At 70.3% G+C, this 115,085-nt stretch carries 98 protein-coding genes, 2 tRNA genes, 2 pseudogenes and 1 riboswitch (2 of these 103 running past the window's edge); of the genes and pseudogenes, 45 read left to right on the forward strand and 57 right to left on the reverse strand.

Annotation, left to right across the window (positions count from 1 at the left end):
* The 8 genes from IH68_RS0131375 to IH68_RS0131410 all read right to left on the reverse strand — a co-directional run.
* Positions 1–329, reverse strand: partial view of a hypothetical protein gene (locus IH68_RS0131375; protein ID WP_030941722.1) — the 5' portion only. Its footprint begins 34 nt before the window's first position; only the first 329 of its 363 coding nucleotides appear in the window; the start codon lies at positions 327–329; its stop codon lies beyond the left edge, outside the window.
* Positions 330–517: 188 nt separating this feature from the next.
* Entirely contained in the window at positions 518–1,804 is a 1,287-nt protein-coding gene (locus IH68_RS0131380) for a hypothetical protein (protein WP_030941723.1), read from the reverse strand.
* Positions 1,801–2,883, reverse strand: a complete 1,083-nt coding sequence (locus IH68_RS0131385) for a hypothetical protein (RefSeq protein ID WP_030941724.1) — start codon at positions 2,881–2,883, stop codon at positions 1,801–1,803. Before IH68_RS0131385 ends, IH68_RS0131380 begins: the two co-directional genes overlap by 4 nt.
* A complete protein-coding gene (locus tag IH68_RS0131390; protein ID WP_030941726.1) occupies positions 2,880–3,716 on the reverse strand; it encodes a hypothetical protein in 837 nt (278 codons plus the stop codon). Before IH68_RS0131390 ends, IH68_RS0131385 begins: the two co-directional genes overlap by 4 nt.
* Positions 3,717–3,896: 180 nt before the next feature.
* Positions 3,897–4,577 (reverse strand): LPXTG cell wall anchor domain-containing protein, encoded by a 681-nt coding sequence (locus IH68_RS0131395; protein WP_030942022.1) that lies wholly within the window; start codon positions 4,575–4,577, stop codon positions 3,897–3,899.
* A gap of 68 nt (positions 4,578–4,645) precedes the next feature.
* On the reverse strand, positions 4,646–6,058 hold the full coding sequence (serS, locus tag IH68_RS50350; protein ID WP_063763561.1) for a serine--tRNA ligase: 1,413 nt from the start codon (positions 6,056–6,058) through the stop codon (positions 4,646–4,648).
* A 310-nt stretch (positions 6,059–6,368) separates the two neighbouring features.
* Complete coding sequence (locus IH68_RS0131405) at positions 6,369–6,896, reverse strand: ATP-binding protein (RefSeq protein WP_030941728.1); 528 nt, start codon at positions 6,894–6,896, stop codon at positions 6,369–6,371.
* 268 nt (positions 6,897–7,164) lie between these two features.
* Positions 7,165–7,542, reverse strand: a complete 378-nt coding sequence (locus IH68_RS0131410; RefSeq protein ID WP_030941730.1) for an STAS domain-containing protein — start codon at positions 7,540–7,542, stop codon at positions 7,165–7,167.
* Positions 7,543–7,780: 238 nt separating this feature from the next.
* On the opposite strand from IH68_RS0131410, the gene IH68_RS0131415 reads away from it, so the two are divergent.
* On the forward strand, positions 7,781–8,710 hold the full coding sequence (locus IH68_RS0131415) for an RNA polymerase sigma factor SigF (protein ID WP_030941732.1): 930 nt from the start codon (positions 7,781–7,783) through the stop codon (positions 8,708–8,710).
* A gap of 213 nt (positions 8,711–8,923) precedes the next feature.
* Positions 8,924–10,513: an RICIN domain-containing protein gene (locus IH68_RS0131420; protein WP_030941734.1), complete on the forward strand. Its 1,590-nt coding sequence runs from the start codon at positions 8,924–8,926 to the stop codon at positions 10,511–10,513.
* Between the two features lie 14 nt (positions 10,514–10,527).
* Here IH68_RS0131420 and hutI read toward each other — a convergent pair whose 3' ends face one another.
* From hutI to hutU, 4 genes are all read right to left on the reverse strand, one after another.
* On the reverse strand, positions 10,528–11,700 hold the full coding sequence (hutI, locus tag IH68_RS0131425; protein WP_030941736.1) for an imidazolonepropionase: 1,173 nt from the start codon (positions 11,698–11,700) through the stop codon (positions 10,528–10,530).
* A gap of 35 nt (positions 11,701–11,735) precedes the next feature.
* Complete coding sequence (locus IH68_RS0131430; protein WP_030941738.1) at positions 11,736–13,097, reverse strand: formimidoylglutamate deiminase; 1,362 nt, start codon at positions 13,095–13,097, stop codon at positions 11,736–11,738.
* Positions 13,094–14,296, reverse strand: coding sequence for an allantoate amidohydrolase (locus tag IH68_RS0131435; protein WP_030941740.1), 1,203 nt, complete (start codon positions 14,294–14,296; stop codon positions 13,094–13,096). Before IH68_RS0131435 ends, IH68_RS0131430 begins: the two co-directional genes overlap by 4 nt.
* Positions 14,297–14,493: 197 nt before the next feature.
* The gene (gene hutU / locus IH68_RS0131440; protein ID WP_030941742.1) at positions 14,494–16,158 is read right to left on the reverse strand and encodes a urocanate hydratase; all 1,665 of its coding nucleotides are present in this window, start codon (positions 16,156–16,158) and stop codon (positions 14,494–14,496) included.
* A 147-nt stretch (positions 16,159–16,305) separates the two neighbouring features.
* On the opposite strand from hutU, the gene IH68_RS0131445 reads away from it, so the two are divergent.
* The 5 genes from IH68_RS0131445 (at position 16,306) to IH68_RS0131465 (ending at position 20,093) form a co-directional block, all read left to right on the forward strand.
* A complete protein-coding gene (locus IH68_RS0131445; protein ID WP_051833837.1) occupies positions 16,306–17,703 on the forward strand; it encodes a diaminopimelate decarboxylase in 1,398 nt (465 codons plus the stop codon).
* A 170-nt stretch (positions 17,704–17,873) separates the two neighbouring features.
* On the forward strand, positions 17,874–18,281 hold the full coding sequence (locus tag IH68_RS0131450; RefSeq protein ID WP_030941746.1) for a hypothetical protein: 408 nt from the start codon (positions 17,874–17,876) through the stop codon (positions 18,279–18,281).
* A complete protein-coding gene (locus IH68_RS0131455; RefSeq protein WP_030941748.1) occupies positions 18,278–19,135 on the forward strand; it encodes a hypothetical protein in 858 nt (285 codons plus the stop codon). The genes IH68_RS0131450 and IH68_RS0131455 overlap by 4 nt, the downstream gene beginning before the upstream one ends.
* A gap of 22 nt (positions 19,136–19,157) precedes the next feature.
* Positions 19,158–19,697: a roadblock/LC7 domain-containing protein gene (locus tag IH68_RS0131460; RefSeq protein ID WP_030941750.1), complete on the forward strand. Its 540-nt coding sequence runs from the start codon at positions 19,158–19,160 to the stop codon at positions 19,695–19,697.
* Between the two features lie 21 nt (positions 19,698–19,718).
* A complete protein-coding gene (locus tag IH68_RS0131465) occupies positions 19,719–20,093 on the forward strand; it encodes a hypothetical protein (RefSeq protein ID WP_030941752.1) in 375 nt (124 codons plus the stop codon).
* Positions 20,094–20,123: 30 nt separating this feature from the next.
* Here the strand turns inward: IH68_RS0131465 and IH68_RS0131470 are convergent, their stop codons facing one another.
* The 3 genes from IH68_RS0131470 to IH68_RS0131480 all read right to left on the reverse strand — a co-directional run bounded on the left by IH68_RS0131470 (position 20,124) and on the right by IH68_RS0131480 (position 23,176).
* Positions 20,124–20,717: a hypothetical protein gene (locus IH68_RS0131470; RefSeq protein ID WP_030941754.1), complete on the reverse strand. Its 594-nt coding sequence runs from the start codon at positions 20,715–20,717 to the stop codon at positions 20,124–20,126.
* An 84-nt stretch (positions 20,718–20,801) separates the two neighbouring features.
* Complete coding sequence (locus IH68_RS0131475; protein WP_030941756.1) at positions 20,802–21,662, reverse strand: MurR/RpiR family transcriptional regulator; 861 nt, start codon at positions 21,660–21,662, stop codon at positions 20,802–20,804.
* A complete protein-coding gene (locus IH68_RS0131480; protein WP_030941759.1) occupies positions 21,659–23,176 on the reverse strand; it encodes an aromatic amino acid ammonia-lyase in 1,518 nt (505 codons plus the stop codon). The genes IH68_RS0131475 and IH68_RS0131480 overlap by 4 nt, the downstream gene beginning before the upstream one ends.
* 142 nt (positions 23,177–23,318) lie before the next feature.
* Here IH68_RS0131480 and IH68_RS0131485 point away from each other — a divergent pair, with 142 nt between their 5' ends.
* The 7 genes from IH68_RS0131485 (at position 23,319) to IH68_RS0131515 (ending at position 29,514) form a co-directional block, all read left to right on the forward strand.
* On the forward strand, positions 23,319–24,353 hold the full coding sequence (locus IH68_RS0131485; protein ID WP_030941761.1) for an ABC transporter ATP-binding protein: 1,035 nt from the start codon (positions 23,319–23,321) through the stop codon (positions 24,351–24,353).
* Positions 24,350–24,991 carry an ABC transporter permease gene (locus tag IH68_RS0131490; protein WP_030941763.1) on the forward strand — a complete coding sequence of 214 codons (642 nt, stop codon included), beginning with the start codon at positions 24,350–24,352 and terminating at the stop codon, positions 24,989–24,991. Before IH68_RS0131485 ends, IH68_RS0131490 begins: the two co-directional genes overlap by 4 nt.
* A 1-nt stretch (position 24,992) precedes the next feature.
* Positions 24,993–25,655, forward strand: a complete 663-nt coding sequence (locus IH68_RS0131495; RefSeq protein WP_030941765.1) for an ABC transporter permease — start codon at positions 24,993–24,995, stop codon at positions 25,653–25,655.
* A gap of 10 nt (positions 25,656–25,665) precedes the next feature.
* Positions 25,666–26,595, forward strand: coding sequence for an ABC transporter substrate-binding protein (locus tag IH68_RS0131500; protein WP_030941768.1), 930 nt, complete (start codon positions 25,666–25,668; stop codon positions 26,593–26,595).
* 147 nt (positions 26,596–26,742) lie between these two features.
* Positions 26,743–27,417 carry a carbonic anhydrase gene (locus tag IH68_RS0131505; protein ID WP_030941770.1) on the forward strand — a complete coding sequence of 225 codons (675 nt, stop codon included), beginning with the start codon at positions 26,743–26,745 and terminating at the stop codon, positions 27,415–27,417.
* Between the two features lie 31 nt (positions 27,418–27,448).
* Positions 27,449–29,050 carry a SulP family inorganic anion transporter gene (locus tag IH68_RS0131510; protein WP_030941772.1) on the forward strand — a complete coding sequence of 534 codons (1,602 nt, stop codon included), beginning with the start codon at positions 27,449–27,451 and terminating at the stop codon, positions 29,048–29,050.
* A 32-nt stretch (positions 29,051–29,082) separates the two neighbouring features.
* Complete coding sequence (locus tag IH68_RS0131515) at positions 29,083–29,514, forward strand: hypothetical protein (RefSeq protein WP_030941774.1); 432 nt, start codon at positions 29,083–29,085, stop codon at positions 29,512–29,514.
* Between the two features lie 2 nt (positions 29,515–29,516).
* Here the strand turns inward: IH68_RS0131515 and IH68_RS0131520 are convergent, their stop codons facing one another.
* A complete protein-coding gene (locus IH68_RS0131520) occupies positions 29,517–30,278 on the reverse strand; it encodes an SDR family oxidoreductase (protein ID WP_030941776.1) in 762 nt (253 codons plus the stop codon).
* A gap of 147 nt (positions 30,279–30,425) precedes the next feature.
* Between IH68_RS0131520 and IH68_RS0131525 the strand changes: the two genes are divergently transcribed.
* The gene (locus tag IH68_RS0131525) at positions 30,426–31,253 is read left to right on the forward strand and encodes a helix-turn-helix transcriptional regulator (protein ID WP_030941778.1); all 828 of its coding nucleotides are present in this window, start codon (positions 30,426–30,428) and stop codon (positions 31,251–31,253) included.
* A 336-nt stretch (positions 31,254–31,589) separates the two neighbouring features.
* On the opposite strand, the gene IH68_RS0131530 is transcribed toward IH68_RS0131525, so the two are convergent.
* The gene (locus IH68_RS0131530) at positions 31,590–32,978 is read right to left on the reverse strand and encodes a cystathionine beta-synthase (RefSeq protein ID WP_030941780.1); all 1,389 of its coding nucleotides are present in this window, start codon (positions 32,976–32,978) and stop codon (positions 31,590–31,592) included.
* 148 nt (positions 32,979–33,126) lie between these two features.
* Between IH68_RS0131530 and IH68_RS0131535 the strand changes: the two genes are divergently transcribed.
* The 3 genes from IH68_RS0131535 to IH68_RS0131545 all read left to right on the forward strand — a co-directional run bounded on the left by IH68_RS0131535 (position 33,127) and on the right by IH68_RS0131545 (position 36,772).
* A complete protein-coding gene (locus tag IH68_RS0131535) occupies positions 33,127–34,155 on the forward strand; it encodes an SGNH/GDSL hydrolase family protein (protein ID WP_030941782.1) in 1,029 nt (342 codons plus the stop codon).
* A 325-nt stretch (positions 34,156–34,480) separates the two neighbouring features.
* Positions 34,481–35,701 (forward strand): acetyl-CoA C-acetyltransferase, encoded by a 1,221-nt coding sequence (locus IH68_RS0131540; protein ID WP_030941784.1) that lies wholly within the window; start codon positions 34,481–34,483, stop codon positions 35,699–35,701.
* Positions 35,702–35,995: 294 nt separating this feature from the next.
* On the forward strand, positions 35,996–36,772 hold the full coding sequence (locus IH68_RS0131545) for a hypothetical protein (RefSeq protein ID WP_037885573.1): 777 nt from the start codon (positions 35,996–35,998) through the stop codon (positions 36,770–36,772).
* 3 nt (positions 36,773–36,775) lie between these two features.
* Here IH68_RS0131545 and IH68_RS0131550 read toward each other — a convergent pair whose 3' ends face one another.
* On the reverse strand, positions 36,776–37,087 hold the full coding sequence (locus IH68_RS0131550; protein ID WP_037885575.1) for a hypothetical protein: 312 nt from the start codon (positions 37,085–37,087) through the stop codon (positions 36,776–36,778).
* A gap of 105 nt (positions 37,088–37,192) precedes the next feature.
* Between IH68_RS0131550 and IH68_RS0131555 the strand changes: the two genes are divergently transcribed.
* On the forward strand, positions 37,193–37,423 hold the full coding sequence (locus tag IH68_RS0131555) for a DUF4287 domain-containing protein (protein WP_030941790.1): 231 nt from the start codon (positions 37,193–37,195) through the stop codon (positions 37,421–37,423).
* Between the two features lie 105 nt (positions 37,424–37,528).
* Here the strand turns inward: IH68_RS0131555 and IH68_RS0131560 are convergent, their stop codons facing one another.
* The 3 genes from IH68_RS0131560 to IH68_RS0131570 form a co-directional block, all read right to left on the reverse strand.
* Complete coding sequence (locus IH68_RS0131560) at positions 37,529–38,422, reverse strand: Bax inhibitor-1/YccA family membrane protein (RefSeq protein WP_030941792.1); 894 nt, start codon at positions 38,420–38,422, stop codon at positions 37,529–37,531.
* Positions 38,423–38,652: 230 nt separating this feature from the next.
* On the reverse strand, positions 38,653–39,828 hold the full coding sequence (locus IH68_RS0131565) for a 4-hydroxybenzoate 3-monooxygenase (RefSeq protein ID WP_030941794.1): 1,176 nt from the start codon (positions 39,826–39,828) through the stop codon (positions 38,653–38,655).
* 175 nt (positions 39,829–40,003) lie between these two features.
* Positions 40,004–40,090: transfer RNA gene (locus tag IH68_RS0131570), tRNA-Leu, on the reverse strand.
* A gap of 414 nt (positions 40,091–40,504) precedes the next feature.
* On the opposite strand from IH68_RS0131570, the gene IH68_RS0131575 reads away from it, so the two are divergent.
* Together IH68_RS0131575 and IH68_RS0131580 are read left to right on the forward strand one after the other, a co-directional pair.
* Positions 40,505–41,278, forward strand: a complete 774-nt coding sequence (locus IH68_RS0131575; protein ID WP_030941796.1) for an ABC transporter ATP-binding protein — start codon at positions 40,505–40,507, stop codon at positions 41,276–41,278.
* Positions 41,278–43,806 (forward strand): ABC transporter permease, encoded by a 2,529-nt coding sequence (locus tag IH68_RS0131580; protein WP_030941798.1) that lies wholly within the window; start codon positions 41,278–41,280, stop codon positions 43,804–43,806. Before IH68_RS0131575 ends, IH68_RS0131580 begins: the two co-directional genes overlap by 1 nt.
* A 60-nt stretch (positions 43,807–43,866) precedes the next feature.
* On the opposite strand, the gene IH68_RS0131585 is transcribed toward IH68_RS0131580, so the two are convergent.
* Positions 43,867–45,162: an SAM-dependent methyltransferase gene (locus IH68_RS0131585; protein WP_030941800.1), complete on the reverse strand. Its 1,296-nt coding sequence runs from the start codon at positions 45,160–45,162 to the stop codon at positions 43,867–43,869.
* Positions 45,163–45,392: 230 nt separating this feature from the next.
* Positions 45,393–46,775, reverse strand: a complete 1,383-nt coding sequence (locus tag IH68_RS0131590; RefSeq protein ID WP_030941802.1) for an NAD(P)/FAD-dependent oxidoreductase — start codon at positions 46,773–46,775, stop codon at positions 45,393–45,395.
* A 566-nt stretch (positions 46,776–47,341) separates the two neighbouring features.
* Here IH68_RS0131590 and IH68_RS0131595 point away from each other — a divergent pair.
* Positions 47,342–47,611: a DUF3761 domain-containing protein gene (locus IH68_RS0131595; protein WP_030941804.1), complete on the forward strand. Its 270-nt coding sequence runs from the start codon at positions 47,342–47,344 to the stop codon at positions 47,609–47,611.
* A 15-nt stretch (positions 47,612–47,626) separates the two neighbouring features.
* On the opposite strand, the gene IH68_RS58395 is transcribed toward IH68_RS0131595, so the two are convergent.
* The 6 genes and pseudogenes from IH68_RS58395 to IH68_RS0131620 form a co-directional block, all read right to left on the reverse strand.
* The gene (locus tag IH68_RS58395; protein ID WP_051833841.1) at positions 47,627–48,538 is read right to left on the reverse strand and encodes a Ppx/GppA phosphatase family protein; all 912 of its coding nucleotides are present in this window, start codon (positions 48,536–48,538) and stop codon (positions 47,627–47,629) included.
* Between the two features lie 258 nt (positions 48,539–48,796).
* Positions 48,797–49,198: pseudogene (locus IH68_RS58400) on the reverse strand (DUF501 domain-containing protein); the annotation flags it as partial.
* A 45-nt stretch (positions 49,199–49,243) separates the two neighbouring features.
* Positions 49,244–49,720, reverse strand: coding sequence for an FtsB family cell division protein (locus tag IH68_RS0131605; RefSeq protein ID WP_030941808.1), 477 nt, complete (start codon positions 49,718–49,720; stop codon positions 49,244–49,246).
* Positions 49,721–49,830: 110 nt separating this feature from the next.
* Positions 49,831–51,117 (reverse strand): phosphopyruvate hydratase, encoded by a 1,287-nt coding sequence (eno, locus tag IH68_RS0131610; protein WP_030941810.1) that lies wholly within the window; start codon positions 51,115–51,117, stop codon positions 49,831–49,833.
* Positions 51,118–51,410: 293 nt separating this feature from the next.
* Positions 51,411–52,097 carry a transglycosylase family protein gene (locus IH68_RS0131615; protein WP_030941812.1) on the reverse strand — a complete coding sequence of 229 codons (687 nt, stop codon included), beginning with the start codon at positions 52,095–52,097 and terminating at the stop codon, positions 51,411–51,413.
* A gap of 4 nt (positions 52,098–52,101) precedes the next feature.
* A riboswitch (cyclic di-AMP (ydaO/yuaA leader) is annotated at positions 52,102–52,270 on the reverse strand.
* A 196-nt stretch (positions 52,271–52,466) separates the two neighbouring features.
* Complete coding sequence (locus IH68_RS0131620; RefSeq protein WP_030941813.1) at positions 52,467–53,447, reverse strand: transglycosylase family protein; 981 nt, start codon at positions 53,445–53,447, stop codon at positions 52,467–52,469.
* Positions 53,448–53,665: 218 nt separating this feature from the next.
* On the opposite strand from IH68_RS0131620, the gene IH68_RS0131625 reads away from it, so the two are divergent.
* Positions 53,666–54,904, forward strand: coding sequence for a cytochrome P450 family protein (locus tag IH68_RS0131625; protein ID WP_030941815.1), 1,239 nt, complete (start codon positions 53,666–53,668; stop codon positions 54,902–54,904).
* Here IH68_RS0131625 and IH68_RS0131630 read toward each other — a convergent pair.
* The 6 genes from IH68_RS0131630 to IH68_RS0131655 form a co-directional block, all read right to left on the reverse strand.
* Positions 54,869–55,879 carry a nucleoside triphosphate pyrophosphohydrolase gene (locus IH68_RS0131630; RefSeq protein ID WP_030941817.1) on the reverse strand — a complete coding sequence of 337 codons (1,011 nt, stop codon included), beginning with the start codon at positions 55,877–55,879 and terminating at the stop codon, positions 54,869–54,871. The genes IH68_RS0131625 and IH68_RS0131630 overlap by 36 nt on opposite strands.
* 100 nt (positions 55,880–55,979) lie before the next feature.
* Positions 55,980–56,627 (reverse strand): SurA N-terminal domain-containing protein, encoded by a 648-nt coding sequence (locus IH68_RS0131635; protein WP_030941818.1) that lies wholly within the window; start codon positions 56,625–56,627, stop codon positions 55,980–55,982.
* 143 nt (positions 56,628–56,770) lie between these two features.
* Positions 56,771–57,598: a glycoside hydrolase domain-containing protein gene (locus IH68_RS0131640; protein ID WP_030941820.1), complete on the reverse strand. Its 828-nt coding sequence runs from the start codon at positions 57,596–57,598 to the stop codon at positions 56,771–56,773.
* 141 nt (positions 57,599–57,739) lie between these two features.
* A complete protein-coding gene (locus tag IH68_RS0131645) occupies positions 57,740–59,233 on the reverse strand; it encodes a serine/threonine-protein kinase (RefSeq protein ID WP_267883751.1) in 1,494 nt (497 codons plus the stop codon).
* 38 nt (positions 59,234–59,271) lie between these two features.
* Positions 59,272–59,862 carry a hypothetical protein gene (locus IH68_RS0131650; protein WP_030941825.1) on the reverse strand — a complete coding sequence of 197 codons (591 nt, stop codon included), beginning with the start codon at positions 59,860–59,862 and terminating at the stop codon, positions 59,272–59,274.
* 129 nt (positions 59,863–59,991) lie between these two features.
* Positions 59,992–62,154 carry an N-6 DNA methylase gene (locus IH68_RS0131655; RefSeq protein ID WP_030941827.1) on the reverse strand — a complete coding sequence of 721 codons (2,163 nt, stop codon included), beginning with the start codon at positions 62,152–62,154 and terminating at the stop codon, positions 59,992–59,994.
* Between the two features lie 210 nt (positions 62,155–62,364).
* Between IH68_RS0131655 and IH68_RS0131660 the strand changes: the two genes are divergently transcribed.
* Complete coding sequence (locus IH68_RS0131660; protein WP_030941829.1) at positions 62,365–63,048, forward strand: hypothetical protein; 684 nt, start codon at positions 62,365–62,367, stop codon at positions 63,046–63,048.
* 167 nt (positions 63,049–63,215) lie between these two features.
* Positions 63,216–63,932, forward strand: coding sequence for a hypothetical protein (locus tag IH68_RS0131665; protein WP_030941832.1), 717 nt, complete (start codon positions 63,216–63,218; stop codon positions 63,930–63,932).
* Between the two features lie 21 nt (positions 63,933–63,953).
* Here the strand turns inward: IH68_RS0131665 and IH68_RS0131670 are convergent, their stop codons facing one another.
* The gene (locus IH68_RS0131670) at positions 63,954–64,673 is read right to left on the reverse strand and encodes an HNH endonuclease family protein (RefSeq protein ID WP_030941833.1); all 720 of its coding nucleotides are present in this window, start codon (positions 64,671–64,673) and stop codon (positions 63,954–63,956) included.
* A 208-nt stretch (positions 64,674–64,881) separates the two neighbouring features.
* Between IH68_RS0131670 and IH68_RS0131675 the strand changes: the two genes are divergently transcribed.
* Positions 64,882–65,067: an antitoxin gene (locus tag IH68_RS0131675; RefSeq protein WP_030941834.1), complete on the forward strand. Its 186-nt coding sequence runs from the start codon at positions 64,882–64,884 to the stop codon at positions 65,065–65,067.
* Positions 65,068–65,166: 99 nt separating this feature from the next.
* Here IH68_RS0131675 and mfd read toward each other — a convergent pair whose 3' ends face one another.
* The 3 genes from mfd to IH68_RS0131690 form a co-directional block, all read right to left on the reverse strand.
* Entirely contained in the window at positions 65,167–68,721 is a 3,555-nt protein-coding gene (gene mfd, locus IH68_RS0131680) for a transcription-repair coupling factor (protein ID WP_030941835.1), read from the reverse strand.
* Positions 68,722–69,034: 313 nt separating this feature from the next.
* On the reverse strand, positions 69,035–71,602 hold the full coding sequence (locus IH68_RS0131685) for an ABC transporter permease (RefSeq protein ID WP_030941836.1): 2,568 nt from the start codon (positions 71,600–71,602) through the stop codon (positions 69,035–69,037).
* Complete coding sequence (locus IH68_RS0131690; protein WP_030941837.1) at positions 71,599–72,387, reverse strand: ABC transporter ATP-binding protein; 789 nt, start codon at positions 72,385–72,387, stop codon at positions 71,599–71,601. The genes IH68_RS0131685 and IH68_RS0131690 overlap by 4 nt, the downstream gene beginning before the upstream one ends.
* 512 nt (positions 72,388–72,899) lie before the next feature.
* Between IH68_RS0131690 and IH68_RS0131695 the strand changes: the two genes are divergently transcribed.
* The 3 genes from IH68_RS0131695 (at position 72,900) to IH68_RS0131705 (ending at position 76,584) form a co-directional block, all read left to right on the forward strand.
* Positions 72,900–74,312 (forward strand): MFS transporter, encoded by a 1,413-nt coding sequence (locus tag IH68_RS0131695; protein ID WP_420719016.1) that lies wholly within the window; start codon positions 72,900–72,902, stop codon positions 74,310–74,312.
* 215 nt (positions 74,313–74,527) lie between these two features.
* Positions 74,528–74,974: a DUF485 domain-containing protein gene (locus IH68_RS0131700; protein ID WP_030941841.1), complete on the forward strand. Its 447-nt coding sequence runs from the start codon at positions 74,528–74,530 to the stop codon at positions 74,972–74,974.
* Entirely contained in the window at positions 74,971–76,584 is a 1,614-nt protein-coding gene (locus IH68_RS0131705; RefSeq protein WP_030941843.1) for a cation acetate symporter, read from the forward strand. The genes IH68_RS0131700 and IH68_RS0131705 overlap by 4 nt, the downstream gene beginning before the upstream one ends.
* Before the next feature lie 82 nt (positions 76,585–76,666).
* Here the strand turns inward: IH68_RS0131705 and IH68_RS0131710 are convergent, their stop codons facing one another.
* The 3 genes from IH68_RS0131710 to IH68_RS0131725 all read right to left on the reverse strand — a co-directional run bounded on the left by IH68_RS0131710 (position 76,667) and on the right by IH68_RS0131725 (position 82,020).
* A complete protein-coding gene (locus tag IH68_RS0131710; RefSeq protein ID WP_030941845.1) occupies positions 76,667–77,554 on the reverse strand; it encodes a cellulose-binding protein in 888 nt (295 codons plus the stop codon).
* Between the two features lie 201 nt (positions 77,555–77,755).
* Positions 77,756–80,983 (reverse strand): SUKH-4 family immunity protein, encoded by a 3,228-nt coding sequence (locus IH68_RS53735; protein ID WP_078912695.1) that lies wholly within the window; start codon positions 80,981–80,983, stop codon positions 77,756–77,758.
* A gap of 8 nt (positions 80,984–80,991) precedes the next feature.
* Positions 80,992–82,020: an SMI1/KNR4 family protein gene (locus IH68_RS0131725; RefSeq protein ID WP_030941848.1), complete on the reverse strand. Its 1,029-nt coding sequence runs from the start codon at positions 82,018–82,020 to the stop codon at positions 80,992–80,994.
* A gap of 334 nt (positions 82,021–82,354) precedes the next feature.
* Between IH68_RS0131725 and IH68_RS0131730 the strand changes: the two genes are divergently transcribed.
* Both IH68_RS0131730 and IH68_RS0131735 read left to right on the forward strand, forming a co-directional pair.
* Positions 82,355–82,888, forward strand: coding sequence for a YwqJ-related putative deaminase (locus IH68_RS0131730; RefSeq protein WP_030941850.1), 534 nt, complete (start codon positions 82,355–82,357; stop codon positions 82,886–82,888).
* Positions 82,889–82,951: 63 nt separating this feature from the next.
* Complete coding sequence (locus IH68_RS0131735) at positions 82,952–83,446, forward strand: SUKH-3 domain-containing protein (RefSeq protein WP_030941852.1); 495 nt, start codon at positions 82,952–82,954, stop codon at positions 83,444–83,446.
* A gap of 22 nt (positions 83,447–83,468) precedes the next feature.
* On the opposite strand, the gene IH68_RS0131740 is transcribed toward IH68_RS0131735, so the two are convergent.
* The gene (locus IH68_RS0131740; protein ID WP_030941854.1) at positions 83,469–84,770 is read right to left on the reverse strand and encodes a sensor histidine kinase; all 1,302 of its coding nucleotides are present in this window, start codon (positions 84,768–84,770) and stop codon (positions 83,469–83,471) included.
* Between the two features lie 167 nt (positions 84,771–84,937).
* Here IH68_RS0131740 and IH68_RS50360 point away from each other — a divergent pair.
* The 8 genes and pseudogenes from IH68_RS50360 (at position 84,938) to IH68_RS0131780 (ending at position 91,371) form a co-directional block, all read left to right on the forward strand.
* A pseudogene (locus IH68_RS50360) lies at positions 84,938–85,797 on the forward strand (hypothetical protein).
* A gap of 14 nt (positions 85,798–85,811) precedes the next feature.
* Positions 85,812–85,887 (forward strand) — tRNA-Gln (locus tag IH68_RS0131750).
* Positions 85,888–86,009: 122 nt separating this feature from the next.
* The gene (gene glmU, locus IH68_RS0131755) at positions 86,010–87,458 is read left to right on the forward strand and encodes a bifunctional UDP-N-acetylglucosamine diphosphorylase/glucosamine-1-phosphate N-acetyltransferase GlmU (RefSeq protein ID WP_078912696.1); all 1,449 of its coding nucleotides are present in this window, start codon (positions 86,010–86,012) and stop codon (positions 87,456–87,458) included.
* A 75-nt stretch (positions 87,459–87,533) separates the two neighbouring features.
* Complete coding sequence (locus IH68_RS0131760) at positions 87,534–88,514, forward strand: ribose-phosphate diphosphokinase (RefSeq protein WP_030941859.1); 981 nt, start codon at positions 87,534–87,536, stop codon at positions 88,512–88,514.
* Between the two features lie 205 nt (positions 88,515–88,719).
* Positions 88,720–89,316, forward strand: a complete 597-nt coding sequence (locus IH68_RS0131765; RefSeq protein ID WP_030941861.1) for a 50S ribosomal protein L25/general stress protein Ctc — start codon at positions 88,720–88,722, stop codon at positions 89,314–89,316.
* A 72-nt stretch (positions 89,317–89,388) separates the two neighbouring features.
* Positions 89,389–89,991 (forward strand): aminoacyl-tRNA hydrolase, encoded by a 603-nt coding sequence (pth, locus tag IH68_RS0131770; RefSeq protein WP_030941863.1) that lies wholly within the window; start codon positions 89,389–89,391, stop codon positions 89,989–89,991.
* 52 nt (positions 89,992–90,043) lie between these two features.
* A complete protein-coding gene (locus IH68_RS0131775; protein WP_030941865.1) occupies positions 90,044–90,559 on the forward strand; it encodes a hypothetical protein in 516 nt (171 codons plus the stop codon).
* A gap of 134 nt (positions 90,560–90,693) precedes the next feature.
* Entirely contained in the window at positions 90,694–91,371 is a 678-nt protein-coding gene (locus IH68_RS0131780) for an LPXTG cell wall anchor domain-containing protein (protein WP_030941867.1), read from the forward strand.
* 69 nt (positions 91,372–91,440) lie between these two features.
* On the opposite strand, the gene ppc is transcribed toward IH68_RS0131780, so the two are convergent.
* On the reverse strand, positions 91,441–94,188 hold the full coding sequence (gene ppc / locus IH68_RS0131785) for a phosphoenolpyruvate carboxylase (protein ID WP_030941869.1): 2,748 nt from the start codon (positions 94,186–94,188) through the stop codon (positions 91,441–91,443).
* A gap of 313 nt (positions 94,189–94,501) precedes the next feature.
* Here ppc and IH68_RS0131790 point away from each other — a divergent pair, with 313 nt between their 5' ends.
* Entirely contained in the window at positions 94,502–95,506 is a 1,005-nt protein-coding gene (locus IH68_RS0131790) for an acyl-CoA desaturase (protein ID WP_030941871.1), read from the forward strand.
* Positions 95,503–96,180, forward strand: a complete 678-nt coding sequence (locus tag IH68_RS0131795) for a TetR/AcrR family transcriptional regulator (protein WP_030941872.1) — start codon at positions 95,503–95,505, stop codon at positions 96,178–96,180. Before IH68_RS0131790 ends, IH68_RS0131795 begins: the two co-directional genes overlap by 4 nt.
* Before the next feature lie 26 nt (positions 96,181–96,206).
* Here the strand turns inward: IH68_RS0131795 and IH68_RS53740 are convergent, their stop codons facing one another.
* The 3 genes from IH68_RS53740 to IH68_RS0131810 all read right to left on the reverse strand — a co-directional run bounded on the left by IH68_RS53740 (position 96,207) and on the right by IH68_RS0131810 (position 97,652).
* On the reverse strand, positions 96,207–96,380 hold the full coding sequence (locus tag IH68_RS53740; RefSeq protein WP_078912697.1) for a CsbD family protein: 174 nt from the start codon (positions 96,378–96,380) through the stop codon (positions 96,207–96,209).
* A gap of 64 nt (positions 96,381–96,444) precedes the next feature.
* Positions 96,445–96,837: a VOC family protein gene (locus IH68_RS0131805; RefSeq protein ID WP_030941874.1), complete on the reverse strand. Its 393-nt coding sequence runs from the start codon at positions 96,835–96,837 to the stop codon at positions 96,445–96,447.
* A gap of 2 nt (positions 96,838–96,839) precedes the next feature.
* Positions 96,840–97,652 (reverse strand): trans-aconitate 2-methyltransferase, encoded by an 813-nt coding sequence (locus tag IH68_RS0131810; RefSeq protein WP_030941876.1) that lies wholly within the window; start codon positions 97,650–97,652, stop codon positions 96,840–96,842.
* A gap of 89 nt (positions 97,653–97,741) precedes the next feature.
* Here IH68_RS0131810 and tamR point away from each other — a divergent pair, with 89 nt between their 5' ends.
* A complete protein-coding gene (gene tamR, locus IH68_RS0131815) occupies positions 97,742–98,239 on the forward strand; it encodes a MarR family transcriptional regulator TamR (RefSeq protein ID WP_030941878.1) in 498 nt (165 codons plus the stop codon).
* 227 nt (positions 98,240–98,466) lie between these two features.
* Here tamR and IH68_RS0131820 read toward each other — a convergent pair whose 3' ends face one another.
* A complete protein-coding gene (locus IH68_RS0131820; protein WP_030941880.1) occupies positions 98,467–99,234 on the reverse strand; it encodes a LuxR C-terminal-related transcriptional regulator in 768 nt (255 codons plus the stop codon).
* 288 nt (positions 99,235–99,522) lie between these two features.
* On the opposite strand from IH68_RS0131820, the gene IH68_RS0131825 reads away from it, so the two are divergent.
* Positions 99,523–99,978, forward strand: a complete 456-nt coding sequence (locus IH68_RS0131825; RefSeq protein ID WP_030941882.1) for a GNAT family N-acetyltransferase — start codon at positions 99,523–99,525, stop codon at positions 99,976–99,978.
* An 85-nt stretch (positions 99,979–100,063) separates the two neighbouring features.
* On the opposite strand, the gene galK is transcribed toward IH68_RS0131825, so the two are convergent.
* The 3 genes from galK to galT are packed head-to-tail and all read right to left on the reverse strand — an operon-like array spanning position 100,064 to position 103,250.
* Positions 100,064–101,218 (reverse strand): galactokinase, encoded by a 1,155-nt coding sequence (gene galK, locus IH68_RS0131830; RefSeq protein ID WP_030941884.1) that lies wholly within the window; start codon positions 101,216–101,218, stop codon positions 100,064–100,066.
* On the reverse strand, positions 101,218–102,192 hold the full coding sequence (galE, locus tag IH68_RS0131835; RefSeq protein WP_030941886.1) for a UDP-glucose 4-epimerase GalE: 975 nt from the start codon (positions 102,190–102,192) through the stop codon (positions 101,218–101,220). The genes galK and galE overlap by 1 nt, the downstream gene beginning before the upstream one ends.
* On the reverse strand, positions 102,192–103,250 hold the full coding sequence (galT, locus tag IH68_RS0131840) for a galactose-1-phosphate uridylyltransferase (RefSeq protein WP_030941888.1): 1,059 nt from the start codon (positions 103,248–103,250) through the stop codon (positions 102,192–102,194). Before galT ends, galE begins: the two co-directional genes overlap by 1 nt.
* Before the next feature lie 178 nt (positions 103,251–103,428).
* On the opposite strand from galT, the gene IH68_RS0131845 reads away from it, so the two are divergent.
* Both IH68_RS0131845 and IH68_RS0131850 read left to right on the forward strand, forming a co-directional pair.
* Positions 103,429–105,120, forward strand: coding sequence for a sodium:solute symporter family protein (locus IH68_RS0131845; RefSeq protein ID WP_030941890.1), 1,692 nt, complete (start codon positions 103,429–103,431; stop codon positions 105,118–105,120).
* 21 nt (positions 105,121–105,141) lie between these two features.
* Entirely contained in the window at positions 105,142–105,453 is a 312-nt protein-coding gene (locus IH68_RS0131850; RefSeq protein ID WP_030941892.1) for a hypothetical protein, read from the forward strand.
* Positions 105,454–105,558: 105 nt separating this feature from the next.
* Here the strand turns inward: IH68_RS0131850 and IH68_RS0131855 are convergent, their stop codons facing one another.
* The 6 genes from IH68_RS0131855 to IH68_RS0131880 all read right to left on the reverse strand — a co-directional run.
* Positions 105,559–106,251 carry a helix-turn-helix transcriptional regulator gene (locus IH68_RS0131855; RefSeq protein WP_030941894.1) on the reverse strand — a complete coding sequence of 231 codons (693 nt, stop codon included), beginning with the start codon at positions 106,249–106,251 and terminating at the stop codon, positions 105,559–105,561.
* Between the two features lie 269 nt (positions 106,252–106,520).
* Positions 106,521–108,293, reverse strand: a complete 1,773-nt coding sequence (locus IH68_RS0131860) for a PQQ-binding-like beta-propeller repeat protein (protein ID WP_030941896.1) — start codon at positions 108,291–108,293, stop codon at positions 106,521–106,523.
* A gap of 52 nt (positions 108,294–108,345) precedes the next feature.
* Entirely contained in the window at positions 108,346–110,091 is a 1,746-nt protein-coding gene (locus IH68_RS0131865) for a PQQ-binding-like beta-propeller repeat protein (protein WP_030941898.1), read from the reverse strand.
* Between the two features lie 194 nt (positions 110,092–110,285).
* The gene (locus IH68_RS0131870; RefSeq protein WP_030941900.1) at positions 110,286–112,088 is read right to left on the reverse strand and encodes an ABC-F family ATP-binding cassette domain-containing protein; all 1,803 of its coding nucleotides are present in this window, start codon (positions 112,086–112,088) and stop codon (positions 110,286–110,288) included.
* Between the two features lie 108 nt (positions 112,089–112,196).
* The gene (locus tag IH68_RS0131875; protein WP_051833838.1) at positions 112,197–113,258 is read right to left on the reverse strand and encodes a peptidoglycan recognition family protein; all 1,062 of its coding nucleotides are present in this window, start codon (positions 113,256–113,258) and stop codon (positions 112,197–112,199) included.
* 224 nt (positions 113,259–113,482) lie between these two features.
* Positions 113,483–115,085 carry the 3' portion of a nitrate- and nitrite sensing domain-containing protein gene (locus IH68_RS0131880; protein ID WP_030941904.1) on the reverse strand. It continues 389 nt past the right edge of the window, so only the last 1,603 of its 1,992 coding nucleotides appear in the window; its start codon lies beyond the right edge, outside the window; its stop codon occupies positions 113,483–113,485.

Here is a 115,085-nt window from a genome sequence, read left to right on the forward strand (position 1 = left end):
CTGCGGAACCCGCACATCACCGTCGACTTCTCACCGGGCTTCTTCCAGGGACCCCACAGGTACCACGGGATGGTGTGCTCGGCGCCGGTGCCCGTGCCACGGACCACGTCGCAGACGAGCTTGACCCGGTGCTTGTGCACGGTCTTGCCCGAAGCGGACTTCTTGCACGACGACGTGGCCTTCGGCCGGCCGAGGTCGAGGTGCACCACTGAGGTGCACTTGTACTTGGCTCCGGCCGCCTCCGCGGTGCCCGCCGTGGCCAGGCCGGTCCCCGTCGCCATGAGAACGGCGGCGAGCGCGGCGCCCGCCGTCTTCTTCCCCCAGGTCATTTGCTTCCTCTTTCACTTGCCTCACAACGTGGTGGGCAATAGGTCTTTCACCTGCCACGTTGTTCAATGCGCAAACAATTTCTCGTGCTTGCTTACGCGAACGGAGAGGACGCTAAAGGACCTCCGGCCTTGGGAGCAAACTCATGCAGCAGATCTGAGCAAGAGTTGAGGAAGCATGGAAGGGCAGGTCAGCGGGGGTTTCGCCGCGGCATGAACGTGAACACCGCGCCGCCCAGCAACACCACCGTGCCCGCCACCAGGCCCAGGGCCTTCAGGGCGCCGTGGTCGCTGGAACCCGTCTCGGCCAAGCCGCCGCTCGACGATCCGCCGGACGACGAACCGCCCGAGGTCGACGAACCGCCCGACGCGCCGCTCGCCTGCTGTGTGGTGTCCAGGGTCAGGGAGACCTCCGTCCTGTCGGGCTTGCAGGTGGTCGTCGTGCCCAGGGCGTTGATCGTGAGGACGCCCGGGGACAGGGTCGACCTGCCGTCCGCGCCCGGCTTGTAGGTGCCCGTCAGGTCGGGGATCTCGATGGGCTCGCCGGACTTGATGTCCTTGGAGTTCGTCGGGCCCTCGACGTGCACCGTGCCCTTGTCCGCGCCACCCAGGGCCACCTCCATCGACGGCTTCACCGAGCCCTTGGGGATGTCGGCCGGGCTGTCCATCACGGACTTCTTGAACTGCACGGTGAGGCCGAAACTCCCGCCGTTCTTCTTGGCGTTGATCTGGATGGGCGAGGTCGCCTTCTTCTCACCGATGGGCGACTGACAGGTGTACGGGATCTCGACCTCCTTGCCGGTGAAGTCGGTCTGGTCGCTGCCGGTGCCGTCACTGGCGGAGGCCGACGCGGACGGTGAGGACGACTGGGAGGCCGAGTCCGTCGGCTCCGGTGTCGTGCTCGACGAGCTTCCGCCGCCCGGCGACACCTCGATCGTCGCCGCCTTCTGCACCGTCTCCTTCGGCGTGCACTTGGTGTCCGTCGACATGGCGTTGACGGTGTACGCGTCCGGGGTCAGCGTCACCTCGCCCGGCGCCGTCAGCTTCAGCGTGCCCTTCATGTCGGACAGCACCATGGCGCCGCCCTTGGGGATGGCCGGGTTCGTGCGCGTGCCCTGCATCGCGATGTCGGCGGCCTGCGCGCCGGCCGCCTTCAGCACCCCGGACGGCTGGACCGAGTTGGCGGGAAGGTCGATGATGTCCGGGTTCTTCGAGGCGGCCTGGACGAACTTCCATACGACGTCCACCGTGTCGCCCACCTTCGCCGTGGCCGGCGCGGTGATCTCGACCTTCGTGGTGCCGTCGACGGGGGTGATGCCCGCGGGCGGCACGCAGTGCGTCGCGAACGACACCTGAGCGGCCTGCGCGGGCCCGGCGGCCAGGCCCAGCAGGATGCCTGCCGAACCCAGTACCAGGGCGGCGCCCGCCGCACCCGCTCTCCCGCTGCCGACCGGTGTGACTCTCCTGCGCTTTCTCACGGGGGTCCCTTCCTGGTGGGAGTCGTAGGACTCGTCGGGCTGCCGTCCTGGTGCGGTGCGGAGAGCCGACCGGCCGTGCCCGGATCGGAGTCCGGGGTGAACCACGGCAGGGTCGAGTTCGAGGGGGGCTCCTGAGTAGCCGCCTTGGCGGTGAACTTCGGCATGTGCAGGGCCAGTTCGGGCAGGCGGAGGCCCCGGTGCCGCAGGCCGCCCGCGCGGCGCGGCCGTACCCGGTCCACGACCGCCATCCCCGCGCGGAACACCGCGGCCGGCACGACCACGCAGACCAGGAGCCAGAACAGGGTCACGCCCCACGGGCGGCCCACGCCCCAGGGCTGCTCGGCGAGGACCTTGCCGCCGTACTTGAGGGAGACGGTGTAGTCGCCGTGCGCTCCCGCCGTCAGCTCGACCGGGAGCTTGATCTGCGCCTTCTTGCCGGGTGCGATGGTCCCGCGCCACTCCTGGTCCTCCCACTGCGGGGCGAACACGCCATGAGAGGTGCCGAGTTGGAAGACCGGGTCCTTGATCGCGGTGGTGCCGGCGTTGCCGACGGTGAAGACGAGGGTGCGTGAGGGCGGTGCGCCGAACCAGGTGAGCAGGCCGCTCGACCCGTCGAGCCGGGTGTCCGTGAGGACCGACAGACGCCCGCCGGACGGCTCGGCCGGCAGCGGTTCGACGGCGTGCCCGGCCACCTGGAAGACCGCGTCCGCCTGCGCCTTCGCACCCTCGACCGTCGCCACGTGCACCACGCACGGGCACGGCACCGGCGGCTCCGCGACCGGCAGCTTCTTGCTGAAGGAGCCCTTGGCGTCGGTGGTGACGGCCCTTCCGTCCGAGTTGGCGCAGGAGTTGGTGCCGCCGGTCACCCCACGGGACGGCGTCGACTGTCCGCAGATCAGCATCATCAGCAGCGCGTGCGCACGCCAGCCACTGCCGCTGACGGTGATCGAACCGCCGGTACCGGCCTGGGACTTGGAGAGCCTGACGGCCGGACCGTCCGCCGCAGCCGTGCCCGCCAGGGGCAGCAGGAGCAGCGCGAGCACCGCCACCAGCGCCGTGATCCGCAGCTTGCCGTTCACGTCAGCGCTCCCGTCAACTCGACTTCCGTACGCGGGGGTTCGAGCGCCTCGCCGTCGGCCGTACGACGCCTGCGACGTCGTAGGCCTCGTACGAGAAGCGGCGCGCCCACTGCCGCCACCGCACCCGCGATCCCCGTCACCGCTCCCCACGGCACGAACCGCGCCGCCGCGCCGGCCGAGTCGTGAGCGCCGCCCGCCGCCGTCACGGTCAGCCGGACGTCGACCGATTCCAGGGCGGGGCGGCCGGGCCAGGGTTCGGCGAGGCTCAGGCGGTGGCCGGGGCGCAGGCGGACGGGCAGGGTGCGCGGGGCGCGGTCGAGGACCGGCCCGAAGACGCCGTCGGCGTGCACGGCGAGGCTCGGTACGAGGACCGTGGTGCCACGATTGACCAGGTCGTACGTGATGCGGTCACCGCGCACGGCGACGTGCTCGACGGTCAGCGCGGACAGAGCCGGTCCGCCCACCCGCAGCCGGACCGGAACCGCGGCCCGGCGGCCGTCCTGGTCACGGGCGACGATCTCGCCGCTGCGGTCGGCCCGCGCACTCACCGTGAACGGCACGTCGGCGCGAGTACGGGCGGGCACCCGCACCCGGTCGGCGGCAAAGGTGACCGGGACACCACTGCCACTCAGCCGCACCGTGACGGCCCGCCCACTCCGATTGACCACGGACACCGCGTCCTGCAGAACCGCCCCGGGCGCACCTTCGGCATAGACGGAGGGCCGCGACCCCCCGGAGGGCACGAGCGCCCAGCCGTCGGCGGCCGAGGCCGCCGGGGCAGTACTCATGACCAGCAGCAGGGACACGAGCAGGACACGTGCAGCGGTCGACATCCGGCGGCTCCAGCGGTCGTACGGCAGAGGTCTCGGCAGGGCGAGCGAAGTCCGCGACGGTTCGGCAGCGCCCCAAAGGGGCGCGGGGCTGTGACATGTGCGGCTCCGCCGCGTGGGCGCGACCAGCCACGATGAAGCCGCACACAACAGACGGCCCAACGCGGCACAGCCGACAAACCCCTACCGCCGGGCCACCTGATTCCTCCGCGTGATCCACAACGCCCCCGCCGCTCCGGCCAGGAGCACCGTGCCGCCGAGCGTGCCCAGCGCGATCGCGGAGTCGTCGGGCCCGGTCTGCGGAAGGGAGCCCCCGGAATCCGCACCGCTCTGGCTGGTCCCGCCGGAGCCACCCGCCGCCGTCACATCGAGGCTCAGCGCCGGCCCCGGGTTGTTCGACGGCGTGCACGTGGTCGTCGTACCGAGCGCCTTGATGGTGAGGATGCCCGGGGTGAAGGTGACCTTGCCGTTCTTCTTCGGCGTGTACGTGCCCGTCAAGTCGTTGATCTTGATGGGGGTGTTGGCGGGGATCGCGGCCTGGTTGGCGGGTCCGGAGACGGACACCGTGCCGCTGTCGGCGCCGCCCAGCTTGATGGTGGCGCTCGGGTTCATCGCGCCCTTGCCCAGTTCGACGGGGCTGGAGGAGACGCCCTTCTGCCACGACATGGTGAGCCTGTAGCCGCTGCCGCTCTTGACGCCCTTGATGTCGATGGGCGAGACGGCGCTCTTGTTGCCGATCGGCGTCTTGCACTGGTAGTTGACGTCGACGACATCGGCCTCGGCTGCGGGGGCGGCGAGCAGCACCGCAGAGCCGGCCAGGGCCGCGGCGGACGCGAGCGCGGCGGTTCGATTCCGGTACGACACGGTTCCGCTCCCTCTTCGAGATCCTCGGGTTCCTCTGCCATTTCCTGACGGCACATCAGATTCGGCCGTCAAGGTACGCCCGGCGTCTTGAGGAGGGAAGAGAAGATGCGCGCCGGAGTTGTGGGGATCCGGCGCGCACGGGAGGGGGTTCGAGTGGAGGGAGTGACCGTGGGTAACCCCGAGCTGGTGCGCTCGCAGGACGTCCGGCACACCCCACCGCCGCAGCACCTCCGGCACGGCCACCGTGCCGTCCGCCCGCTGGTGCTGTTCCAGGAGCGCGGGCAGCAGGCGGCTGGTGGCGAGGCCCGAGGCGTTGAGGGTGTGGACATGGACCGGTCTGCCGCCGCCGACCGGGCGATGGGGGTCCCCCCGTTCGAGCGAAGCCGAGAATGGGGGAGCATGGCCCCGCGCCGCGCCTGGTAGTCGCGGGCGTTCGACACCGAGCTGACCTCGGCGTACGCACCCAGGCTCGGCAGCCAGACCTCCACGTCGTACGTCTTGGCCTGGGCGGGGCTGGTGTCCCCGGCCGCGAGTTTGGTGAAGCGGTGGTGCAGGCCGAGTCCGGCGACCAACTCCTCGGCGCGGGCCAGCAGTTCGAGCTGGGCGGCGTCCGAGTCCTCGGGGCGCGTGTACTGGAAAAGCTCGACCTTGTTGAACTGGTGGCCGCGCAGGGTGCCCCGCTCCGCGGTGCGGTGGCCGCCGCTCTCCTTGCGGTAACAGGGCGTGTAGGCGACGTACTTGAGCGGCAGCTCCCGCTCGTCGAGGGTCTCGCCGCGGTGCAGGTTGACCAGGGCGGTCTCGGCGGTGGGGAGGAGGAAGTGATCGTCCACGCGGAAGACCTCGTCGGCGAACTTCGGGAACTGTCCGGCCGTATAGCCCGCCTCGTGGGTGAGCAGGTGCGGCGGCAGCACGAACTCGTAGCCCGCCCGGCGGTGGGTGTCGAGGAAGTGGTTGAGCAGCGCCCACTCCAGGGCGGCGCCCTCGCCGCGGTAGACCCAGTAGCCGTTCCCGGCGAGGGCCGCGCCCCGCTTGTAGTCGACCAGGCCGAGGTCCTCGGCGAGCTGGACATGGTCCTTTGCGGCGAAGTCGAAGGCGGGCAGGGCGCCGGCCGTCCGTACGACCCGGTTGTTCTCCTTGCCGCCCGCGACGACGTCGTCGTCCGGGAGGTTGGGCAGGGCGTCGAGGAAGTCCTGGTGCTGCCGTGCGAGCCGGTCGAGCCCGGCCTCGGCCTCCGCCAGCCGGTCGGCCAGGGTCCCGGCCGCGGCCCGGAGCTCCTCGGCGGCCTCGCCGGCCCGTCGTCGTACGGCGATGTCCGCCGAGATGCGCCGGCGCTCGCCGCGCAGCCGCTCCACGGCCGTCCGGGCCTCGCGGAAGTCGGCGTCCAGGGCGAGGAAGGCCGGGATGTCGGCGTCCACGGCGCGCTTGCGCAGGGCGTCGCGGACGGTGTCGGGGTGCTGTCGGATGAGGGTGACGTCGAGCATGGTGCGCGCTCCGTCCGGTTCTGCCGGAGCGGCACGCGCCGCCCCGGGGATGGTCCCTCGGGGCGTGGGCGAGAGGGTGCTCGCGGTGCCACCACGCCTTCACCGCCGTACGACGGTCTCGTTCGGGCCCGGTGACGGGGGCCGGCCGGCGGGGCATTTCCTCCCCGCACTCGGGAGTGGATTCGCCTCGGGACGCGAGGCCGCCGTCACACCTGCAGGCGGCTCTCTCGGCTCGCGTCGGTCTCGGGTACTTGTCTCCGTCAGCGCGTTGCCACGAGCGTAGAGAGCACGCCCGGCCGGCGGAAACGAATTACGCCGGGGCACCCAGTTCCGCCCACACGGTCTTGCCCGCCACTCCCGGCGTCCGTGCGACGCCCCAGTCCAGACAGAGCCGCTGCACGATGAACATGCCGTGCCCGCCGGGGCGGCCCGCGCGGTGCGGGGTGCGGGGGGCCGGCTGGCCCGGGCCCCTGTCCGAGACCTCGATGCGGATCACCTTGTTGTCGCAGGCGATCCACAGCTCGTCCGGGCCCTCGGCGTGCAGACAGGCGTTGGTGACCAGCTCGGAGACGACGAGCAGCACGTCCTCGGCGGCGGCCCGCTGGTCGGCCGTGGCGGCCGGCAGCCAACCCCACGCGTACAGCGCCTGGCGGGTGAAGTCGCGGGCGAGCGGCACGACGCCGCTCTCGCCGTCGAAGTTCAGCCTGCGGACCTGGCCGCCGCCCGCGGACGACGCGGGCGCAGCCGACGACGAGGCCTCGTCGCCCTCGGACGCCCCGGAAGCGCCGCTCGGCTCCGGGCCGCGGTCGCCCGGCGAGTAAGGCCGGGTGGTGCTCATCAGCGCTTCACCTCACCGATTCACCGATTCACCAGTTCACGATTCAAAAGTCAGTACGTACCTCGACGGTGGATCCGTCGCTGTGCCGCCGACATGTTGCTGCCGACATGTTCAGGATTCCCTGCCGACAGGATGTCTCCTGCCCGACCGAACCGGCAGAACACCCCCCTATTCGGCCCGGAACGCGTGGCGCCCCAAAAGTGCCGGTCACACAGGGGTGAATGGGGCAGGACACAGCGTCGGGCACGGCGGCCGGGATCAGCCGGCCTCAGCCGGCTTCATCGGCCAGGGCCGCCTCAAGCGTGTCATGGACGGTGAAGACCGCTTCCGCCCCGGTGATCTCGAAGACGCGCGCCACCACGGGCTGCATCCCCGCGAGATGCACCCCGCCCCCTGCGGCCTCCGCCTTGAGGCGCGCGCCGAGCAGCACATTGAGTCCGGTGGAGTCGCAGAACTCCAGCCGCGAGCAGTCCACCACCAGCCGGCTGAAACCCTTGGCGAGGCATTCCTCGAGTGGCTCACGCAACAGATCGGCGGTGTGGTGATCCAACTCACCCACCGGCGTCACGACGGCGCTGGAGCCCTCTTCCCTGACCTCCACCAGTAGCCGGCCAGACTGTGCGCTGCCGACCGTCCCACGGTCCATGCCGTCTTTCTCCCGACGTCGTGGCTGCTGACTCACGCCCTCGAACACTACGCCTTCCTCACACTCTCCGACACCCGAACAACCGCACGTAAACGGACATATCCCCACAGAACGCACTTGCGGCGAGCGCGGGAAAGCGGGTAGGGCTAGTAGGGATACGTAAACCGACACGGCCGGCTTTGGAGGCGCCGCACACCGCAGTGCACGCACTGGCTTCGGCAGCCATATGCCGAGAACGATGGAGGACATCATGTCACCCCGGCTCGACGCATCGCATACCCAGGAGGCGACGTCGGCATCCCCTCCGGAACATCTGGATCCCATCGAGAGCAACGACCCAGACACGCTTGCCGGGCTCCCCGGGCTGGCAGGCCTTCCGGAGATCCCCCCGTACGACGAAGTGGGACCGGTAGACGCAAGAGCGCTCTCCAAGACCCTCTTCGAGCGCCTTGAGTCCCTTGAGGAAGGCACGCACGAATACTCGTACGTCCGTAACACCCTCGTCGAGCTCAACCTCGCGCTGGTCAAGTTCGCCGCCTCCCGCTTCCGCTCACGGAGCGAGCCGATGGAGGACATCATCCAGGTCGGCACGATCGGCCTGATCAAGGCGATCGACCGGTTCGAACTGGCACGGGGCGTCGAGTTCCCCACGTTCGCCATGCCGACCATCGTCGGTGAGATCAAGCGCTTCTTCCGCGACACCTCGTGGTCCGTGCGCGTACCGCGCAGGCTGCAGGAGCTCCGGCTCGACCTGGCCAAGGCCGGCGACGAGCTGGCCCAGAAGCTCGACCGGGCGCCGACGGTGGCCGAGCTCGCGGAGCGCCTTGAGCTGACGAAGGACGAGGTCGTCGAGGGCATGGCGGCGTCGAACGCGTACACCGCCTCCTCGCTGGACGCCCAGCCCGAGGAGGACGACGCCGAGGGCGCGCTCGCGGACCGGATCGGGTACGAGGACCACGGACTCGAAGGCATCGAGTACGTCGAGTCGTTGAAACCGCTGATCGCCGAACTCCCGCCCCGGGACCGGCAGATCCTCTCCCTGCGTTTCGTCGCGGGCCTGACCCAGTCCGAGATAGGCGAAGAGCTCGGCATCTCACAGATGCATGTGTCGCGGCTGCTGTCGCGGACGCTGGTGCGGTTGCGCAAGGGCCTGACACTCGAGGAGTGACGGTCTCCTTGTGGGACCTCCCTGTGAACACTCCCTTGTGACGCCTCTTTCCGAGCGCGGTCCGTCCGGTTGCCGGGCGGGCCGCGCTCAGGCGTTCCCTGGGTTACCCACAGAAACTCTTTCCCCAGAGGTTTCCATCCATCACTATGGGCCCCCATACCCGCCGGTAGGTCAATATCCCGGCGGGCGGCAAGGGTGCAAGGAGGCGGGCGGATGGCTCGGGCCGACGGGACCGACGACGGAGTCGAGACCGGGGGCGGCCGGGGGTCCGGGGGTGTCCCCGAGACCGGGGCGCTTGCGGGCGCGTCCGACGCGCGGCTGACCGAACTGCTTCGCACCAGCACCCCTACCCTCTATCCGGCCCTGCAGGAACTCCGCTCCCGCCACCAGCCGTCGGTCCTCGCCTACGCCCGGCTGTGCACGGCGAGCGAGTCCGCCGCACGGGACCTGGCCGCGCAGGCGTTCACCCTGGCGGCCCGGCAGACGGCACGCGGCACCGAACCCCTGGTCCCGCTCCGTCTTCACCTCCTGCTGCTGACCGGGCACCTGGCGGCCTCCTGGGCGCCCGACGAGCGGGCCGGCGGTCTCGATCCGGGCCTGCTGCTCCTCCTGACCACGGCGGGCTCCGAGGTCCCCGTACCGCCCATGCTCACCGCCTTCCGGTCCCTTCCCTCCCGCGCCCAGGGCCTCGTCTGGTACGGCATCGTGGAGCAGGAGCCGGAGGACAGGACGGCCGCCTTCCTGGGCCTGACCCGCGAGGACGTGGGCCACGAGACCGTCTCCGCCCTCCAGGCCATGGGGCAGGCGTGTCTGCGCTCCCGTCTGGCCGCCTCGGCCGATCCGCGCTGCGGCAACTTCGGCCGGCTCATCGAGGAGTCGGTGCGGCCCGACAGCCCGCGCACCAGCGCCGACCTGCGAGCCCACATGGTGCACTGCGCCCACTGCACGACGGCCTACGAGGAACTGTCGGCCCTGCGCGACGCGCCGCGCACCGCACTGGCCGAGGGCCTGCTGCCCTGGGCGGGCAGGGCGTATGTCACGACACCCGAGGCACCGCACCCCAAGGCTCGCGCGAACGTCTCACCCTGGCCTCCGTCCCGGCGCCTGCTGCTGACCTCGATCGCCGTCGGCGTGGCCCTGGCGCCCCTGATCGTCTTCCTGCTCTCCCAGGCCTCTTCACCGTCCTCGCCGTCCCAGGAGGCGGCGGGCGCGGTGGGTACGCCGACGATTCCGACGCAGGTCACGGTGACGGCGACGGTCTCCGCCGTCCCTTCGCCGTCACCGTCACCGTCGGCGAAGAGCAAGTCGCCGTCACCGACGCAGAGTTCCTCCCCCGCCAAGCGGCCCTCGAAGTCGCCTCCGAAGTCTCCGAAACCCTCCCGCTCCCCCACTCATGCCCCGAACGGTGCGTTCGCGCAGATCGTGAACGTCGCCACCGGCCGGTGCCTGGACGTCCGCGACGGCGACTTCGAGAAGGGCACGGACGTCATCACGGCCCCCTGCTCCTCGTCCCGCACCCAGCGCTGGCGCGTCGACTCCGCGCGCGGACTGGTGCAGTCGTCCGCCGACCCGGACTTCTGCCTGGACAGCCGGGGTGATGTGGACAGGGGCGTGGGTATCTGGGAGTGCGACTCGGTGTACAGCAGCAACGGCCAGAACCTCATGTTCATGGTGGATGCCGACGGTGTGATCCGGCCCGCCATCGCCATCGAGACGGCGCTGACTCCGTACGGGGGCGACGGGCTGTCGCTGCGACCGCTGGACGGGGGCGCCGAGCAGCGCTGGCGGGCGGGGGCCTCCTGACCGGGGAAGCCCGGTCAGACCTCCTGAACGCCCCGGCGCCACACACCGGTGACCAGCGGCACACCCGGCCGGTAGGCGAGGTGTACGTGGCTCGGGGCATCGAGGGTGATGAGGTCCGCGCGGGCGCCCGGGCTCAGGCGGCCGATGTCGTCCCGGCGCAGGGCCCGCGCGCCGCCCGCGGTGGCCGACCAGACCGCCTCGTTTGGGGTCATGCCCATGTCCCGCACCGCGAGGGCGATGCAGAAGGGGACGGAGGAGGTGAAGGACGAGCCGGGGTTGCAGTCGGTGGAGAGGGCGACGGTGGCGCCCGCGTCCAGGAGACGGCGGGCGTTCGGCCACTCCGCGCGGGTGGAGAACTCGGCGCCGGGCAGGAGGGTGGCGACCGTTCGGCTGCCCGCGAGGGCGTCGACGTCCGCGTCCGTCAGGTGGGTGCAGTGGTCGGCGCTGGCCGCGTCCAGTTCCACGGCCAGCTGGACGCCGGGGCCGTAGGAGAGCTGGTTGGCGTGGATGCGCGGGTGCAGGCCCCTGGCCTTTCCGGCGGTGAGGATCGCGCGGGCCTGGTCGCCGTCGAAGGCGCCCTTCTCGCAGAAGACGTCGATCCAACGGGCGTACGGCGCACAGGCGTCGAGCATCTCGCCGGTGACCAGGGCGACATAGCCGGCGGGGTCGTCGGCGTAGTCGGGGGACACGATGTGGGCGCCGAGGTAGGTGACCTCGTCGGTGTGGGCGGCGGCGATGCGCAGGGCACGGGATTCGTCTTCCGTGGTCAGGCCGTAGCCGGACTTCGTCTCGAAGGTCGTGGTGCCCTGGCGGAGCGCCTCGGCGAGGTAGCGGGTGAGGTTGGCCTCCAGCTCCTCGTCGCTCGCGGCCCGGGTGGCGGCGACGGTGGTGCGGATGCCGCCCGCGCTGTACGAGCGCCCGGACATCCGGGCGTTGAACTCCTGTGTCCGGTCACCCGCGAAGACCAGGTGGGAGTGCGAGTCGACGAAGCCGGGGAGGACCGCACGGCCGCCGACGTCGACCCGGTTGTCAGTGGCGGGTGCTTTGCTTGATTCACCGGTCCACGCGATGCGGTCGCCGTCGATGACGAGCGCCGCGTCCTGGATCAGGCCGAGGGGGGAGCCGTCACCGAGGGAGGGGTCGTTGGTGACCAGCGTGGCGATGTTGGTGATGACGGTGCTGCTCATGGTGTCCTCGTGGGTGGCCGGGCGGGGGACGGTGGTCAGCCGCGCAGGTCTTCGACAGCCTGCGCGAGGGCCTGCGGCACATCCGGTACGAGCGCGTGCGCGCCGTCGCGTACGACGTGCCGGCCGCCCACGATCGTGTGCCGTACGTCCGCTGCGGTCGCCGCGAATACGGCGGTCTCGGCGCCGAGTCTGGGCAGCGGCCCGGCTGTCCTGACCGAGTCGAGCGCGATCGTGGTGAGGTCGGCGAGGGCGCCCTGTTCGATCCTGCCCGCCTCGTCCCAGCCGAGGGCGGCGTGACCGTCGGCGGAGGCGGCGCGCAGCAGGGCGGCGGCGGTCCAGTGGCCTCGGCTGCGGGTGCGCAGGCGCTCGTTGAGCTCCATCGCGCGTGCCTCTTCGAGCAGGTCGATGACGGCGTGGCTGTCGGAGCCGAGACAGAGCGGGGAGCCCTCGTTCTGCAGGGCGACGGCCGGTCCGATGCCGTCCGCGAGGTCCCGCTCGGTCGTCGGGCACATGCAGGTGCCGGTGCCTGAGCCGCCGATGAGGGAGATGTCCTCGGCGGTGAGGTGGGTGTTGTGGACGCCGGTGGTGCGCGGGCCGAGCACGCCGTGCAGGGCGAGGAGCTGGGTCGGGGTGCACCCGTGGACTTCCAGGCACGCCTCGTTCTCGGCGGTCTGCTCCGACAGGTGCACATGGAGCGGGGCCCGCCGCTCCTCGGCCCACTGCGCCACGGTCGCCAACTGGTCGGCGGGCACGGCCCGTACGGAGTGGATCGCCGCACCGATCCGCGCGTGATCCCGTTCCTTGAGAACTGAACAGCGTTCGGCCCAGGCCTCCGCGCTGCCGTCGGAGAAGCGCAGCTGGTGGGTGTTGGGCGGCTCCCCACCGGGCCGGTTCGAGAGGCCGGAGGAGAGGTAGAGGGTGTCGAGGAGGGTGATGCGGATGCCGGCGTCGGCGGCGGCCGCGATGAGGGCCTCGCCCATGGCGTTGGGGTCGGCGTAGGGGGTGCCGCCGCGTGCGTGGTGGACGTAGTGGAACTCCCCGACGGAGGTGACGCCCGCGAGTGCCATCTCGGCGTACACGGCGCGGGCGAGCGCGTGGTAGGTGTCCGGGGTCAGCCTGTCGGCGAAGGAGTACATGACCTCGCGCCAGGTCCAGAAGGTGCCGGAGCCGACCTGGACGGTGGAGCGCAGGGCGCGGTGGAAGGCGTGCGAGTGGGCGTTCGCCAGCCCCGGGAGCGTCAGTCCGTGCAGGATCTCGGCGCCGGGGGGCGGGGTGGGCACGTCGGTGCGGACGGCGGTGATGCGGCCGTCGCTCACGTCGAGGGCGACTCCGGGCTCGACGTGGGTGTCGAGCCAGGCGTGCTCCAGCCAGTACGTCCGCGTGTGGGGGTGCGTCACCTGCAGACCAGCCCTTCCAGTACGTCGGCGAGTGCGAGCACCCCGGCCACGCAGTCGTCCTCGGCGGCGAACTCGGCCGGGGAGTGCGAGACACCCGTGGGGTTGCGCACGAACAGCATGGCGGTCGGGATGCTCCCGGAGAGGATTCCGGCGTCGTGTCCGGCACCGGTACCCAGGACGGGGACCGTGATGTCGGTGTCCTTGCCGAGGATGCGGGCCAGTTCGTCGCGCAGGGCGTGGTCGAACTCGACGACGGGCGTGAAGGACTCCCGGACGACGTCGAGGTCGATGCCGTGTGCCGCGGCGTACTCGCGGGCGGCGTTCTCGATCCCGCCGACCACGGCGTCCAGCCGCTCCTGGTCCTCGGCGCGGGAGTCGAGCCAGCCGCGCACGAGCGAGGGGATGGCGTTGACGCCGTTCGGCTCGACGGCGATCTTGCCGAAGGTGGCGACGGCACCGGCGAGTTCGGCCTCCCGGCGGGCGGCGAGCACGGTCTCGGCGTACGACAGCATGGGGTCGCGCCGGTCGACGAGACGGGTCGTGCCGGCGTGGTTGGCCTCGCCCCGGAAGTCGAACCGCCAGCGCCCGTGCGGCCAGATGGCACTGGCGATGCCGACGCGGTCGCCGGACAGGTCCAGCGCCCGGCCCTGCTCGACGTGCAGTTCGACGAAGGCGCCGATCCGCGCCAGCCGCTCCGGGTCCGCCCCGATGGCGTCGGGGTCGTATCCGGCGGCCTCCATGGCACGCGGCAGGCTGATCCCGTCGCCGTCGGTCAGCTTGTGGGCGTTCTCGACGGTGAGTTGCCCTGCGGTGAGCCGCGACCCGACACAGGCCAGCCCGAACCGGGCGCCCTCCTCGTCACCGAAGTTGACGATGGCGAGCGGCCTGGTGAACTCCACGCCCCTGCCGCGGAGTTCGTCGAGAGCGGCGAAGGAGGACACGACGCCCAGGGGCCCGTCGAAGGCACCCCCGTCGGGCACGGAGTCGAGGTGCGACCCCGTGACGACGGCGTCCCCGGCCCCCGGATCCCCGACCCAGGCCCACTGATTCCCGTTCCGGTCCACCTCGTACGCCAACCCGCGCACCCGGGCCTGCGCCTTGAACCAGGCCCGACACTCGACGTCGGCACCGGTCCAGGCGAAGCGCCGGTATCCACGGGACTCGGCATGCCGCCCGATGGGAAGCAGCTCACGCCACATGGCGTGGAACGAGCCGCCGGCCCCGCCAGGCAGCGGCACGCCGACAGCCGCACCCCGCCCAGACTGCAGGCCGTCACCCCGCCCAGGCTGTGGGCAGTCGTTCCGCAGGGCGGAACGGGTGGGCACAGCCGAACCCGCAGTCGGCGACGAGGCCTCCGCCCCCACCGAAGAGCTGCCGTGCCCGCCCTCAACCTGCCTCACGCGTCGTCACCCTCGCGCATGGGAACCCGCACACCCCGCTCGTCGGCGACGGTCTCGGCGATCTCGTAGCCGGCGTCGACGTGCCGGATGACACCCATGCCGGGGTCGTTCGTGAGCACACGGCGGAGCTTCTCCCCGGCCAGCTTCGTGCCGTCGGCAACAGAGACCTGCCCAGCGTGAATGGACCGCCCCATACCGACGCCACCGCCATGGTGAATGGACACCCACGACGCACCGGAAGCCACGTTGACCATGGCGTTCAGCAGCGGCCAGTCCGCGATCGCGTCGGACCCGTCCAGCATGGCCTCGGTCTCGCGGTAGGGGGACGCCACGGAACCGCTGTCGAGGTGATCGCGCCCGATGGCCAGCGGAGCCGCCAGCTCGCCGCTCGCGACCATGTCGTTGAACCGCTCGCCCGCCTTGTCCCGCTCGCCGTAACCCAGCCAGCAGATACGCGCGGGCAGGCCCTGGAAGTGGACCCGCTCGCCCGCCATCTTGATCCAGCGGGCGAGGGATTCGTTCTCCGGGAACAGGTCCAGGATCGCCTTGTCGGTCTTGGCGATGTCGGAGGCCTCGCCGGACAGGGCGGCCCAGCGGAAGGGGCCCTTGCCCTCGGAGAACAGCGGCCTGATGTAGGCGGGGACGAAGCCCGGGAACGCGAACGCCCGCTCGTACCCCGCGAGTTGGGCCTCGCCGCGGATCGAGTTGCCGTAGTCGAAGACCTCCGCACCGGCGTCCATGAAGCCGACCATCGCCTCGACGTGCCTGGCCATCGACTCCCGCGCGCGCACCGTGAACCCGGCCGGGTCCTTCGCCGCCGCGTCCGCCATGTCGTCGAAGTCGACACCCAGCGGCAGGTACGACAGCGGGTCGTGGGCGGAGGTCTGGTCGGTGACGATGTCGATGGGGGCGCTCTCGGCGAGCATGCGGGGCAGCAGTTCGGCGGCGTTGCCCAGCAGGCCGATGGAGAGCGGGCGGCGGGCGTCGCGGGCCTCGACCGCGAGCTGGAGGGCGTGCTCCAGGTTGTCGGCCTTCACGTCCAGGTACCGGTGCTCGATACGCCGCTCGATGGCACGCGGGTCGCAGTCGATGCAGATGGCGACGCCGTCGTTCATGGTCACGGCGAGGGGCTGGGCGCCGCCCATGCCGCCGAGTCCGGCCGTCAGCGTGATGGTCCCGGCGAGGGTGCCGTTGAACTTCTTCGCGGCGACGGCGGCGAAGGTCTCGTAGGTGCCCTGCAGGATGCCCTGGGTGCCGATGTAGATCCAGGAGCCGGCGGTCATCTGCCCGTACATGGTCAGGCCGAGGGCCTCCAGGCGGCGGAACTCCTCCCAGTTGGCCCAGTCGCCGACGAGGTTGGAGTTGGCGATGAGGACACGCGGGGCCCACTCGTGGGTCTGCATGACGCCGACCGGGCGGCCGGACTGGACCAGCATGGTCTCGTCCTGCTTCAGCCCCTTCAGCGTCCGCACCATCGCATCGAAGGAGCGCCAGTCGCGGGCCGCCTTGCCCGTGCCGCCGTAGACGACGAGCTTGTCGGGGTGCTCGGCGACCTCCGGGTCGAGGTTGTTCTGCAGCATCCGCAGGGCGGCTTCCTGCTGCCATCCCAGGGCACTCAGTTCCGTACCGCGCGCTGCTCGGACGGGGCGGGGTCCTGACATGGTCTGCCTCCTAGCGGATTGTTGCTGCCGTTATTCACATCCTGACGTCCTGAATAGAACTAGTCAATACATCCGCGGGCCAGCGTGGGCCCGCCGCAGATGTTTGGCTGGAAGCACAGGCACGGACGGCGAGGAACGGGGGATCTGATGGACGGCAGGGACGGCAGGGACGGCAGGGACGGCAGGGACGGGGACGGGACCGAGCGGTCGGCCCGGCGTGACGACGCGGTACGGGCCGCCGTGGAGCAGGGGCTGCTGGGGCCCGGCACTCCCATCGTGGGGCTGCTCGACATCACCGGCATCCGGGAGGCGGCCGCCGAGCTGCGGGCGGCGTTCGACGCGGTCACGGCGCCCGGCACGCCGGTGCTGCACGCGTTCGCGGTGAAGGCGACCCCGCTGGTGCCGGTGCTGCGGCTGCTGCACACGGAGGGGATCGGCGCGGAAGTGGCGAGCCCGGGCGAGCTGGCGCTGGCACGGGCGGCGGGCGTACCGCCGAACCGCACGGTTCTGGACTCGCCCGCGAAGACCCCGGCCGAGCTGCGGGAGGCGCTGGCGCTGGGCATCGCCGTCAACGCGGACAATCCGCAGGAGCTGGACCGCATCGACGCCCTGATGCGGTCGGCGACCAGCCGCTCCCCGCTGGGGATCAGGGTGAACCCCCAGGTCGGCGGGGGTTCCATCGAAGCCACGTCGACCGCGACGGCGACCTCGAAGTTCGGGGTGGCACTGCGGGACGAGGGGGCGCACGAATGGGTCGTACGGGCGTATGCGGACCGCCCGTGGCTGACGCGGCTGCATGCGCACACCGGGTCCCAGGGCATTCCGCTCTCGCTGATGGTGCAGGGCGTGGCCGAGACGTATGCGCTCGCCGAGGAGATCAACCGGCGGCTCGGGCGCCCGCAGATCGACACGCTCGACATCGGCGGCGGGCTGCCGGTGAACTTCGGCTCGGACGACACGACACCGACGTACGCGCAGTACGCGCGGCTGCTGAGCGAGGCGGTGCCGGGGCTGTTCGACGGGCGGTACGGGCTGGTCACCGAGTTCGGGCGGTCGCTGCTGGCCAAGCACGGCACGGTGGTGGCCCGGGTGGAGTACGCCAAGAGCGCGGGCGGGCGGCCGGTCGCGATCACGCACGCGGGTGTGCAGGTGGCGACGCGGACGGTGTACGCGCCGGGGGCATGGCCGCTGCGGATCGCCGCCTACGACGGCAAGGGGCGCCCCAAGGAGGGCCCGGCGGTCGTGCAGGACGTCGCGGGGCCGGCCTGCTTCTCGGGCGACCTGCTGGCGGAGGGGCGGGCGCTGCCGCTGCTGGAGCAGGGGGACCATGCCGCGGCGCTGGACACGGGGGCGTACTACTTCGCGCACCACTACGCGTACAACTCCCTTGCCCGGCCCGGGATCTACGGCTTCGCGCCGGACGGGGCCGGGGGCATCGCCTTCGCGACCGTCCGGGAGCCGCAGAGCCTCGACGAGATCGTGGCCGAGTCGGGAGGGGCGCACACGGACTCGCTCACCACCCTCCGGGCACCTGACCACCGTTGACACAAAGCCGGTGGATCTGATGGTCAACTACTCGTGAATCAAGGCAAGTTGACCCACCTTAGTATCCCGCCGCATGTTCCACCGGAAAATGCCAGAACCCTCGCCCGTCGCACACACGTTGCGTAACTTCGGCGTCACTCAGCCGAACCCCAGGCGGGAGGGGAATCACGGTGCCCGGAATCGATGAGTGCCTGCTGGAAGCGATGCGACTGCCCGGTGCCCGGGGCGCCGCGCTGATCGACTGGACCAGCGGGCTGGCCCTGGGCACCGTCGGCGAGTCCCCCGGCGGCGACCAGGAGACGGCCGCCGTGGAGGCCGCCGAGATCGCGCGGCTTGCCGCCGAGCAGCACGCGTTCGCGCCGGACGACGATCCCGACGACGGGGCGGCCGCCGACGCGGATCCGCCGGTCGAGGACCTGATCGTCAGCAATCGGGACAGCTATCACGTGCTGCGGTTCGTGGGGGCCTCCTTCGACGGCAGTGTGTTCCTGCACCTGTGGCTGGCCCGCGCGGAGGGCAACCTCGCGCTGGCCCGCATCCGGCTGGGCGAGATGGCCGAACGGCTGGTGCTGGCATGACCGCGGTCCGGACGGCCGAACCCCCGCGTCTGCCCGTGCGCAGCAAGACCGCGGCCGGCGAGCGGGGGTGGGGCGGTGTCTCCCCGATGCTGACCCGGCTGGCCGCCGAGCGTGCCACCGGCGTCCTGGTCCGCGAGCGCGGCACCCTTCACCTCGCCGAGGGCCTGGTCGTGCACGCCGAGAGCCCGTCCGCCCCCGGCCTGGGCACACTCCTCACGGCCCACGGCACACTCGCCCCCGAGGCCTGGCAACGGGCGCTCACGGAGGCGGACGACGGTCACGGAGTCGGCATCCGTCTGGTCGACGGCGGTCATCTCGCCCCCGGCGCACTGGAGTTGTGCCAGCTGACGGCGCTGTACGACGCCGCATACTTCGCCCTCGCCCCCAGCAGCACGCCCGGCCGCTTCCGCTACGGCCCCGCACCCCGGCTCGGCCCGATCCACCCGGTCCCGGTGGCCGCCCTGGAGCACGAGACGCTGCGCCGCCGTGACCTCCTCCACCGCATCTGGCCCGATCCGAGGACGGACGAGGCCCCCCTGGTCCGCGCGGACCCCGTGGCCGCCCCTGCCCTCACCCGCCGCCAGCAGACGGTGCTGGACCAGGTGAACGGCGTGCGCACGGCACCGGACATCGCCCGCGAACTGGGCCGCCCGGCCTTCCACACGCTGGTGGACGTGCGACGGCTGATGGCGGCAGGGGTCGTATCACCCCTCCTGCCCGGGCCGGCACAGCCGAAGCCACCACAGCCCTCGACTGCCCGCGGCGAGCCGCCGCCGACCGGCCCCGAACAGCTGCCGCCCGATCCCCACACCATCTTGCTGAAGAGGCTCAGGGATGCGCTGGAGGCCCTTTGACTGGTTCGAGAGGAGACACCGGATGGCTGCCGACCCCCACATCCTCGAAGAGCTGCGCCGTCTGAGAGCCCGCGTCCCCCAGCTCACCGGCGCCCTCGCGACCGGCCTCGACGGGCGCGTCCTCGCCCACGACACCCCGGGCGTCGAACCGAACGGCATGGCCGCGCTCGTCGAGACCGCGCACGGGGCAGCCGGGAAGCTGGCGGACGCGACGGGACAGGGCGAGTTCCGCGAACTCGTCGTGCGGGGTGTGTACGGCTACGTGGCGGCGTACGCGGCGGGCGGCGCAGCCGTGCTGACGCTGCTCGCCCAGGACCGCGTGAACCTCGGCCGGCTCCTCCTGGAGGGCCGCCGGGCGGCCGCCCGCATCGGCGAGCTCGACGACAGGCGTACGACACCCGCGAACCAGACCCGACCGGCCAGGGAAGCCAAGGCCGCCAAACCCGAACCCGGATCCGACCCCAAGCCCGGCCCCAAACCGGCCGCCGCACGGACCAGAACCCCGCGCGCACCACGCACCACGACCACCAACACCAACGCGCGCACCACCACGGAAAGTTGAGAGGAACCGAGGAGCACAGTCATGGCCAACACCGAAACCGCACTGAAAGAGGCGCTCGCCTCCATCGAGGGCGCCACCGGCGTCGCGCTCGTCGACTACACCAGCGGCATGGCGCTGGGCACGATGGGCGGCAGCAAGGGCTTCGACCTGAATGTCGCCGCCGCCGGCAACACCGATGTCGTCCGCGCCAAGATGCGCACCATGGAGCACCTCGGGCTCAAGGGCCAGATCGAGGACATCCTGATCACGCTGAGCGACCAGTACCACCTGCTCCGCCTGCTCAGCGGCCGCGGCGGCAACGGTCTCTTCCTGTATCTGGTGCTCGACGCCAAGAGGTCCAACCTTGCGATGGCCCGCCATCAGCTGAAGAAGATCGAGGAGGATCTCGAAGTCTGAGTTCAGCAGTCCGAGTTCAGCCGTCCGAGTTCAGACGAGTGCCGCGGTGCGGCGCCGCGCTCCGCCCGGAGCCGCGTCGCCCGCCGCGATGCCCGTGCTGCGGTACGCCTTGACGGCCTTGCCGGCCGGGCGGCCGCCGTTCGCGGCGAGCCAGTCGACCCGTACCCACAACAGGACGTCGTCGGCCCGTTCGCGCCGCCCGAGCCAGGCGGCCTTCAGCCGCAGCCCGGTGCCGCATCCGGCGAGCAGCATGCCCCCGGCGGCAGGCACCGCGAACGCGCTGCCCACGGCCGCCGCGAACGCGAGCAGCAGCCACCAGCGGTGCCCGCGGCGCCAGTTGCGCACGCTCACCGCGCGGTCCTGGAGCACGTCGTGCCTGCCGGCGCGGGCGGCCGCCCGGGCGAGCCCGGCGTACCGCCTGCGGCGGGCGTACGAGACGACGGCCGCCGCGACGATGAACAACGCCGCTCCGGTCATGACCCCGATCCGCCGGCCCGTGACCCCCGGCACCAGCACCCCGACACCCGCCGCGAACACCCCGGCCCACCAAAGGGGTGCGGCTCCGGCCCGTATGACCACAGCCACCCGGGCCAGACCCTGAGCTCTGCCCTCTCCGCGTGCCACGTCTGTTCTCCCGTCTCACCTCTGTGCGGCATCCGTGAGACGCACGCTAACGAGGCAACGTGAGACGAATCTGAAAACGCCCGCCTACTCCACGAACAGCCCCCGCGCCGCCGCCCGTGCGTCGAACTCCTCCAGGCGGGCCTGGGCGTCCGGCAGGTCGTCGCACATCGCCTCCAGCAGGACGCGGCCCAGGAGCATCGGCGCGCAGGCGGTGTCGAAGGCGAGACCCGTGCCGACGGCGGCGGGCAGGAGCAGGTCGGAGACCTTGGCTACCGGTGCGAAGGCCGAGTCGGCGACCGTGACGACCGTGAGGCCGGCCTCCTTCGCGAAGGCCAGCGTGTCCACGACCTCGCGGGGGTGCCGGGGCAGGGCGAAGCACAGCAGCGCCGTCGCACCGGCCCGTACGGCGGCCTCGATGCGGTCGTGGATCATCGTGCCGCCCTCGTTGAGCAGCCGTACGTCCGGGTGGACCTTGGCGGCGAAGTAGCCGAAGCCGTAGGCCTGGGAGGCGGCGGCGCGCAGCCCGAGGACGGGCAGCGGCCGGGAGGCCGCCAGCAGACGGCCCGCCTTCTGCACGGGCCGGGGGTCGGCCAGCAGTTCGGCGAGGTGCCTGAGGTTCTCGATCTCGGCCTCCACGGCCTGCTGGTACTCGTTGTACGAGCCGGCGTCCGCGGCCTGTTCGGCGGGGGCGACCTCGCGCAGGTGCTTGCGCAGCGCCGGGTAGCCGTCGAAGCCGAGGGCGACGGCGAAGCGGGTCACGGACGGCTGGCTGACCCCGGCCAGTTCGGCCAGCTCCACGCTGGACAGGAACGGCACGTCGGCGGCCCGCCGCACCATGCTGTGCGCGATGCGCCGCTGGGTCGGCGTCAGCCGGTGCCCCTCGAAGAGCGTCTGCAGCCGCCCCGCCGGACTGTCCACCACGCTCAGGTCCCTCTCCGTGCTCATGACCCGCTCCCCCTCCAGATGTCCGTGAACCGGTCCAGCAGTGCGGCCGCCGCCGTCACGTCGTCCGTGAGCGGCCGGTCGGTCTGGTCCTCCGCCAGCACCGACTCGGCGAGCTCCTGCGCACGGCCCACCGGCAGGTCCGGGTCGGGCCGCAGGTAGCGCTGGCGCAATGCCCGTACGGCGGCGACGAGTTCGCAGCCCACGACGAGACGGTACGCGCGGCAGGCACGCAGCGTCTGACGTGCGGCGAGCGAGGCGAAGCTGGCCTGTTCCTCGACGCCCCGGGAGAGTACAGCGTGCCCGAGCGAGGCGGGAGCGGAGAAGGCCCGCAGATCGCCGAGGGCGGCCCCGGCGGCGTACTCGAGGATCATCACGCCGGAGGAGGCGGGCACCTCGTCGGCGAGGAAGGGCCGCAGGCGGGTGAAGGCGGGCTCGTTGAGCGTGGAGAGACGGGAGGTCGACAGGCGGGCCACCTGGGTGAGGGACAGCCTGAAGTGGTCCAGGGCGAGGGCGAGCTGGGCCTGGTAGAAGCCGCCGTGGTGGTAGGCGGCCATGTCCTCGGGTGAGATGAGCGGGTTCTCGGCGGCCGCGTTGATCTCGATCGCGACGACCTCCTCCAGGTCGTCCGCCGCATCCAGTGCGGGGCCGTGGATCTGGGGCAGACAGCGGAATCCGTACGGGTCCTGGATCCGGCCGAGGGGAGGCGTGGGCCGGTCCGCCGCGCCGATCAGTTCCCGCATCTGGCGGGCGACCTCGCTGGAGCCCCGGTGCGGACGTGCGGCGTGCACGGGCGCGGCGTACGCCTCGTGCGAGCCGTCGACGGCCAGCAGGGAGAGGGCCGCGACGACCTGGGTGGCCTGCACGAGCCCGCGCAGTTCGTGCAGGGCGAGGGCGGCCTGGCCGAGGGTGAGGGCGTTGCTGCTGATGAAGGCCAGCGCGTCGTTGTTGTCGAGCTGCAGCGGCTTGGGGGCGCCCGGCTCCCGCCAGGGGTGCTCCCCGGCGAGCGCGAGGCCCGCCTGGGCGAGTGCCGCGATGTCGCCGGTGCCGACCGAGCCGAACTCGTTGACGACCGGATGCGCCCCGCTCTCCAGCGCCTCGCACAGGGCGGTGACGACGGTGGGCCTGAGGCCCGCGCCGCCCGCGAGGAGCTGGTTGGCACGGACGGCGAGCATCGCCCGCACCTCCCGCGCGGGCAGTTCCTCGCCGATCGCGCCGGCATGGCTTCGCAGCAGTCTCAGGCCGTGCTCGGCGGCCGCCTCGGTGGGCACATCCTCGTTCCGGTTGGCGCCCACTCCGGTGGAGCGGCCGTAGACGCGCCCGGTCGCGGCGATCTGCCGGGCGGCGTCCCAGGACTCCTCGACGCGCCGCATCGCCTCGCTCCCGGGGACGGGCCGCGCGGCCCCGTCGGCGAGGCGCACGACGTCCGCGACGCCCAGACCGACCCCGTCGAGGACGACGAGACCGGTGCCGCCGGAAAAGGCCGTTGGCGGCGTGTCCACGATCCGAGACGACATAAGACCCCAATCTCCCCTCAATCCGGACACTCGATCTTGCTCTTCGGTCATCCGTTACCTCGGATTAACACGAACCCGTTGACAACCTATTCAGCTACCAAGAACTCTGCATGACGTTATACAGCCGGGCAAGGGACAACTCATGATCCAGTTCGACGCGGTCCACAAGCGCTTCCCCAACGGCACGACAGCTGTCCATGACCTCTCCCTGGAAATGCCGGAAGGGGGCGTGACGGTCCTCGTCGGATCTTCCGGTTGCGGCAAGACGACCACCCTGCGGATGATCAACCGCATGGTGGAGCCGACCTCCGGGACCATCCGGGTCGGCAGCAAGGACGTCACGCAGCAGGACGCCGCCGAGCTGCGCCGCTCCATCGGGTACGTCATCCAGCAGTCGGGCCTCTTCCCGCACCGCACGGTGCTGGACAACATCGCCACCGTGCCGCTCCTGCTCGGCTGGGGCCGCAGGAAGGCCCGCGCCCGGGCCGCCGAGCTGCTGGAGACGGTCGGCCTCGCCGCCGACGCCGGCAAGCGCTACCCGCACCAGCTCTCCGGCGGCCAGCAGCAGCGTGTGGGCGTGGCCCGCGCCCTGGCCGCCGACCCGCCCGTCCTGCTGATGGACGAGCCCTTCGGCGCGGTCGACCCCGTGGTGCGCACCCAGCTCCAGGACGAACTCCTGCGCCTGCAGAAGGAGCTGAGCAAGACCATCGTCTTTGTCACCCACGACGTCGACGAGGCCGTGCGGCTGGGCGACCAGATCGCGATCTTCCGCACCGGCGGCCATCTGGTGCAGTGCGCGGCACCCACCGAGCTCCTCGCCCGCCCGGCCGACGACTTCGTGGCCGACTTCCTCGGCGCCGAGCGCGGCCTGAAGCTGCTCTCGCTGAAGACCCTCGCGGACGTCCCGCAGGGCCCGGCCCCCGAGGGCGGCGCCTGGACCCTCGTGCTCGACGAGGCACGCAAGCCCCTGCACTGGGCCGGCAAGGACGCCGAACTCCCCGTACGCCCGCTCAAGGACACCGACTCCCTGCTGTCGGCCCTCAACGAGTCGGTCGCCTCCCCCACCGGCCTGATCGCCCGCGTCGACGCGGACGGCGTCCTCACCGGCGTCTCGTCCCGCGACGACATCCACGAGCACGCCGGCCAGGCGCACACGGAAGCCCGGGTGGCCGCATGACCATCGACTGGTCGTGGATAGGCGACCACACCGACGACCTCACCAGCCTCACCGTCTCCCACCTCCAGGCCGCGCTCACCGCCGTCTTCTTCGGCGTCCTGATCTCGCTGCCGCTCGCGGTGGTCGCGCACCGGATCCGCCCCCTGCGCGGCTTCCTGCTCGGCTTCTCGAACGTCCTGTTCACGATCCCCTCGATCGCGATCTTCGTTCTCCTGCTGCCGATCAGCGGCCTGACCCGCACCACCACGGTCATCGGCCTGACGGTCTACACCCTGGTCGTGCTGCTGCGGAACACGGTCGAGGGCCTCGACTCGGTCCCCGCCAAGACCAAGGAGGCGGCGAAGGCGATGGGCACGCGCCCCCTGCGCACGCTCCTCACCGTCGAGTTCCCGCTAGCACTCCCCGTGATCATGGCGGGCGTCCGTATCGCGACGGTCATGTCGATCTCCCTGGTGTCCGTCGCGACCTACATCGGCGACGGCGGCCTCGGCCAGCTCTTCACCGACGGCTTCCAGCGCAACTTCCCGACCCCGGTGATCGTGGGCGTGGTCCTCACGATCCTCCTCGCGGTGGTCGCGGACGCGCTGCTGGTGGCCCTCCAGTACGCCCTCACCCCGTGGAAGAGGCGGCGAGCCTGAGATGTACGAACTCTTCAAGAACCTCGGCAGCTGGCTGACCAGCGGATCACAGTGGACCGGCCCGGACGGCATCGCCCACCGCCTCGCCGAGCACCTCCAGTACTCGCTGCTCGCGACCCTCATCGCGGCCGCGATCGGCCTCCCCCTCGGCCTGCTGATCGGCCACACCGGCAAGGGCGCCTTCGTCGCGATCAACCTGTCGTCCTTCGGCCGCGCCCTGCCGACCGTCGGCCTGGTCGTGCTGGTCTTCCTGGCCGGCGGCCTGTCGATGCTGCCCGTCTACGTGGCCCTGGTCGCCCTCGCGGTCCCGGCGATCGTCACCAACACCTACGCGGGCATGACGGCCGTCGACCCGGACGTCCGCGACGCCGCCCGCGGTCAGGGCATGCGCGGCCACCAGGTCCTGTTCCAGGTCGAGTTGCCCCTCGCGCTCCCCCTGATCATGACGGGCCTGCGCCTGGCGCTGATCCAGGTCGTCGCCACCGCCACGATCGCCGCCTACGTCTCCTTCGGCGGCCTCGGACGCTACGTCTTCGACGGCCTCGCCCAGCGCGACCTCGTGCAGGTGCTGGGCGGCGCGGTGCTGGTCGCCGTGGTCGCCGTACTCCTCGACCTGCTGCTCAGCACCCTCCAGCGCTTCCTCTTCCGCCACCGCACCGCCTAGGGACTTTCCGATGAACCGACGCACCCTCCTCGGCGGCCTCTTCGCCGCGGCCTCCGTCCCCGCCCTCTCCGCCTGCGCAAGCGGCATCACCTCCCTCGACGGCCAGGGCTCCGCCTCCGGTGGCGGCGGCTCCAGCAAGGGCGGAGTCACCATCGGCACCGCCAACTTCACCGAGAACCAGGTACTCGGCTACCTCTACGCGGCCGTGCTCCAGCAGGCCGGTGTGAAGGTGAAGGTCCGCCCCAACCTCGGCACCCGCGAGATCGTGATCCCCGCCCTGAAGAGCGGCGACATCGACCTCCTCCCCGAGTACCAGGGCGCCCTCCTCAACTACCTCGCCCCGAAGGACAATTCGGCGGAGCCCGGCACCATGCAGAACGCGCTCACCGAGGCGATGCCCAGCGGCCTCCAGGTCCTGCCGTACGGCCAGGCCGCCGACTCCGACTGTTTCGTCGTCACCCGGGAGACGGCCCGGAAGTACGGCCTGACCACCCTCGCCGACCTGGCCAAGCAGAACGGCAAGCTGGTCATCGGCGCCGCACCCGAGGTGAAGAAGCGCCGGGTGGGCGCGATCGGTCTGAAGGACGTCTACGGCGTGGAGTTCAAGGAGTTCAAGTCGCTCGACTCCGACGGCCCGCTGGTCAAGGGCGCCCTGAAGAAGGGCGACGTGGACGTGGCGAACCTCTTCACCACCGACACGGACATCGCCGCCAACGACTGGGTGGTGCTGACCGACCCGAAGAACCTCATCCCCAGCCAGCACATCGTCCCGCTCATCGCCGACCGCAAGGCCGACGACAAGGTCCGCGAGGCCCTCGCCAGGCTCGGCAACGTCCTGACAACCGCCCAGCTCACCCAGCTCAACAGCCAGGTCGACAACGACAAGAAGGACCCGGAGGACGTGGCCGACGCGTACGCGAAGCAGCACGGGCTCGCCTGATCAGGAGATCGAGGGATCAAGAGGGGGTATCCCCGCGGCGATGATCTGACGACGAATCAACCAAGTGTCATTAAATGGGCACTCAGGGTGACTGATCGCATGCATACGGTGAATTCGCGCTATCAGCACGACACCTGAGGATGCGTCATGGCCTCGAACCGCAGGGCCTTTCTCACCGCCACCGCCGTCGGCGCGCTGGCCGCCGCACCAGCGTCGGCGGCCCCCGCCGCCCCCGACACCCGACCCCGCCCGCCCGTCACCGCCCGCTCCGCCCTGGCCGAACTGCTCGCCGGCAACCGGCGCTACGCCACCGGTGGATCCCGCCACCCGCACGAGAGCAACGGGCGGCGGCACGCGCTGGCGGCCGGACAGCACCCGTTCGCGGTGGTCGTCGGCTGCATCGACTCCCGCGTACCGCCGGAACTCGTCTTCGACCAGGGCCTCGGGGACCTGATCTGCATAAGGACGGCCGGCCAGGTGCTGGACGAGGCGGTGCTCGCCTCCATCCAGTACGGCGTCCAGGAACTGCACATCCCGCTGGTGCTGGTGCTCGGGCACGAGCGCTGCGGGGCGGTCGCGGCCACCCTGGACCATCTGCGAACCGACGCCCCGGTCCCCGGCCATCTGGAGCTGCTGGTGGACGAGATCGCCCCGGCCGCCCTGCGCACCCGGCACCTGCCCGGCGACTGGGCCGAACACACCATGCGGGCCAACACGGTCTGGGTACGGGACGCGATCCGCGCCGACCCGGCCTTCACTTCGGCCCATGTGACGGCGGCACGCTTCGACCTCGACACCGGGCTGGTCTCCCTGCTGCCCTGACCCACCTGTCACCCCCTCACGAAGAAGACCCATGAACCCCCCTCGCTCGGCCCTCTCCGTCCTGCCCTCCCTCGCCGACCTCCGCTCCATGACCCGCGCCCCGCGCCGCGACCTCCTGTGCGGCCTCACCGTCGCCGTCGTAGCCCTTCCCCTCGCCCTCGGCTTCGGGGTCACCTCCGGGCTCGGTGCCGCCTCCGGGCTGGTCACCGCGATCGTCGCCGGGTCGCTCGCCGCGCTCTTCGGCGGCAGCGCGCGCCAGGTCAGCGGCCCCACGGGCGCGATGACCGTCGTCCTCGTGCCGATCGTCCACCACTACGGCGCCGACGGCGTCCTCACCGTCGGCCTGCTCGCCGGGCTCATGCTGCTGGGGCTGGCCTTCGCCCGGGCCGGATCCGCCATGGCGTACGTGCCCGCACCCGTGATCGCCGGTTTCACCATCGGCATCGCGGCCGTGATCGCCCTGCAGCAGGTGCCGAACGCGCTCGGCGTGCCGCTCCCGCACGGCGAGCAGGTCGCGGTCGTCGCGGCGCGGGCGGCCGAGGAGTTCGGGGCCGCCCCGCAGTGGCCGGCCCTGCTGCTCGCCCTCGGCTCGGCGGCGCTGATGCTGGCGGGTGCCCGCTGGAAGCCCACCGTGCCCTTCTCCCTCGCCGCCGTGGCCGCGGCGACGGTCGTGGCCGAGGCCCTGCACCTCCACGTCACCCGCATCGGCACGCTCCCGCCCTCCCTGCCCGCGCCCTCCCTCGCCTTCCTCGACGTCACCCGGATCCCCACCCTCCTCGCGCCCGCAGCCGCGGTCGCCGCGCTCGCAGCCCTGGAGTCACTGCTGTCCGCGTCCGTGGCCGACGGGATGCGCCCGGGCGAACGCCACAACCCTGGCAAGGAGCTCTTCGGGCAGGGCATCGCCAACCTCGCGGCCCCGCTCTTCGGCGGCGTCCCGGCGACGGGCGCGATCGCCCGCACCGCGGTCAACGTCCGCACCGGCACCACCTCCCGCCTGGCCGCCCTCGCGCACGCCGTGATCCTGGCCGGGATCGTCGCGGTCGCCGCCCCGCTGGTGGGCCGTATCCCGCTGGCCGCGCTGGCGGGCGTCCTGCTCGCGACCGCCGTACGGATGGTGGAGACGGACGCCGTACGGGCCATGGCCCGCGCGACCCACGGCGACGCCCTGGTCCTGGTCCTCACCGCGGCCTCGACGCTCGCCCTTGACCTGGTACGAGCCGTAATGATCGGTCTCGGCGTCTCCGTCCTGCTGGCCCTGCGCGCGGCCGTCCGCGGCACCCGCCTCACCCCCGCCGCGGCCGACGAGGTGCCCGGGGGGACCAGCACGGTGACGTACCGCTTCGACGGCCCGCTCCTGTTCGCCGCCGCCCACCGTTTCCGCCGCAGCCTCGCCGACGTGCAGGGCGTCGCGGCCGTGGACCTGCGCCTGTCGGGTCTGACCGCGGTGGACGCGACCGGCGCGATGGCGCTCAAGGACGTGGTCGGCGACCTCCGCGCCCGCGGCATCGAGGTCAGCATCAGCGGCGTCGGCCAGGGCCACCGCAGGGTTCTGGAGTCGTTCGGTGTCCTCCCGGTGAACCCCAGCCCCGACAGGGGGGCTATCCCCAGTGCGGTGAGCGCCCCGGCTCCCTAACGTGGGTTCCCATGACGGGAATGGAGACGGGGATGGACGCGCGGGACGCCGAGCTCAAGAAGGAACTCAACGCCACCCTGCAGGCGCGCAGGGAACTGGGCGAGGAGTACGAGTCGGCGCTGGTCGACTCGTTCCTGGAGAAGGTCGACCAGCGCATCGACGGCGCGGTCGAGCGCCGGGTGCGCAGGCAGCTCGCCGAGCAGCAGATGGTGGTGGCCCGGGGCTCCCGGGCACCGAAGCCGCCGACGGACTCCTGGGGCGAGCGCTTCGGCTTCGGCATCGTCTCGCTGGTCCTGGCGATCCCGCTGTCCGCGATCGGCGGCGGCATCGGTCATCTGGCCGGCCTGTTCATCACCTGGGCCGGCATCGTCGGCGTGAACGCCTTCTCGGCCGCCCGCGTCAACCCGAACCTCTTCGGCCGCCGTCGCCGTGCCGCCAAGGACGAGGACCGCTGGGAGGACTGACCTCACGCCTGCCGGGTCGGCAGCACCATGATCTGCCGCAGGTTGACGTGCCGGGGACGGCTGCTGACGTAGGCCACGACATCGGCGACCTCCTCGGCCGCCAGCGAGCCCAGCGCCTCGACCATCCCCGCCACCTGCTCCTGCAGCGAGTCGCTGTCGATGTGCTGCGCCAGCTCGGTCTCGGTCAACCCGGGCTCGATGTTGGTGACACGCACGTCACGCGGCCCGAACTCGCCGCGCAGGGACTGCGAGAGATAGGTGACGGCGGCCTTGGTCGCCCCGTACACCGCGTAGTTGGGGAACGTGATGTGCGCGCCGATGGACGAGATGTTCACGAGGTCCGCGGTACGGCCGTCCGCGGCCGCACCCACCAGATCGCCGGTGAAGGCGCGGATCACCCGCAGCACACCGCTGACATTGGTGTCGAGCATCCGCTGCCACTCGTCTGCCCGCCCGTCGTCGACGGGGTTCGGCAACATGACTCCGGCCGAGTTCACGACCAGGTCGACGGTCCCGTAGGCGGCGTGGATCCGCTCGACGGCCGCGTCCACCGATCCGCCGTCGGTCACGTCGGCGACCACGGCGAGCGCCTGCCCGCCGTTCGCCCGGATCTTCTCCACGATCCCGTCCAGCCGTTCCCGGCGCCGGGCCAGCAGCGCGACCCTGGCGCCCTGCGCGGCCAGCAGCACGGCAACGGCCTCGCCGATCCCGCTCGCGGCCCCGGTGACGACAGCGGTACGGCCGGCCAGGTTCTCGTACGACATGAGTGCTCCTCCGCAAGGAAGTCGCCCGGGCGTTTCCCGGCGACACCGACCACCCTGCGCCGCGGCCGCGGCCCTACCCAGGGATGAGCTTTTCCTGGGTCTGCCAGTACCAGGTTCGAATTCCGCCCCTCCCCTACGATCGAACCCATGGACGGGGACCTCGGAGATTTCCTGCGCTCGCGCCGCGCCCGCATCCGGCCCGAGGAGGTGGGGCTGGCCTCGCACGGGCGGCGCCGCGTGCCCGGCCTGCGCCGCGAGGAGGTGGCGCAGCTGGCAGGTGTGAGCGTCGACTACTACATCCGCCTGGAACAGGGCCGCGGTCCGAGCGTCTCGGACGCGGTGCTGGACGCCATCTCGCGCGTACTGCGACTGGACGACGAGGAGCACGCGTACCTGTACGCGGTGGCCCGGCCGCAGAAGAAGCGCGAGCGGCGCCGGGCCGCGCCCCGGGTCCGCCCCGGCATCCAGGTGCTGCTCGACGGCATGGCGCACAACCCGGCGTTCGTCCTCGGGCCCGCCATGGACGTCCTGGCCTGGAACGCGCTCGCCGACGCCCTGAGCGGCTTCAGCCGGATGCCGCCCGCCCGGCGCAACGTCGTCCGCCACCTGTTCCTGGACCCCGACGGCCGTACCGTCTACCCCGACTGGGCCGCGGTCGCCGCCCAGACCGTCGCCCACCTGCGGCTGAACGCGGGCGCCCGCCCCGACGACCCCGGCCTGCGCGAACTGGTCGGCGAACTCTCCCTCAAGAGCGAGGACTTCCGCCGTCTGTGGGCCGACCACCAGGTCAAGGCCTGCATGTACGGCGTCAAGCGCGTCCGCCATCCGGTCGCGGGCCTGCTGACCCTCCCGTACGAGTCCCTGTCCCTTCCGTCGGAACCGGACCAGACGATCGTGGCGTACACACCGGAGCCGGGCTCGGAGACGGCGGAAAGGCTTGCCCTGCTGGGGAGTTGGGCCAGTACGAGCGCATAGCCGCGCCGAAAAAGATATGCGCGGGGACCGCCGCACCCCCGTTGCCGGGGGGCGGGACGACGGCGGTCCCCGCGAGGGACGTCGACCGGGTCAGGCCAGGTCTACGTCCGGGCGTCCATGGAGGTCCGGGAGCCGCTCCGGAGGTCCTTGGACGTTTCGGTGCCGGCCGGGGCGGGGAGCCGCTCCCGCCCTGCCGACACCCACTAATGTGCCGGACCCGTGTTAAGCGTGTGCTGCGTGGACGTGACACGCTCGTACCACTTCGAGGAAGTCCACCACTTCGGTAGGCAAACGGAAGTTCGCCTCCGGCACCCCCGGTTCACCGGACGTTTGCCGCTACTTCCCGCCCTTGGCGAGGAAGGCCAGCAGGTCCTGCCGGCTGACCACACCGGTCGGCTTGCCCTCGACCAGGACGATCGCCGCGTCCGCGGCACCGAGCACGGACATCAGGTCGCCGACCGGTTCGCCGGAGCCGACCTGGGGCAGCGGGGCGGACATGTGCTTCTCCAGCGGGTCGTCGAGCGAGGCCCGCTTGGTGAACAGGGCGTCGAGCAGCTCGCGCTCCACGACCGAGCCCACGACCTCGGCGGCCATGACGTCGGGGTGACCGGCGCCGGGCTTCACGATCGGCATCTGCGAGACGCCGTACTCGCGCAGCACCTCGATGGCCTCGCCGACGGTCTCGTCCGGGTGCATGTGGACGAGGGACGGGATCGCGCCGTGCTCCTTGTCGCTCAGGACGTCGCCGACGCGCGCGCTCGGGCCCTCGTCCTCGAGGAAGCCGTAGTCGGCCATCCACTCGTCGTTGAAGATCTTGCTGAGGTACCCGCGCCCGCTGTCCGGCAGGAGCACCACCACGACGCCGTTCTCGTCCAGCCGCTCGGCGACCCGCAGGGCCGCCACGACCGCCATGCCGCAGGAGCCGCCGACGAGCAGCCCCTCCTCCTTGGCGAGCCGGCGGGTCATCTGGAAGGAGTCCTTGTCCGAGACGGCGACGATCTCGTCGGCGACGGTCCGGTCGTAGGCGGTGGGCCAGAAGTCCTCGCCCACGCCCTCGACGAGATACGGCCGCCCTGAACCACCGGAGTACACGGAGCCCTCGGGGTCGGCGCCCACGACCTGGACGCCGCCGTCGCTCACGTCCTTGAGGTACCGCCCGGTACCGGAGATGGTGCCGCCGGTCCCCACACCCGCCACGAAGTGGGTGATCTTCCCCTCGGTCTGCTCCCACAGCTCAGGGCCGGTGGAGTGGTAGTGGGAGAGGGGGTTGTTGGGGTTGGAGTACTGGTCGGGCTTCCACGCTCCCGGGGTCTCACGCACGAGCCGGTCGGAGACGTTGTAGTACGAGTCCGGGTGCTCGGGATCGACGGCCGTCGGGCAGACGACGACCTCCGCGCCGTACGCCCGCAGCACATTGATCTTGTCCGTGCTCACCTTGTCGGGGCACACGAAGATGCACTTGTACCCCTTCTGCTGCGCCACGATGGCCAGGCCGACGCCGGTGTTCCCGCTGGTCGGCTCCACGATCGTCCCGCCGGGCTTGAGCGCGCCGCTCTCCTCCGCCGCCTCGATCATGCGCAGGGCGATGCGGTCCTTCACGGAGCCGCCGGGGTTGAAGTACTCGACCTTGGCCAGGACGGTCGCCCGGATGCCCTTGGTCACGTTGTTGAGCCTCACCAGCGGGGTGTTGCCGACGAGACTGATCATCGAGTCGTGGAAATGCACCGTTGTCTCCGGATGCTTGCAAAGAAGTGATCGTGATGGTGCAGCCAGCCTACGGCTCGGGAGGGCCGTTCACTTGTCGTTGAGATTGGCGAACGGTCGGTACGGGGCAAGGAGTGGATGTACGGCTTCGAGGAGGTGGCGGCGACGTATGACGAGCATGTCGAGGGCGAGGGTGGCCCGGCGGATCGCGGCCGGCGCGGCATACGGCGGTGGCGGGATCGGACTGGCCGGCGCGGCCGCCGTCGGTCTGCTGCTGGCGGAGGTCCGGATGGCCAGGCGCCATGTGGGCAACGGCTCCGGCGGCCGGGTCCCCGTGGCGGACGGCCTCTACGGCACCACGTACGCCACCCCCGACGAACCGCCCCTGCGCCTGACGATGCTCGGTGACTCCACGGCGGCGGGGCAGGGCGTGCACCGGGCGAGCCAGACCCCGGGCGCGCTCCTGGCCTCCGGGCTGTCCGCGGTGGCGGAACGCCCGGTGGAACTCCACAACGTGGCCCTCCCGGGGGCCACGTCGGACGACCTGGACCGCCAGGTGGCCCTGGTCCTGGCGAACCCCGCCCTGGTGCCGGACATCTGCGTGATCATGATCGGCGCCAACGACGTCACCCACCGCATGCCGCCGACCCGCTCGGTCCGCCACCTCTCGTCGACGGTACGGCGGCTGCGGACGGCCGGGGCGGAGGTGGTGGTCGGCACCTGCCCCGACCTGGGCACGGTGGAACGGGTCCAGCAACCGCTGCGCTGGCTGGCCCGCCGGGCCTCCCGCCAGCTGGCCGCGGCCCAGACGATCGGCACGGTGGAACAGGGCGGCCGCACGGTGTCGCTGGGCGACCTGCTCGGCCCCGAATTCGAGGCGAACCCCCGCGAGCTCTTCGGCCCCGACAACTACCACCCCTCAGCCGAGGGGTACGCCACGGCGGCAATGGCAGTACTGCCGACGGTCTGCGCGGCCCTGGAACTCTGGCCGGCCGAGGAGGAACGCCCCGACGTCACCCGCCGCGAAGGCTTCCTGCCGGTGGCCAAGGCAGCCGCAGAGGCCGCCTCGGAGGCAGGCACAGAGGTCACAGCGGCCATGCCCACAGGCCCCCGGGCCCCCTGGGCCCTCCTCAAACGAAGGCGCAGGCACCGGGTACCGGAACCGGAACGGGCCCCGGTACAACAGCCCTCGCAGTGATCCCGCCCCCGCCGCCCCTACCCGTCCCGTCCCGTCCCGGGGGCCAGCCCCCGGACCCCCGCTCCTCAAACGCCGGAGGGGCTGATTTTGATCTTTTCAGCCCGTCCGGCGTTTGAGGACGAGGCCGTTCAGGCCGAAAGCGGGGGTCTGGGGGCGGCAGCCCCCAGGTACGGGACGGGTAGGGGCGGCGGGGGCGAAAAAAGCAAGCGCTTAGAAAATTGCGGTCAGGGTCACACCCCGACACGGGTGACCCCGACGGTACGTACGGGTAACTTCCCAACCAGCCCTGCCAGGAAGAACACCCCCGTACGCCAATGGAGCCGTGATGCCCGAAGCCGTGATCGTCTCGACCGCCCGCTCCCCCATCGGCCGCGCCTTCAAGGGCTCCCTCAAAGACCTGCGCCCCGACGACCTCACCGCCACCATCATCCAGGCGGCCCTGGCCAAGGTCCCCGAGCTGGACCCCCGCGACATCGACGACCTCCACCTCGGCTGCGGCCTCCCCGGCGGCGAGCAGGGCAACAACCTCGGCCGCATCGTCGCCGTACAGATGGGAATGGACCACCTCCCGGGCTGCACCGTCACCCGCTACTGCTCCTCCTCCCTCCAGACGAGCCGCATGGCCCTGCACGCCATCAAGGCCGGCGAGGGCGACGTCTTCATCTCGGCGGGCGTCGAGATGGTCTCCCGCTACGTCAAGGGCAACTCGGACAGCCTCCCGGACACGCACAACCCCCTCTTCGCCGAGGCCGAGGCCCGCACCGAGGCCGTCGCCCAGCAGGAGGGCACCACCTGGCACGACCCGCGCGAGGACGGCCTCGTCCCCGACCCCTACATCGCCATGGGCCAGACCGCCGAGAACCTGGCCCGCGTCAAGGGCGTGACCCGCCAGGACATGGACGAGTTCGGCGTCCGCTCGCAGAACCTCGCCGAGGAAGCCATCAAGAACGGCTTCTGGGAGCGCGAGATCACCCCGGTCACCCTCCCCGACGGCACCGTCATCTCCAAGGACGACGGCCCCCGCCCGGGCGTGACCATGGAGGGCGTCCAGGGCCTCAAGCCGGTCTTCCGCCCGGACGGCCTGGTCACCGCCGCCAACTGCTGCCCCCTCAACGACGGCGCCGCCGCGGTCGTCATCATGTCCGACACCAAGGCCCGCGAGCTGGGCCTGACCCCGCTCGCCCGCATCGTGTCGACCGGCGTCTCCGGCCTGTCTCCCGAGATCATGGGCCTCGGCCCGGTCGAGGCCAGCAACCAGGCCCTGCGCCGCGCCGGCCTCACCATCGACGACATCGACCTGGTCGAGATCAACGAGGCGTTCGCCGCCCAGGTGATCCCCTCCTACCGCGACCTCGGCATCGACCTCGACAAGCTGAACGTCAACGGCGGCGCCATCGCCGTCGGCCACCCCTTCGGCATGACCGGCGCCCGCATCACCGGCACCCTCATCAACTCCCTCCAGTTCCACGACAAGCAGTTCGGTCTGGAGACGATGTGCGTCGGCGGCGGCCAGGGCATGGCGATGGTCATCGAGCGCCTCAGCTGAACCTCTGACCCCTCCAACCTCAACCTCTCGGTAGTCAACAAGGCACCCACCGTGAGCCGATGGCCCGGAGTCCGGGAAACCCCGGCCCTCCGGGCCATTTTGTGATCCAATCTCCCCCAGGATGTGACCTATCTCCCTTAGAAGGGGGATTTACGCAGGTCAAGGCCGCTGCGCCGCTAAACCCCGGACCCAAAGTCCTGCCCGTTTCGTGACGTTACGCACTGACAGCTGGTTAGTCCGCCCTTCAAGCTGATGTAGGAAGTCGGGGGTCGACTTTGAACCGGGAGTACGTCAGTGAGCGCCATGCCGATCACCTTGCTGGTCATCACGGCCGCCACGGGCGCCGTGGGTGTCGCCGTCCTGCGGACGCTCATGGTGTTGCGCCGTGAGGTCGCGGCACTGCACACCCAGCTCGCCGAGCACCGCACCACGCGCGGTCTCGTGCCTGCCGCCCGCCCCTCCTCGGAGGCCGACGACATACGCGCCGCGGTGGCCGAGGCGCTCGCCGAGGAGCGTGAGCGCGAACTGGCCGAGGCACGCGCCTTCTGGGCCGCCCAGGAGGCCCGTGACGCCTCCGACGCGCCCTCGCTGCTGGGCCTGGCGGACAGCGAGCTGTTCCTGCCCCGGCAGGCCGATTTCATGGGTCTGGAGCCGGTGAGCGAGCCGACCGCGGACGCCGACGATTTCGCGGGGGACTCCCCCGAACTGGCCGCGGCCCGCCGCCGCCACCCCTCCCACCCGGACTTCGTCCCGGTCCAGTCACCGGTCGTGAACGACCATGAGCGCACGGTGGCCACCCTCGAGGAACTCGCCGCCTCCCGTGTGGAACTGGCCGACGTCCGCCCGGGCCCCCTGGGCACCCTCGACGTCTACGTCTTCGCCGACGGCACCACCCTCTGCATGACCCCGGGCCACCGCGAAACGGCAGAACGCCTCGCCGCGGCCCTGCGGGCGGGCGAAACCCCGGTCCTGCTGGGCGGTTCGGGCATCTCGGGCGCGTACACGCTGACGTTCGAGTGCGGCGAGGAGAATGTCTACATCCTGGCGGACAGGGTCATAGCGTCCCTCTAGGGGTCACACCCCGGCGCGTTTCTGCGCCTCCTCCACCAACCGCACAGCTTCTTCCACCTGGCCCTCGTCACTGAGCACGAGGGCCAAGTCATGCACGGCGACGGTGATTTGGTCCGCGGCGGCGAACATCCCGGCGTCCGGCATCTCCCGGGGCTCCGTGCCGGGTTCCTCCACGGCCTGGGCCCGCCGGGCCATCTCCCGAGCCAGCGCCAGCGCTTCCGCGGCAGCGCCCCGCTGCAGCCGACTCTGAGGTGCGGCCCTCAGACGGTCGGCAAAGTGATCAACGGCACGAGTCAAAGGCGTCGTATCAACCACGGAGTGGAGCGTACGCGTCGCATCCCGACTGTTGCCAACGGGCGAACGCTCAGGCACGGTGACCTGAAGGACCGGCTTACATCCCCTTTGCGTCCGGAGGCGCCGATGTCCCAAGTCTTCTCCGAGGAGACCCATCGCAACCTGCTCGCCCGCATCCCCCACTGCACCGGCCGTGAAGTCTCCGACTGGCTTCGCGCCGTCGAAGATGGCCCGGCTCTCTTCAACTTCGAGGAGAAGGTCAGCTGGCTCCGCCACGAGCACAATCTGGCGTACGGCCATGCCAAGGCGATTGTTCATGAGTACGACCTGAGGAGGGCCGCGCGCAAATTCCTCTAGGCGCGCACTGTCTGGACGACGGCGAAGGGCCCCAGGTAGCCACGCGGCGGTAGCCGCAAATGTGACGCCGGGGCCCTTCTCATGTCAGCCGAACCAGCCGTACGGCTAGTCGTTGCTGTTGAGGATCGCGATGATCCGCAGGAACTCCATGTAGATCCACACCAGCGTGAGCGTCAGACCGAAGGCCGCCAGCCACGCCTCGTTCTTCGGCGCGCCGTAGGCGATGCCGTCCTCGACCTGCTTGAAGTCCAGGGCGAGGAAGCAGGCGCCGAGGATGACACCGATGACGCCGAAGAAGATGCCGAGACCGCCGCTGCGGAAGCCGAGGCCGTCACCGCCGCCGAAGACGGCGAACAGCATGTTCACCATCATCAGCAGCACGAAGCCGAGCGCGGCCGCCATCACGAAGCCGTAGAAGCGGCGGTTGACGCGGATCCAGCCGGCCTTGTAGGCGACCAGCACCGCGGCGAAGACCGCCATCGTGCCGATCACGGCCTGCATGGCCGCGCCGCTCGCGATGCGGTTGTCGACGATGCTGGAGACGACGCCGAGGAAGACGCCCTCGAACGCCGCGTACGACAGGATCAGGGCCGGCGAGGCCGTGCGCTTGAAGGACTGGACGAACGCCAGGACCATGCCGATCAGCGCGGCGCCGATGCCGATGCCGTAGGACCGGCCGATGTGGGCGTCGTCGACCGGCAGCAGCGCCCAGGCGAGCGCGGCCGTCACGATCAGCGTGCCGAGCGTGGTCGCCGTGCGCAGCACGACGTCGTCCATCGTCATCCGGCCGGTGGTGGCCGGCGCCTGCGGCGGGGCGCCCTGCTGCAGGTCCTGCTGGGCGTAGGGGTTCTGCGCGTACGGGTTGCCGGTCGGCTGGGCGTACGGGTTGCCCTGCGTGGCGACGGCGGGTCCCCCGGCCTGCGGCGCGGCGTTGAAGCCCGCGTAGCCGTTGTCGCGGCTGAACCCCCGTCGCGAGAAGACCGGGTTTCTGCTCCTCATTGCACTCCTCCATGGCCGCCGTGCGCGGCCTTGAGCATCAAGGGTAATGGGTAGGCAAAGGATTGACCCTAGTGCTTGGGGAGGATCTTTCCCTCGTCGTGGTGCGCAACACGCTACGCGGATCCGTGATTCCCCTCACCGCGGGGCCCCATTCATGACCAAGCTGCGACATGGCCGGAACCCGCCGGAGATCAGCTCCTTACGCCATCCGTACGCCGGCCGTCCGTACGTCAGTGGAGCGGGAAGCCCGTGTACCCCTCGGCGAGGTCGGTCTCGGCCGCCCGCGAGGAGGCGATGCGTTCCAGCCGGGCGAGCTGCAGCCGGTCCTCGAAGGGCATGGCGTCGGGGGTACGGTGCAGCAGGGTCGTCATGTCGTACGAGAACCGCTCGGCCTGCCAGACCCGGCGCAGACAGGTCTCGGAGTAGGCGTCGAGCAGCTCCGCCGAACCGGTGTCCTTCTGGTGCGTCAGTGCCCGCGCGAACGTCACGACGTCCCCCACGGCCAGGTTCAGCCCCTTCGCCCCGGTCGGCGGCACGATGTGCGCCGCGTCCCCGGCGAGGAAGAGCCGGCCGTACCGCATCGGCTCATGGACGTACGACCGCATCGGAGTCACCGACTTCTGGGTGATCGGCCCGCGCTCCAGCCGCCACCCGTCCTCGGTCTCGAAGCGGCGCTCCAGCTCGGCCCAGATCTCCTCGTCGCTCCAGCTCTCGGCGTCCGTGCCCTCGGGCACCTGGAGGTAGAGGCGGGAGACGGACGGGGAGCGCATGGACAGGAGGGCGAAGCCGCGGTCGTGGCGGGCGTAGACGAGCTCGTCGTGCGAGGGCGGCACGTCGGCGAGGATGCCGAGCCAGCCGAAGGGGTACGTCCGCTCGAAGACACGGGAGAGCGAGGCGGGGACCGCCTGCCGGGCCACGCCCCAGAAGCCGTCGCAGCCGACGACGTAGTCGCACTCCAGGACGGACTCACGGCCCTCGTGCCGGAACCGGACGCGCGGCCTGTCGCCGTCCGCGTCCTCGACGGCCAGTGCCTCCGCCTCGAACAGCAGCGGGCCGCCCTCCTTGAGCTGCAGGGCGATGAGGTCCTTGCACACCTCGGTCTGGGCGTACACCATCACGGACCGGCCGCCGGTGAGGGCGGGGAAGTCGACCCTGTGGCGCTTCTTCGCGTACCGCAGCTCGATGCCGTCGTGACGCAGCCCCTCGCGGTCCATGCGCTCGGCGGCGCCGGCCGCGCGCAGCACGTCCACCGTGCCCTGCTCCAGGATCCCGGCGCGCTGGCGCTGCTCGACGTAGGCGCGGTCGCGGCTCTCGAGCACGACCGAGTCGATGCCGGCGTTGTGGAGCAGCCGGGCGAGGAGGAGGCCGGCGGGGCCGGCTCCGATGATGCCGACGGTGGTGCGCATCCCTGCATCCTTTGGTCGTCGCGGCGTTGCGGTGACGTCAAGCAAGTTCGTACAGTGAAATTTACTTCACCAATTTTCTGACGTGAGTTTCCGTCCACTCACGCCCGATGTCAACGGGTCGCGCGGTGAAGTCTTCAATGCAGGATGCAGGGATCGCCACGGATCGACGACATGGTGGTGCCCGGAGCCGGACTTGAACCGGCACGCCCGCGTAGGGGCAGCGAGGTTTAAGCTCGCCGTGTCTGCATTCCACCATCCGGGCAGGCCATGGGCTCCGCGTCGAGGTTCCGAGCCTATCGGGATACATCCCCCGAACAGCGGAACGGGGGACCGATGTTGTCTTATTTTATTGACGTCTGAGGGTGCATCAGCCCATGGAACGGGCCATCCGCACTTGCCAATAGCCTTACGTGCGACGGTCGGCGGTGCATGCGGAATGACGGAATTTCACCGCCCGAACGAGGGTGCTCCACCGGTTCTCGACGCAAGCGCTTGCCGGGGCCGTCGGCGCACGGGCGTCAGGGGTCCCCGTCATCCCCAGGTATGACACGGCGGACCCGGGTCCCTCCGAAGTCGCCCCCGGGAACCGGAACAGCGGCTGACTACACGGCAGACTCCGGCCACCACGATGGGACACGTCCCCTTCAAGACGTCGTCCCGCGAGGAGTTCCTTTCCGTGACCACCACACCCGTCGCCGACCGGTCCACCAGCACCGTGGCCGCACGAGCCACGGATCTCTCGAAGATCTACGGACAGGGCGAGACCCAGGTGGTCGCCCTCGACCGGGTCTCCGTCGACTTCCGGCAGGCCGAGTTCACCGCGATCATGGGCCCCTCCGGCTCGGGCAAGTCCACCCTCATGCACTGCGTGGCCGGTCTCGACACCTTCTCCTCCGGCTCCGTGCGCATCGGCGACACCGAGCTGGGCTCGCTCAAGGACAAGCAGCTCACCAAGTTGCGCCGGGACAAGATCGGCTTCATCTTCCAGGCGTTCAACCTGCTGCCGACGCTGACGGCCCTGGAGAACATCACCCTCCCGATGGACATCGCGGGCCGCAAGCCCGACAAGCAGTGGCTGGAGAGGGTCATCGCGATGGTGGGGCTGCGGGACCGTCTCGGTCACCGCCCGGCCCAGCTCTCCGGCGGCCAGCAGCAGCGCGTCGCCGTGGCCCGCGCGCTCGCCTCCCGGCCCGACATCATCTTCGGCGACGAGCCGACCGGAAACCTCGACTCCCGCTCCGGCGCCGAGGTACTGGGCTTCCTGCGCAACTCCGTACGGGAGTTGGGACAGACGGTGGTCATGGTGACCCACGACCCGGTGGCGGCTGCGTACGCGGACCGGGTGGTCTTCCTGGCGGACGGTCGGATCGTCGACCACATGTACGGCCCGACGGCGGAGTCGGTCCTGGACTTCATGAAGCAGTTCGACGCGAAGGGCCGTACCAGCTGATGTTCCGCACCGCCCTGCGCAACGTATTCGCGCACAAGGCCAGGCTGCTGATGACCGTGCTCGCCGTGATGCTCGGCGTCGCGTTCGTGTCGGGAACCCTGGTCTTCACCAGCACCATCTCGGATGCCTACCAGAACAGTTCGGCCAAGGGCTTCGACCGGGTCGACGTGGCCGTGTCCGCCAAGTCCCAGGAGGACGAGGGCAACACGATCAGCAGGACGCCCGAGCTGACCCAGGCCATGCTCGACAAGAGCACGAAGGTACCGGGGGCCGCGTCCGCGGTCGGCGTCGTGAGCGGCTTCACCGCCATCGCCGACAAGGACGGCAAGCTCATCGGCGGCGGCTTCCAGTCCCAGGGCGGCAACTACTGGGGGGACAAGGACGCCCGGTACCCGCTGAAATCCGGTAGTGCGCCGCACGGCGCGAACCAGGTCGCCATCGACGCGAAGACGGCCGAGCGCGCCGGGTACAAGGTCGGCGACAAGGTCCGCCTCTCTGTGAACGGCCCGGTCCTGACCCCGACCATCAGCGGCATCTTCACCACCGACGACGGCAACGTCGCCGCGGGCGGCAGCCTCGCCCTCTACGACACGGCCACCGCACAGAAGCTGTTCGGCAAGCCCGGCACGTACGACGAGATCGATGTGAAGGCCGCCTCCGGCACCTCCCAGACCGCGCTGAAGGCCGGACTGGACAACGCCCTCGGGACGAAGCTCGTCGAGACCACGACCGGCAAGAAGCTCGCGGACGACCAGGCCGAGCAGATCTCCGCGTCGATGAGCGGGCTGAAGCAGGGCCTGCTGGTGTTCGCGGGTATCGCGCTGTTCGTCGGCACGTTCATCATCGCCAACACCTTCACCATGCTGGTCGCCCAGCGCACCAAGGAACTGGCCCTGCTGCGGGCCGTCGGAGCCTCCCGCCGCCAGGTCACCCGGTCCGTGCTGATCGAGGCCTTCGTGGTCGGCGTGGTCGCCGGCGTGACCGGACTGGTCGCGGGCATCGGCATCGGCGCCGGACTGCGCTCCCTGATGAACACGCTGGGCGCCACGGTCCCGGACGGGCCGCTGGTGATCTCGCCCGGCACGGTCGCGACCGCCCTCGCGGTCGGCGTCGTCATCACCATGCTGGCCGCCTGGCTGCCCGGCCGCCGGGCGGCGAAGATCCCGCCGGTCGCCGCGATGAGCAGCGTGCACGCGAAGGCGACCACCAAGTCGCTGGTGCTGCGCAACACGCTGGGCGCGCTGTTCAGCGCCGCGGGCGTCGCGACCGTCCTGGCGGCCACCACGATGGACGGCTCGGACGGCCAGGCCCCGATGGGTCTCGGCGCGGTCCTGCTCATCATCGGCGTCTTCATCCTCACGCCGTTGCTGTCCCGCCCGCTGATCGCTGCCGCGGCACCGGTCCTCAGGATCTTCGGCGTCTCGGGCAAGCTCGCCCGCCAGAACTCGGTGCGCAACCCGCGCCGCACGGCCGCCACCGCCTCCGCGCTGATGATCGGGCTCACCCTCATCACCGGCATGACGGTGATGGCGGGCAGCCTGCAGAAGTCGATCGACAAGATGGCCTCGTCCGCCATCAAGGCCGACTACGTCGTCTCCATGGCCAACGGCAACGAGCTCTCCCCGGACGTCGACAACAAGCTGGACACCACCGACGGAGTGACCGCCACCAGCCCCCTGCGCAACGTCTATTCGCGCATCGACGGCACGGGCGAGTCCCTGACCGGCGTGAACGGCTCGGCGATCGCCGACCTGACCGACCTCAAGGTCGCGGGCGGCACCTTCAAGGTGGGCGGCACGCAGGTCGTCGTCGACAAGGACACCGCCAAGTCCCATGGCTGGAAGGCGGGTTCGGCCTTCACCGCGCACTACGAGGACGGCAAGTCCTCCCGTCTGACGGTCTCCGGCGTCTACGAGGGCAACGACCTGATCCGGGGCATCCTGCTCGACAAGAACGTCGTCACCCCGCACATGACCGACCCCGGCGACATGCGGGTCCTGGTCAGGACCGCCGACGGCGCCTCCGACGCGACCAAGGACAAGCTGGAGAAGGCCCTCGGCACCAACCCGGCCATCAAGGTCCAGAGCAAGCAGGACCTGTCCGACGACATCGCGAAGATGTTCACCCTGATGCTGAACATGCTCTACGGCCTGCTCGCCATGGCGGTGATCGTCGCCGTCCTCGGTGTCATCAACACCCTGGCCATGTCGGTCTTCGAGCGCTCGCAGGAGATCGGCATGCTCCGCGCGATCGGCCTGGACCGCAAGGGCATCAAGCGGATGGTCCGTCTGGAGTCGCTCGTCATCTCGCTCTTCGGCGGGGTGCTCGGCATCGGCCTGGGCGTGTTCTTCGGCTGGGCGGCCGGGGAGCTCCTCGGCACGAAGATGGCGACGTACGAGCTGGTCCTGCCCTGGGCGCGGATGGCCGTCTTCCTCCTGCTGGCGGCGACGGTCGGCGTCCTGGCGGCCCTGTGGCCGGCCCGCCGGGCGGCGCGGCTGAACATGCTGACGGCGATCAAGTCCGAGTAGCCGTACCCGAGTCGGGGCCCCGTTCGCTCGCCGGACGGGGCCCCTTCGTACGTACGGGACTCACGCCCCCCAGGTGCGGGCGCGCAGCGGCATCCCGGAGTCGCCGCCCTCCGGTGTTCGCACGGCCAGCACCTGGTTGACGCCGATGCGGTTGCGCTCGAAGGCGAGGGCGCAGGCGGCCATGTACAGCCGCCAGACGCGGGCGCGGCCGGGCCCGGCCAGCCGCATCGCCCGGGCCCAGTCGGCCTCCAGGTTGGCCACCCAGCGGCGCAGGGTGAGCCCGTAGTGCTCGCGGATCGCCTCCACGTCGCGCACCTCGAACCCGGCGCGCTCCAGCTGCCCGACGGTGGAGCCGAGGGGGGCGAGTTCGCCGTCGGGGAAGACATAGGCGTCGATGAACTCGTCGACCCTGTACGAGGATTCGTCGCGCTGCGGCCGCCGCGCGATCTGGTGGTTGAGCAGCCGCCCGCCGGGCTTCAGGAGGCGGTACAGGTCCTCGGCGTACTCCAAGTACCTTTCGGCGCCCACGTGTTCGGCCATGCCGACGGAGGCGATGGCGTCGTACGGCCCGTCGGGGACGTCGCGGTAGTCCTGCACCCGGATCTCGACCCGGTCGGTCAGCCCCTCGCCCGCGACGCGCTTGCGGGCGTACGCGGCCTGCTCCTGCGACAGCGTGACGCCGACGACGCGCACCCCGTACTCGCGGGCGGCGTGGATGGCCAGCGAGCCCCAGCCGCAGCCCACGTCGAGCAGCCGCTGACCGGCTGTCAGATCGAGCTTGCGGCAGATGAGTTCGAGCTTGTCGCGCTGCGCGTCCTCGAGGGTGGCGTCGGGACTGGGCCAGTAGGCGCACGAGTAGACCATCGACGGGCCGAGGACGATCTCGTAGAAGTCGTTGCCGACGTCGTAGTGGTGGCTGATGGCGCGCCGGTCGCTGCGCTTGGTGTGCAGATGGGCGCGGGTCCTGCGGACCTCCTCGCGGGGCGGGGCGGGCGGCAGCGGGAGCCCGGCGACCTTCACCAGGCCGCGGGCGGCGGCGCGCACCTCGGGGTCGCGCACCATCTGCAGCAGGCTCCTGGCGTCCTCCCCACGCTCCCACACAAGCTCCGACATCAGGTCGAGGGCGGCGTAGAGATCCCCCTCGATGTCCAGGTCCCCGGCGACCCAGGCGCGTGCGAGCCCCAGCTCCCCCGGCTTGAACAGCAGCCGCCGTACCGCCCGCCGATTCCGCACGACCAGCGCCGGTGCGCCCGGCGGGCCTGCCTGCGAACCGTCCCAGGCGCGGATGCGCACCGGGAGCGGGATCCCCAGCAACTGTTCGACGAGGCTCTTCAGCCGCAGTGCGGCTTCGGCCATGGCGCACACCTCCGTGACAGCGCTCCCGGAAAGTCCAACACCACGTATAAACAAAATGGGGTCCCTGCGCAGTCCCCCATGCGCGTTACATATTCAGCCCGTCCGGCGTATGAGGACGAGGCCGTTCAGGCCGAAGGAGGGTCTGGGGGCGCAGCCCCCGGGAACGCCGAAGGACCTCCCGCACCACGGATGGCGGGAGGTCCTTCGGATGGTTCAGCGACCGCAGCCGGTCAGGAGGCCTTGGCCTCGGTCTTCTCCTTGGGCGCGGCAGCGACCGGGGCCGGCTTGGCGGCCTCGTAGAACTCCTCGCGAGGATGCTCCATCGCACCGAGGGAGACGACCTCGCGCTTGAGGAACATGCCGAGGGTCCAGTCGGCGAAGACGCGGACCTTGCGGTTCCAGGTCGGCATGGCCAGACCGTGGTAGCCGCGATGCATGTACCAGGCGAGACGGCCCTTGAGCTTGATCTTCATCTTGCCCATGACGATCATCGCGACGCCCTTGTGCAGGCCGAGACCCGCAACCGCGCCCTTGTTGCCGTGGCTGTAGTCCTTCTGCGGGAAGCCCCGCATACCGGAGATCACGTTGTCGCCGAGCACCTTGGCCTGACGCAGCGCGTGCTGTGCGTTCGGCGGGCACCAGGCGTTCTCGTTGCCCGCCTTGCGGCCGACGAGGTCCGGGACCTGGGCGTTGTCGCCGGCGGCCCAGATGTAGTCGGTGCCCTGGACCTGGAGGGTCGGGGCGCAGTCGACGTGACCGCGGGGGCCGAGCGGCAGGCCGTAGCGGGACAGGACCGGGTTCGGCTTGACGCCGGCGGTCCAGACGATCGTGTTGGAGTCGACCTCGAGGCCGTTCTTCAGCACGACGTGCCCGTCGACGCAGGAGTCCATGGAGGTGGAGAGGTAGATCTCCACACCGCGGCTCTCCAGGTGCTCCTTGCCGTAGGTGCCCAGCTTGGGGCCGACCTCGGGAAGGATCTTGTCGGCGGCGTCGACGAGGATGAAGCGCATGTCCTCACGGGACACGTTCTTGTAGTACTTGGCCGCGTCGCGGGCCAGGTCCTCGACCTCACCGATGGTCTCGGCACCGGCGAAGCCGCCGCCGACGAAGACGAAGGTGAGCGCCTTGCGGCGGATCTCCTCGTCGTTCGTGGAGTCGGCCTTGTCCAGCTGCTCGAGGACGTGGTTGCGCAGGCCGATGGCCTCCTCGATGCCCTTCATGCCGATGCCCTGCTCGGCGAGACCGGGGATCGGGAAGGTGCGGGAGACCGCGCCGAGCGCGATCACCAGGTAGTCGAAGGGCAGCTCGTAGGCCTCGCCGACCAGCGGCGAGACCGTGGCGACCTTGCGGTCCTGGTCGATGGTGGTGACCCGGCCGGTGAGAACCTCCGCCTTCGGCAGCACGCGTCGCAGCGGGACGACGACGTGGCGCGGGGAGATGTTGCCGGCGGCGGCTTCGGGGAGGAAGGGCTGGTAGGTCATGTACGACCGGGGGTCGACGACCGTGACGGTCGCCTCGCCGTAGCGCATCTTCTTGAGGATGCGCCGAGCTGCGTACAGGCCTACGTACCCACCGCCTACTACGAGGATCCTGGGACGCTCCGTGGTGCTCATGCCATCGAGTATCCACCTGCCCCAGGGGGGTCGCTCGTGCGCCCCTTCACAAGCTCTTGCAGGGGGTGTGTTATCCTCCGCGACTCGCTGTCGCGGGGCAGGTCACGGCGAGGACCGCGCGGGGCGGTACGTCCCGTTGTCAATGCCGCGTGAGCTGCCCCTCCGCGTCACCGGAGGTGTCGTGAGCCCTCCGCAACGCCCCTCCGTCGGCGCCCTCCAGAGAAGCTTCCCATACCCCTTCTGAACACGTTCAAGGGCCTGTTGGGCCCCCGGGAGGCCCAACCGGACCCTTTTCGTGCTTCCACAGGGCGGAATTCCTTGTGAAGAACTTCACGAACTTTCCTGGCGGCGTGTCGCCGAGAGGCCCCGAAAGGCCCCTCGGGCACGCTCATACGCTATCCGACCTGCTCGTCCGAGAGCTACCGATCGGTAACAATCGAGACCTACGCCACGGCCCGGCGAGCGGGGACGAAAAGCCGCCTCCATGACTTCTCCAACAAAGACCACAAGTCGTTCACACCGCTATAAGCTCCCGCTGCCAAGCACCACAAGGGGGAGGAACTCCTATGCGCGCACGTCTTGCTGCCTCGGCGATCACCGTCGCCCTCGCCGGCGTCCTCATCAGCGCACCGACGGCTTCCGCGGCGACTCTGCCGTCCACCAACACGTCCCACCACTGCGTCCACCACACCACCGGCGTGTGCGGCTGGACGCACCACCAGAGGCCGAAGGACAAGTACGAGACAGCGAAGTGCAAGGACGCCGCCCTGTCCTACTCGCGGCACTCGCAGGGCACCTGTTCGCACCACCACGGCGTCCGGTACTGGTTCAAGTAGGCCGCGGCCGGATCGTCAGACGCCTTCCGCCACCTTGAAGGCGATCCCGTCGAGGATGTCGTGCTCGCTGACCACGACTTCCTCGGCGTCGATCCGCTCCATGATCGACAGCAGTACGAGGGCCCCCGCGGCGATGACGTCGACGCGTCCCGGGTGCATGGAGGGGACGGCCGCGCGCTCGGCGTGGGTGGAGTGCAGCAGCCACTCGGTGATCTCGCGGACCTTGTCGAGGGAGATCCGGGAGTGGTGGATGCGCTCGGAGTCGTACTCGGGCAGCTCCTGCGCGATCGACGACACGGTCGTCACGGACCCGGCGAGCCCGACCAGCGTGCGCGCCTCGCGCAGCGGGACCGTCTCCTCGGCGAGGTCGAGAGCCCGCTCGATGTCGGCCCGCATGGCCGCGATCTGCTCCTCGGCGGGCGGGTCCGTCACGGCGCCGTCCCGAACAAGGTGCCGCTCGGTCATCCGCACGCACCCGACATCGACGGAGCGCGCCGCGCGCACCTGGTCGTCGCCCACGACGAACTCGGTCGAGCCGCCGCCGATGTCCACGACGAGGTACGGCTTGGCCAGGTCGTCACGGCCCGTCAGCTCCTTTGTCGCCCCCGTGAAGGAGAACTCGGCCTCCTGCTCGCCGGAGATGACCTCGGGCTCGACACCCAGGATGTCCACGACGCCCCGTACGAAGTCGTCGCGGTTCGAGGCGTCCCGGGAGGCCGACGTGGCCACGAACCGCACCTTCTCGGCGCCCAGTTCACGGATCACCTCCGCGTACTCCCGGCACGCCGCGAACGTCCGCTCCAGCGCCTCGGGGGCCAGCCGGCCGGTCCGGTCCACGTCCTGCCCGAGCCGCACGATCGTCATGCGCCGGTCGAGCTCCAGCAGTTCACCGGTGGTCGGATTGACGTCCGCAACAAGCAGCCGGATGGAGTTCGTACCGCAGTCGACGGCGGCGACCCGGCTGAAGCCGGCGGGGACGAGGGGGGCGTACGCGAAGAAGCCGCTGCGGACCTCGGTGGGGTCGGTGACCTCGCCCTCCTCCTCGGGGAGCTCGTCCGCCGGGTCGGGGGCAACCAACGGCTGCACGCACGGTCCCTTCAGCCACCACTCCGGCAGCATCGCGATCGCCTCGTCGCCCAGCGGGTTGACGCCGGGGCCCGCGGCCAGCGAGTGGCCCACCAGCACATGCAGGCACTTCACCCGGTCGGGCATGCCGCCCGCGCTGGGGAAGCCCTCCAGGACCTCGATGGCGTCACGGCGCGCGATGTAGTCCTCGTGCGCGGCGCGGTAGGCGGCGGCGAGTTCCGGGTCGGTCCCGAGCCGCTCCGTCATCTCCTTCATGACGCCGTTCGCCTCCAGCGTGCCGATCGCCGAGGCAGCGCGCGGACACGTCAGGTAGTACGTCGTCGGGAAGGGCGTCCCGTCCGGCAGCCGTGGCGCCGTTTCCACGACGTCCGGCTGGCCGCACGGGCACCGGTGCGCGATCGCACGCAACCCTCGCGGCGGGCGCCCGAGCTGCTGCTTGAAGGCCTCGACGTCGGCGTCGGTGGGCTCGGTGCGCGGGGTGGGCGGCGGGGGCGTATCCATGCCTCTACTGAATTCCTCTGTCGGTTCACTGGTCGGAGGTTCTGATCACTGGTCGGAGGCGTCCGACTTGTCGACCCCGTCCCAGACGTTCGTGTACCAGGGGCGGTGGCCCGCGCCCTGCTCGAAGCGCGACTGCTTGGCGGTGTTCGGGTCGATCACGACGTAACTGGTCTCCCCGGGCAGCACATAGTGCAGCCGCAGCCGGATCTGCTGCTCGGCGTACTCGTCGTCCTGCCAGCGCGCCTTCAGGTCGCGCAGCTGCTCGACCCGCGCCCTGGCCTGCTCCTTCTGCCGCTGGAGATCGGCGATCTGGGAGCGCTGGGAGACGTACTGCCTTATGGGGTACGCGAGGGCAACCACCATCGAGCACAGCACCAGGGCGAGCAGCGCCGCCCGGCCCGTCAGCCGCGACCGGCGGGCCTGCCGCTTGGTCTGGGAGCGGTAGACCCGGGCCGCCGTCTGCTCGCCGAGCAGCCTGATCCTGGTCGCGGTGGAGAACCGGTCCCGGTCCTTCACGGCCATGTCCCCGCCTCCCGTCACACGTGCGTACGTCCCCGCACACGGTACGGGACCGGTACGGGGACGTACGTACGACTGGCTAAGGCTTAGCCCAGAGTGGGTCAGCCGTTGGCTCAGCCCTTGAAGCGGGGGAAGGCGCTGCGGCCCGCGTACTCCGCGGCGTCGTCGAGGATCTCCTCGATGCGCAGCAGCTGGTTGTACTTGGCGACGCGGTCCGAACGGGCCGGGGCACCGGTCTTGATCTGGCCGCAGTTCACCGCGACGGCGAGGTCGGCGATGGTGACGTCCTCGGTCTCGCCGGAGCGGTGGGACATCATGCACTTGAAGCCGTTGCGCTGGGCCATCTCGACGGCGTCCAGGGTCTCGGTCAGCGAACCGATCTGGTTGACCTTGACGAGCAGGGCGTTCGCGGAGCCCTCCTCGATGCCGCGGGCCAGGCGCTCCGGGTTGGTGACGAAGAGGTCGTCGCCGACGATCTGGACCTTGTCGCCCAGCTTGTCGGTGATGACCTTCCAGCCGGCCCAGTCGTCCTCGAACAGCGGGTCCTCGATGGAGACGAGCGGGTAGGCCGCCACGAGCTCCTCGTAGTACTCGGTCATCTCGGCGGCCGAGCGGGACTTGCCCTCGAACTCGTACTTGCCGTCCTTGTAGAACTCGGACGCGGCGACGTCGAGCGCGAGCGCGATCTGCTCGCCGGGGACGTAGCCGGCCTGCTTGATGGCCTCGATGATGAGGTCGAGCGCGGCGCGGTTGGACTCCAGGTTCGGGGCGAAGCCGCCCTCGTCGCCGAGGCCGGTGGACAGGCCCTTGGTCTTCAGCACCTTCTTGAGGGTGTGGTAGACCTCGGCGCCCCAGCGCAGGGCCTCGGAGAAGGACTCCGCGCCGATCGGGGCGATCATGAACTCCTGGATGTCCACGTTGGAGTCGGCGTGCGAGCCGCCGTTCAGGATGTTCATCATCGGCACCGGCAGCAGGTGCGCGTTCGGGCCGCCCAGGTAGCGGAAGAGCGGCAGGTCGCTGGCCTCGGAGGCCGCGTGGGCGACGGCGAGGGAGACGCCGAGGATGGCGTTGGCGCCGAGGGAGCCCTTGTTGTCGGTGGCGTCCAGGTCGAACATGGCCTGGTCGATCAGGCGCTGCTCGGTGGCGTCGTAGCCGACCAGCTCCGGGCCGATCTGCTCGATGACGGCGAGGACGGCCTTCTCGACACCCTTGCCCTGGTAGCGGTTGGGGTCACCGTCGCGGAGCTCGATGGCCTCGAAGGCACCCGTGGAGGCGCCGGACGGGACGGCGGCACGACCCGTGCTGCCGTCGTCGAGGCCGACCTCGACCTCGACGGTGGGGTTCCCTCGCGAGTCGAGGATTTCCCGGGCTACGACGACGTCGATGGACGGCACGAGCATCTCCTTCTTGGATGTGACACGGCTACGGCAGTAGCGCAGCGGCTCTGCGGGATGAGCCTAACCGCCTGAGGCCGATCGGCCACGTTGCCGACCACCTCTTGGGCAGAACCGAGAGTAAATTGTTTCCGAACGGAACAAAGAGCGGGGGCAAAAAGAACCCCGCCCCGGTGCGTACGGGGGAACACGCACCGGAGCGGGGAGCCCGTGGGGGACGGGGGTGACCCTCACGTGTCCTCCATGATGGGGGACACGACTGTGAGGGCGCTGTGGTTCAGCAGGCCGTCAGCCCTGTGTCACTTCAGGTGCAGCTGCTGGCCCGGGTAGATGAGGTTGGCGTCCGAGACGATGTCCTTGTTCAGCTTGAACAGCTTCTGCCAGCCGCCCTTGACGCCGTGCTTCTCGGCGATCGAGCTGAGGGTGTCGCCCTTGACGACCTTGTACTCGCCGTCGCCCTTCTTGACCTTCTTGCCGGTCGGGGTGGTGACGGTCTTGGTCGACTTCTTGACCGTCGGGCGCTCGGTGGAGCGGGAGGCGCTCTGCTCGGAGGAGTGGCTGCTGCTGGAGGACGAGCTGCCGGAGCTGCCGGAGGCGCTGCCGCCGTTGTAGGCGGCGCCGGACAGGCCGGTGCCGCAGACCGGCCAGGCGCCCTTGCCCTGCGCGGCGAGGACCTTCTCGGCGACGGCTATCTGCTGGGACTTGCTGGCCTGGTTGGCCTGCGCGGCGTACTGCGTGCCGCCGTACGCGGCCCAGGTGGAGGCGGAGAACTGCAGGCCGCCGTAGTAGCCGTTCCCGGTGTTGATGGACCAGTTGCCGCCGGACTCGCACTGGGCGACCTTGTCCCACTCGGAGGCGGTGGCGGCGGAGGCGTTGCCGGCCGCCATCAGCGGAGCGGCGATGGCGACACCGGTCACGCCGGCCAGCGCGGCGGCGCGGGTGGCCTTGGACGGACGACGGTGCTTGCCCTTACCGGAAAACAGCATGGTTCGATCCCCTCACCGACGCCTGCGAGGTGAGCTGTCGGGTTCGGGCCGGTTGAGTTGCCCGGCCGTGCCCTCGCTTTCACGAGACACGGCTACACCCCTAGCCGTCCGTCAACTGCCCGGTACGGCGCCTACCTTGGGTCCCCCGCTCCTGCCTACGGCGCTGTTAAGCGACGACTGTTCCCGTACGGCCGCTGGCAGGATTCGGCGTTGCGGCAGCCGGGGCTCGTGTTGACGAGCGGTGACGACGGTAGACACGCGATCCGTCGAATTTCAAAGACGATCAGGGCTTCTGAGACTCATCCCACACTTTCACCAAACCGGACATTCGGTGGCGAAGTGTGACGTGAACTCCCGTTGCTTTTCGCCCTATTCGGTACCGAGTTTCAGGGTCTGACCGGCGAAGATGTGGTTCGGGTCGGCGCCGATGGCCTTCTTGTTCTCGGCGTAGAGCGCCCGCCACCCGCCGTCCAGGTCAAGGGAGTCGGCGATGGAGGCGAGGGTGTCACCGGCGTGGACGGTGTACGTGTCGTCCGTGCGGCTGTCGGTCTCTGTCTTGTCGGCGGCCTTGCCGGCAGTCTCTTCGGCGCTGGCACCACGGTGGCGGCCGGTGCCGATCGCACCGGTGTCGACGAGGTTCCAAGTGGCCGCCGGCGGCTCGGAATTGTCCGAGTCGTCACCCTTCACGTTGCCCGTGGACGAGCTGTCGCCACCCTGCGAGTTGCCCGTCGCCTTCTTGGACGGAGAGGTGGACGGCGAGGCAGATGTACCGGATTCGGTGGAGTTGTCCGACGCACTCGCGGAAGACGAAGGGGAGGCGCTGGAGGACGAGCCGGAGGACGAATCCGACGAAGAGGACTCATTGGAAGCGCTGCCCGAGGAGTTGGACAGACCAGTTGAGTCGGACGCCCCGGATGAATCGGACGAACCGGAACCGCCGTCCAGCACACCGGTGTCGATGTCGGCCGAACCCGAGTCCTTGGTCAGCCCGGAGGTCAGTCCGCAGGTGTGGAAGGCGCCGACGCCCTGGTCGTCCAGGAGCTTCTCGGCGACGGCTATCTGCTGGTTGCGGCTGGCGAGGTCGGCGCTGGGGGCGTAGTCGAGGCCGCCGTACTTCTCCCAGTTCTCCTGGGTGAACTTGAGCCCGCCGTAGAACCCGTTGCCGCTGTTCTCGCTCCAGGAGCCGCCCGTCTCGCACTGGGCCACCTTGTCCCACGTGGTGCCGTCGGCGGCGCTCGCGCCGCCCGCGGCGAAGAGCGGGATCGCGATGGCGGAGCCGGTCACTCCGGCCGCGACGAGGAGAGCCGGAGCCTGACGGGGGCGACGGTGTCGACCGTTCCCGGAGAGCATGCGGAGACCTTTCGCAAGACAGCAATAACCGCGCGGTGCATGACACCGACAGGCGTTCGAGACCACCGCGCTGGTCCGTGAACCTAACGGCTGCCGATCACTTGTCACAAGTTAATGCCGCGTAGATCACGTGAAGATCACAGACTTGAGCGCGCGTCACCATTGACCGGTTCGCCGCGGCGGCGCATCCACCAGCGGGCTCCCGATACGGTCGTCCTGTGAACGTCCCGAACACCGCTCCCGAACTCTTCACCTGGGAATTCGCCGGCGACCCGTATCCGGCCTACGCCTGGCTGCGCGAGCACTCCCCCGTCCACTGGACGAAACTTCCCAGCGGGGTCGAGGCATGGCTGGTGACCCGCTACGCCGACGCACGTCAGGCACTCGCGGACGGGCGGCTCTCGAAGAACCCCGAGCATCACGCCGAGGACGCGCAGGGCAAGAGCAGGACCGGTATCCCGGGTGAGCGCAGCGCCAATCTCATGACGCATCTGCTCAATATCGACCCGCCGGACCACACCCGGCTGCGCCGTCTCGTCTCCAAGGCGTTCACCCCCCGCCGGGTGGCCGAATTCGCGCCGCGCGTGCAGGAGTTGACGGACGACCTCATCGACCGGTTCGCGCCGCACGGCGAGGCCGATCTCATCCACGACTTCGCGTTCCCCCTCCCCATCCATGCGATCTGCGATCTGCTCGGGGTCCCGCGCGAGGACCAGGACGACTTCCGCGACTGGGCGGGGATGATGATCCGGCACGGCGGAGGCCCGCGCGGCGGCGTCGCCCGCTCCGTGAAGAAGATCCGCGGTTACCTCGCCGAACTCATCCACCGCAAGCGGGGCGACCTCGGCGAGGACCTGATCTCGGGCCTCATCCGCGCCTCCGACCACGGCGAGCACCTCACGGAGAACGAGGCCGCCGCGATGTGCTTCGTGCTTCTCTTCGCCGGCTTCGAGACCACCATCAACCTGATCGGCAACGGGACCTACGCGCTGTTGCGCAATCCGGGGCAGCGGCAGCGGCTCCAGGAATCGATCGGGCGCGGTGAGAGCGCACTGCTCGACACCGGTATAGAGGAACTGCTCCGCTTCGACGGTCCCGTGGAACTGGCCACCTGGCGCTTCGCCACCGAGCCGCTGACGATCGGCGGGCAGCGCATCGCCACCGGCGACCCCGTCCTGGTCGTCCTGGCCGCGGCGGACCGCGACCCCGCCCGCTTCTCGGAGCCCGACACCCTCGATCTCTCCCGCCGGGACAACCAGCACCTCGGATACGGCCACGGCATCCACTACTGTCTCGGCGCGCCCCTGGCCCGTCTCGAAGGCCGCACCGCCCTGGAGACCCTGCTGCGCCGCCTCCCCGACCTCGAGCTCGCCGCAGACCCCGCCGATCTGCGCTGGCGGGGCGGGCTCATCATGCGCGGACTACGAGACCTGCCCGTGCGGTTCACCGCCGCCTGACCGGCTCCGGCCCTCCGTCTCCTTGATCGCGTCCCGGTAGGCCCGGGCCGCCGCCCGCAGCGCGGCCTCCGGGTCCACGCCCGCCGCCTCGGCGCGCACCGCCAGCGCGAGCAACTCGTAACCGACGCCTTCGAGTTGGGGCAGCGGAACCTCCAGGCCCGCCGTCCGCACCCGCGAGGCCAGCTTCGCCGCGAGGGCCAGGCCCGGCTGGCCCAGCGGGATGCCCTCCGTCACCGAGGTGCGCTGCTTCTCGACCGCCTTGGTGCGCAGCCAGTGCTCCTTGACCTCCTCGGGTGTGGAGGCGGTCTCGTCACCGAAGACGTGCGGGTGGCGGTGGATGAGCTTGGTGACGATCCCGGCGGCCACGTCGTCGACGGAGAAGGGGGCGTCCGGGTCCTCCTCGGCTATACGGGCGTGGAAGACCACCTGGAGCAGGACGTCGCCCAGTTCCTCGCGCAGTTCGTCGCGGTCGCCCTCCTCGATCGCCTCGACGAGTTCGTACGCCTCCTCGATGCCGTACTTCGCCAGGCCCTTGTGGGTCTGCTGGGACGACCACGGGCACTCGGCGCGGATGCGGTCCATGACCTGGACGAGGTCCAGGAGGCGGGCGCCCGGGAGGTCGTAGGAGGCGGGGAGCAGCTCCAGGTCCGGCATCTGCACGCGTCCGGAGCCGGCGAGGCGGGCCAGGCCGTCGGTGAGGGCCGGCTCGCCCTCACCGGTCGCGACCACGACGACCGTGCGGCCGCCCGCGCACACGTCGACCAGTTCCTCGGCGGTGGGGGCGGCGTCGTCGATCCGTATGCCCGCCTCCCGCAGATACGGCAGCTGCGGGTGGGCGCCGTCCGAGCACAGCACACGGTCGGCGGCGTGCAGGGCCTGCCAGGCGGGCCAGGACAGCAGGCCGGGCGCGACGCGGTGGCTGGTGGTGAGCAGGACGATGCGGCCGGGGGCCTGTTCGGAGCTGGTTGCGTTCACGATCCGAACGTAACGCACAGCGCCGACAGCCCCAGAGGTTGTCCACAGGGCTGTGGTCCGCAGGGCCGCTGTCCACAGGGTCGGCGGCCCTGGAGGACCGTTACGCCGTCTGCTGTGTACCGGTCGCCGTGACCTCTCGCACCCACGGGGTCTTCGCGTCGACGCGGCTGCTCTTCTGGACGTCCCAGGTGCCGTAGCGCGGGTTGAGGTCGACGTGGAGTTCCTTGGACGCCTTGGACAGGGCGTTCCAGAAGGCCGGCTTGCTGGTGTCGGCGCCGAGGGCCTGGGCCAGCTTCTGGGCCTCCAGCTGCAGGCGCAGGTTCTCGTCCAGGCGCTGCGGGGCGACGCCGTACTGCTGGAGCCAGGCCGTCTGCAGTGCCTTGGAGCCGCCGACCTGCTGTTCCAGGCCGGTGCGCATCTGCTGGACCTCCTTGGGCGTGACGCTCACGCCCGCGTCCTGGGCGGCGCGGTGCAGCACCTTGTCGATGACCATCCCGTGCAGGGTGTCGCGGGTGAGGCCGGCGGTCTGCGAGACGGCCTGCTTGTACTGCGCCTCGTCCTTCACGGCCGCCCGCTGCGCCGTGCGCACCTCGTTCACCCGGGTCTCCAGCTGCGCCACGGTGATCCGCTGACCGCCGACGACGGCTGCCGCACCGGGGTGCGCATCGCTGCCGCAGGCGGTCAGGAGGGGGGCCGCGGCGGCGATCGCGGCGGTGAGGACGAGCGCGGTGCGACGGCGGCGGTGCAAGGAAGCCTCCCGAGGAGATTGTGCGACGGTGCACAAAGTCTTGCGGTGATCGATGGTAGGCAGTGGGTCGGCTGTGGCCAACCCATTCGACCAACGATTCACCGCGACTTCGGGCACCGCCGCGCCTCGGCGGGTGCCGGAGGTCAGCCGGTGATGGCCACCGGGGCGTCCCACGCATCGCGGTCCACGGTGATCGTGTAGCCGTTCCGCGTCTCCTTGCTGTTGACCAGGTACTGGTGACCGCGGCTGTGGCCGGTGTACTGGGTCGGGCCGAAGGGCCAGTCAGCGGTCGTGGTGTTCTGCTTGTCCCACAGGGCGTACCAGAGGTTGCCCGGCAGGTCGGTCTTGTCGGCGGCGTTCGCGATCGCCTTCGCGCTGGAGCTGGTGAAGCCGTAGTAGCCGGCGCGGTACACCTTGGCGCGCAGCTCCTTGTCGAAGGCGCGGACGTAGGTGAGCACGGCGTTGTTGCACGACGTGTTCGTGATGTCGTACGACTCCATGTCCAGGTAGATCGGGCTGCCGGCCTTCATGCCGAGTGCGGAGGACTTGGCGACGGCGTCGTCCGCGTCGGTCCTGCCGAGGGAGGCGGCCGTGGTGGCGGTGATCTTCTCGGGGCTGGAGCCGGACTGGCAGGGCGGCTGGGCGCCGACGTAGAGCGGGATGAGCTTCCAGCCGACCGTGCTGACCGACTTCACCCAGGAGGCGGTGAGGTTGGGCTGGGAGCAGCCGCGGTTCCTGCCGCCGACGTAGACGGCCGCGGCGCCGTAGAGGCCGCCCTTCCAGGCCTTCATCGCGGCGAGGGAGGGCGCGGCGCAGGTGTCGAAGGCGCGTCCGGTGTACGTCTTCTGCGCGGGCCAGGTCGTGGCGGCCATGGAGCTCTGAGCGGCGAGGCCGGCTCCCGCGACCACGGCGGCACCGGCGGCGGCCCAGGTGATGTATCTGCGCTTCTTGGACTGCCGATGACCGGCCATGTGTACCCCACCCCTGGTTGTGCCAAGCCCGGTTCTGCGTCGCCCGGCGTAAAACGAACGGCAACCTATCCGGCGCCGCTCATGTGTTCGGGAAACGTAAGCCCTCAGAGATCACAAGAATCTCCCAGGAATCGGCAAAATCTAGCCGCGCACCTGCCCCAACCACCCCAGGGTGCGGCGGATTTCGGCCGCGAGCGGGTGGCCGGGGCCGCGCAGGTGCTCCACGTCGAGCAGGAGCCGGGCGAGTGTGTCGTGGGCGGCGGCGCGGTCGCCGAGGGCGAGGAGGAGGTGGCCGATGCGGCGGCGGACGTCGTGGGCGAGCTCGGGGTCCCCGGCCACGTACTGGTTCTCGTAGTACGGCAGCAGTGCGCGGTACTCGGCGAGCGCGGCGGCCGGTTCGCCGAGGGACTCCAGGCACTGGGCGGCCTCGTAGCGGAAGCGCAGCGACTGCGGGTCCGCCTGGCCCGCCTCGGCGGCGCGTTCGTCGGCGAGGCGGCGCAGTTCGGGCAGCGCGCGCCGGTACTGGCCGTCGTCCATGAGGGTGGCCGCGTACTGCTTGCGCAGGGTGCGGACGACCGGGGAGTGCTCGCCGTGCTGTTCGGCGGCGGCGGGCAGGATCGCGCCGAGGATGTCGACGGCCTGGGTGATGCGGCCCTCGCCGAGGAGGCGCTTGACCTCGTCGACGGCGCGGGCGACGTCGGGTTTCTCCGCCTTCTCGACCGCCGGGGTGACCGGGGCGGGCTGGGGCGCGGGGGTGCGGGCGCGGTCCGGCCAGGGGGCGTGCGGGCGCAGGAAGGGGCGGGTGGGGTCGAGGGGCGCCCCGGTGGGCGTCCCGCGCGCGGGCAGGAGCAGCGCCAGGTGTTCGTAGACCTCCTGCGCGGAGGCGGGGCGGTGCATCGGGTCCTTGGCGAGCAGGCGCAGCACCAGGGCTTCGAGGGCCTCGGGGACCTCGGGGCGGATACGGCGCACGGGCACCGGCGGCTCGTACAGGTGCCGGTGCAGTACACCGAGTGCCGTGGAGCCCGCGAACGGGACGTCACCGCTGAGGAGTTCGTGCAGCAGCACACCGAGCGCGTACAGGTCGGTGTACGGGCCGACCGCGCCGCCCATCGCCTGCTCGGGCGCCATGTAGGCGGGCGAGCCGATGGGGGTGCCGGTGTGGGTGAGACGGGTGGTGTCGGCGTCCATGACGGAGGCGACGCCGAGGTCGAGGACGGTGACCGTGCCGTCCTGCTTCACCATCACATTGCGCGGCTTGAGGTCGCGGTGGACGATCGGCACGGCGTGCACGGCGCTCAGTACGGCGCACAGTTGCGCGGCGACCGCGACCGCCCACTGCCAGGGGTAGGGGTCGTGCTCGGCGAGGTGGTCGGAGAGGTCGGCGCCGTCGACGTACTGCATGACGAGGAACAGCTCCTCGCCCTCGCTGCCCGCGTCGTGCACGGTGACCAGCCCGGGGTGGTCGACCTGCGCGGTCACCCGGCACTCGCGCACGAAGCGGCGGCGCAGTTCGTCGGCCTCCTGCCCGGCGACCTTGTCGGGGCGCAGCAGCTTCACCGCCACACGCCGGTCGAGTCTTTGGTCGTACGCCGTCCAGACCTGGCCCATGCCGCCCTGCCCGATGAGCGTGGACAGCGCATAGCGGCCGGCGACGACCCGTCCTGCCGCCACGGTCACCTTCCGCCCTCGTGGTTGCCGTCGCTGTGGCCGGGGTGCTGGCGCAGATAGTCGCTCAGCTCGTCGAGTTCGGCGCGCACCTGGTCGATACGGGCGGGCGCGGGGCGCTGCGGCGGGGGCGGCGGTACGGGGGCGGGCGGCGCTGCCACCACGGGTGTCTGAGGCTGGGTGGCCGCGTACGGCGACGGGGGCTGCGGGTAGCCGTAGCCCATGCCTGGGGCCTGGGGCATCGCATAGCTAATGGGATGCGGAGCGAAGTGGCGTATGTCCGCGTACAGGTAGTAGCCGGCACAGGCCGCGGCGTTGAGCAGCAGGATGATCATGCCCGCGTTGCCGTTCGGCGTGCTGAAGTCGTCGGTGTGGTCGGTGGCGAGGAACCCGAAACTGATGCCGAGGACCGCCAGCGATCCGCCGAAGATCCACCAGTCGGTCCGCCTGCGGGTCACGATCGCCGCCCGCAGCGTCGCCACCCACGCCAGAAAGCCGATGCTGAGGATCGCCACCGCCACGAAGATCACGCGAAGCAGCACCAACACCGCGGTCGAGGGTCGACGCGGCTGGGGCGGGGCGTAGCCGTGGCCCTGCATGGCTGCTCCTGGAGACCTGATGGGACGAACGTAAGTACCGGGTCCGAGCGTATAGGCCGACAAGGACAACCGGTCCCGGGTTGTACCGAACCGTTGTCGTGCCGGGCACGTCCCACGACGGGGAACGCGTCAGTCCGGTGCGACCGTCCCGTCCGTCAGCCCGTCGTACATCCCGCGCACGAGTTGCTCCCCGAGGCGGCCGGCGTGCCTCAGGGCGCGCTCGAAGTCGTCGAGGGCGCGGAAGCGTTCGCCGTAGCGCCGCTGTTCGTCCAGGGGCAGGCGGGGCAGTTGGAGGCGGCGCACGTCGAGGCGGGTGGCTGTGGAGGCGTAGCTGCTGGCCTGGCGGTTGTTGGCGGTGCCGCGCAGGAAGCCGGCGAGGAACCAGGGGTCGAGCGCCGCGGGATCGGGGCGCAGGAGGACGAGGTTGCGCCCCAGGGCGGCGCCCGCGGTCGCGGCGTCGATCACGCGGGCCACCGAGCCGCCGCCGAGCACCGGCACGACGATGTCGCCCGGCTGCGTCAGCACGGCCTCCTCGTCGCTCTCGGGGAGGGCGCCGGAGGGGGCCGTTCCGGCGAAGACGTCGTGGTCGGTGAGGACGGGCACGCGCGCGTGACCGCCGTTTCCGCCGGTGCGCAGCACCAGGGCTCCCCCGCGCGCGAGTTCACCGACGGTGGTGAACGGCCAGCGGGGCGCGGGCTGAGCGTGGTCCGCGGGCGGCGGGGTGAGGTCTGCGGTCAGCTGCAGGGTCTCGCCGAGTCGTTCGCGTACGGCGGTGAGCGCGCCGGCGCCGTCCGCCGCGGCCGGGGGCGGCAGATGGCGGGCCGGGGCGAGGTCCACGTCGTCGTCGAGGAGGTCGATGACGGGCAGGGACCGCGCCAGGCCCGGGCGTTCGTCGAGCGTTCCGGCGCGGTCGAAGGCGCCCCAGGCGTCGAGCACGGCCTCGCGCACGGCACGCCAGTCGGGACCGCCGCGTCCCTCGGTGGCGTACTGCCCGGTGTCGGCTAGCAGCACCTCGGGCTGCGCCGGCGCCTTGCCGGGGCGGCGCAGCACCCACAGGTGGAGCGGGATGTTGTACGGGGGTGCAGCACCGAGGGGCAGGGCGACGACGGCGCGCAGGGCACCGCGGCGCAGCAGGTCGGCGCGGATACGGCGGCCTGAGCGGCGGGAGGCGGCGGCGGGCGGCATGAGCAGGACGGCGGTACCGCCGTCGCTCAGGCGGGCGAGCGCGTGCTGGGCCCAGGCCAGCTCGGATTCGTTCCGGGCCGGGAAGCCGTACTCCCAGCGGGGGTCGTAGGCGAGTTCGTCGTGGCCCCAGTTGCGTTCGTTGAACGGGGGGTGGCACAGCACGGCGTCGGCGCGCAGCTCGGGGTAGGCGTCGGCGCGCAGGGTGTCGCCCGCGGCGCCGCGCACGGTCGCCTGCGTGTGCAGGGCGAGGCGAAGAGCGGTGAGCGCGGCGAGGTCGGGGGCGCTGTCCTGGGCGTAGAGCTCCTGGTCGGGGCGGGAGGTGACGGCGCGCAGGAGGGCGCCGGTGCCGCAGGCGGGGTCGAGGAGGGTGCGGGCGGGACCTGCCAGGTCGGCCATCAGGCCGGCGAGTTCGGTGGGGGTGAGCGTGTACTGCCGGGGGTTGGCGTCGAGGTACCGGCCGAGCAGGAACTCGAAGGTCTGGCGGGCACCCGATTCGGCGGCGAGTTCGGCGACACCGCGCAGGAGGGGGGCGGAGGGGAGGAGCTGGGGGCCGGAGGGGGCTTGCACGGCGGGTGGTGTGGGGGCGGAGGCGGGGGCGTGGGCTGAGGTGGGGGTGTTCACGGCAAGCGGGGAGTTCACAGGAAGCGGGGAGTTCACACCCGTCGCCGCACCTCCGGTCGATCCGCTGTGAACACCGCGCCCTCGAACCGGCGCCCCGAAGCGCGGCACCAGGACTTCCTCCAATGCGCCCGTCAACATCGCCGCCAGCCGCTCGTCCGATCCCGCGCTCGCCTCCAGCCAGACCGTCGGCCGGTCATGGATGAGCAGCAGGGCGCAGCCGGCGTGGGTCAACGCGGTGACGGGACCTTCGGGATGCCCGGCGAGCTGCTGCCAGACGCGTTCGCGGAGTGGGACCTCGGCGAGTTTGCCCTGCTTGCGCAGCCAGGCCTCGACCTCGGCGAGGGCGAAGGACGGGCTCGTCTCGGTGCCGCCGACGGGCTTGGGGAAGTCGGCGTGGCGGCGGCGCCAGTTGCTGACGGCGGCGCGGCCGACGCCGGCCAGCCGGGCGATCCCGGCGGCGGTCACCTCTGTCGCGTTGTCCTGCACCCGCCGGCTCCCCTCGTTGTCGCAGTGTGACGCCGAGCATACCGACGCACGCAAGATCCATGCATTCACGGCCGTGTACACATCTGACTTCGTGAATCGTGTTGACTCGGTTCACAGCGTCTGCTCTTATTGACCCAGCGAACACCGTGAACCGCAACCGCCGGACAGCGGCAGTTCGCCACATCCGAACGTCCGAGGGGGGACAACGTCATGGGCATGAAGGGCAAGATCGCGCTGGGCGCCGTCGTGGGGGTCGTGGTCATCGGCGTCGTCTCGGCGAACGCAGGCGACAACGGAAGCGGCTCCGCCTCCGGCTCGAACTCCGGCGAGCACTCCTCGGCCTCCGCGCAGCACGGCTCCGGAGGCGGCAAGGCACAGGCCGCCGAGAAGAAGAAGCCCGCGTTCGCGGGCGACGGCGACTTCCGGGTCGGCTCGGACGTCAAGCCCGGCACCTACCGCACCACCGGCAACACCGACGGCATGTGCTACTGGGAGCGCGCCAAGGACGCCAAGGGCGAGACGGACTCGATCCTGGCCAACGACAATGTGAGCGGCACCAGTTACGTCACCGTCAAGGCGACGGACAAGCTCTTCAAGTCGAACGGCTGCAAGGACTGGGAGGCCGTCGACACCAAGGCGAAGGGCACGCCCGCCGCCAGGATGTCCGGTGACGGCGGGATGTTCGGAGTCGGCTCCGACATCGCCCCCGGCACCTACAGATCCACCGGCAACAAGGACGACTCCTGCTACTGGGAGCGGACCAAGGACGCCGACCACTCGCTCCACTCGATCATCGCGAACAACAACGTGACCGGCACGGCCGTCGTCACCATCAGCCCGGGCGACGCCTACTTCAAGACCACCGGCTGCGGCGACTGGAAGAAGGCGGCCTGACCCGGCCCTTCCCGTGACCGCCGGGGCCGCGGCCCGGGCCCCGCCTCGGATCGGGCCGCCCCCGCCCCCACGCTTACCATTACCGCTCCCCCACCCCCGGGCCGCTTCCGGCCCGCGTACGGCATGCCGTGCACTCCCCCGTCAACACCATCCTCTGAAGGACTGTCATGCGTCTCTCGCCTCGTGTCGCCACCCTGCTCGCCGTCGCGGCACTTCCCTTGGCCCTCACCGCCTGCTCGTCCGGCTCCTCCTCCGACGACGGGGGCGCGGCCTCCCCCGCGAAGGGCGCCGCGAAGGACCCCAACGCCGGTCTGCCCACCGGAACGCAGCTGAAGAAGGCGCTGGCGCCCGCGTCGGCCTTCCCCGCCGGGCTCACCATCGAGGCCGACGGTTCCTCGGACACCGGCGGCACCTTCCTCGCCCCGTCCGCCAGGAAGACCGCGAAGCCGGACTGCACCAGGCTGGAAGCCACGTCCTGGATCCAGGTGAGCGGCTACAAGGGGGGCGTGTCGTTCGCGCAGAACGACTACGCGAGCAAGGACAAGACGCAGGAGGTCGCCCAGGAGATCGACAGCTTCCAGGGCACCACGGCCGCCTCGGTGATGAAGGCCCTGCAGACCGTCGCCACCGAGTGCGCCACGTTCACGGACACCGACGCGCACGCCAAGGTGAAGGTCACCGGCAAGTCCACGGCCGGGCTCGGGGACGAGGCCTACACGATGACGCTGACGAGCGGCACCTGGGAGAACGGCACCACGCTGATCGCGGCCCGCTCCGGCAACTCGGTGGTCACCGTGCTGTCCACGGCGGGCAGCGACAACGGCGCCGTGTCCGCGAAGAAGGTGACGACGACGGTCCTCGCGGCGCTCAAGAAGCGGGCGTAGTCGAGCCCCTGCCCGTCCCCGTCAGTCCGCGTGGAACCGGGCCGGCGCCTGAGTCGGGTTGCCGCCGGAGGGGAGTTTCTGCCCCGGGCAGGTCCTGAGGACCTTCTCCATCGCAGCCTTCTCCGCGGCGGTCACCCACAGCCCGTACTTCTTCTTCACCGCGACCTGGGCGGCGACGTAGGTGCACCGGTAGGCCTTGGGCGGCACCCAGGTCGCGGTGTCGCCGTCGCCCTTGGACCGGTTGGCGCTCGCGCCGACGGCGAGGAGGTTGAGCGGGTCGTTGGCGAGGGCTATGCGCTTGCTCGCATCCCAGTACTTGGCGCCCTTCTGCCAGGCGTCGGAGAGGGCGACCAGGTGGTCGATGTCGACGAGGCTGCGGCCGCGCCGGTAGGTCACCTTCTGGCCGGAGTACGGATCCGACTCCAGGACGCCGTACGACACCTTGCACTTGCCGTCGCTGAACTTCACGTCGTCCAGGTCCCGTTTGAGGATGTCGTCACGGGTGTCGCAGCTGTTGGAGTCGGTGTCCGCCCAGGCGACGCCGAACCTGTCGCGGGCGTAACCCGTCTTCGGGGCGCGCCCCTTCACGGTCAGTTGCTCGGCGGCTGTGAGGGCCGCGCCCCCGCCCCCGCCCCCGGTCTCCTGCGGCCCGCCGGATCCCGTCTTGGTCTCCGCCTTGCACCCGGTCACGGCCAACACCAGCACGACGGCAGCCACGGCCCCGCCCCCAAGACGCCTCACGGTGCGCCCCTCCCCTTGCTTGAGCAGTCCGCCCCCGCACGGACGGTCTTCCCTCGTACGGGTTTGCGCACACCGTAGCGACAGGGCGCACGGTGGCACTCAGGAGGTCCAGACCGCGGCCGTTCTAAAGTGGGCATTCCACTCTTAACGGCCGTATCGTCGTTCCTGAGTCTCGTCGTTCCCGAGTCGTCTGCGGAAGGAGCTCTGGATGGGCATCTTCGACAGGTTCAAGAGCAACCGCCAGATGCAGGACAAGGCCAAGGACATGTCCGACGCGGCGGAACGGAAGGTCAACGAGAGAACGGGCAACAAGTACGAGAACCAGGTCGACGACGCCCAGCAGCGCATCGAGGGACAGCTCGGCATGGATCGCGACCGGCCCGAACAGCCATAAGGCCACAGCGCAACAGCCTTGAGGCCGCATACAAAGCCGTCCGCGGAATCCGCCTCCCGCGGACGGCTCTGTATGTGCAACAGGTGCTCGGCAGGACTGCTACGAACCGAGAATCGACGCCAGGAACTCGCCCACCCAGCCCAGCAACTCCCGCCCGACCAACGGCTTTCCACCCACCTTCGCCGTCTTCGGGCGTGGCACCAGCACCTGGTGGACCGCCGGCTTGATGACGGTGCCCGGGTACAGGCGCTTGAGCCTGAGCTCCTGGGACTCCCTCAACTCCACCGGCGCGAAGCGGATGTTGTTGCCCTGCAGGACGATCTCGCCGACCGAGCAGGCGCGGGCGAGCATGCGCAGGCCCGCCACCAGCAGCAGGTTCTCCACCGGTTCGGGCAACTTGCCGTAGCGGTCCACGAGTTCCTCGCGTACGGACTTGATGTCCTCCTCCGTGTTGGCGGAGGCGATGGCACGGTAGGCCTGCAGGCGCAGGCGCTCGCCGGGGGCGTAGTCGTGCGGGACGTGCGCGTCGACGGGGAGCTCGATCTTGACCTCCAGGGGCGGCTCCTCCTCCACCCCGCCCTCCAGGGAGGCCCGGTAGTCCGCGACCGCCTCGCCGACCATGCGGACGTACAGGTCGAAACCGACGCCGGCGATGTGGCCGGACTGCTCGCCGCCGAGGAGGTTGCCGGCCCCGCGGATCTCCAGGTCCTTCATCGCGACGTACATGCCCGCGCCCATCTCGGTGTGCTGGGCGATCGTCGCCAGACGCTCGTGGGCGGTCTCCGTCAGCGGCTTCTCCGGCGGGTACAGGAAGTACGCGTATCCGCGCTCGCGGCCACGGCCCACCCGGCCGCGCAGCTGGTGCAGCTGGGAGAGGCCGAAGTTGTCGCCGCGCTCCACGATCAGGGTGTTGGCGTTGGAGATGTCGATGCCGGACTCGACGATCGTGGTCGAGACGAGGACGTCGTACTTCTTCTCCCAGAAGTCGACGACGACCTGTTCGAGGGTCGACTCGGACATCTGGCCGTGGGCCGTGGCGATCCGCGCCTCGGGGACGATCTCGCGCAGGCGGGAGGCGGCCCGGTCGATGGACTCCACCCGGTTGTGGATGTAGAAGACCTGGCCCTCGCGCAGCAGTTCACGCCGGATCGCGGCGCCGATCTGCTTCTCCTCGTACGGCCCGACGAAGGTGAGGACGGGGTGGCGCTCCTCCGGGGGTGTCGTGATCGTGGACATCTCACGGATGCCGGTCACGGCCATTTCCAGCGTCCTGGGGATGGGAGTCGCGGACATCGTCAGTACGTCGACGTTCGCGCGCAGCTTCTTCAGCTGCTCCTTGTGCTCGACGCCGAAGCGCTGCTCCTCGTCGACGATGACCAGGCCCAGGTCCTTGAACTTGGTCTCCGAGGAGAACAGGCGGTGGGTGCCGATGACGACGTCCACCGAGCCCTCCCGCAGCCCCTCCAGAGTCGTCTTCGCCTCGGTGTCCGTCTGGAAGCGGCTCAACGCCCTCACGTTGACCGGGAATTGGGAGTAGCGCTCGGAGAACGTCCCGAAGTGCTGCTGGACCAGGAGGGTGGTGGGGACCAGGACCGCCACCTGCTTTCCGTCCTGTACGGCCTTGAAGGCGGCCCGGACCGCGATCTCCGTCTTGCCGTAGCCGACGTCGCCGCAGATCAGGCGGTCCATGGGGACCGACTTCTCCATGTCTTCCTTGACCTCGGCGATGGTGGTGAGCTGGTCGGGCGTCTCCGCGTACGGAAAGGCGTCCTCCAGCTCGCGCTGCCAGGGGGTGTCCGAGCCGAAGGTGTGGCCGGGGGCCGCCATGCGCGCGCTGTACAGCCTGATGAGGTCGGCCGCGATCTCCTTGACGGCCTTCTTCGCGCGTGCCTTGGTCTTGGTCCAGTCGGCGCCGCCCAGGCGGTGCAGGGTGGGGGCCTCGCCACCGACGTACTTGGTGATCTGCTCCAGCTGGTCGGTGGGGATGTAGAGGCGGTCGCCGGGCTGGCCGCGCTTGGCGGGGGCGTACTCGACGACCAGGTACTCGCGGGTCGCGCCCTGCACGGTGCGCTGCACCATCTCGATGTAGCGGCCGACGCCGTGCTGCTCGTGGACGATGTAGTCGCCCGCCTCCAGGGTGAGCGGGTCGATGGTCTTGCGGCGGCGGGCCGGCATCCGGGCGCCGTCCTTGCCGGCCGCCTTCTGGCCGGACAGGTCGGTCTCGGTGAGCACGGCCAGCTTCAGGGTCGTATCGACGAAGCCGTAGTCGATCGAGCCGCACGCCACGTGCACGACGGACGGGGAGATCGCCCCGAGTTCCACGTCGAGCCGGGCTGCGATGCCCTCGCCGCCGAGCACCTCGACGGTGCGGGCCGCCGGGCCGTGCGCCTCGGTGACGTACACCGTGCGCCAGCCGTCGGCGAGCCAGCCCTTGGTGTCGGCGAGGGCTTTCGCCGTGTCGCCGCGGTAGCTCTCGGGGGCGTGCATGCCGAGCTTGAGGGTGTCTGCGTCGCCCGCCGCGTCAGCGGCAAATGTGAACGTCTCGTCGGCGGCGAAGGGGGAGACCGACCACCACATCATGTCCAGCTCGCGGGCCCGGTCGCGGACGTCCGCGATGGACCAGAGGGAGGCCGCGTCGACGTCGATGGGGGCCTCGCCGCCGCCCGCGGTGGCCGCCCAGGACGCCTGCAGGAACTCCTGCGAGGTCGCCACCAGATCGGCGGCGCGCGTGCGTACCCGCTCCGGATCGCATACGACGGCCATGGCGCCCTTGGGCAGGACGTCGATCAGCAGCTCCATGTCGTCGACGAGGACGGGGGCGAGGGATTCCATGCCCTCGACCGCGATGCCCTCGGCGATCTTGCCCAGCAGCTCGCCCAGCTCCGGGTGCTCCTCGGCGAGGGCACGCGCACGCGCCCGTACGTCGTCCGTGAGCAGGAGTTCACGGCAGGGCGGGGCCCACAGCCCGTGGTCGGCGACTTCGAGGGAACGCTGGTCGGCGACCTTGAAGTAGCGGATCTCCTCGACGTCGTCGCCCCAGAACTCCACGCGCAGGGGGTGTTCCTCGGTGGGCGGGAAGACGTCCAGGATGCCGCCTCGTACGGCGAACTCGCCGCGCTTCTCGACGAGCTCCACGCGCGCGTACGCGGCGGCGGCGAGGGCCTCCACGATCTCGTTCAGGTCGGCGGTCTGGCCGGTGCGCAGAGCCACCGGTTCCAGGTCTCCGAGGCCCTTGACCTGCGGTTGCAGCACGGACCGCACGGGGGCCACGACGACGGAGACCGGGCCTGTCTCGGGGTCGTCGGGGCGGGGGTGGGCCAGGCGGCGCAGGACGGCGAGGCGTCGTCCGACGGTGTCGCTGCGGGGGCTCAGCCGCTCGTGCGGGAGCGTCTCCCAGGACGGGTAGTCCACGACGCCGTCCGAGGGGAGCAGCGAGCGAAGGGCGGCGGCCAGGTCCTCCGCCTCGCGTCCCGTCGCCGTCACCGCCAGCACGGGGCGGCCGGTCTCGCGGGCGAGTGCGGCGATCGCGAAGGGGCGGGCGGCGGGGGGACCGACGAGGTCGATGTGCATGCGGTTGCCGTCGGTGGCCGCCTTGACGGCTTCTGCGAGGGCGGTGTCCTTGACGACGGCGTCGAGCAGACCGTGCAGGCTCATTCGGGGCGGCTTTCGTCCGGGGGTGGGCAACGCGAATCGCCCGACGCGCGCGGCGGGCCGGGGGTCCCTCCAGCGTACGTCGCGCTCCGCGTGGGCGCCGGGCCTGTGGATGACGCCGGTTTCCTCTGTGCCCGGCATTGATGTGACCGCCCCTGGGGGCTGCGCCCCCAGACCCCCGCTTTCGGCCTGGACGGCCTCGTCCTCAGACGCCGGACGGGCTGAAAGAAACTGCCCGGCACCAGGGAGTCCCCCAAGACTCCCCGGCACCGGGCGCTCCCCCGCAACCCCCGTGTGCGGTGGCTGTGACCGATCGCTACTCGGTGGCGATCGCGTTCAGTACGTTCATGCGGCCTGCCCGGAAGGCCGGGATCAGTGCCGCGAACAGGCCCACGAAGGCCGAGCCGATGAAGACGCCGATGATCGTCGGCCAGGGCACTTCGAGGGTCTTCAGGCCCTCCAGGGCGAGGAGCTTCTGGGCGGTTGCACCCCAGCCCATGCCCAGGCCCAGGCCCAGCAGGGCGCCGAAGAGGGCGATCACGACCGACTCCATGCGGATCATGCGGCGCAGCTGGCGGCGGGAGAGGCCGATGGCGCGCATCAGGCCGATCTCGCGGGTCCGCTCGACCACCGAGAGGGCCAGGGTGTTCACCACACCCAGGATCGCCACGATGATCGCGAGTGCCAGCAGGCCGTAGACCATGTTCAGGAGCTGGCCGATCTGGTCCTTCAGTTCCTGCTTGTAGTCGGTCTGGTCCCGGACCTGGTACTGCGGGTACGGCTTCATCGCCGTCTTCAGGGCCGCGTACGCCTGCTTCTCCTGGCCGTCCTTGGCCTTGGCGAACATGATGATGTTCGGCGGGATCTTGCCGGCCGGGAGGTACTTCTTCATCGTCGCGATGCTGGTGTAGCGCGCGCCCTGGTCGATGGCGACGTCGTCGTCGGTGATGGCCGCGACCTTGAGCCTGGCCGTGGCGCCGCCCTTGAAGGCGACCGAGAGGGTGTCGCCGACGTGCACGCCGTGCTTCTTGGCGTACTTGGAGCCGACCGACATGGCGTCGGTGCCGTAGGCGGCCGTGAGGGTGCCGGCCGTGGTCGCGCGCCGCAGGTCCTGGGCGTAGGACGGGTCGGCGGCGGTGAGGCCGTCGGTGTCCTTCTGCCCGTCGGGCGAGGTCAGTGTGGCGTGGAGATCCTTGTAGCGGGTGACGTGGGCCAGGCCCGGCGTCTGCTCCATGGCCTTCTCGGCCTGCGGGACGATCCGCTGCTTGCCCGTGACGATGAAGTCCGCGCCGACCGACTTGTCGAGCTCGCCCGTCGCCGAGGCGACCATCGAGGAGCCGACCACCGACAGACAGGCCACCAGCGCCAGGCCGATCATCAGGGCCGCGCCCGTGGCACCCGTACGCCTGGGGTTGCGCAGCGCGTTGCGCTCGGCCATGCGGCCGACCGGGCCGAAGGCCCTCAGCAGCACCGCGCTGATCACCCGGACGACCCCGCCGGCCAGCAGCGGGCCGATGATCACGAAGCCGATCAGGGACAGTAGGACGCCCAGGCCCAGCATCCCCGATCCGTCGCTCGCCTTCTTCGCCGTGGCCGCCGCGTACAGGGCGGCGCCTCCGGCCCCGGTGAGGACGAGCCCGATCAGGGCGCGCACCCAGCCCGCCCTGCCGTCGGCCGGCGTACCGGCGTCGCGCAGTGCGGCCATCGGGGAGACCTTGCCGGCGCGGCGGGCCGGCAGGTAGGCGGCGAGGACGGTGACGACGATGCCGAGGAGCATGCCGGCCAGCGGGGTGGTCCACTTCACCGTGAGGTCCCGTGTCGACAGGTCCATGCCCATGGACCCCATGAGCTTCATCAGGCCGACCGCGATACCGACACCGGCGCCGACGCCGAGCGCGGATCCGACGACCCCGAGCAGCGTCGCCTCGACCAGCACCGAACGGTTGACCTGCTTGCGGGACGAACCGATCGCCCGCATCAGGCCGATCTCGCGGGTGCGCTGGGCGACCAGCATCGAGAAGGTGTTGATGATCAGGAAGATGCCCACCAGGAACGCGATCCCGGCGAAGCCGAGCATGGCGTACTTGATGACGTTCATGAACTGGCCGACGCCCTTGCGGTTCTCGTCGGCGTTCTCCTTGGCGGTCTGCAGTTTGTACGTCCCCGTACCGAGCGCCCGCGCCATGTTCTGCTTGAGCTGCGTGTCGGAGACGCCGGCCGCGGCGGTGACGCCGATCTGGGTGAACCGGCCGGTGGCGCCGAGCAGTTCGCGCTGTGCGGTGGCGGTGTCGAAGTAGACGACGGCGGCACCGGGGTTGGTCACCTTGAAGGTGGCGATGCCGACGATCCTCGCCTTGAAGTCACCGGTCTGCGCGATGGTGCGCAGTTCGTCGCCCATCTTGAGGTGGTGCTTGTCGGCGGTGTCGGCGTCGACCATCACCTCGGTCGGCCCGCGCGGGGCGTGCCCGGAGGTGATCTCCATCGAACGCAGCTCGTCGTTGGTCCAGTTGGCGGCGATGGTGGGCGCGCCGGTGCTGGATCCCATGTTGTCGTTGTGGCTGTTGACGACGGTCACGTTCATCGAACTGACCCCGCCCTCGGCCGACTTGACGCCCTCGGCCGTGCGGGCCCGCTGCAGCACGGAGGCGGGCAGCGACTCGGGCACCCCGTTCTGCGGTGTGTCGTCGCTCTTCGCGGCCTTCGGGGAGACGGTGACATCGGACGCGGTGACCGCGAACAGCTTGTCGAAGGTGGTGTTCATGGTGTCGGTGAAGACGAGCGTCCCGCAGACGAAGGCCACCGACAGCAGCACGGCGATCGCCGACAGGGCCATGCGTCCCTTGTGCGCAAAGAAGTTGCGCATCGAGGTCTTCAGCACGGTCATGACGTACGCCCCCGGGCGTCGAAGTCCTTCATACGGTCGAGGACGGCGTCCGCGGTCGGCTTGTACATCTCGTCGACGATCCGGCCGTCGGCGAGATACAGCACTCGGTCCGCGTAGGAGGCCGCAACCGGGTCGTGCGTCACCATCACGATGGTCTGCCCGAGCTCGTCGACCGACTGCCGCAGGAAGCCCAACACCTCTGCTCCCGCACGGGAGTCGAGGTTTCCGGTCGGCTCGTCACCGAAGATGATCTCGGGCCGTGCGGCCAGCGCACGGGCCACGGCGACGCGCTGCTGCTGACCGCCGGAGAGCTGGGTGGGCCGGTGCTTGAGCCGGTCGCTCAGCCCGACGGTGTCGACGACCCGCGCGAGCCACTGCTTGTCGGGCTTGCGCCCGGCGATGTCCATGGGCAGCGTGATGTTCTCAAGGGCGTTCAGCGTCGGCAGCAGGTTGAACGCCTGGAAGATGAACCCGATCCGGTCCCGGCGCAGCTGTGTGAGCTTCTTGTCCTTGAGTCCGGTGATCTCGGTCTCGTCGAGGTAGATCTGCCCCGACGAGACGGTGTCGAGCCCGGCCAGGCAGTGCATCAGGGTGGACTTGCCGGACCCCGAGGGGCCCATGATCGCGGTGAACTGCCCGCGGGCGATGTCCACATCCACATGGTCGAGGGCGACGACACGGGTCTCCCCGGACCCGTACGCCTTCACGACCTGGCGCGCCCGGGCGGCAACGGCCGTACGCCCTCCAGTGCCCCCGTGCCTGGGAATGGTCACGGCCGAAGTCATGGTAAGTCTCCTATGTCGGTTACGAAGATGACGCACGAGTGCTGCGTCGGCCTGGTCCTGCCGGTCGTGCTGTGCTGGTTACGTGGATGAGTCTGGCGTCGGAGAGGCATCCGGCGCGCTGGTGCTCGGCACCCTCTTGTGCTGGGGAAAACCCCACCCCCGCCGGTTCGGTCAACCACCCCTCACCGGCTCCCCAGCGACGTAAAACCAGGTTAAGGACGCCCCGAGCCGCTCTCCTCCTCCGGCGGTACGAACCCTCCCCGGGCCGTAGTACGGAGGAACCCCTAGGGGCAGTCCACCGACGGGTGGAGACGTTCTCGGGGTTCCGGTCCACCCTTCGGCGCAGTCAGCTTCCACCCTCCCGTCGCGTCAGGGTCAAGTGGGAAGCTGTTCGGCGGCGGATAGATGCAAGGGGAAGGAATCCTGTGGACCAGGGGGACACCGGGATACGGACGGCCGCGACCAAGCGCACGCAGGACACGCGCCGACGCCGCGCCGTGGTCGCCGCGCTCATGCTCGCCATGGCGCTGGCCGCCCTCGACGCCACGATCGTCTCGACGGCCGTCCCGCAGATCGTCGGTGACCTGGGCGGCTTCGCGGTCTTCTCCTGGCTGTTCTCGGGCTATCTGCTCGCCGTGACGGTGACGCTCCCGGTGTACGGCAAGCTGTCGGACACCTTCGGCCGCAAGCCGGTCCTGATAGCGGGCGCGTCGGTGTTCCTGGCCGGTTCGCTGCTGTGCGCGGTGGCCTGGAACATGGGGGCGTTGATCGCTTTCCGCATCCTCCAGGGCCTGGGCGGCGGGGCGCTGCAGGGCACGGTGCAGACGCTCGCCGCCGACCTCTACCCGCTCAAGGACCGCCCGAAGATCCAGTCCAAGCTGTCCACGGTGTGGGCGGTGTCGGCGGTGGCCGGCCCGGGCGTGGGCGGCGTCCTGGCGGCCTATGCCGACTGGCGCTGGATCTTCCTGGTGAACCTCCCGATCGGCGCGGTGGCGTTGTGGCTGATCGTCCGTCATCTGCACGAGCCGCAGCAAAAGCCGGCCGAGCGTCCCCGTATCGACTGGGCGGGCGCACTGGCGGTGTTCGCGTGCGGGGGCGTCCTGCTGACGGCCCTGGTGCAGGGCGGGGTGGCCTGGCCGTGGCTGTCGGTGCCGTCAACGGCCTTGTTCGGTACGGGACTTGTGCTGGTGGCGGTGGTGGTTCTGGTCGAACGCCGGGCGGCCGAGCCGATCATCCCCGGCTGGGTGTGGCGGCGCCGTACGATCGCGGCGGTCAATCTCGCCCTGGGTGCGCTGGGGCTGCTGATGGTGGCGCCGAGCGTGTTCCTGCCGACGTACGCGCAGTCGGTGCTGGGCCTGGCCCCGGTGGCGGCCGGCTTCGTGCTGTCGGTGTGGACGCTGAGCTGGCCGGTCTCGGCGGCCCTGAGCCAGCACGTGTACCGGCGGATCGGCTTCCGCAACACCGCGATGCTCGGCATCGGGACGGCGGCGCTGATCCTGTTCGCGTTCCCGTTCCTGCCCTACCCGGGCCGAGCCTGGCAGCCGGCCCTGCTGATGCTGCTCCTCGGCGCGGCCCTGGGTCTGTTCCAGCTCCCGCTGATCGTGGGCGTGCAGTCGACGGTGGGGTGGGCGGAACGCGGCACGACGACGGCGTCGGTGCTGTTCTGCCGCCAGACGGGCCAGACGATCGGGGCGTCGGTGTTCGGCGCGGTGGCCAACGGGGTGCTCGCCGACAGGCTGGGCGGCGCGAGCGACTTCGACTCGGTGACGCGGGGACTGGATGCGGGTCAGGTGCCGGACGCCACCCGGCGGGCGATCGCGGACGCGGTGCACGCGGTGTATCTGGGCGCCGGGTGCGCGGCCGCCGCGGCCTTCCTGGTGCTGCTGTTCCTGGCCCCGCGCCGCTTCCCGGTGCTCAAGGACTGACGGTCCCCGGCAGGGGCACCGGCCGCTCCCCGACCGCAAAAGTCCGAGTTAACGCGGGTAACACCGCAGGTCAGCATAGTAAGCGCATACCGACCGGCCAGTTTGGTGAAACCCTCGCGCGACCGGAAACCGGCGAGTAACGTGCGTGGCTCCGCACGCCCCCCACCCTCCCTGCGGTCCCCGCACAGGACCCGAGCCACGCAAGGAGCACCGGGATGTCCTACGACCGGCCCCCGTCGTACCCGCACCGCCATGCACCGCCGCACACGTCCCTGCCGTACGACGCCACGTACCCGTGGATGCCGCCCACCCCGCCGCCCGAACCGGCCAGACGGCGCCGCCCTCCGCAGCCCGCTCTCGGGCACCACAGCGACCTGAGGATCCTGCGCAGCGCGCACCGCTGGCAGCGGCGCACCGCCACCCTCACCGCGCTCGGCTACTTCACGCTGTTCCTGATCCTCTCGGCGTTCGCGCCGTCGTTCATGACGACCACCGTCACCGACGGACTGCCGACCGGGCTGCTGCTCGGCCTGCTCCAGATACCCGTCACCTGGCTGGCGATCGCCCTGTACGAGCACACGGCCCGCCGCTACGTCGACCCGATCGCGGACCGCATCCGCAAGCAGGCCGAACTGGACGCCAAGCGGGAGGCGGCGAGATGACCACCGGGTTCAGCGGAAACGCCCAGGCCATGTCCCTCGTCGCCTTCTCCACCGTCGCCGCGATCACCCTGCTGCTGTGCGTGATGACCGGCCCGGACGGCGACGACCTCGACGAGTTCTACACCGGCTACGGCTCCCTCTCCCCCATGCGCAACGGCCTCGCGATCGCCGGCGACTACATCTCCGCGGCGAGCGTGCTGGGCACGGGCGGCGTGATCGCCCTGTGCGGCTACGACGGGATCGCGCTCGCCCTGAGCACCGCCCTGTCGCTGATGCTGCTGATGTTCCTGCTGGCCGAACCCCTGCGCAACGCAGGCCGGTTCACGATGGGCGACGCGCTGGCCCGCCGTATGCCTGGCCGGGGGGTGCGTATCACCGCCTGTGTGGTCACCATCGCCGCACTGCTGCCGCTGATGCTGGTCCAACTGGCAGGCACGGGGCAGCTGTTGGCGTTCATCCTCGGCTTCTCCGGCGACTCGCTGAAGACCGGCTGCATCATCGGGCTCGGCGCCCTGATGATCAGCTACGCGGCGATCGGCGGCATGAAGGGCACCGCCCTCATCCAGATCCTGAAGATCGTGATGCTGCTCGGCTCGGGCGCCGTGGTCGCCCTGCTGGTGCTGCGGCGCTTCGACTGGGATCCGGGAGCGCTGTTCAACGCCGCGGCCGCGCAGAGCGGCGTCGGGTCCGCGTTCCTGCACTCCGGGGTCGAGTTCGCGGGCAGCCCCAACCCCCGCCTGGACATGATCACTTCGGAGCTCACGGTCGTGATCGGCGGCGCCTGCCTGCCGCACGTCACCATGCGCATGTACACCGCGCGCAGCGCCCGTCAGGTGCGGCGCTCGATGTCGTGGGCGGTGTCGTCGGTGGTGCTGTTCGTCCTGATCATGACGGTCGTCGGGTTCGGCGCGACGGCGCTGATCGGCCGGGCGGTCATCGCACAGGCCGACCCCCGGGGCAACACGGCGTACCTGCTCGGTTCGCGGGCGGCGTTCGGTACGGACGTGTCGGCGTCGGAGACGTTCCTGTTCACCACGGTCACCACGGCGATCTTCCTGACCCTGCTCGCCTCGGTCGCCGGGATGATCCTCGCCTGCGCCAACTCCCTCGCCCACGACGTCTTCGCCGCCCGTGTGCAGGAGATGTCGGAGCGCCGCGAGATGCTGCTCGCCCGTCTCTCGGCCCTCGCGGTGGGCATCCCGGCGATCCTGCTGGCCACCCTGGTCCAGCACCGCAGCCTGCAACCCCTGGTGACCCTGTCGTTCTGCCTGGGCGCCTCCGCGATCGCCCCCGCCCTGGTCTACAGCCTCTTCTGGCGCCGCTACACCCGCATGGGCCTGCTGTGCACCCTCATCGGCGGCACGCTCGCGGTGCTGCTCGTCATGCCGGGCACCAACCTGGTCTCCGGCTCCCCCGTCGCCGCCTTCCCCGGCGCCGACTTCAACTGGTTCCCGTTCACGACCACCGGCCTGGTGACGATCCCCCTGGGCTTCGCCTTCGGCTGGCTCGGCACGGTGGCCTCCGGCCGCCGGGCGTCGGAGGAACAGCGACGCCAGTACGAGGCCGTGGAGGGCTGGATTCTGGCGGGGGCGGTACGCAGGAGCGGGTGACGGCCGACGGCACGCGGGGCGGCGCCGGCCGTGGTCGGCGGGACGGAGGCGCGGCCGACGCCGGGCGCCTCCGTCCCGCCCGTCACTCCCCCGACGCCGAACCCGTCAACGCCGTAAGACTGCTGCGTACGTTGTCCATCTGCACCTGCATCTCGTCCGACTGCTCGCTGTGCTGCTGCAGCACCTGTTCCGTCTCCCGGGCGATCTGCTCCTCCTGCAGCCGCGCCGCCGCGAGGATCTCCGCGGCGCGCGCGTTCGCCTCGTCCTGGCAGCGGTGGGCGTACTCCTCCGCGTCCATGAACTCCCGCCTCGCCTCGGCCAGCTCGGCCTCCGCTCGAGCCATCCGCCCGGCCTCCCGCGCATCGATCGCCGCCGCGCGCTCGGCCTCGGCCCGCTCCACCTCGTCCCACCGCTCGGCGAACTCCTTGGCCTGCTCGGCGAGTTTCACGGTGGCGCGCTGCCGTGCCTCCCTGAGCACGCACAGCACCTCGCCCCGGCCCTCCTTCAGCGCACGCCGGGCGCCGATGCGGATCTCGTCGGCCTCGGCACGCGCCACGAGCAGCCGCTGACTGGCGTGCTCCTCGGCGTCGGCGAGTACGGACTCGGCGTGTGCCTGGGCGGCGTCGAGCACGCCGCTCGCGTGCGCCTGGGCGCCCTCCACCAGGCGCTGCGCCTCCTGCCGGGCGCGCTCCCGTACGGCCGCGGCCTCCTCCTGCACGTGCTGGAACAGGTCTCGGGCGCCTTCCCCGAGCGCCTCGTACGTCTGCGGGGACAGCTGCGACACGGTCTCCTGCAGCAACGCGGCCTCCGCCTCCATGTCCTTGGCGAGGACGGTGAGCCGGGCCGCCCGCTCCCAGGCGGCGTCCCGGTCCAGGGAGAGCGCCTCGGCGAACACTTCGACCTGTTCGGGACAGTAACCACGCCCCCGTACGGCCCCGAAGCCATGGGGCGAGATCGGTGTGCTGCTCATCCTGGAACCCCTCTCCGCCGAACTCTCCGCCGTACGGGCGCGCAATGATGATTTCGCGCACATCTTGATATATCGGGCAGAAGTGTTCATAACGCGACACTCCGTAGGCGGATTGCGATCGGGGTACGAACGCAAAGGGCCGGGCCGGTCATGACGACCGGCCCGGCCCCGCACCAAGCAGCTCACCTCAGCTGTGACACGTCACAGCAACCCGTCCCACATCTGCTCCAGCAGCACCGACCACCAGCTCTCCGGCGAACCGAGTGCCGCCGGGTCGAGAGAGGCCAGCTGGGCCTGGAAGTCGACGGTCCAACGGCCGGCCTGCTCCTGGTTCAGCCCGAACCTGAGCCGCCACATCCGGCCCAGCAGCGCCAGACACCGCTGGAACTCGGGCAGCCCCGTGTTCACGAACTGCGGCGGCACGGGCGCACCACCGGGCCCCGCCTCCACCGGCACGGCCACGATGTTCGCGGTGCCGTACTGCACACACACCGCCCGGCCGAAGTCACTGCCCATGACGAGATAAGAGCCCGCGTCCGGGGCCGGCTGCACACCGCGCTCCTGCGCGAGCTCGGCGAGCGTCGGCACCGGCCGCCCCGGCTGGGCCTGCGCCCAGAAGAACGGACCCATGTCCGCCGGCAGCCCCGCCGCCACCAGCGAGTGCGCCACGACCGGCGGCACACCCTGCCGGGACACGGCAGCCTGCTCGAACCGGAACACACCCGGCCCGAACGCACCCGCCAGCTCCTGCCCGACCGCCTCCGGCGGAATCGGCGGCGCCGACTGCACCGGCGGCAACGGCGCCCGCACCGGCGCAGGGCGGGCCGGCCCGTCCGCCACCTGGTGCAACTCACCCTGGTGCGCGAGCAGTTGCTGCATGCCCTGCTGCCGGCTCGCGTGATCCGTCCCGTACGGCGCGATGGACGTGATCCGCGCCTGCGGCCACTGCTCCCGGATCATCCGCGCACAGTACGCACCCGGCAGCTCGCACGACTCCAGCTCCGTGTGCAGCTCCAGCACCTGGTCCGGCGGCACGTTCATACCGCGCAGCTCGTGGAAGATCTGCCACTCCGGATGCGGCGTACCCGGCGCCGACCGCCGGATCAACTGCTGCTCGGACCCGTCCTGCGCACGGTACCGAAGCACGGCCTGGTAACCGGGCCCCACCGTCGGCTGCCCCTGCTGCGGCGGGTAGCCGTACGAGGGCGACTGCGGCACGCCGGGCGGCGGCACCGCTCCGGACGCCATACCGGGGCCCGGCGGCGGGGGCACGCCGGGCGCGCCTACGGGGGGCCCGGACAACACGGTCTCCGCATGATGCACGCCACCTCGGCCACCGGCACCACTGCCAGGAGCACCTGGGGCGCCGGGCATACCGGGGGCACCGGGCATGCCGGGGGGCGGCGGGGTGCCGGGGGCACCGGGAGCGCCCGGGGCACTCGGCGGCTGCGGGGCGGTCGGGGTACCCGGAGCACCGGGAGGCTGCGGGCCACCGGGACCACCCGGAGCAGCGGGAGGCTGCGGGAAGCCAGGGGCACCGGGACCACCAGGGGCACCGGGAGCGCCCGGAGGCTGCGGGCCACCGGGACCACCCGGGGCACCGGCAGGCTGCGGGAAGCCAGGACCACCAGGAGCACCGGGACCCACCGGAGGCTGCGGGGCGCCAGGACCACCAGGAGCACCGGGAGGCTGCGGGCCACCGGGGCCACCGGGGCCACCAGGAGCACCGGCAGGTTGCGGGAAGACAGAGCCACCCGGAGCACCCGGAGGCTGCGGGAAGCCAGGACCACCAGGAGCACCGGGAGCACCGGGAGCACCGGGAGGCTGCGGGCCACCAGGGCCACCCGGAGCACCGGCAGGCTGCGGGAAGCCAGGACCACCGGGAGCGCCAGGCGTACCCGGGGCCTGCGGGACACCAGGCGCACCAGGTGCCCCCGGAGCCGCAGGAGGCTGGGGCGGGGCACTCATGCCAGGAGCGCCGGGCGCGCTCGGTGCACCCGGGGCGCCGGGAAATGCCTGCGCGCCGGGCGCACCCGGAACACCGGGAGGACTCGGAGGCTGCGGCGCACCCGGAACACCGGGAGGCCCCGGAGGTTGCGGCGCACCCGGTCCCATCCGACCGGGGTCGGCGAGCATCGTGGCGGCTTGGTGCACGTTGGCCGGAGGCGTACCGCCGGGCGCGTTCGGCGCGCCGGGCGGGTGAGGGACGCCCGGTGGGTTCGGCGCACCCGGCGGATTCGGGGCGACGCCAGGCGGATTCGGCGCACCCCCCGCAGCCCCAGGCCCCGCAACGCCCTCAGGCCCCTCGGGACCGAGCGCCGACACCAGCTGCGTCGGAACGTACCCGCCCGCACCGGGCCCCGGCGGAGGCGGAGGCGCGCTCCCCGGTCGTGCACCCGGCGTCCCCGGAGCACTCGGCGGAGGCGGCGTGGCCGAACTCCGGCGCGGCGGAGCCGCCTTGCTCGTCGCGGCGTCGGCGATGTCCCCCGCGTTCGGCGCGAGCGGCCGCCCAGGGGCGCCCGGCGCCTGCGGGTAACCGTAAGAGGGCGCAGGCGGCACGGGCGGAGCCCCGGCACCCGGCGCCTGCGGATAGCCGTACGACGGAGGCGCCGGCGGCGGAGGCGGCGTCCCCTGCGCTGCCGCACCCTGCGGATACCCGTACCCCGGAGGCGGCGCAGGCGCACCACCCGGCACCGCGCCGGCACCCTGCGGATACCCGTAGCCAGGAGGCGACGCAGGCGCACCCCCCGGAGCCTCCGGCTCATCCACCGCCGGCTCCACCGCAGTCCGCGGAAGCCGGCTGCCGCCGGACATCAGCGCCGTCTCGGCATCCGGCGGCGTTTCCTCACCCGCATCGTTCAGCGGCGGCGCGAACACGGTCGCGGGCAACGGGACCGAAAGGTCCTCGCCGCCGCCGTTGGTGTCCGTCCCGGCCCAGGGAGTCGCCGCCCCCCGGGGCGTACCCGGCGCGCCATCACTCGCCCCGGCCTCCGGCCACCCCGCACCCTCACCCGACGAACCAGCCGCAGCCGCACCGGCACCCCGCCGATCCGCGAGCCCCAACTTGTCCGCCGCCTCCTGCAACCACTCCGGAGGACTCAGCAGAAACGACGTCTGATTCAGATCCACCCGCGCCGAAGCCGCAGGCACCGGCTCCGCAGCCTCGTCCCGACGGCCGTACTCCTCCTCGTACCGGCGAATCACCTCACCCACCGGCAACGACGGCCACAACGTCGCCTCACCGCTGTCCCTGGCGATCACCAACCGCTGCAGACCCCCGTCCGAACGCGGCCCCCCCTCCCGGTCCTCGGCCCACACCACAAACCCGAGACCGAACTCCCGCACCCGCACCTCACGATGCTGATACGACGGCACATCCCCGTTGATCCACTCCTCGGCGCGCTCCTGCGCCTGCGCGAAGGTCACCATCGCAACGCTCACTCCCCCACCGAAGAGACGGAAGAGACCGGAACGGAATGCGCGAACCCGCCGTCCACCATCAGATTCGCCACCGTCTCCAACTCCGGCGGATTGCCCGCAAGCCGCGACAAGAACACGTCGAAGTCCTCACCGCACGGCAACAGCAACCGCTCCACCCGGTCCGCCGGCGCCCACGAAGGATCCACGTCCCGAGCATCGTCATACGCACAGAACCACACCGAACCGAGCCGCTCGCCCTTCACCTTCACCGCCAGCAACCCGCCCTGCACAAACCCAACACCCAAGTAATCCTTGGTCAGATGGTCACGCAGACACTTGTTGACGTAGACCAGATCATTGACCGCCGCCTCCTCCCGCACCGTGAAGAACGGCTGGTCGATCAACAGCCCCAACTCGGCATCCAGCGCCGCACCCACCGGCGCACACCCACCCGCCGCCTTCAGAAACGAACGGTACGCACCCGGCAGCCGATACCCGAGGTCCTCCTCGACCCCCTGCACCTGCAACTCCGTCACCGCCACACCCGACTTCGGCAACCCGAAATGCGCCGGCCGCGTCTCCTGCAACGGCCGCGTCCCCCGCTTGCCCTGATCCACGGCCGCCGTCGCGATCCCACCGTGATGCCGCAGCAACGCCTTCACCTCGACCGGCACCAACTCCAGCCGCCGCGAACCCACCACGTGATGCCACGTCCAGCCATGCGGCGTCGCCACCGCCGGCACCGTGTCCCACAACTCGTGCCCCGTCGCCGCCAACGCCGCATTCGCCGACACATAGTCCGTCAGCCGCAGCTCATCGACACCGAAACCCTCCGGCGGCTCCGCAATCTCCGCAGCAGCACGCGCATAGACCGAGAAATCGGGGTAACCACCCTCGTCAACCCGTACCCCTCTCGGGTGACGTGCGGCCCGGACCGGATCCGGGAAATGCACGACCTGCCCGGCATAGGCCGCGTTCGGCGGCGCAGCCTGCCCCCCAGCCTGGCCGCTGGGCGGTGCCCCCAGCCCGAGCCGACCTGTCGTCATGGCGGTTGCCCCCTGCGGCACTCTGGTACGACCCGCAACGACCGGCCCAAACCGCCCGCCACGCCCCGTATCGACTGTCTCGTCCGTCTCGACTTCCGTCTCGACCGTCACCGCGCGTGTCACCACGCGCCGCCCGCACACATCGCGGTGCCGACAGCCTATGCGGTACGACCGCACCGGTCACCGGGCACCGGTCAGCCGCCCTCCGCTTCCGTGACCAGCCGTCACCCCGCGGTGACAGCCCGCCCAAACCCGGGCGTGTCGCACCGCCCCAGCTTCCGCACCAGCCACGGCATTTGGCACTCTGTGACGTCCGGGGGAGGCTCGGGAGGGGATGACGATCATGAACGCGACGCAGACGGGACCACACACGGCCCCGCACACCGGGCCATCCGGCGACCCCCGCATCGGCTGGAGCGCCACCGAAACCCCCCACGCACCCACCCTCCTCCACCGCCGCGACGGCATACTCCCCACCGTCGCCGCCGCCCTCTCCGTCCGCGGCGCCACCCTCACCGGCACCGCCGCCCGCGGCGACCAGCCCCCACCCCTGCACCCACTCGTCCAGGACTTCCTCGACACCCTCACCAGCGCCCAACGCGACCGCTTCACCGGCCGCTGCGCCGAAACCATCCTCATCTCCCGCCACATAGCCGCCGCGGACGCCGCCCGCAGCAAACGCGCCACCCGCAAACCCATGACCCACAGCGAAGCCCGCAAAGCCCTCAAACAGGCCAAACTCACCGCCCGCCGCATCCGCGAGGACGGCGACCCCCTCCACGGCAGCTTCGCCACCCCCTGCCGCGCCTGCACCGCCCTCAGCGCCCACTACGGCGTCCGCATCGTCAACCCCGCAGCAGACGACTAACCCCCCACCACCACACGCAAGACGGCCCCGCGCCGACCCACGACCCCGACGATCGAACGGCAGATGCACCCCGACCGCACATCGACCACACGCTTCCCCGTACCCGTCGACGCCGCCCTCCGCGCCGCCGGCTGGCAACCCGGACGCTGGGACATAAAACAGGCCGAGATCTGGGCCGACGCCCTCCGCGACCACACCTCACCCGCAGGCCACCGCCACGCCGTCTTCCCCGCCGCCGTAGAAGCCTGGGCCGAATTCGGCGGCCTCCACATCACCCCCACCGGACCCGGCCGCCAGATCGCCCCCGCAGCCCTCCACCTCGACCCCCTGCACGGCCTCCACATGGCCCGCACCCTCAACGACCTCGGCCGCGCCCTCGACACCGAAGTCAGCCCCCTCGGCACCGAGACAGACACCCACTCCCTCATCGCCGTCGACACCGAAGGCCGCATCTACGCCCTCGATCACACAGGCGACTGGTACCTCGGCCCCGACATCGACCAAGCCCTCGGCAGCCTCATCTCAGGCAACGAGCCAGTACGACTCACAGCGGGCTGAACCCCGGAAACGGACAGCGGCCCTACGCCGCCGGAATCACCGCCGACACCCGGAAACCCCCCGCATCCGTCGGCCCCGACACAAACACCCCACCCAGCGCCGTCACCCGCTCCTTCATCCCCACCAGCCCGTTCCCCCCGGACGGCAACCGCGCCGACGACGCCGAACCCACCTCCGGCGGCGGCTCGTTCTCCACCTGCATCGCAATCTCCGACACCCGATGCGCAAGCCGCACATACGTCTTCGCACCCGCCGCATGCTTGTGGACGTTCGTCAACGCCTCCTGCACCACGCGATACGCCGTCTGCTCCACCTCAGCGGCATACGACCGCACATCCCCCTCCACGGACAGATCCACCACCATGCCCGCAGCCGCCGACTGCCCGACGAGCTCCTCCAACTCCTCCAGGCAGGGCCCCTCCCCCTCATCGGCCGCCTTCGAAGCCGCCACCGCCGCCGCGACACCCACCGCCACCAACGGAACGGACCGCTCACCCCGCCCCGCGCCCCCACTCCTCAACACCCCGAGCATCTCCCGCAACTCGGTCAACGCCTGCCGCCCCATGTCCCCCACCAGCGCCGCATTCCTCACGGCCTTCTCGGGGTCCTTACGAGCAACAGCCTGCAGCGCAGCAGCATGCACAACCATCAGGCTCACCCGATGGGCCACCACGTCATGCATCTCCCGCGCAATCCGAGTCCGCTCCTCGTTCCGCGCCCACTCGGCCCGCTCCTCAGCCCGCTCGGCGAGCAACTGCAACTCCCGCTCAAGACTGTCCGCCCGCTCCCGGAGACTCTCCATGAGCCGCCGCCGCGCCCCCACATACAAACCCAGCAACAAAGGCGGCGCAGTCATCCCGATCGCCGTCGTGATCGCAGCAAACGGAACGAACCAGTCCCCCAGATCCCAGGACCCCTTGTCCATGTCCTGCCGCACCCGCACGAACATCACGATCAACATGCCGACCAGCGACATCCCCGCCAGCGACCCGATGATCCGCCGCGGCAACTCGGAAGCAGCGAGCGTGTACAGCCCGACGATCCCCATCAGATAGCCCATCTGGGCCGGAGTGATCGCGATCGAAACCAGCACAACAGCAATCGGCCACTGCCGCCTCACCAGCAGCGCCGAGCCCGCCAACACCCCGAACACAACCCCCGCGGCCACCGGAATCCCCGCGTCCCGCGCGAACCGAACCCCCTCGAACGCACACTCCAGCGCCGACGCCACCGCCAGACCGACATCCAACGCCGCACCGCGCCACCTGGCCCACCACCACGGCCCTCCCCGGGCCCTGGCGTCCTCTTCCCCCGTCGTGGTCATGCCTCCAGCCTAAGCGCGTCCGCGCCCCGTTTTCCGGCGAGTTTCCGTGATGGGTCTACACCACACTCCGTGACCGAGCAGGCACGAAACCACCCACTTTCCCTCGAACTGCTGAATCGCTCACCGTTCGACCCCGGAAGCGATCATTCCGCCCGGACGGTATGCCCATGGCACATTCATACGGCAAATACGCCGACTTCGAAGGGCTTCGGGAGCGGGCGGTGGCACTGCGGCGCCAGGGCTACAGCCTTCGGCAGATCCGCGACGAGCCGAAGATCTTCAACAACGACATCCTCAACCAGCTGGTGAAGGGGAGCCGCCGCCGGAGTGGACGAAGCGCCCGCGCGCAAAGGACGACCTACGGGCGAAGGCGCGGGAGCTTCGACTCCAGGGGTGGACGTACGACCAGATCGAGGCAGAGCTCGGGTGCTCCAGGAGTTCGGTCTCGCTCTGGGTGCGGGATCTGCCGAAGCCGGAGCGTCGCGATCCGACCGAACAAGCAAAGCTTGCGGCGCGGAAGCGGTGGGAGCACGAGCTAGCGATGCGGGACGAGGAGCGTCAGCGAACAAAGGCCTTGGCAGAACAGGAGATCGGCAAGCTGTCAGACCGCGAGCTGTTCCTGATCGGCGTTGGCCTGTACTGGGCGGAAGGCGCCAAGGACAAACCGTACAGCCGACGCGAACTCGTCCTCTTCGTCAACAGCGATCCAGGAATGATCGCCGTGTTCCTTGCATGGCTGAACCTTCTCGAAGTGGAGAAAGATCGCCTGCGGTTCCGCGTGATGATCCACGAGTCCGCGGAAGTGACCACCGCAGAGCAGTACTGGGCCGACATGGTCGGCGTGGACGGCAGCTCCTTCAACAAGACCACACTGAAGAAGCACAACCCGAAAACGGTTCGTAAGAACGTTGGCGACGCCTACCGAGGCTGCCTCGTGATCAGCGTCCTGCAGAGTGCCGATCTGTACCGTCGCATCGAAGGTTGGTGGACTGGGATAGTTGCCAGCTCCACCGCGTGTCTCCGGTAAGGTCTGAGGCGCTGTCCCCCGTGGTGTAACTGGCAGCACACTGGTTTTTGGTACCAGCAGGACAAGGTTCGAATCCTTGCGGGGGAGCCACAGCACACAAGACCTCAGTTCGGGCCCTGACAGCACCGTCAGGGCCCGCTCCCATGTCCCCCAAGAAACGCCCCGGTATCCTGCGGTTGTCCCCACCCACTCCACAGCCGAAGGGCAACCCCGTGAGCGCCATTCGCCCGGCAGCCGTCGTCGTTCTCGCAGCGGGTGAGGGCACCCGTATGAAGTCGGCCACACCCAAGGTCCTGCACGAGCTCTGCGGCCGCAGCCTCGTGGGTCATGTGCTCGCCGCCGCCCGTGAGTTGGAGCCCGAGAACCTGGTCGTCGTGGTCGGGCACGCTCGTGAGAAGGTCACCGCCCACCTCGCGGAGACCGACCCCGCCGTACGCACCACAGTGCAGGCGGAGCAGAACGGCACGGGTCACGCCGTACGCATCGCCCTGGACGAGCTCGGCGGCAGTGTCGACGGGACCGTGGTCGTCGTGTGCGGCGACACCCCTCTGCTCACCGGCGAGACTCTCCGGCAGCTCGCCGCGACGCACGCCGCCGACTCCAACGCCGTCACCGTGCTGACCGCCGAGGTCCCGGACGCCACCGGTTACGGCCGGATCGTCCGCGACGAGGCGACCGGTGCCGTCACCGAGATCGTCGAGCACAAGGACGCCACCGAGACGCAGCGCGCGATCCGTGAGATCAACTCCGGGGTGTTCGCGTTCGACGGTCTGCTGCTGGCCGATGCGCTGAAGAAGGTTCGTACGGACAACAGTCAGGGTGAGGAGTACCTGACGGACGTCCTCGGGATCCTCCGTGAGGCCGGTCATCGTGTCGGGGCGTCCGTCGCCGGTGATTACCGTGAGATCGCCGGGATCAACAACCGTGTGCAGTTGAGTGAGGCGCGCCGCATCCTGAACGACCGGCTGCTGACCAGTGCCATGCTCGCCGGCGTCACTGTTATCGACCCGGCGACGACCTGGGTCGACGTCACCGTCACCTTCGAGCAGGACGCGGTCGTCCACCCGGGTACGCAGCTGCATGGCTCCACGCATATCGGTGAGGGTGCGGAGGTCGGGCCCAATACTCGTCTCACCGACACTCGGGTGGATGCCGGGGCTCGTGTCGACAACACGGTGGCCGACGGTGCTCATGTGGGGCAGCAGGCCAAGGTCGGTCCGTTTGCCTATCTGCGCCCGGGGACCCGCCTGGGTGCGAAGGGCAAGATCGGTACGTACGTCGAGACGAAGAACGCTTCCATCGGTGAGGGGACGAAGATCCCCCATCTCTCCTATGTCGGTGACGCGACGATCGGTGATTACACCAACATCGGTGCTGCCAGTGTGTTCGTGAACTACGACGGTCAGGAGAAGCACCACTCGACTGTCGGGTCGCATTGCCGGACGGGTGCGGACAATATGTTTGTGGCTCCTGTCACTGTTGGGGATGGCTCGTACACCGCCGCGGGGTCCGTGATCACGAAGGATGTGCCGGCCGGTTCGTTGGCTGTGGCCCGTGGTCAGCAGCGGAATATCGAGGGTTGGGTGGTTCGTAAGCGTCCGGGGAGCGCGGCCGCGCAGGCGGCTGAGGCGGCGTCTCGGCAGGTCGAGAGCGAGGACTGACCGGAAACGGGTGCGCCGGACACGGCGTACCGTGATAAGTGCACACCCAGTTGAGACACCTCTGAGGAGACAGCTGTGACCGGGATCAAGACGACCGGCGAGAAGAAGATGATGTTCTTCTCCGGCCGCGCCCACCCCGAGCTTGCCGAGGAGGTCGCCCAGCAGCTGGGGGTCGGCGTCGTCCCGACGAAGGCTTTCGACTTCGCGAACGGTGAGATCTACGTCCGTTATCAGGAGTCGGCGCGTGGCGCGGACTGCTTTGTGATCCAGAGCCATACTGCTCCGATCAACCAGTGGATCATGGAGCAGTTGATCATGATCGACGCGCTGAAGCGTGCGTCGGCCCGCTCCATCACGGTGATCGTGCCGTTCTACGGTTACGCGCGGCAGGACAAGAAGCACCGTGGTCGTGAACCGATTTCGGCGCGGCTGGTGGCTGATCTGATGAAGACGGCGGGTGCGGACCGGATCCTGACTGTGGATCTGCACACGGACCAGATTCAGGGCTTCTTCGACGGGCCTGTGGACCATCTCTTCGCGCTTCCGCTGCTTGCGGACTATGTGGGCCGGAAGGTGGACCGGGACAAGCTGACGGTGGTTTCGCCGGATGCGGGTCGGGTGCGGGTGGCGGACCGGTGGTGTGACCGTTTGGGTGCGCCGCTGGCGATCGTGCACAAGCGGCGTGACAAGGACGTCGCGAACCAGGTCACCGTCCACGAGGTCGTGGGTGAGGTGAAGGGTCGGGTGTGTGTGCTGGTCGACGACATGATCGACACGGGTGGCACCATCTGTGCGGCGGCTGATGCGCTGTTTGCGCACGGTGCGGAGGACGTCATCGTGACGGCGACGCACGGCGTGCTCTCGGGCCCCGCCGCGGACCGGTTGAAGAACTCGCGGGTGAGTGAGTTCGTGTTCACGAACACGCTGCCGACGCCGGCTGAGCTGGGCCGGGATCTGGACAAGATCACGGTGTTGTCGATTGCGCCGACGATTGCGAGTGCGGTGCGTGAGGTGTTCGAGGATGGTTCGGTGACGAGCCTGTTCGACGAGCAGTAAGGGTTCTGCGCCGGCGGGCGTTGACTCTGGCGGAGATCGTTTTGGGTGTGGCCTCCTTGGCCGAGTAGACTGCTGCAGTTGCTCGGCGAGGGAGGCCGTACCCGTTTTTGGCGGGGTGTGGCTGTCCGTTATCGACGCGCTCTTCGTAGCAGGCCGTTCGTGGCCGGGTGACCACGTCCGTTTCTGTTTTCCACGAGGAGTGATCATGTCCGAGGTCAAGATCTCCGCTGAGTCCCGTACCGAGTTCGGTAAGGGTGCGGCCCGTCGTATCCGTCGTGACAGCAAGGTTCCCGGTGTCCTGTACGGCCACGGTTCGGACCCGCTGCACCTGACCCTTCCGGGTCACGAGCTGCTTCTTGCGCTGCGTACGCCGAATGTTCTGATCGCTCTGGACATCGACGGCAAGACGAACGAGCTGGCGATCCCGAAGTCGGTTCAGCGTGACCCGATCAAGGGTTTCCTGGAGCACGTCGACCTGCAGCTGGTGAAGCGTGGCGAGACCGTCACGGTGGAGATCCCGGTCCACACCGAGGGTGAGCTGGCCCCGGGTGGCAACCTGCTGGAGCACGTTCTGAACGCGCTTCCGGTCGAGGCCGAGGCCACGCACATCCCCGAGGCCGTCACGGTGTCCGTCGAGGGCCTGGAGGCCGGTGCCTCCGTCCTGGCGAAGGACATCACGCTGCCGAAGGGCACGAAGCTGGCCGTCGAGGATGACGCTGTCGTCCTGCAGGTTCTGGCCGCGCAGGCGGAGGAGGCTGCGGAGGGCGAGGAGGCCGCGGGCGAAGAGGTCGCCGAGGCCTGATCCTCACCCTGTTCGACCGTTTGTCAGCCGCTGTTCCCGTACGGGGCAGCGGCTGGCGCGTATCAAGGAGAGATGGACGTGACCAGCCCTGCCAATGGCCCCTGGCTTGTTGTGGGCCTCGGGAATCCTGGGCCCGAGTACGCCATGAACCGGCACAATGTCGGGTTCATGGTGGCCGATCTGCTGGCCGAGCGGATCGGGGGGAGGTTCAAGCGGGCGGGCAAGGCGCAGGCGCAGGTCGTGGAGGGGCGGATCGGGCCTCCGGGGCCGGCGAACCGGCGGGTGATTCTGGCGAAGCCGATGTCGTACATGAATCTCTCCGGCGGTCCGGTGAATGCTCTGCGGGACTTCTACAAGGTGCCGGTGGCGAACGTTGTGGCCGTGCATGACGAGTTGGACATCGATTACGGCGTGCTTCGTCTCAAGCTCGGTGGTGGGGACAACGGGCACAACGGGTTGAAGTCGATGACGAAGGCGTTCGGGGCGGATTATCACCGGGTGCGGTTCGGGATCGGGCGGCCTCCGGGTCGTATGCAGGTCGCTGATTTTGTGCTGAAGGATTTCTCCTCTGCCGAGCGCAAGGAGTTGGACTACTTCGTGGACCGGGCGGCGGATGCGGTGGAGTGTCTGGTGATCGAGGGGTTGGAGCGGGCGCAAAGCACGTACAACTCCTGACTTGTCGCCCGCCGGAACCGGCTGGAGTTGACCTGGCGTAGGGGCATGGCCAATGATCCCGGCCATGTCTGCCACTGCCACCTCGTCCCGTCAGGTTTCGCGCCGGGTCTCGGTTGCCGCGTTGCGGTTCGGGCGGTTTGCGGCGATGGGTGTGGTTGCGGTGCTGATTCTGATCGCCGGGGTGTGGGCGTCGTGGCGGACGGCTCCGTATGTGATGCTCACGAAGGGGCGGGAGCGCGGCACGATCGAGGTGGCGCGGTGCGGGAACGATTCGTGTTCGGGTCGCTATACGCCGATTTCACCGGGTTCTTCCGGTCGGGACCGGGTCTTCATCGAGAAGACGGTCGCGGTGCGGAAGGGGCAGACGTACACGGTGGTGGTGAAGCCGGGCAGCGATGAGGTCGTGCGGTCGGGGCCGGCGGGGATCCTTTATGCGTGGGTTCCGTTCGGTGGGGCGTTGTTGCTGGCTTCGGTGGTGGTGGCCGGGGGGCTGGGGCGGACGCGGGCCGGGTGGGTCATGGCGGGGTCGGGGATCGCGTTGCTCACGGCAGCTTTCGTGACTATCTGACGGCTTTTCCCGTTCTCCGTCTTGTGGAGAACCTGAGCGTTGTCTGTTCGTGATTGACCTTGGGTCAGGTCTGGCTGGATGCTGAGCCGCCCCCTCCACATCTTCCCGTCCGTAACTCGAAGATGGACTGCCCCATGCGTACCCTCTCCCGCGCCGGCGCTCTGACCGCCGTCGCCGCGGCGGCGCTGTTCTCGGCGCCTGTTGCCGCTCACGCCACTGCTCCCGGTGACAACGGGACCGTGAAGATCCATGACGCCACCACCGGCGAGGAGCTGAAGCGCAACGAGCCGCACGTCTGCACGTTCTATCTGGACGCGTTCGGTTTCGACGCGGTCCAGCAGGTCGACTGGCACATCGAGGCCTGGGCTCCGACGGCCGGTGTGAAGGGCGAGACGGTGAAGACCGGCGCCATCACGCTCGACTCCGAGGGTCATGGCCGTACGGAGAACCTGTCGCTGTCCGACGGGCACTACAAGCTGTTCTGGAACTTCGACGGTGAGAAGGGTGCCGCCAAGCACAAGGTGTTCTGGACGGACTGCAAGGACTCGGAGGGCGGCGGCAGCGGTTCGACGCCTTCCCCGTCGGCGTCTTCCTCGGCGTCTCCGTCTCCGTCTTCCTCTTCGTCTTCGTCCTCCCCGTCGTCGCCCGGGTCTTCGTCTTCGTCCGGGTCTGCTTCCGCGTCGCCGCAGGGCGGTTCCGGCGGTGACCTGGCCGAGACGGGTAACGGCGCTCCGGTGGGTCTGCTCTCGGGTGTTGCCGCCGCGCTGGTGGCCGGTGGCGGTTACCTGGTGGTGCGTCGCCGCAAGGCCTGATGTACGGCATGAGGGTGCCCCCGGGCTTCGTACGAGCCCGGGGGCACCCTCATGTCCGGGTGGGTGGGGTCAGCCGGTGTTGCGCAGGCCCGCTGCCACGCCGTTGACGGTGAGCAGGAGGGCGCGGGCGAGCAGCGGGTCGGGCTGTTCGTCGGCGGCCGCGGCGTCGCGCTGGCGCTTGAGGAGGGTGACCTGGAGGTAGGAGATCGGGTCCAGGTAGGCGTCGCGGATGGAGAAGGTCTGCTTCAACACCGGGGCGGCGTCGAGGAGTTCGTTCTCCCCGGTCACCTTGAGCACCTCGCTCACGGTGAGTTCGTGCTCGGCCTTGATGGTGTCGAAGACGTGCTTGAGTTCGTCGGGGACGAGGGTGTCGACGTAGTGGGCGGCGATCCGCAGGTCGGTCTTGGCGAGGGTCATCTCGACGTTGGAGATGAAGTTGCGGAAGAAGTGCCACTGTTCGTGCATCTCGTCGAGCACGCCCTCTCCTCCCAATGTTGCAGTCAGGCCCGCCTCGCGCAGGGCCTTCAGGCCGGATCCGACGCCGAACCAGCCGGGGACGATCTGCCGGGACTGGGTCCAGCCGAAGACCCACGGGATGGCACGCAGGCCGTCGAGGGAGACGCCGGAGCCGGGGCGGCGGGAGGGCCGGGAGCCCAGGTGCAGGTCGGCGAGCTGGTCCACCGGCGTCGACGCGAGGAAGTACGTCGGCAGGTCCGGGTCCTCGACGAGGGAGCGGTAGGCGGCGTGGGCGGCGTCGGAGATGACGTCCATGGCCGCGTCCCAGCGGGCGAGGGCCTCGTCGGACTGGCGGGGCGCGGTGTGCAGGGCGGAGGCCTGCAGGGTGGCGGCGACGGTCAGTTCCAGGTTCTCCCTGGCCAGGGAGGGGATGAGGTACTTGTCGGAGATGACCTCGCCCTGTTCGGTGACCTTGATCTCGCCTTCGAGGGTGCCCCAGGGCTGGGCGAGGATCGCGTCGTGGGAGGGGCCGCCGCCGCGTCCGACGGTGCCGCCGCGGCCGTGGAAGAGGCGCAGTCGTACGCCGTAGCGGTGGGCGACGTCGCGCAGGCGGCGCTGGGCGCGGTGGATCTCCCACTGGCTGGTGGTGATGCCGCCGAACTTGGAGGAGTCGGAGTAGCCGAGCATGACCTCCTGGACGTCGCCCCTGAGCGCGACGAGGCGCCGGTAGGACGGGTCGGAGAGCATGTCCTCGAGGATGGTGTCGGCGGCCTTGAGCTCGTCGGTGGTCTCCAGGAGAGGCACGATGCCGATCCTGGCCCAGCCGGCGTGCAGGTCGATCAGTCCGGCCTCGCGGGCGAGGACGGCGGCGGCGAAGACGTCGTCGGCGCCCTGGCACATGGAGATGATGTACGACTCGACGACCTCGGGTCCGAAGACCTCCAGGGCCCGCTTGACGGTCTGGAAGACGCCGAGGGTCTTCTCGCCGGGTGCGTCCACGGGCGCCGGGGTGGGGGCCAGCGGCCGCCTCGACCTGAGCTCCTTGGCGAGGAGCTTGGCGCGGTAGTCGCGGGGCATGTCGTCGTAGCGCCAGGACTCCTCGCCGAGGCGGTCGAAGAGCTGGCCGAGGGCGTGGTGGTGGGCGTCCGCGTGTTCGCGTACGTCCATGGTGGCGAGCTGCAGGCCGAACGCGGCGAGGGTGCGGATGGTGCGGTTCATGCGGCCGTCGGCGAAGAGGCCGCCGCGGTGCTCGCGCAGGGAGGTCTGGATGAGGGTGAGGTCCTGGAGGAGCTCGCCGGTGCCGAGGTAGTCGCGGCCCGTCTCGTGCGGGGTGCCCTTGGCGAGGCGCTGCTTGGTGTTCTCCAGCTTCTGCCGGATGCAGGTGGCCTTGAGGCGGTAGGGCTCCTCGGCGTTGAGGCGCTTGTAGCGGGGACTGATCTCGGGGAGGCGTTCGAGGTCGGCCTGGAGGGACTCCAGGAGCTCGTCCGTGGCGCCGGTGTAGCGGATGGAGTTCGACAGGAAGCCGCGCAGTTCGTCGATGAGCTCCAGGGCGTCGTTGATGCCGTGTTCGTGCTGGAGGATCAGGACGTCCCAGGTGACCTGTGGGGTGACGTTGGGGTTGCCGTCGCGGTCGCCGCCGATCCAGGTGCCGAAGGTGAGGGGGCGGGTGTCGTCGGGGAGCTTGACTCCCACCCGCTCCAGTTCGGCGGTGAGGTCTTCCAGGACGTCGCCGACGGCTCCGGCGTGGAGTTCGTCGAGGTAGTAGATGGCGTTGCGGGCCTCGTCGGCGGGCTCGGGGCGTACGACGCGCAGCTCGTCCGTCTGCCATACGAGGTCGATGTTCTCGGCCAGACGGGTGTCGTAGCGGCGGCGGTCGGCCTCGATGACCGGGGTCTCCAGGAGTGCTGCGATGCGCCGGAGCTTGTTGAGGACCGACCGGCGCGCGGCCTCGGTGGGGTGCGCCGTGAACACGGGGCGGACGTTGAGGTGGCGGACCGTCTGGCGCAGGTGTTCGGGGTCGGCGTCCTTGAGCCGGTCGGCGGTACGGGCCAGCAGGCCGCCCTCGGCGGCGCGCCGTTCGCGCAGTTCGCGGCCGCGGTGGACCTGTTCGGTGACGTTGGCCAGGTGGAAGTAGGTGGAGAAGGCGCGGACCAGCTTGGCTGCGGTCTCCAGTTCGGTGCCGCGCAGCAGTTCGGCGGCGGCCTCTCCGTCCTCGCGGGTGAGGCGGCGGACCTTTTCGACGAGTTCCAGCAGCTCGGGGCCCTCCTGCCTCACGAGGGTCTCGCCGAGGAGGTCTCCCAGCCGCCGGATGTCGGCGCGCAGTTCGCTGCTCGTCGTGGTCTGGTCGTCGGCACTGCTCACAGGTGCGGCTCCTTGCAGTGTTGAAGCTCGTCCGGGAGGGGAACCCGGTGCCCGGGGCCGCGCGGCGGGCGCCGCATACGGCCCTGACATCCGGGAATGAATTCAGAGCGGACCGCGCTGTCCGACCGACTCCAGGATAGGTGTCCATGCGGACGCGCATGATTTTGGGCTCTTGCCGCCGGGCGACTCGCTGCCATACTTACGACGCCGTAGGTTACGGAACCGTAGGGACGGTCGTAACGGAATCCGGGCACGGTTCCGATGGCCACCCCGGCATCACCCTCACAACCCTCGACCCCACAGGGGACGCCCCATGACCACAAGTTCCGATGTGATCGACGACGCCCCGAAAGCGAACAACACCCCGCTCTCGGCAACCCTCGGCGGCGAAAAGAAGGGGTCAGTCGAGCAGCTCGCACTTCTCCTCTTCATCGTCGTCCCCTTCCTGGCGCTCCTCGCGGCGGTCCCGCTGGCCTGGGGCTGGGGCGTGAGCGGGCTCGACCTCGGCCTGATGGTCTTCTTCTACTTCCTCGGCTGCCACGGTGTGACGATCGGCTACCACCGCTATTTCACCCACGGCTCCTTCAAGGCGAAGCGCCCGCTGCGCATCGCACTCGCCGTCGCCGGTTCGCTGGCGGTGGAGGGGCCGCTGGTCCGCTGGGTCGCCGACCACCGCAAGCACCACAAGTTCTCCGACGCGGAGGGCGACCCGCACTCCCCTTGGCGTTTCGGGGAGACGGTTCCGGCGCTGATGAAGGGCCTGTGGTGGGCGCACATCGGCTGGATGTTCGACGAGGAGCGGACGCCTCAGGACAAGTACGCGCCGGATCTGATCAAGGACCCGGCGATCCGTGCGATCTCCCGCCAGTTCATCCTCTGGACCGCGCTGTCCCTGGCCCTGCCGGCGCTGATCGGCGGTCTGGTGACGATGTCCTGGTGGGGTGCGTTCACCGGCTTCTTCTGGGGCTCACTCGTTCGGGTGGCTCTGCTGCACCATGTGACCTGGTCGATCAACTCGATCTGCCATGCGGTCGGCAAGCGGCCCTTCAAGTCGCGTGACAAGTCCGGCAACGTGTGGTGGCTGGCGGTGCTGTCCTGCGGCGAGTCCTGGCACAACCTGCACCACGCCGACCCGACCTCGGCGCGGCACGGTGTGATGCGCGGCCAGGTGGACTCCTCGGCGCGCATCATCCGCTGGTTCGAGGCGTTCGGCTGGGCGTACGACGTGCGCTGGCCGTCACGCTCGCGTATCGATTCACGCCGCAACACCGGCGAGGAAGGCTCTCAGCCCCGGAAGGAGTCGGCGAAGGCGGCATGATTGACGCCGTGGCGACCGACTCCAGCAGCACCCCGACGAATGAGAAGCCGCGGCGAGCGCGGCGCACCCGGATGACGGGGGCCGAGCGCCGTCAGCAGCTGCTCGAGATCGGTCGCACCCTGTTTGCCGCCAAGGGGTTCGAGGGCACGTCGGTGGAGGAGATCGCGGCGAAGGCCGGGGTGTCCAAACCGGTGGTGTACGAGCACTTCGGCGGCAAGGAGGGGCTGTACGCGGTGGTGGTGGACCGTGAGATGCGGCGCCTGCTGGACATGGTGACGAGTTCCCTGACGGCCGGCCACCCCCGTGAGCTCTGCGAGCAGGCGGCGTTCGCGCTCCTGGACTACATCGAGGAGTACACGGACGGTTTCCGCATCCTGGTCCGTGACTCGCCCATCCCGCAGTCGACGGGTTCCTTCGCCTCGTTGATCTCGGACATCGCCACCCAGGTGGAGGACATCCTGGGCCGTGAGTTCAAGTCCCGCGGCTTCGACCCGAAGCTGGCCCCGCTGTACGCGCAGGCCCTGGTCGGCATGGTCGCCCTGACCGGCCAGTGGTGGCTGGACGTGCGCCGTCCGAAGAAGGCGGAGGTCGCGGCGCATCTGGTGAACCTGGCGTGGCACGGCCTTGACGGGCTGGAGGCCAAGCCGCATCTGATCGGGCGCCGGAAGAGCTGACTCCGGCGCCCTGGGGTGCGCCCCGCTCAGTGCTTGAAGGTGTCCTTCCCCTTCTCCTTCGCCTGGCGTGCGTCGCCCTTCATCTGCTCGGCCTTGCCCTTGGTGGTCATGCGCTCGTTGCCGACCGCGCGACCCGTCATTTCCTTGGCCTTGCCCTTCATCTGTTCCTTCTTGCCCCTGACCTTCTCTTCCTTCGCCACGTCTCTCACCCCCTGCAGGGTTCGGTGTCGGTGTCACCTCAGCGGGTGACCTCTGCAGGGCCGCTCAAACAGCGGTCACCGGCTCCAGGAACTCCAGCCGGTTCCCCACGGGGTCCTCGGAGTAGAAGCGCCGATGGCCCGGCAGGTTCCCGTCCCACTCCACCTGCGTCCCGTGAGCCTGCAGCCGGGCGGCGTAACGCTCGATGTCGGTGACCCGCAGCCCGGGGTGGGCCTTCCTCGCGGGCCGACAGTGACATTTTCCGCCTCCGGCGGGGGCCGCCTCGACCCCCAGGTGCAGTTGCACGGCACCCGCCTGGAACCAGCACCCGCCCCGCGCCGCGAGCACATGCGGCTTGGGGATCTCGGTCATCCCGAGGACGTCGACGTAGTACGCCCGCAGCCGGTCCTCGGAGCCGGGCGGTGCGGCGAGCTGGACGTGGTCAATGGCGGTGATCATGGTCAGGCCTCCTTCACGGCCACCGCGAAGAGCCTGCGGAAGGGCAGCACCGTGCCGTACGGCGCGGTCGGGTAGGCCTCGCGCAGCAGGTCCCGGTACTCGGTGACGAAGGCGTCGCGGGCCTCGGGGTCGTCGCCGAGGACGGTGAGGGCGGGGCGCAGGCCGGTGCCCTTGACCCAGTCCAGGACCGGGTCCTCGCCCTGAAGGACGTGGAAGTACGTCGTCTGCCACACGTCGGTCGCGCAGCCGAGGCGGGCGAGGCGGTCGAGGTAGGTGCCGGGGGTGTGGACGGAGTCCTCGTGGCGCAGGACGTCGGCGAGGCGGGGCTTCCAGCGGGGGGTGGCGGCCAGTTCGCGCATCAGGGCGTGCAGCGGGGCGTCGATGTTGTCCGGGACCTGGAAGGCGAAGGTGCCGCCGGGCTTGAGGGCGGCGATCCAGTCGGCGAAGCGGTCGGCGTGACCGGGCACCCAGTGGAGGGTGGCATTGCTGACGATCAGGTCGTACGGCTGTGCGGGCGCCCAGGTCCGTACGTCGGCGGGGGCGAAGTCGAGGCGGCCGCCGCCGGGGGTGGGGCCGGCGTGGTCGACGTGGGCCTTGTCCAGCATCTCGGGCGAGTTGTCGTAGCCGGTGATGTGGGCGGAGGGCCAGCGGTCGGCCAGGAAGACGGTGACGTTGCCCGGGCCGCAGCCCAGGTCGGCAATGCGGGGCGATTGCGTGGGCAGGGCCGGGATGCGGGCGAGGAGATCGGCGAAGGGGCGGGCGCGGTGGCCGGCGTGGCGGAGGTACTGGGTGGGGTCCCAGGTGGGGGTGCTCATGTCTCCTACCTTCCCCGTCCACTTCTCTCGATGTCAAGAGACTTGATGTCAAGAGACTTCACATCGACACAACCACTACACTGATCGTCATGGAGGACGAGGTCGATCGACTGGTCGCAGCGTGGCGCCGGGAGCGTCCGGACCTCGACGTGGAACCGCTCGAGGTGCTCAGCCGGGTGAGCAGACTGGCCCGGCATCTGGACCGGGCCCGCCGGCTGGCCTTCGCCGAGCACAGCCTGGAGCCCTGGGAGTTCGACGTGCTGACGGCGCTCAGGCGCGCGGGCACGCCGTACCAGCTCTCGCCGGGGCAGCTGCTGACGCAGACCCTGGTCACCTCGGGCACGATGACGAACCGCATCGACCGCCTGGCGAAAAAGGGCCTGGTGGAGCGGCTGCCCGACCCGAGCGACCGCCGCGGTGTGCTGGTGCGGCTGACGGACGAGGGCCGGGACCGCGCGGACCAGGCCCTGGCCGGACTGCTCGACCAGGAGCGCGCGATCCTCGCCGAGCTGTCGCGTGCCCAGCGCGGTGAACTCGCAGGGCTGCTACGCCAGCTGACCGCCCCGTTCGACAACATCCCCGGCTAGGCGCTCCGCTGGGAGAGCCGAATGGGTAGTGCCGCGAGGAGTCGTCGGCTGTCTGCGGCTTCGTTGTGGCTGGTCGCTCCCCCACTCTCGACTTCGCTCGAGCGGGGGGACCCCCATCGCGGCGGTAGCCGCAAATCGGCACAGCCCCGCGCCCCTGATACGGCGTTGCCGCCCACCGGCGTTGATCAGGCGCTGCTGCTTTCCACCCGCCAGGGCCGGCCCCTCCCCTACGCCAGCTGACCGCCCCGTTCGACAACATCCCCGGCCAGATCGACCGGCCCCACGCCCGCGCGGCGCGCGAGCGCGACGGCGGCGAGCGTGGAGTGGACGCCCAGCTTGCCCAGGACGTTCTGCATATGGGTGCGGACGGTGTGCGGGGAGAGGAACAGGCGCTCGGCGACGGCCTTGCGCCCCAGCCCGGCGACCATGCACCTGAGCACTTCCCGCTCCCTCGGCGTGAGGGACTCCACCAGCCGCTCGCTCTCGGTGCGGTGCTTGCGCGCGGCCGTCAACTCCCTGAGGACGCCCGTGAGCAGGGCGGGCGGCAGATGTGTCTCGTCGCGCAGGACGCCCCGGATGACATTGAGCAGCCGGGACAGCGAGCAGTCCTTGGCGACCCAGCCGGAGGCCCCGGCCTGCAGGGCGAGCGCGGCACGCCGCGGATCGTCCTTCTCGGCGAGGACGACGATCCGTACGCCGGGCTGCCCGGAACGCACGCCGGCGACCAGCGAGATCCCGTCGACGAGCCCGTCCTCATTGCCTTCCTGGACGGGCACGGCGGGCCGTACGCCCGGCACGTTGCCCCCCAGGTCGGAGTCGACGAGCAGCACGTCGAACCGGCGGCCCTCGGCTGCCGCACGCTCCAGGCTGCGCAGCGCGGCGGGACCGCTGCCGGCCGCGGAGACGTCGACATCGGGCTCGGCCGCAAGAGCGGCGGCGAGCGACTCGGCGAAGATGCGATGGTCGTCGACGACCAGGACTCGGATGCGAACCACGAAACCCCCTTCCCCATGCTCTCCAAGAGCAGGGGATACCCCATTGTCGGGAGACGGCACGGGCGCAGGTACGGCGCCCGAAGCATCCCAGGTCGTCTGTGACCACCTGGGACCGGAACGGCACACCGCACGGCCGCCGCCGTGCGGAACTGCTACCCCCACTTCGGGCGTCGTACCCGACTGTCTCGCCCCCTGATCGGCACCGGCCCCCACCGGTGCTGCTCATCAGGGTACGGCCGGGGGCCGAGAGCGGAAGGTAATTTGCAGAACTGGCTGGCCGGCGCGTTTATCGTGAGCCGCATGTTTCGTCTTGAGACAGAAGTCGACAGGACCCGGCGCGATCTTCTCCGTTCCCGGCTGCGCGACACCAACACAAAGGCCTCCCCCGTGCTGCGCGCCCTGCGCAGAACCCCGGCCGAACGTGAACGTCCGCTCCACGTCTGGGTGTTGGACGAGCAGGACGAGCTGGCCGCCGGCCTGGTGGGCCACACCTGGACGACCTGGCTGCACGTCGCGTATTTGTGGGTCGACGAGCGATGGCGGGGCGCGGGTCTTGGCTCACGGCTGCTGGCGGAGGCGGAACGGATCGCGCACGACGAACGGGGCTGCACATCGGTCCGGCTGGAGACCTGGGACTTCCAGGCGCCGGGGTTCTACAAGAAGCGGGGGTACGAGGTGGTGTGCGTCATCCCCGACTACCCGCCGGGGATCACGGAGTACACCTTGACGAAGCAGCTGGGGTGACACCAATCAGCCCGTCCGGCGTTTGAGGACGAGGCCGTTCAGGCCGAAAGGCGGGGGTCTGGGGGCGGCAGCCCCCAGAGAGGGCTCAGCTCAAGCGCCGCGCACCTGCCGAAGGCACCGCTTCGAACACCCTCGGAGCCGCGTAACCGCCGGAGGCAAATGCCTCCTCGACCGCCTTGGTGATGGTGTCCACGTCGGACGCCTCCGCCAGGACGATCGCCGAGCCGCCGAAGCCGCCGCCGGTCATGCGGGCGCCGAGGGCGCCGGAGGCAAGGGCCGTGTCGACGACCAGGTCCAGTTCGGGGCAGGAGATGCGGAAGTCGTCGCGCAGGGACGCGTGGCCGGCGATCAGAACCGGGCCGATCGCCCGGGTCTCGCCCGCCTCCAGCAGGGCGACGGTCTTCTCCACCCGCTCGTCCTCGGTGACGATGTGGCGGACCAGGCGGACCGCCTCCTCGTCGTCACCGAGACGGGCGAGGGCCGCGTCCAGGTCGGCGTAGGGGACGTCCCGCAGCGCGTCCACGCCCAGCAGCGCCGCGCCCCGCTCGCAGCCCGCGCGGCGCTTGCCGTACTCGCCGTCGCTGTGGGCGTGCTTGACGCGGGTGTCCACGACCAGCAGCCGCATGCCCTCCGCGGCCAGGTCGAAGGGGATCTGCTTCTGGGAGAGGTCGCGGGTGTCGAGGAAGAGTGCGTGGCCCTCCTCGCAGCAGGCGGAGGCCGTCTGGTCCATGATGCCGGTGGGGGCGCCGACGTAGACGTTCTCGGCGCGCTGGCACAGGCGGGCCAACTGCCAGCGCTGCAGGCCCAGTTCGAAGAGGTCGTTCAGTGCGAGGACCACGACCACCTCGAGCGCCGCCGAGGAGGACAGGCCCGCGCCGGACGGGACCGTCGACGACAGGTGGATGTCCGCGCCGGTCACCGCGTGGCCGGCCTCGCGCAGGGCCCAGACGACACCCGCCGGGTAGGCCGTCCAGTTGCGGTCCGACTCCGGGGTCAGGTCGTCGAGGCGCAGCTCCACGACCCCGCCCTCGACGTCCGCCGAGTGCAGGCGCAGGACGCCGTCCGTGCGGCGCGAGACCGCCGCCACCGCCGTGTGCGGCAGCGCGAAGGGCATCACGAAGCCGTCGTTGTAGTCGGTGTGCTCACCGATGAGGTTGACGCGGCCCGGCGCCGACCAGACACCTTCGGGCGCGGCTGCGTAGAGCTCCACGAAACCGTCCCGCACCTGCTGTGCCTGCACTACTGCTCCCTTGCTGTGCTGATGGCCCGCGCGAACTCCCACGCGTCCGCGACGATTCCCGCGAGGTCCGCGCGGGACGGGTTCCAGCCCAGCTTCTCGCGGGCCGTGGCGGCCGAGGCCACCAGGACCGCCGGGTCACCGCCGCGGCGCGGGGCCACGACCTCCGGGATCGGGTGGCCGGTGACCTGCCGGACCGTCTCGATGACCTGGCGGACCGAGAAGCCCTCGCCGTTACCCAGGTTGCAGATGAGGTGCTCGCCCGGGGTGGCGGCCTGCAGCGCGAGCAGGTGGGCGTCGGCGAGGTCCGCGACGTGGATGTAGTCACGGACGCAGGTGCCGTCCGGGGTCGGGTAGTCGTCGCCGAAGACGGAGATCGCGTCCCGCCTGCCCTGCGCGACCTGCAGCACCAGCGGGATCAGGTGCGACTCGGGGTCGTGGCGCTCGCCCTGCTTGCCATAGGCGCCCGCCACGTTGAAGTAGCGCAGGGAGACCGCGCCCAGGCCGTGGGCCGCCGCCTCGCCGGTGATCATGTGGTCGACGGCGAGCTTCGAGGCGCCGTAGGGGTTGGTCGGCGAGGTGGGCGCCGACTCGACGATCGGGACCTCCTTCGGCTCGCCGTACGTGGCCGCCGTGGAGGAGAAGACCAGCTTGCGGACGCCCGCCTCGCGCATCGCGCCGAGCAGCGCCATGGTGCCGGCGACGTTGTTGTCCCAGTACTTCTCGGGCTTCACGACCGACTCGCCGACCTGCGAGAACGCGGCGAAGTGCAGAACCGCGTCGTAGGAGGAGTCCAGCCATTTGGCGGCATCGCGGATGTCGCCCTCGATGAAGGCGGCGCCCGCCGGGACCCCCTCGCGGAAGCCGGTCGACAGGTTGTCGAGGACCGTGACCTCGTGGCCCGCCTCCAGCAGATGCTGGGCGACCACACTGCCCACATAGCCCGCGCCCCCGGTGACCAGGTACTTACCGCTCATCAACTCGCTACCTCTCGCAGTCGCTCGGCCGCGCGCTCCGGCGGCACGTCGTTGATGAACACATTCATGCCGGACTCGGAACCCGCGAGGAACTTCAGCTTGCCGGAGGTTCGGCGGATGGTGAAAAGCTCGAGGTGGAGCGCGAAGTCGTCACGGTTGACGCCCTCGAACTCCTCCAGCGCGCCGAACGGGGCCTGGTGCCAGGCCGCGATGTAGGGCGTGGGCGGTTCACCTTCGCCGAAGATCCGGTCGAAGCGCCTCAAGAGTTCCAGATAGACCTTGGGGAACTCTGTGCGCGCCTCCTCGTCCAGGCCGAGCAGGTCGGGCACACGGCGCTTCGGGTACAGGTGGACCTCGTACGGCCAGTGCGCCGCGTACGGCACGAACGCCAGCCAGTGTTCACCCTCCAGGACGACCCGCTCACCGGCGAGTTCGCTCTCCAGGACGGCGTCGAAGAGGTTCTCCCCGCCCGTCGCCTCCTTGTGCTGGGCGAGCTGGCGCAACATCAGGGCGGTGCGGGGCGTGGTGAACGGGTAGGCGTAGATCTGGCCGTGCGGATGTCCGAGTGTCACGCCGATCTCCGCGCCCCGGTTCTCGAAGCAGAACACCTGCTCCACGGAGGGGAGATGCGACAGCTCGGACGTACGGTCCGTCCAGGCCTCCAGGACCAGCGCCGCCTGCTCCTCGGTGAGGTCGGCGAAGGACGCGTTGTGGTCGGAAGTGAAGCAGACGACCTCGCAGCGGCCCGAGTCGCCGGCCAGGGAGGGGAAGCGGTTCTCGAAGACGACGACGTCGTACGACGAGTCCGGGATCTCGCTCAGCCGGCCGTCCCGGGAGGGGCACAGCGGGCACTCGTCGGCCGGCGGGTGGTAGGTGCGGCCCTGGCGGTGCGAGGCGACGGCGATGGCGTCGCCGAGCAGCGGGTCACGGCGGATCTCGGAGGACGTGACGGTCCGCTCCAGCGGGCGCAGGTCCACCGCGTCGCGCACGTTGTCGTCGCGCAGGTCGTAGTAGATCAACTCGCGACCGTCGGCCAGGCGGGTCGAGGTCTTCTTCACTGCGGACTCCCTATTCGAGCCACATCAATCATCAAACAGAACCAAACACATTGGAACACGCACCCCCCCATCCGTCAACATCACAATCCAACAAAGAGCATCAACGGAAGTGTTCAATTACTGAACACGCAGGCGTAGGTTCCGCTCTGGATCAGTTCACGCGACGAAGCGAGTACTTATGCAAACCCCCACATACCAGGCCATGGAGCTGGCCGCCGAGCTACGACTCCCCACGAACGGGCTCGACTACACGATCCTCGCCATCTACTTCGCCGTCGTCCTCGGCATCGGATTCGCCGCCCGCAGATCGGTGAAGACCAGCCTCGACTTCTTCCTCTCCGGGCGCTCCCTGCCCGCCTGGATCACCGGTCTCGCATTCATCTCGGCCAACCTGGCCGCCACCGAGATCCTGGGCATGGCCGCAAACAGCGCGCAGTACGGCGCCTACACCGTGCACTGGTACTGGATCGGCGCCATCCCCGCCATGGTCTTCCTCGGCCTGGTGATGATGCCCTTCTACTACGGAAGCAAGGTGCGCTCGGTCCCCGAGATGCTGCTGCTCCGTTTCGACAAGTGGGCACATCTGCTCAGTTCGATCCTGTTCGCGTTTGCCGCCATCCTGATCGCCGGTGTGAACCTCTACGCCCTCGCCATCGTCGTCGAGGCGCTGCTGGGCTGGCCGCAGTGGGTGGCCATCGTGGTCGCCGGCGCCTTCGTGCTGGCGTACATCACGCTCGGCGGCCTGTCGTCGGCGATCTACAACGAGGTGCTGCAGTTCTTCGTGATCCTCGCGGCGCTGATCCCGATCGTGGTGCTGGGTCTGAAGAAGGTCGGCGGTTGGGGCGGGCTGACCGACAAGCTCACCGCGACCCACGGCGCGAACTTCACCACGGCGTGGGGAGGCACCGGCATCGGCAGCAGCAACCCGCTCGGCGCCAACTGGCTGACCATCGTGCTCGGCCTCGGTTTCGTGCTGTCCTTCGGCTACTGGACGACGAACTTCGCCGAGGTGCAGCGCGCCCTGTCCGCGAAGAACCTCTCCGCAGGGCAGCGCACCCCGCTGATCGCCGCGTACCCGAAGATCTTCATCGTGTTCCTGGTGATGATCCCGGGTCTGGTCGCCGCCGCGATCGTGCCGGGCTTCGGCACCTCCAAGTCCGGCTACCAGTACAACGACGCCATCCCCTACCTGATGCAGGAACTGCTGCCCAACGGCGTCCTCGGCATCGCCGTGACCGGACTGCTCGCCGCGTTCATGGCGGGCATGGCGGCCAACGTGTCGTCCTTCAACACCGTGTTCACCAACGACATCTGGGCCCGGTACGTGATCAAGGGCCGCGAGGACGGCTACTACGTCCGCTTCGGCCGCCTGATCACGGTGGTCGGCGTCTGCGCCTCGGTCGGCACGGCCTTCCTGGCCTCGTCGTTCTCGAACATCATGAGCTACCTCCAGACGCTGTTCTCCTTCTTCAACGTGCCGATGTTCGTCGTCTTCATCGTCGGCATGTTCTGGAAGCGCGCGTCCGCGAGGTCCGGCTTCTGGGGTCTGCTCGCGGGCACCGTGGCCGCGATGGTGAACTACTTCGTGATCTACAAGAGGGGCATCATCGACATCCCCTCCGACCAGGGCGCCAACTTCGTCTCCGCGATCGTCGGCTTCGTCGCCGGCGCGGTGGTGATGGTGGTCGTGTCCCTGTTCACCCGGCCCAAGCCGGCCGAGGAACTCCAGGGCCTGGTCTACGGCACCACCTCGCCCGGCATGTCCGAGCCGCCCGCCGCCGGAGACGACGCCTGGTACCGCCGGCCGGCCCTGCTGGGCTGGGGCGCGGTCGTCCTCGCAGCCGCCTGCTACATCCCGTTCTCGTTCTGAACGCGGGAGGATTGAAGAGTCATGTCTGAGTACTCCGGTTACTCCGAGAAGGACGTCCAGCGCGAGGTCACCGAGCTGCAGTCGCAGTCCGCTACCGCGGCCCGCATTTTTGACCTGCGGCGCATCATCGGCGGGCTGTTCGTGCTGTACGGGATCATCGTGACGATCGCCGGGATCACCGACGGTCAGGCCGCGATCGACAAGGCGCAGGGCGTCAACATCAATCTGTGGACCGGGATCGGGATGCTGCTGCTTGGCATCTTCTTCCTGGTGTGGCTGAGGCTGCGGCCGACGCCTCCGCCTGTGCCTCCGGCGGAGGAGCAGGCGGAATAGCGCCGTTGGATCCACGGTTGTGTGCCGTCCGCGGGTGCGTGGGGGCTGGTCGCGCACACGCGGCGGTAGCCGCACATCGACACAGCCCCGCGCCCCTGACGGCGCCTACGGCGCCTGGTCCGGGGCCGAGTTCACCGGCCCCGCCCGGTCCAGCAAGCCCGTCCGTGCCGCCAGGGCCGCTGCCTCCAGGCGGGAGCCCACGCCCAGTTTCATCAGCACCCTCTGCACATGGGTGCGCGCGGTGCTCGGGGCGATGCCCATGCCGGCCGCTATCAGGCGGGTGTCCTCGCCGTCGGCGACCCTGACCAGGACCTCGACCTCCCTCGGGGTGAGCATCTGGAGCAGGCGCTGGCCCTCGTCGTCCGGTTGGGCGGCGGGGTTGAGGAGTTCGCTGAAGGCTCCCTGGAGGAGCTGCGGGGCCACGGCCGCCTCGCCCGCCCTCGCCTTCATGATGGCGCGTTCGACGCCCTCTATGCGCTCGTCATGGCGTACGTAGCCCGAGGCGCCGGCGGCGAAGGCGGCGGCTATGCCGCGCGGGCTCGGCACCGGGCCCAGGACCAGGACCGCCACCTGCGGACGCTCCCGTTTGATCTTCACCACCGGGTCGAAGATGCCCGGCTCGGCCGGTGTGGCCGTACCCAGGAGGCACACCTCCGGAGCCCGGGTGATCACCAGCTCCGCCGCGCCCGCGGCAGGCGCCGCCGCGGCGAGCACCCGGTGCCCCCGCAGCTTCAACGCCGAGGCCAGCGCCTCGGCGAGCAGTCGGTGGTCGTCGACCACCATGAGCCGCACTCCCATCGAGCAACCCCCCAGTCCCCCCGATGGATCACCATGGATGCCGCACTATGGATGCCCACCGGTCCGCGCGGACAGGAGCCCCCTCCCGGCTCCCCCGCTCTTCATGCCCCCGGAAGCTACACGCTTGTTCGACATTGCGCTCCCCCTACCGGTGAGAAGTGCCCCTGATCGACGGAATTTCTGGCTTTCCACGCATTCGAGGGTGATGGGCGGTACGCGCACGGCCCCGCCCCTGACCAGGGACGGGGCCGTGGCCGCCGAGCAGTGGTTCAGCCGCCGGCGCCCAGCGCGAGCGCGAGGACCCTCTCTCCCGAGGCGGAACTCGTCAACTTGTCGGCGAACTTGCCGGCCAGGTACAGGTGGCCCTGCGAGTAGAGGATCTCGGAGTAGTCGGGCGACATGGCGCCCTCCAGATCCCGCACCGACCCCGCCGCCGGGTTCTCCAGCAGCTTGGTCTCCTTGAAGGAGCCGCCGTCGATGCTGACGACCTGGCCGCCCTTGTCGTACGGAGGGTGCTTGTACGCGATCACGTTGCCTCCGTCCATGCGCAGCGGGGTGATCGTGTAGCCGTCGCCGGCGTCGGCGCGCTGGCCGTTCTGCTTGCCGGTGGCCAGGTCGAACGCGACGATCTCGTTGGTCTGGCTGTAGTTCTCGGTGCCGTCGTGCTCCTCGGTGGGCAGGTACAGCCTGCCGTTGCCGACCGCGACACCGGTGCAGTGCTCCAGCTCGGAGATCGCGTCGCACTTGGCCGCGTAGTCCTTGCCCGGCGCCGAGATCCGGGTGATGAGCTTGCCGGTCTTGTTGTCGATGGAGAAGAAGTCCGAGATCTCACTGCCGTCACCCGCACTGTGGCCGACGTCGGCTGCCACGACCAGCGGGTTCGTCGACACGACAGCGGCGTACTCGATACCCGTGGCCAGCTTGTACTCCGAGATCGTCTCCCCGGACTGCGGGTCGATGGTCTGGATGTGCAGCTGCGGATCGTTGAACGAGCCGCACTTCAGCACCGCGACCAGCTTCTCGCCGCCGCCGTACCCGGCGTCGATGCAGGTGTCCTTGGGCTTCGGGGCCCACAGCTGCCGGCCGCCGGAGAGGTCGAAGGCGACGCCTCCGTAGTCGCCGCCCGCGGCGACCGTGTTCGCGCTGACGGTGACGTTCTCGAAGGTCATCGCCCGGCCGCCGGAGCCCAGCGCCTTCGTCCACAGCTTCCTGCCCGCGTCCAGGTCGATCGCGGCGACCTGGCTGCACCCCTCCGACCTGCCCTTCGGCGGCATCCTGGGCTGGAAGACGACGGCGGTCCGGTCGTCGTCGGTGGTGTGCGTGCTGACCGTGCAGACCGGGCCGGGCAGCTTGATCGTCCACAGCTTGCTGCCCTTGTCGCGGTCGTACGCGGTGATCTCGGCGACGCCGCTCTTCACATACGCCTTGTCCGTGAGCCACGAACCGGAGACGACGGTGGTGTCGTCGACCTGGGGCATCGGGACCTTGAACAGCAGCTGCGAGCCGGTGTGGGCGGGCACCTTCTCCTCGCCCTTGGCCGTGCTGCCGCCGGCGCCTCCGGTGTCGCCGCCCCCGGTGCCGCCACTGGAGCTCGCAGTGTCGTTCTTGCCGTCGTCCTTGCCGGACGAGGCGTACCAGACTCCGCCGGCGACGAGCAGGGCGACGGCGAGGACCGCCGCGAGGATGATCACCCCCTGCGCGCTGCCCTTGCGCCCGCCGCCGGGCTGCCCGGTCTGCGCGTACGGCGGCGCGGGCGGCTGCGGGTAGCCGTAACCGGGCTGCTGGCCGTAGGGGTTCGGCGGCTGCCCGTAGGGCGGTGCGGGCTGAAGGTAGGGGTTGGGCTGCTGTGGCGGCAGGCCCTGGGGTGCCTGGGGCGGTTGAGGCGCCTGCGGGTAGCCGTACCCGGGCTGCTGCGGAGCCTGCGGTGCCTGGGGATAGCCGTATCCCGGCTGCTGCGGGGGTGGCTGGGGCGGGCGCTGGTCCTGGGGCGGGCCGAAGCCGCCCTGCTGCGGGGGCTGTTGGGGTGGCGGGGGCTGGGTCATGGCGTGGGTACCTCGTGAGCGGGCGGCGGGGACGACGGGGCCTGGGGAGAGGTCACTTGCCGTAGGCGAGCATCAACTTGCCCTTCGAGTCGTCGTTTCCGCTGATCCGGGTGGGCGAGAGGTAGAAGCGTCCGTCGACCCAGTCGAAGGCCTTGGTGAAGACGGCGCTCTCCAGGCCCGCCGTGCTCTGCGGGTTCTGCAGCAGCTTCACCGGCGTGTGACCGGAGCCGCCCGTCGCGATCGACACGATCTGGCCGCCCGCGTCGTACGACGGCTGCACATAGGCGATGAGCCTGCCGCCCTCCACCTTGACCGGCAGCATCGACTCGTCCGCCGGGGACTTGACGCGCCACTTCTCCTTGCCGCTCGCGAGGTTGATCGCGACGATCTCGTTCGGCCCGGTGGTCGCATCGGTCGGCAGATAGAGGGTGTTAGCGTCCGCCGTCACGCCCTTGCAGCCCTGCAGGTCACGTTCGAGGAGCGCCCAGCCGCACTGGGGGGCGAAGTTCTCGTCGAAGCCGACCTGGGAGCGGAACTTGCCGTGCGCGTCGAAGGTCGAGATGTTCCAGGCCTTCTTGTCCTGGTTGGTGCTGTAGACGACGAGCGGGTCGACGGAGTACGTCCGCGCGACCGACCAGCCCTTGTCGAACTTCTGCGTCCATTTGACCCTGCCGGTCGCGGGGTCGAGCTCCTGGATCTCGTCGTGCTCGTTCGGCTCGCTGGCGGAGCAGGTCGCGACGGAGATCAGCCTGCTGCCGCCGGCGAAGGCGGTAGGGAAGCAGGCGCTGCCGTACTTCTTCTTGTCGAACAGCTTCTTTCCGCTGTCGATGTCGTACGCCACCCCGGACTGCGAGCGGCCCACCAGCACCGTCCGGCCGCTGATGGACAGGGAGATGTTGAGGGTGCTGTCGAACAGCGCGCCCTCGGGCAGCGTGCCGCTCCAGCCCTTGTCGCCGGTGCCCAGGTCGAGTTGCTGGAGCTGGTTGCACTTGGCGCGCTGGCCGGTGCCGCTCTCGTACGCCACCACGATCTTGTCGTCGGCCGACTTCTGCGGGGTGACCGCGCAGATCTTCTGCGGGAAGGTGACGGTGTCCCAGGCCGGACTGCCGTCGGCCACGTCGTAGGCGAAGACCTGCTTGTACGCCGCCTTCACGGCCGCCTTGTCGGTGATCCACATGCCGGGAGCCTCGGCACCCGCACCGGGCGCGTCCGGGGGCGACTTGTACCAGAGCACCTTCGCCTCGCCCGTCCTGCGGCGCGAGTTGAAGCCCTGCGGGTCGGAACCGCCGCCGCTGCCACCGGAGCCGCCCGAGCCGGACGCGGTGGGCTTGGCGTCGCCGCTCTGTTCGGCGACCGGCTTCTTGTCGTCGTCTCCCCCGCTCGTCACGGCGTAGACGGTGCCGCCGATGACGGCCAGCGCGGCGACGGCCGCCGCGATCACGAGGCCCGGCTTCCCCTTGAAGGGGTTGCCGGAGCCGGGCGGCGGGGTGCCGGGCGCGCCGGGGTACTGGGGCTGCGGCGGATAGCCGTAACCGGGCTGCGCGCCGTAAGGGCCGGGCTGCTGCGGTTGGCCGTACGGACCGGGCTGGCCGTACGGACCGGGTTGGCCGTAGGGGCCGGGCTGTTGGGGATAAGCGACCGGCTGGCCGTACGGGCCCGGCTGCTGAGGTGGCTGCGGCGCCTGCGGTGCCTGGGGGTAGCCGTAGCCGGGCTGCGGTGGGGGCGGCGGGCCCTGGGGTGGTGGGGGCGGCGGGGCCCCGAATCCGCCCTGCGGCGGCTGGTTGGGCGGCTGGGTCATCAGCGCGTTCCCCCGTTCAGTCACTGATTTTTAGCCACGCCCTGAGGTGCGCAAAAGACTCAGAGTCGTACTCAGAAAGTTCTCAGACGGCTCTTTGTACCACTCGCGACTGACAACGCACCGGGCCGGTTCAGCCCCTGTTCCCAAGGGAGAACCGGCCCGTGACGCCGTCGTTATGAGCCTTCACGCAGCTTTCACGCGTCTTCGGCGAGTTCCAGCCAGCGCAGCTCCAGGTCCTCGCGCTCGCCCGCCAAGTCCCGCAGCTGGGCGTCGAGTTCGGCCACCTTGGCGAAGTCGGTGGCGTTCTCGGCGATCTGGGCGTGCAGCTTGGTCTCCCTCTCGGAGACCTTGTCCAACTGCCGCTCGATCTTCTGGAGTTCCTTCTTCGCGGCGCGCTGGTCGGCGGCGCTCTTCTCGGCGGCGGGCCTGGCCGCGACGGGCGACGCGGCCGCGACCGCCTCCTCCATCTTCTGCCGCCGCTCCAGGTACTCGTCGATGCCGCGCGGCAGCATCCGCAGCGTGGCGTCGCCGAGCAGCGCGAACACGCGGTCGGTGGTGCGCTCGACGAAGAACCGGTCGTGGGAGATGACGATCATCGAGCCGGGCCAGCCGTCGAGGACGTCCTCCAGCTGGGTCAGGGTCTCGATGTCGAGGTCGTTGGTGGGCTCGTCGAGGAAGAGGACGTTGGGCTCGTCCATGAGCAGGCGCAGCAGCTGCAGGCGGCGGCGCTCACCGCCGGACAGGTCGCCGACGGGCGTCCACTGCTTCTCCTTGTTGAAGCCGAACGTCTCGCACAGCTGCCCGGCGGTCATCTCCCGCCCCTTGCCGAGGTCGACCCGCTCGCGCACCTGCTGCACGGCCTCCAGGACCCGCAGGTTCGGGTTGAGTTCGGCGACCTCCTGGGAGAGGTAGGCGAGCTTGACGGTCTTGCCGACGGCGACCCGCCCGCCGACGGGCTGTGTCTCGCCCTCGGTCCGTGCCGCCTCGGCCATGGCCCGCAGCAGGGAGGTCTTGCCCGCGCCGTTCACGCCCACCAGGCCGATACGGTCGCCGGGGCCGAGCTGCCAGGTGACGTGCTTGAGCAGCACCTTGGGTCCGGCCTGCACGGTGACGTCTTCCAGGTCGAAGACGGTCTTCCCGAGCCGGGTGGAGGCGAACTTCATCAGCTCGCTGGTGTCGCGGGGCGGCGGTACGTCCTTGATGAGCTCGTTGGCGGCCTCGACGCGGAAGCGGGGCTTCGACGTACGGGCGGGGGCGCCGCGCCGCAGCCACGCCAGCTCCTTACGGACCAGGTTCTGCCGCTTGACCTCCTCGGTGGCGGCGATGCGCTCACGCTCGGCACGCGCGAAGACGTAGTCGGAGTAGCCGCCCTCGTACTCGTAGACATCGCCCTTCTGCACGTCCCACATGCGCGTGCAGACCTGGTCGAGGAACCACCGGTCGTGCGTCACGCACACCAGGGCGGAGCGGCGCTCGCGCAGATGGCGGGCGAGCCAGGAGATGCCCTCGACGTCGAGGTGGTTGGTGGGCTCGTCGAGGACGATCAGGTCCTGTTCCTCGATGAGCAGCTTGGCGAGCGCGATACGGCGCCGCTCGCCGCCGGAGAGCGGCGCGATGACGGTGTCGAGCCCCTGCGGGAAGCCGGGCAGGTCGAGGCCGCCGAACAGGCCGGTGAGCACGTCCCGGATCTTGGCGTTGCCCGCCCACTCGTGGTCTTCCATGTCCCGGATGACCTCGTGGCGCACGGTGGCGTTCGGGTCGAGGGAGTCGTGCTGGGTGAGGACGCCGAGGCGGAGCCCGCCGGAGTGGGTGACCCGCCCGGTGTCGGCCTCCTCCAGCTTGGCCAGCATCCGGATCAGGGTGGTCTTGCCGTCGCCGTTACGCCCCACCACCCCGATCCGGTCGCCTTCGGAGACGCCGAGGGACACGCCGTCGAGGAGGGCACGAGTGCCGTACACCTTGCTGACGTTCTCGACATTGACCAGATTGACGGCCATTACGCTCCTGCCCAGAGGGCTGTTCGACATGCGGCTCCGCCGCGGGGGTCAGCCTCCCAGCCTAATGTGCGCCGGTCGGTGACCGATCCCACGGCGGATCACCGCAGATCAGCGAGCTGCGGCCGCGCGGATCTCGCCGAGCAGGTCGTACATCACCTGGCCGGGGCACTCGGTGGCGAAGTAGTCGCGGTGCCCGCCGATGGTGTTCGTGTCCTTCTTCGTGCCGTTGACGGGGTTCACATAGGTGACCCTCGCCTGGGGGTCGAGGCCCTTGAACCGGCAGATCACCTTGATCAGCCGGGTCAGGGACGCCTTGGCCGCGTCCGTGGGGCCGTTCTCCGTGAGTGTGCCGATGAGGGCGATGCCGAGGGCGCCGGAGTTGTAGCCCACGGAGTGGAAGCCGGTGACAAGGTCGCCGTCCGGGTTGAAGGCGGGGATGCCGTCGTCGCCCGAGTAACGGCCCTCGTAGACGGTGCCGGACTCGTCGATGAGGAAGTGGTAGCCGATGTCGCCCCAGTCGTTGGTGATCGCGTGGAGCTCGTAGATCGCGCGTACCGTCGCGGCCGGGTCGGGATCGTTGTTCGGCGTAGCGGTGTGGTGGACCGTGATGATCTGCAACGGGTAGTACGTCTCGGGCGAGTTGACCTTGCCGTCCTTGTACCGCTTGGACTCGTCGGCGCCCCACGCCGGGCGGGAGAGGTAGCGCACACCACGTACGCGTGTCGGCTCGCTGGGCACGTGGAAGGTGTGGCCGGGGCCGTCGGTGACGTCGATCGCCAGCGAGGACACGTCGGACACTGCGCCCGACGCCTTCACCTCATAGGCGGTGGCGTTCTGGGCCGCCACCAGCGCGCTGCCCCCGTCCTCGACGGCCGAGCAGCCCGCGGTCACGGTCTGCCAGCCACCGTCCGCGAGGCGGATCGCGGCGCCTTCCTTGGCACCGGACCAGCGCAGACCGACGTAGGAGGCGGCGAAGGCGGTGGTTGCCTCGCCGGTGCCGGTGGCGGCCTCGGTCCGGGTGGCGGGGAACTTCTCCGGGGTCGTGCCGGAGCCACCGGTTCCGGAGCCGGAACCGGTGCCGTCACCATCGGTGGAGCCGGAGTCCGTGGCCGCGAACACCGCCGGGGTCACGGCGGCCGCGCCGGCCACGGCCGCGGCGGCACCGATCACACCACGACGGGACAGAGAGCGCTTGCGACGGTGCGAGGGAGCGGGGGGTTGTTCGGACACGGACGTGCCTTGCCTTTCAAGGGGGTCACTCGACAGGGCGCCGGGCGGCGTTCGACAGGCCGGACACCGTGTGGCGCTCGAAATGTCAAGTGACACTAGAGGCCCTTGGTTTCCGTCACGTCTGCTTTCGCGGTACTTGGTGTGGAGATAGCGCGAAGACGCGATCACGCCCCGGCGCTGCCGAACCCCGGCCGCTGCTGCTGGATGAGCGCCGCCGCCGGCGCCAGTCCGCGTCCGCCGACGGCCTGTTCGCCCACCGGCATGTCGTCCCGCATGAGCGCCTCGGGGATGAGGACCGCGGCCGTGACACCGCCGCTCGGCGAGGGCCGCAACTCCACCCGCAGGCCCTGCCGCTCGCGCAGCCGGTTGACCACGAACAGGCCGATCTGCTTGGCGTCGAGGAGGTCGACCTTATCGGACTGGATCTTGCGGTTGGCGTCGGCGAAGGCCTGCTCGTTCATGCCGAAGCCACTGTCCTCGACCTCGATGAGCACACCGTCGCGCATCCGGGCCGCGCGCAGCTGCACCTTGGTGCTGGGCGGGGAGAACGCGGCGGCGTTCTCGACGAGCTCGGCGAGGAGGTGGATGACGTCGGCGACCGAACCGCCGACCACGGACACCTTCGGCACCGCCCAGATCTGCACGCGCGGCGTGTTCTCGATCTCGGCGACGGCCGCCCGCAGCACGTCCACCAGCGGGATCGGGTCCTGCCAGCCGCGGCCGGGGGCGATGCCGGACAGGATCAGCAGGGACTCGGAGTGGCGGCGCATGCGGGTCGCCAAGTAGTCGACGCGGTAGAGGTCCTGGAGCTCCTGCGGGTCCTGCAGGCGGCGCTGCATGCCGTCCAGCAGATCCAGCTGGCGGTGGAGCAGGACCTGGCTGCGGCGGGCGAGGCTGACGTAGACGCCGGATATGCCGCTGAGGAGCTCGGCGCGCTCGGAGGCCGCCTTGAGCGCGGCCCGCTGCACGGCGGTCAACGCGGTGCCCACCTGGGCGAGTTCGTCGCCGACGAGGCGGCGCATGGGGGCCTCGGCGTCGATGTCGACGCCCTGCCCGGCGTGCAACCTCCGCATGGCCTGCGGCAGTCGGCGACCGGCCACCTCCAGGGCGTCGTTGCGCAGGTCGAGCAGCTCGACGATGAGGCCGCGCCCGACGAGCACGGACACGAGCAGCGACAGCAGCACACCGACGAGACCGAGCACCACGGCGACACCGGAGGCGCCGAGGGTGTCCCAGCCGAACGGGTCGGCCTTGGCGGTGGCGCCCGTACCGGCGCCGGTCTCGGCGGCGGTCAGGTCCTTCAGCGTCCCGGTGACGTCCGTGTCCCAGCCGCTCAGCAGCCGCGACGCCACGGCGGAAGTCCCCGGACCGGCGCTCTGCACCCGGTTCTCCACGGCCTGGAGCCCGGCGTAGGCGTCGCCGTCCAGGATCTCCTTGTACGCCGCTTGGTGCTCGGGCTTGAGGTCGGCGACCGCCGGCCGCAGCAGCTGGCGCTGGGTGGCGACCGCGCCGACGAACTGCGTGTACTGCTGCCGGGTCAGCGTCTTGTCCGCCTGCGCCGCACCGAGCAGTGCCTGCTCACGGGCGAGCGCCTCACGCGCACGGGCGAGTTCGAGCACCACGCGCGCGTCGGACGCGGCATCGGTGCTCCGGTCCCCGGTGAGCCCGCCCGCGACGGCGAAGGCGTCCTCGATGATCGCGGAGTACAGCGTGTACGCCGTCGGGGACTTGGCGCCCTTCGCGGTCGCCTCGCTGCGCACCCGCGCG

The organism is Streptomyces sp. NRRL S-646 (genome assembly GCF_000720765.1).
Lineage (GTDB): Bacteria > Actinomycetota > Actinomycetes > Streptomycetales > Streptomycetaceae > Streptomyces.

Coding starts and splice junctions, on each gene's coding strand:
- IH68_RS0131390 (WP_030941726.1), bottom strand. CDS start 3,716: ATGTCGACCGCTGCACGTGTCCTGCTCGTGTCCCTGCTGCTGGTCATG.
- serS (WP_063763561.1), bottom strand. CDS start 6,058: ATGCTCGACGTCACCCTCATCCGACAGCACCCCGACACCGTCCGCGAC.
- IH68_RS0131405 (WP_030941728.1), bottom strand. CDS start 6,896: ATGAGCACCACCCGGCCTTACTCGCCGGGCGACCGCGGCCCGGAGCCG.
- IH68_RS0131410 (WP_030941730.1), bottom strand. CDS start 7,542: ATGGACCGTGGGACGGTCGGCAGCGCACAGTCTGGCCGGCTACTGGTG.
- IH68_RS0131415 (WP_030941732.1), top strand. CDS start 7,781: ATGGAGGACATCATGTCACCCCGGCTCGACGCATCGCATACCCAGGAG.
- IH68_RS0131420 (WP_030941734.1), top strand. CDS start 8,924: ATGGCTCGGGCCGACGGGACCGACGACGGAGTCGAGACCGGGGGCGGC.
- hutI (WP_030941736.1), bottom strand. CDS start 11,700: ATGAGCAGCACCGTCATCACCAACATCGCCACGCTGGTCACCAACGAC.
- IH68_RS0131435 (WP_030941740.1), bottom strand. CDS start 14,296: ATGTGGCGTGAGCTGCTTCCCATCGGGCGGCATGCCGAGTCCCGTGGA.
- hutU (WP_030941742.1), bottom strand. CDS start 16,158: ATGTCAGGACCCCGCCCCGTCCGAGCAGCGCGCGGTACGGAACTGAGT.
- IH68_RS0131445 (WP_051833837.1), top strand. CDS start 16,306: ATGGACGGCAGGGACGGCAGGGACGGCAGGGACGGCAGGGACGGGGAC.
- IH68_RS0131455 (WP_030941748.1), top strand. CDS start 18,278: ATGACCGCGGTCCGGACGGCCGAACCCCCGCGTCTGCCCGTGCGCAGC.
- IH68_RS0131460 (WP_030941750.1), top strand. CDS start 19,158: ATGGCTGCCGACCCCCACATCCTCGAAGAGCTGCGCCGTCTGAGAGCC.
- IH68_RS0131465 (WP_030941752.1), top strand. CDS start 19,719: ATGGCCAACACCGAAACCGCACTGAAAGAGGCGCTCGCCTCCATCGAG.
- IH68_RS0131475 (WP_030941756.1), bottom strand. CDS start 21,662: ATGAGCACGGAGAGGGACCTGAGCGTGGTGGACAGTCCGGCGGGGCGG.
- IH68_RS0131480 (WP_030941759.1), bottom strand. CDS start 23,176: ATGTCGTCTCGGATCGTGGACACGCCGCCAACGGCCTTTTCCGGCGGC.
- IH68_RS0131485 (WP_030941761.1), top strand. CDS start 23,319: ATGATCCAGTTCGACGCGGTCCACAAGCGCTTCCCCAACGGCACGACA.
- IH68_RS0131490 (WP_030941763.1), top strand. CDS start 24,350: ATGACCATCGACTGGTCGTGGATAGGCGACCACACCGACGACCTCACC.
- IH68_RS0131495 (WP_030941765.1), top strand. CDS start 24,993: ATGTACGAACTCTTCAAGAACCTCGGCAGCTGGCTGACCAGCGGATCA.
- IH68_RS0131500 (WP_030941768.1), top strand. CDS start 25,666: ATGAACCGACGCACCCTCCTCGGCGGCCTCTTCGCCGCGGCCTCCGTC.
- IH68_RS0131505 (WP_030941770.1), top strand. CDS start 26,743: ATGGCCTCGAACCGCAGGGCCTTTCTCACCGCCACCGCCGTCGGCGCG.
- IH68_RS0131510 (WP_030941772.1), top strand. CDS start 27,449: ATGAACCCCCCTCGCTCGGCCCTCTCCGTCCTGCCCTCCCTCGCCGAC.
- IH68_RS0131515 (WP_030941774.1), top strand. CDS start 29,083: ATGGACGCGCGGGACGCCGAGCTCAAGAAGGAACTCAACGCCACCCTG.
- IH68_RS0131520 (WP_030941776.1), bottom strand. CDS start 30,278: ATGTCGTACGAGAACCTGGCCGGCCGTACCGCTGTCGTCACCGGGGCC.
- IH68_RS0131525 (WP_030941778.1), top strand. CDS start 30,426: ATGGACGGGGACCTCGGAGATTTCCTGCGCTCGCGCCGCGCCCGCATC.
- IH68_RS0131535 (WP_030941782.1), top strand. CDS start 33,127: ATGACGAGCATGTCGAGGGCGAGGGTGGCCCGGCGGATCGCGGCCGGC.
- IH68_RS0131540 (WP_030941784.1), top strand. CDS start 34,481: ATGCCCGAAGCCGTGATCGTCTCGACCGCCCGCTCCCCCATCGGCCGC.
- IH68_RS0131555 (WP_030941790.1), top strand. CDS start 37,193: ATGTCCCAAGTCTTCTCCGAGGAGACCCATCGCAACCTGCTCGCCCGC.
- IH68_RS0131560 (WP_030941792.1), bottom strand. CDS start 38,422: ATGAGGAGCAGAAACCCGGTCTTCTCGCGACGGGGGTTCAGCCGCGAC.
- IH68_RS0131565 (WP_030941794.1), bottom strand. CDS start 39,828: ATGCGCACCACCGTCGGCATCATCGGAGCCGGCCCCGCCGGCCTCCTC.
- IH68_RS0131580 (WP_030941798.1), top strand. CDS start 41,278: ATGTTCCGCACCGCCCTGCGCAACGTATTCGCGCACAAGGCCAGGCTG.
- IH68_RS0131585 (WP_030941800.1), bottom strand. CDS start 45,162: ATGGCCGAAGCCGCACTGCGGCTGAAGAGCCTCGTCGAACAGTTGCTG.
- IH68_RS0131590 (WP_030941802.1), bottom strand. CDS start 46,775: ATGAGCACCACGGAGCGTCCCAGGATCCTCGTAGTAGGCGGTGGGTAC.
- IH68_RS0131595 (WP_030941804.1), top strand. CDS start 47,342: ATGCGCGCACGTCTTGCTGCCTCGGCGATCACCGTCGCCCTCGCCGGC.
- IH68_RS0131605 (WP_030941808.1), bottom strand. CDS start 49,720: ATGGCCGTGAAGGACCGGGACCGGTTCTCCACCGCGACCAGGATCAGG.
- eno (WP_030941810.1), bottom strand. CDS start 51,117: ATGCTCGTGCCGTCCATCGACGTCGTCGTAGCCCGGGAAATCCTCGAC.
- IH68_RS0131615 (WP_030941812.1), bottom strand. CDS start 52,097: ATGCTGTTTTCCGGTAAGGGCAAGCACCGTCGTCCGTCCAAGGCCACC.
- IH68_RS0131620 (WP_030941813.1), bottom strand. CDS start 53,447: ATGCTCTCCGGGAACGGTCGACACCGTCGCCCCCGTCAGGCTCCGGCT.
- IH68_RS0131640 (WP_030941820.1), bottom strand. CDS start 57,598: ATGGCCGGTCATCGGCAGTCCAAGAAGCGCAGATACATCACCTGGGCC.
- IH68_RS0131650 (WP_030941825.1), bottom strand. CDS start 59,862: ATGCAGGGCCACGGCTACGCCCCGCCCCAGCCGCGTCGACCCTCGACC.
- IH68_RS0131660 (WP_030941829.1), top strand. CDS start 62,365: ATGGGCATGAAGGGCAAGATCGCGCTGGGCGCCGTCGTGGGGGTCGTG.
- IH68_RS0131665 (WP_030941832.1), top strand. CDS start 63,216: ATGCGTCTCTCGCCTCGTGTCGCCACCCTGCTCGCCGTCGCGGCACTT.
- IH68_RS0131675 (WP_030941834.1), top strand. CDS start 64,882: ATGGGCATCTTCGACAGGTTCAAGAGCAACCGCCAGATGCAGGACAAG.
- mfd (WP_030941835.1), bottom strand. CDS start 68,721: ATGAGCCTGCACGGTCTGCTCGACGCCGTCGTCAAGGACACCGCCCTC.
- IH68_RS0131685 (WP_030941836.1), bottom strand. CDS start 71,602: ATGACCGTGCTGAAGACCTCGATGCGCAACTTCTTTGCGCACAAGGGA.
- IH68_RS0131690 (WP_030941837.1), bottom strand. CDS start 72,387: ATGACTTCGGCCGTGACCATTCCCAGGCACGGGGGCACTGGAGGGCGT.
- IH68_RS0131695 (WP_420719016.1), top strand. CDS start 72,900: ATGCTCGCCATGGCGCTGGCCGCCCTCGACGCCACGATCGTCTCGACG.
- IH68_RS0131700 (WP_030941841.1), top strand. CDS start 74,528: ATGTCCTACGACCGGCCCCCGTCGTACCCGCACCGCCATGCACCGCCG.
- IH68_RS0131705 (WP_030941843.1), top strand. CDS start 74,971: ATGACCACCGGGTTCAGCGGAAACGCCCAGGCCATGTCCCTCGTCGCC.
- IH68_RS0131710 (WP_030941845.1), bottom strand. CDS start 77,554: ATGAGCAGCACACCGATCTCGCCCCATGGCTTCGGGGCCGTACGGGGG.
- IH68_RS53735 (WP_078912695.1), bottom strand. CDS start 80,983: ATGGTGACCTTCGCGCAGGCGCAGGAGCGCGCCGAGGAGTGGATCAAC.
- IH68_RS0131725 (WP_030941848.1), bottom strand. CDS start 82,020: ATGACGACAGGTCGGCTCGGGCTGGGGGCACCGCCCAGCGGCCAGGCT.
- IH68_RS0131730 (WP_030941850.1), top strand. CDS start 82,355: ATGACGATCATGAACGCGACGCAGACGGGACCACACACGGCCCCGCAC.
- IH68_RS0131735 (WP_030941852.1), top strand. CDS start 82,952: ATGCACCCCGACCGCACATCGACCACACGCTTCCCCGTACCCGTCGAC.
- IH68_RS0131740 (WP_030941854.1), bottom strand. CDS start 84,770: ATGACCACGACGGGGGAAGAGGACGCCAGGGCCCGGGGAGGGCCGTGG.
- IH68_RS0131765 (WP_030941861.1), top strand. CDS start 88,720: ATGTCCGAGGTCAAGATCTCCGCTGAGTCCCGTACCGAGTTCGGTAAG.
- pth (WP_030941863.1), top strand. CDS start 89,389: ATGGACGTGACCAGCCCTGCCAATGGCCCCTGGCTTGTTGTGGGCCTC.
- IH68_RS0131775 (WP_030941865.1), top strand. CDS start 90,044: ATGATCCCGGCCATGTCTGCCACTGCCACCTCGTCCCGTCAGGTTTCG.
- IH68_RS0131780 (WP_030941867.1), top strand. CDS start 90,694: ATGCGTACCCTCTCCCGCGCCGGCGCTCTGACCGCCGTCGCCGCGGCG.
- IH68_RS0131790 (WP_030941871.1), top strand. CDS start 94,502: ATGACCACAAGTTCCGATGTGATCGACGACGCCCCGAAAGCGAACAAC.
- IH68_RS0131795 (WP_030941872.1), top strand. CDS start 95,503: ATGATTGACGCCGTGGCGACCGACTCCAGCAGCACCCCGACGAATGAG.
- IH68_RS0131805 (WP_030941874.1), bottom strand. CDS start 96,837: ATGATCACCGCCATTGACCACGTCCAGCTCGCCGCACCGCCCGGCTCC.
- IH68_RS0131810 (WP_030941876.1), bottom strand. CDS start 97,652: ATGAGCACCCCCACCTGGGACCCCACCCAGTACCTCCGCCACGCCGGC.
- tamR (WP_030941878.1), top strand. CDS start 97,742: ATGGAGGACGAGGTCGATCGACTGGTCGCAGCGTGGCGCCGGGAGCGT.
- galE (WP_030941886.1), bottom strand. CDS start 102,192: ATGAGCGGTAAGTACCTGGTCACCGGGGGCGCGGGCTATGTGGGCAGT.
- IH68_RS0131845 (WP_030941890.1), top strand. CDS start 103,429: ATGCAAACCCCCACATACCAGGCCATGGAGCTGGCCGCCGAGCTACGA.
- IH68_RS0131850 (WP_030941892.1), top strand. CDS start 105,142: ATGTCTGAGTACTCCGGTTACTCCGAGAAGGACGTCCAGCGCGAGGTC.
- IH68_RS0131855 (WP_030941894.1), bottom strand. CDS start 106,251: ATGGGAGTGCGGCTCATGGTGGTCGACGACCACCGACTGCTCGCCGAG.
- IH68_RS0131860 (WP_030941896.1), bottom strand. CDS start 108,293: ATGACCCAGCCCCCGCCACCCCAACAGCCCCCGCAGCAGGGCGGCTTC.
- IH68_RS0131865 (WP_030941898.1), bottom strand. CDS start 110,091: ATGACCCAGCCGCCCAACCAGCCGCCGCAGGGCGGATTCGGGGCCCCG.
- IH68_RS0131870 (WP_030941900.1), bottom strand. CDS start 112,088: ATGGCCGTCAATCTGGTCAATGTCGAGAACGTCAGCAAGGTGTACGGC.